Genomic DNA, 115,343 nt, shown 5'->3' on the forward strand with positions numbered 1-115,343 from the left:
CCTGATAAAATCCGTATTTATCTAGAAATTGAGGGAGTAAAAGAAGGATATCAGGTTATTGATCCTTCAAACTGTTCTTGCTTTGAGGAACTGGTAGAAGCATTCGTTGAGCGTCGAAAAGGGAAAATCACTGCAGATGAAGCACGTCAGTTGCTCAAGGAAGATGTCAACTACTTTGGGGTCATGTTGGTTTATCTTGGCAAGGTTCAAGGGATGGTTTCAGGAGCAATCCACTCTACAGCAGCGACTGTTCGGCCAGCTCTTCAAATCATCAAGACCCTGCCTTGGGTCTCTCGTACTTCAGGAGCCTTCCTCATGGTGCGCGATGACGAACGCTACATTTTCAGTGACTGTGCCATCAATATCGATCCAGATGCTAATGTTTTGGCGGAGATTGCTGTTAACTCAGCCCTAACAGCGCAGATTTTTGGTATCGATCCAAAAGTTGCTATGCTCAGCTATTCGACCAAAGGATCTGGATTCGGTGAAAAGGTTGATAAGGTAGTGGAGGCGACTAAGTTGGCTCAGGAAATGCGTCCAGACTTAGCTATCGATGGTGAATTACAGTTTGATGCAGCTTTCGTTCCTGCAACAGCAGAGTTGAAAGCGCCTGGCAGCCCGGTAGCTGGTCAAGCGACTGTCTTTGTCTTTCCAAGTATCGAAGCTGGAAATATCAGCTACAAAATGGCAGAGCGTTTGGGTGGCTTTTCAGCGGTAGGTCCTATCCTGCAAGGACTAAACCACCCAGTTAATGACCTTTCTCGAGGCTGTAATGCGGATGATGTTTATAAGCTGACTTTGATTACAGCTAGTCAGGCAGTAGGTCATTATTAAACGATAGGAAATGATTGGAGGGCATAAGCTCTCCTATTTTTCTTGCCTTATGCTATACTAGATTTATGTTAGATTTGAAAAAATACGGAATTGAGATGTGGGAGGCAAATAAAATCGCCTCTTTTCGCGAGAAATTATTAACTTGGTATGATGAAAACAAACGTGACCTGCCTTGGCGCAGAACAAATAATCCTTATCATATCTGGGTTTCTGAGATTATGCTGCAGCAGACTCGGGTGGATACGGTGATTCCTTACTATGAGCGCTTTCTTGACTGGTTTCCGACTGTAGCTGATTTAGCTCAGGCGCCAGAGGATAGACTGCTCAAGGCTTGGGAAGGGTTGGGCTATTATTCGCGGGTGCGAAATATGCAAAAATCGGCCCAGCAGATAATGACGGATTTCGCTGGAAAATTTCCTGATAGCTATGGAGGAATTGCTAGCCTCAAAGGGATTGGACCTTATACAGCTGGTGCCATTGCTAGTATTGCCTTTGGCCTAGCTGAGCCTGCGGTAGATGGCAATGTCATGCGGGTGCTGAGTCGATTGTTTGAAGTTGATTTAGATATTGGTCAACCTAGCAATCGTAAGGTCTTTCAGGCTATGATGGAGATTTTGATTGATCCAGACAGACCTGGAGATTTCAATCAAGCACTGATGGATCTGGGCTCAGATATCGAAGCTCCTGTTAATCCTCATCCAGAAGACAGTCCTGTAAAAGAGTTCAGCGCAGCTTATTTGCATGGAACTATGGATAAATATCCAATCAAAGCACCTAAAAAGAGGCCAGTTCCAGTCTATCTGCAAGGCTTGATTATCGAAAACGAACAGGGACAATTCTTGCTTGAAAAGAATGAGGCTGCTGGTTTGTTATCAGGCTTTTGGCATTTTCCCTTGATTGAAGTCGAGGAATTTCAAACTGAAAATCAAATGTCGCTCTTTGAGGTGGCAGAAAATCAGCCAAGTCTGGACTTGTCTCCTCAAGAAAGCTTTGAGCAGGATTATGATTTGATTGTTGATTGGCAGCAGCAGTCCTTTTCAAAAGTGCAACATGTTTTCAGTCATCGCAAGTGGCATATCCAGCTGGCTTATGGCCGAGTTAAGGATAGCCAGATCGCAGCTGATGGAGAGGTCTTGTGGCTTCATCCAGAAGATTTTGGCAATTACCCCTTTGCCAAACCCCAGCAGAAGATGTGGGAGGCTTTTCAGGAAGCTAGAAATAAATAAAAAATCTGAGACTAATTGGTCTCAGATTTTTGAATTGAATCAATTTTGTAAGTTTGCAAAAGCTTTAATCTCATCTGCAGTCATAGAAGAATCACAACGAACAGATACTTGGCCGTCTTGAACATGAACAAAACCTGGAACTGTCGGAATGCTGTATTCAGAGCGGAATGCTTGCAGTTTCTCTAATTCGCTGGCTTCTTCGCTATTGATAAAGAAAATATGCGCCTTGGTATCAGCGACCACGCCAGCGAGAGTATCAGCGAATTTACGGCAGTAAGGGCAAGTTTTGCGACCGACGAAGAAAGCTGCAGTCTCTTTGTCAGCAATAGCTTGACGAGCACGGTCAACAGTTGTGATTTCAAGGTCTTTAATATTTTGAGCAAATTGTTCCATAAATAATCCTCATTTCTTTTGATAAAACTAGTATGCCATAAAAATCAGAAAAATGCTTGATTTGGAAACGAAAAACCAGAGAATGTGAATTTCATCCTCTGGTTGATTGGTTGATAGTGGCATTTTACTTGATAAAGGCATTAATCTCTGCTTCAATAGCAGCAATTTTTGCTTGAGCGTCTTCATTACTGTCACCAACAACGGCAATGTAGAACTTGATTTTTGGTTCTGTTCCAGATGGACGGACAGCAATCCATGAACCATCAGCCAAGGTGTATTTCAGCACATCGCTTGGAGGAGTTGTCAGAGCTGTAACAGTACCGTCTGCGGCGGTAGAAGTCTGCGCCTTAAAGTCTTCAGTAACAGAAATAGCAGTAGCGTTGAATTCTTTAGGACCATTGTCACGGAACTTAGCCATGATAGCCTTGATTTGCTCAGCTCCATCAACACCAGACAGGGTTACAGAAATAGTCTTTTCAGCAAAGTAACCGTACTCTTTGTAGATTTCTTCAATACCGTCAGCCAGAGTCAAGCCACGTGAGCGGTAGTAGGCAGCTAGCTCAGCTACAACCAAAACAGCTTGGATAGCGTCTTTATCACGCACAAATGGCTTAATCAGATAGCCGAAGCTTTCTTCAAATCCCATCATGTAGGTGTGGTTGTGCTTTTCTTCGAATTCTTGAATCTTTTCAGCGATAAATTTGAAACCAGTCAAGACATTGAACATGGTTGCGCCATAGCTTTCAGCAATCTTAGTCACCAAGTCAGTAGAAACTATAGACTTGCAGAGAGCTGCGTTAGCTGGCAGAGTTCCAGCGCTCTTATGAGCTTCCAAGATGTACTTAGCCATGATGGCTCCGATTTGGTTACCTGAAAGATTGAGATAGCTGCCGTCTTTTTGCAGAACTTCTACACCGACACGGTCAGCATCTGGGTCAGTTGCGACCAAGACATCTGCACCAACTTTACGTCCTAATTCTTCAGCCAAGGCAAAGGCTGCTTGGCTTTCAGGGTTTGGAGACTTAACAGTAGAGAAGTCAGGATCAGCTACAGCTTGAGCTTCAACAACTTCTACAGAATCAAATCCAGCTTGAGCCAAAGCGCGACGAGCCAGCATTTCACCAGTACCGTGCAACGGAGTATAGACAATCTTCATGTCTTTGCCGTATTCATCAATCAGTTTTTGGTTGATATTGACATCTTTAACTTCCTTGAGGTATTCAGCATCAATAGCATCGCCAATCACTTCAATCAAGCCAGAAGCTTTTTCAGCTTCAACATCAGCGACCTCAATAGCAAAAGGATTTTCAATAGCACGGATGTAGTCAGTCAATGCATCTGCATCATGCGGAGGCATTTGTCCGCCGTCTTCACCATATACCTTGTAGCCGTTAAATGGAGCAGGGTTGTGGCTGGCCGTAATCATGATACCAGCAAAAGTTCCCAGATGACGCACTGCAAATGAAAGCTCTGGAGTTGGGCGCAGACTTTCAAAGACATAGGACTTGATGCCGTGTTTAGCTAAAACAGCAGCAGATTCAAAGGCAAATTCTGGTGAGAAATGACGGGAGTCGTAAGCAATCGCAACACCGCGTTTTTTGAACTCATCACCTTTTTCTTCAATCAAGCGAGCCAAACCTTCGGTTGCCTGACGGACAACATAAATATTAATACGGTTGGTACCAGCGCCAATCAAACCACGCATACCAGCAGTACCAAACTCAAGATTGGTGTAAAAGGCATCTTCCTTAGTTTTTTCGTCCATACTGTTCAAGTCTTGGCGAAGATAGTCAGGAAGTTCAGCATAATCAAGCCATTTTTTGAAGTTATCTTGATAAGTCATAGGTGGAGTCTCCTTTATTTTTAAAATGAAGAGATGGAAATTTTAGTAAAAAATCCTGCTCTTAAATTTTCTTAATCGCTTACATTGTAGCATATTTTCATTAATTTTGAAAGAGGTTACCTAGAAAACGATGAAATACTTTTCGAGGCATTGTTTCAAGGATTTCAAGATGGAAAGCTGAAATGCGGGATTAAAAAAAGACCAAAGCATTGCTTGGTCCAGAAAACTAAATCATCATCATTTTTTGGCTTTTTCAAGCGCAGGAATGATAGTTGCTGTCAAAATCGCAGAAATGATTAACTCGGCAATGGAATTTGCTGATAGAATAACAGCCAGAAGTGCTTTGATATCTCCTTGATATACATTTGCAAAGAGAAAGAAGATACCGCCCAAGACGAAGATGGTATTAGTGGCAGAACCAACGGAACCAGCCACAATCAAGCCGGCCTTATTTTTCATAGCTTTATATACGAAATAAGGAGTGATACCGATGAGAATGCGAGGCACCATGGCAACAAGAAGCGAAGAGAGGCTTCCATTTGGCACAAAGGGACTGAAGAGATAGCTGGTCGGCAGCAACACCAAGGTATTGGTGATAACGCTGATACATCCCATAAGGCCACCTAGAACAGCTCCGACTTTAGGGCCATAGAGGATACTGGCAATGATAACAGGGATGTGAATAATCGTAGGTTTAATCGGTACTGGAAGTAAGTTGAAAATAACCGAGCTGAGCAGGTGAAGTACCAACATAATGGCAAAGAAAATAGCAATTTGAGCAATTTTAGACTGTTTTTTCATAAATAAGTTCCTTTACTGTATCAATAATCGTATCAATTTCAGCTAGAGCACCTGTCCCCTGATCGCCACAGGCTAGAACGGCTTCACGCGGTTGGATAACCTTCCATCCAAAACGCTGTAGACGCTCCAAATTGTGCTGGGTTAGTGGATTTTCAAACATCTTAGTGTTCATAGCTGGAGCCAAAACTTTCTTGGTATGAGGCGGCAGAGCCAGGGCAGTAGCAGTCACTATATTATCAGCTAAACCGTTGGCTAGTTTAGCGATGGAATTGGCTGTTGCAGGCGCAAGCAGAAAGAGGTCAGACTCTTTAGCGATGTCAATGTGATTGACCTTGCTAGGGTCGGGTTCTTGCATAATATCAATTGCAACTGGTCTTTGTGACAAGACCTGCAGGGTCAGCGGTGTGATAAATTCTGTCGCTGCCTCTGTCATGAGGACAGCAACTTCAAAGTTTTCTTTTTTTAGACGGCTGGTGATGTCAGCAGCCTTGTAAGCTGATATGCTACCGCTGACGGCTAAGGTAATCTGTGTCATCATTTACCTCCTTATGGACTATGGATATGCAGGTAGAGGAGCTGAGCAATTTCTTCTTTGGATTGAGCTAGGGTTACAGTATCATTTCTGACAAGATAGGCTTTGTGCACATGGTTAGAAATATCTGTCAAATCATTGGCGACAATGATTTCTGCCTGATTTTTTATGAGGCTGGTCCTTGCTGTTTCAAGCAACTCTTCCTTAGAAACGTCAACTAGAAGTTTGAAGCCAATCAAGCGAATGTCTGGGTTCCATTTCTTTACTAGGCTGATGATTTTGGGTGTTTTTTTGAGGAAAAGAACTTGAGAATCATCCTGAGAAGAAATCTTGCTTTCTGAGTTAGTCTTATTCAGAAATTCAGTCATGTCAGAGCTAGCAGCTACAGCTTCCAAACCAGTCATGTAGACGGGAGTATAGTCAGAAACAGCCATTGCATGAATCAGTACATCATGTGTGTGAACGAGTGGCTCAAGGGTTTCAAGCAATTCTGCAACGTTTTCAATCTGAACAATGGTAAGATTGGGATGGGCTGCAGGGCGGACAGCCTTGGGAGTCGTTACCAGAGTCACCTGATCGCCCTTGTCTAGGAAAGTTTCAGCTATGATTTTCCCAAGTCGGCCCGTTGAATGATTGGTAATAGAGCGGACACGGTCGATTTTCTCGCTGGTCCCGCCAGAAGTAATCAATATGTTCATAGCACTATTTTACAAGAAAAAAGAAATTTAGTAAAATAATTCTAATTGCAGAGTGTTACAGCGGAGAAGTGACTCTAAAATCTTATAGTTTAGAGAACAAAAATTTCCAAGTTTTTTTGTTTTTCCCGAACATTAAAATCTATTTAGAGTTTAATCATGTAGATTTTGCTCTTTTTTGTTATAATCTTTATATTAATTGATAGAGGAGTTCTTGATGAAAACAGATATTGAAATTGCTCAAAGTGTTGAATTGCAGCCTATTGTTGATGTGGTGAAAAAAATTGGCATCAACTATGACGACTTGGAACTATATGGTAAGTACAAGGCTAAGCTCAGCTTTGATAAAATTCATGAGGTTGAAAAAAATCCTGTTGGCAAACTGATTTTGGTAACGGCAATCAATCCGACACCTGCTGGAGAAGGAAAGTCTACCATTACCATTGGACTAGCTGATGCGCTTAATAAAATTGGCAAGAAAACTATGATTGCTATCCGGGAACCGTCTCTGGGGCCAGTGATGGGCATCAAGGGAGGAGCAGCTGGTGGCGGTCACGCGCAGGTTCTACCGATGGAAGATATCAACTTGCATTTTACTGGAGACATGCACGCAATTACGACAGCTAACAACGCCCTGTCAGCTCTCGTTGATAATCATTTGCATCAAGGAAATGCCCTGGGAATCGATCAGCGCCGCATTATATGGAAACGGGTGGTTGACCTGAATGATCGGGCTCTTCGTCATGTGACCGTTGGCTTAGGAAGTCCGGTTAATGGTATTCCACGCGAAGATGGCTTTGATATCACGGTTGCTTCTGAAATTATGGCGATTCTTTGCCTAGCTACGGATATTGAAGATTTGAAAAAGCGCTTGGCTAACATTGTCATCGGTTATCGCTATGACCGCTCACCAGTCTATGTTCGTGACCTTGAGGTAGAAGGAGCCTTGGCTTTAGTATTGAAAGATGCGATTAAGCCAAATCTAGTTCAGACTATTTATGGGACACCAGCCTTTGTTCATGGCGGACCGTTTGCCAATATCGCTCATGGCTGTAACTCTGTTTTAGCGACTAGCACAGCGCTGCGGTTGGCTGATTATACAGTGACTGAAGCAGGATTTGGTGCAGATCTTGGTGCTGAAAAATTCTTAGATATTAAAACTCCAAACTTACCAACTTCTCCAGATGCAGTAGTGATTGTTGCAACCTTGCGCGCTCTTAAGATGAATGGTGGAGTAGCTAAGGATGCACTTACAGAAGAGAATGTTGAGGCGGTCAGAGCTGGCTTTGCCAATCTCAAACGTCATGTTGAAAACATTCGTAAGTTCGGTATTCCAGCGGTAGTAGCCATCAATGAATTTGTTTCAGATACAGAGGCTGAAATTGCTACGCTTAAGGAACTTTGTGCAGAAATTAAGGTGCCCGTTGAGTTAGCTAGCGTCTGGGCTGATGGCGCTGATGGTGGTGTATCTTTGGCTGAGGCTGTAGTCAAAACCATTGATGAAGAACCAGCTCATTACACTCGCCTCTATGACAATGACCTCTCTATTGAAGAAAAAATTGAGAAAATTGTCAAAGAAATCTATCGAGGTTCAAAGGTGAACTTTGAGAAAAAAGCGCAGACTCAGATTCGAGAAATTGTCAAAAATGGCTGGGACAAGCTGCCAATCTGCATGGCCAAAACACAGTATAGCTTTTCAGACAATCCTGCTGCTCTTGGAGCGCCAGAAAACTTTGAAATTACCATTCGTGAATTGGTACCAAAACTTGGGGCAGGCTTTATCGTGGCTTTGACAGGAGATGTCATGACCATGCCAGGATTGCCAAAACGTCCTGCAGCACTCAATATGGATGTTGCAGCAGACGGCACAGCGATTGGACTATTTTGATCTTGGTTTAAAAGGCTCTTTACGAGCCTTTTCTGGTATAATAGTGAAAATAATGAGAATAGAATATGGAGACAACATGAACATTAGATTTGCAACACCATCAGACGCTGCGACCTTGCTTGCTATTTATGCGCCTTATGTAGAGAATACAGCCATCACTTTTGAATATGAAGTACCGACTATTGAGGATTTTGCAAATAGGATTGAAAAAACGTTGGAAAAATATCCTTATCTGGTAGCGGAAGAAGATGGTTTAATTTTAGGCTATGCCTATGCTTCGACTTATTATGCGCGTGCTTCCTATGATTGGGCGGTGGAATTGTCCGTCTATGTCAGTCAAGATGCTAGAGGAAAAGGAGTCGGCAGTAAGCTTTATGATGAACTTGAAGACCTGTTAGATCAGATGGGATATATGCATTTTCTAGCCTGTATTTCTCTGCCAAATAAAGCCAGCCTGGCTTTGCATCGAAAAAGGGGCTACCAGCAGGTGGCGCATTTCCCTAAAATTGGCTATAAATTCGAGTGTTGGCATGACATTGTTTGGCTGCAAAAGTCCTTAGACAAGCAAGCTGGACCAATTAAACTTTTAAAAGAAATGGAGTGGAAATGATGAAAAAGAAACATTTATTAATAACTCTTCTAAGCATTACCCTTTTGGCCTTGACGGGTTGTCAGTCCGTTGAAAATTGGTTTAAAAATGCCAAGGAGGAATGGTTGGGGTTGGAGATGACGGTTCGCACCTATGATGAGAATTCCCAACTCATAGACCAGATGTCGGGCAAGTCTCTATCCATTTCGCGTAACGAGGAGTTTGATTCAGTTGATACGGAAGGAAATTCCAAGGAAGATTCATCTGTGCTCAAAATCACCTTGGGTAAGTATGAGATTGACCATGTGGGCTCTTCCTTGATTGCAGAAGAAAAAGGCTTGAAAGATGTCTTTGCCCAGTATCAGAAGACTGCGGATGTTGAGGAGAATAGCCATTCTGTCCCTGTTTTAAATCGCATGATTTCAGCCTTTAAAAACGACTTTACCGGAAAGAAAAAGGTTGTTCTGATTCGCTCTCAAAACGGCACTCCGTTGGCTGCCTATGCTGGAGACCGTGTTTCTCTAGATAAATCCGATGCTCCTAAAACCTCTGAGTTGCTGATTGACGGCAAACGTCTCGTGATTTACCGCTGCGACTACACTATTTATGACCGTGAATTGCTGGAGTAAGATATGAATGTGGAGGAATTGGTAAAAGAGTTAAAAGCTTTAGCTAACCCAGATGATGCGGTGGCTATGAAAGCCTATATGAAAAATAAATTTGAGTTTCTAGGAGTCAAGACTCTAGCCAGACGGAAGCTCACAAAGGCTTTTTTCAAACAACATACTGACTCCGTCATTGACTGGAATTTTATAAATGAAGCTTGGAAAAATCCCTATCGAGAACTGCAGTACACTGCGCTAGATTATCTGGAGATTCGCAAGAAACTATTGACACCATCTGACTTGCCACGTTTGAAAAAGCAGGCCCAAACAAAATCTTGGTGGGATACCATAGACTTTTTGGATCGCTTGGTTGGATCAATCATTGCTCGATTTCCGGAAACCAAAGAGATTATTGTAGCTTGGAGTTGTGATGAGGATATTTGGTTACGGCGCTTGGCCATCGATCATCAGCTGCTACGAAAAGAGAAAACAGACACAAAGCTCTTGGAGAAGATTTTAGTGAATAATCTAGGCCGAACAGAATTCTTTATTAACAAGGCCATCGGCTGGGCGCTGAGAGATTATTCCAAAACCAATCCAGACTGGGTCAAGGATTTTATAGAACGGTATCGGGTGGAAATGGCTGCGCTTAGTATTCGAGAGGGAAGTAAGTATTTATAAAAATTCTAATAATCTGTCTGTCTTGACATTTTCTATGTGATAGCTTATGATAGATAAGTGCGATGAGTCGATATGCAGATTTTCTGCAAATTGAAGCATGGGAGGTCATAACGCAGGAGCGGACCTTGATCAGTTGTGTGAACCTGCTGATCACACGAAAGTGCCCTTATCCCCAGTCTACGGATTGGGGATTTTTCTATGTCACTTATAGAGGCAAGACCGTTAGTCGAAGCCGAGTATAGAGACATTGATACTGAGACGGTCGACGTCGTGAGTGCTATTGCTCTTGACGAAACGAGTTCGCAGGAGGAAATTAAGTCATAGAGCAATGGATGCAGTTTTGTTCATGAGAACAAAAACTATAAACTTTTAAAGCGCTCTTAGAGTGGCAAGACCATTAGTCGCAGCCGAGCTTAGAGACATTGATGCTGAGACGGCCTATGTCGTGAGTGCTATTGCTCTTGACGAAACGAGTCCACAGGAAGAAGTTGAGCTGTAGAGCAATGGAATGCAGTTTTGTTCGTGAGAACAAAAGCTGTAAAGCTTGAAAGCTCTCATAGAGAGGTATGAGAGTTGGTGTGGTTTATCAAAATATCGCACTTATATTCTTCAGAAATATTTGCATTTTTCCCTAAAAATAGTATAATACTAACAATACAAAATTTTTTGAAAATTCAGAGAGGTTATCGCATGGGATATACAGTTGCTGTAGTAGGTGCCACTGGTGCCGTTGGATCTCAAATGATTAAAATGCTGGAAGAATCTAGCCTTCCAATTGATAAAATACGCTATCTGGCGTCTGCTCGTTCAGCTGGTAAAGTTCTCCAGTTCAAGGGACAAGATATTACTATCGAAGAGACGACCGAGACGGCTTTTGAAGGTGTAGATATTGCTCTCTTCTCAGCTGGTGGTTCTACCTCAGCAAAATTCGCTCCTTACGCAGTCAAAGCTGGAGCGGTAGTGGTCGATAACACCTCTTATTTCCGTCAAAATCCTGATGTTCCTCTGGTTGTTCCAGAAGTCAACGCCCATGCCTTAGATCAGCACAAGGGAATTATCGCTTGCCCTAACTGCTCGACAATTCAGATGATGGTAGCTTTAGAGCCTGTTCGTCAGCAATGGGGTCTGGAGCGTATCATCGTGTCTACCTATCAAGCAGTTTCTGGTGCAGGTATGGGAGCCATTCTTGAAACCCAAGCACAATTACGCTCTGTTCTCAATGATGGTGTAAATCCTAAGGATGCGGAAGCCAATATCCTGCCATGCGGCGGCGATAAAAAACATTATCCTATTGCCTTTAATGCCTTACCTCAGATTGATGTCTTTACAGATAACGACTACACTTATGAAGAGATGAAGATGACCAAGGAAACTAAGAAAATCATGGAAGATGATTCTATTGCTGTTTCTGCGACTTGTGTCCGTCTTCCAATTTTGTCTGCCCACTCGGAGTCTGTTTACATCGAGACTAAGGAAGTAGCACCTATTGATCAGGTAAAAGCAGCAATCGCAGCCTTTCCTGGTGCTGTTCTGGAGGATGATGTAGCTCATCAGATTTATCCGCAAGCAATCAATGCGGTTGGTAAGAAAGAAACCTTTGTTGGCCGAATTCGTAAGGATCTAGATGCAGAAAAAGGAATTCATATGTGGGTTGTTTCAGACAATCTTCTTAAGGGGGCAGCTTGGAATTCTGTTCAAATCGCAGAGACACTGCATGAGCGTGGTTTAGTTCGTCCAACAGCAGAAGTTGTTTTTGAATTAAAATAAAGTGACCAAGGAAACTTGACAGCACAGGGTTGAATAATCGTTCTTTCAACCCTCTTTTCGTATAATAAAGAGAGGTAAGTTTATGGCGTATGCGGATTTGAAAAACTGTAAAATCATCACAGCTTTTATTACTCCTTTTCATGAAGATGGTTCCATCAATTTTGAAGCTATTCCAGACTTGATTGAGCATCTTTTGGCTCATCATACGGATGGGATTTTGCTGGCTGGAACGACTGCAGAAAGTCCAACTCTGACCCACGATGAAGAGTTGGAGCTATTTGCGGCAGTTCAAAAAGTTGTCAAGGGGCGTGTCCCTTTGATTGCCGGTGTCGGTACCAACGAAACGCGCGACTCTATCGAATTCGTAAAAGAAGTAGATGAATTTGGTGGTTTTGCAGCTGGTTTGGCTATCGTTCCCTATTACAACAAACCTTCTCAGGAAGGGATGTATCAGCATTTTAAAGCCATTGCGGATGCTTCAAACCTGCCTATCATTATCTACAATATACCTGGCCGGGTAGTTGTTGAGATGACACCTGAGACTATGCTAAGGTTGGCAGAACATCCAAATATTATCGGCGTTAAAGAATGTACCAGTCTGGCGAATATGGCCTATCTGATTGAGCATCGTCCAGAGGAGTTTCTAATTTATACTGGTGAGGATGGCGATGCCTTTCATGCTATGAATCTGGGGGCTGATGGAGTTATTTCAGTTGCTTCTCACACAAATGGAGATGAAATGTTTGAAATGCTGGATGCCATTGAGCACAATGACATCAAAAAAGCAGCAGCTATCCAACGGAAATTTATCCCTAAAGTCAATGCACTGTTCTCTTATCCAAGTCCAGCCCCTGTCAAGGCAGTCCTTAATTACTTAGGATTTGCAGCTGGTCCAACCCGCTTACCTCTTGTGCCTGCACCCGAAGAAGATGCCAAACGCATTATTAAGGTCGTGGTTGATGGCGATTACCAAGCAACCAAAGAGACTGTTAAAGGTGTTCTGAGACCGGATTATTGATTTATAGAAGTAGTTTTAGGATTGACATAATAAAAATAATAAAGAAAGAATTGAAAATTGTGACAGAAAAACATAGTGAACGAATTGAGGAGTATAAGGATAAGCATAGACTGGAAAAACTTGAGGGCAAAAAAGTTTATGATAAGCCAGTTATCCGAACTGGTGATAAGGCAGGTTGCTATGGTTCAGGATTGATTTTACTTGGATCTGTTTTAGGAATTATTTATTTACTTCTAATACTGATAACGGACTGGGATTTGAAACTTTTCTCTTTCATCTGGGAAACACTTGCTGCGTTAGGGATAGTTTTCAGTCTCTTTGGAGCTTTTAAAATCGGTCAGTTGGAGCTGCACAGTTTGTCAATGGTGGCTGACAAAGAGAAAAATTTTGAAATTGATAAAGCTTTCAATCTTTATAACATCATTCACAAACCAACAAAGAAAATTTTACTTCAATATGATAGTGAGGATGATAGTTTAATTTCTCTGAATGCTGGAGGAGAGTTATTAGTTGAGCTCTTAAAGAGAGTTGAAGAAGAAAAATTGTCCTTTAAGGCTATTAACAAAACATTGAGTTTAGAAGAAGTATCTGAAAATCATTGGAAAATGCACTATCGTTATAAAAGACAGGACATAACATTAGAGAAATCCGATACATAGTGTTTGGCTTGTTATTTTAGTTGTATTGACTTAAACTGAAAAGTGAATTCAGAATCTGATAGTTTTTGAAGAGCATATAAAAAAGAGAGCTTCCTTTGAAAAATATTGGAAAAAATTATATAATATCAAGGTATGGTCTGGCTTTGAGATTTCCTTTTGAGCAGGCTTATAGATAATTGGATTGGCAGCAGTCATGTTAGAGACTTACATTAGATTAGAAATATATATTATAAAAGGAGTTTTTTATGCAAGTTATTAAACGGAGTGGTGAGGTTGTAGAATTTGACCCAGATAAAATTTATCAAGCAGTTTTAAAGGCAGCTCAGACAGTCTATGTGTTGACAGATGATTTGCGTCAGAATTTAGCGCAGGTTACAAAGAAAGTTGTTCTGGATTTGGAAGAAGCTAAGGTTGAACGTGCGACGATTAGCATGATTCAGTCCATGGTTGAAAGTCGCCTCTTGGGTGCAGGTTATATTACTATTGCTGAGCATTATATCTCCTATCGCCTGCAACGCGATTTAGAGCGCAATGGCTATGGAGATCATATCGCTGTGCATCTGCATTTTGAGCAAGTAAGATAAAGTTAGAAAGCCCGCTAGGGCTTTTTTCGCTCTCGAGGTAGAGAGTATCGCTTTAGAATTCACCCGCTTAAATCCTAGAAATATGTTAAAATAGGTAAAGATATAAAATTTTATCAATGATATTCGTTGAAAGGATAAATTATGGCAACGATTCAATGGTTTCCGGGGCATATGTCTAAGGCACGGAGACAGGTACAGGAAAATATTAAGTTTGTTGATTTTGTGACGATACTGGTTGATGCCAGACTTCCTTTATCCAGTCAAAATCCTATGCTGACTAAGATTGTGGGCGATAAACCTAAGCTTCTGATTTTAAACAAAGCTGATTTGGCTGACCCTGTTCGTATTAAAGAATGGCGGAGCTATTTTGAAAGCCAGGGGATTCCGACCTTATCTATTAATTCCAAAGAGCAATCTGCTGTAAAAAAAGTAACAGATGCAGCTAAGAAGCTTATGGCTGATAAATTGGCGCGTCAGAAAGAAAGAGGAATTCGCATCGAAACCCTGCGTACCATGATAATCGGTATTCCCAATGCTGGCAAATCAACCCTCATGAATCGCCTAGCTGGTAAGAAAATCGCTGTTGTTGGGAATAAGCCAGGTGTGACCAAGGGTCAACAATGGCTCAAGTCAAATAAAGACTTGGAAATCTTAGATACACCAGGGATTCTCTGGCCTAAGTTTGAAGATGAGATTGTTGCTCTCAAGCTTGCCCTGACTGGAGCTATTAAGGATAATCTGTTGCCTATGGATGAGGTGACGATTTTTGGCCTCAATTACTTTAAGGAGCATTATCCTGAAGAGCTGACAGCACGCTTCAAACAGCTGGATCTAAGCCAAGAAGCGCCAGACATGATTATGGATATGACCCAAAAACTTGGCTTCCGCGATGACTATGATCGCTTTTATAGCCTTTTTGTCAAAGATGTCCGCGATGGCAAGCTAGGCCGTTATTGCTTGGATACGGTTGGAGAACTAGATGGCAACGATTAAAGAAATCCAGCAACGTTTAGAGTTAGTGACTGATTTGGCTGATCCTTTTCTGGCAGAAGCGGCGAATGATTTGCGCAGCGGAGTTCAAAAGGCGATTGAAAAGCGTAAAAGAGTCATTCAGGCGGAGTTGGACGAGGATTTGCGTCTGGAGCAGATGCTACGGTATGAAAAAGAGCTTTATCAAACCGGCTTTCGGGCAATCGCTGGGATTGATGAGGTCGGTCGTGGTCCTCTAGCTGGACCTGTTGTCGCTGCAGCTGTTATCTTACCTCCAGGATGTAAGATTAAGGGGCTCAACGACAGCAAGAAGATACCCAAGAAAAAGCACCAAGATATCTATCAAGCAGTCATGGATAAAGCCTTGGCAGTCGGTGTTGGCCTGATAGACAATGAGATTATTGATCAAGTCAATATCTACGAAGCGACCAAGCTTGCTATGAAAGAGGCTTTGTCTAAGCTTTGTCTCAAGCCAGATTATCTGCTGATTGATGCTATGAAGTTAGATATTGATATCCCGCAAGAGTCCATTATCAAAGGAGATGCCAATTCTCTGTCTATCGCAGCAGCTAGTATTGTTGCTAAGGTCACTCGGGATAAGCTGATGGCAGACTACGACAAGGAATATCCTGGTTATGATTTTGCGCAAAATGCTGGTTATGGGACTAAGAGCCACTTGCAGGGCTTGGAGCGACACGGCGTAACTCCTATTCATCGCAAGACATTTGAACCCGTAAAATCTATGTGTGAATAGGCACGAAGAGGTGAGGCATGCTAATCAGTAAAATCTTAAACAATAATGTGGTGATTTCTGAAGAAGACCAAGAAGAAGTTATTCTCATGGGGCGAGGACTAGCCTTTGGTCGAAAAGTTGGCCAGGAGATTCCAGATGAGCTGATTGAGAAAAAGTATGTCTTGTCAGAAAATAGACGACAGCTTCTGATGGAGTTGCCAGCAGAGGTCATGGAAATGTCGGATAAGATTATTTCTTTCGCAAGGGAGAAACTGCAGAAGAAGCTCAAAGACACTGCTTTTCTGGCGATGGCAGATCATATCCACGGAGTCTTGCTGCGCTTGGATGATGATATTGACCTCAAGAATTTCCTCATGTGGGATATTAGACGCTTTTTTTCCTATCGAGTTTGAGGTTGGTCAGTATGCCAAACAGCTTTTGAGCGCTTATATCGGTAAGGAACTTCCAGAGGATGAAGCAGCTTTTATAGCGCTGACCTTGGTCAATGCAGAGCTGGAAAATGGCGACGGTGCTGCGCGTGATTTGACTATGATGATGGAGGAAATCATGACCATTGTCAAGTACAGTTTGGAAATTTCTTTAGACGAGGAAGACATCTACCTTGAGCGCTTCATGACCCATCTAAAATTTTTCTGTGAGCGAGTTCTGACTGATAGAGGCCACCGTGATTTAGAGGACAATGAGATGTTTGACTTACTTAAATGTAAGTATCCCTTGGCTTATGAGACAACTAGGAAGATTGCTGAATTTTTAAAGCAAACCAGAAATTACCAAACATCAGAGGATGAACAACTGTACCTGACTATCCATTTGTCACGCATGAAAAGGAGGATGATATGCAAAGCGAATACGAAAAAATGATTGCTGGAGAGATTTACCGACCACAAGACAGTGAATTAAGAGAATTGGCAGCAAGGTCAAAGGAATTTCAATATCGTTTTAACCAAGAACAAAACAGTGTCAAACGCACGGCTATTATCAAAGAATGGTTTGGCAGCACAGGGGAGAATCTTGCTATGAAGCCTGACTTGGTCTGTGATTATGGAATCAATATTCATCTAGGGGAGAATTTTTATTCTAACTGGAATCTGACTATGTTGGACGTTTGCCCGATTCGCATCGGAGATAATGCTTTGCTTGGTCCAAATTGCCAGCTTCTGACACCTCTTCATCCGCTTGATTCAGTGGAAAGAAATTCCGGTATTGAGTACGGAGCACCAATCACTATTGGTGATAACTTTTGGGCTGGCGGAGGTGTGACGATTCTGCCAGGCGTGACGCTAGGAGATAATGTGGTAGTCGGAGCAGGAGCGGTTGTGACCAAGTCTTTTGGTGACAATGTAGTCTTGGCTGGTAATCCTGCTAAGATTATTAAGGAAATCCCTGTTCATAAAGAATAAAAGATGTGTTAAAGGCAATAGGCAAGGAGACCGGCTAATGACAACATCAAATTTAATAGAATCGTAAAGAAGGAACTGTACTGCAGTTCTTTTTTTGAACTTTTTACGAATAAGAAAGTGAGGTGAAAAAATGAATAATTTTGAGATTTATAAAATGAAAAAAGCTGGTTTGACTAATCATCAGGTTTTAAATGTTTTGAGATATGCTGAGAGTAGAGATGGCAAGCTTTCTCTGCGAGATAAGGCTGTCGTATCTGAGTGCCGCAATCCTGCACTCTTTATAGAGAAATACAAGAGGCTTGATTTACCAGCTTTGAAGGAAGAATTTGAACTTTTTCCGTCCTTTTCTATCTTGGATGATATTTATCCTTGGGATTTATGTGAAATTTACGATGCCCCGACTTTGTTATTTTATCAGGGAAATCTAAATCTACTAGAATTGCCCAAAGCTGCGGTCGTTGGCAGTAGAGACAGCAGCAAGCAAGGAAATGCCTCAGTACAAAAGATTATCAAAGAGCTAAATAATGAATTGGTTATCGTCAGCGGGCTGGCTCGAGGGATTGATACAGCAGCTCACATGGCTGCTCTACAAAACGGAGGTCAGACCATTGCTGTCATTGGGACGGGATTAGATGTCTTCTATCCCAAGGCTAACAAAAAATTACAAGCTTACATTGGCAAAAATCATTTATTGCTGACAGAGTATGGTCCAGGTGAACAGCCTTTGAAATTTCATTTTCCAGAGCGAAATCGTATCATCGCTGGTCTCTGTCGAGGCGTCATCGTGGCAGAAGCTAAGATGCGTTCAGGCAGTCTGATTACCTGTGAGCGAGCCATGGAAGAAGGGCGGGATGTCTTTGCTATTCCGGGGTCAATTTTAGATGGAAAATCTGACGGTTGCCATCATTTGATTCAAGAGGGTGCAAAGTGCATCACATCAGGCTCTGACGTCCTTTCTGAGTTTGATTTTTAAAACAAGTTTTCCTATAAGAAAAGTTAGCAGTTGACATCTATCAAAAAATAGTTTAAACTCTATGAGATTTATTTCTTATAGAAGGTGTCTAAATTGGTAACAAAAGCAAAGAAAAAGTCTACGACCAAGAAAAATCTTGTCATCGTAGAGTCGCCTGCTAAGGCAAAAACAATAGAAAAATATCTGGGACGAAATTATAAGGTTTTAGCCAGTGTCGGGCATATTCGTGACCTGAAAAAGTCTACTATGTCCATTGATTTTGAGAACAACTATGAGCCGCAATACATCAATATTCGTGGTAAAGGTCCCTTGATTAATGACTTAAAAAAAGAAGCGAAGAAAGCTAAGCAAGTCTTTCTGGCAAGTGACCCGGACCGCGAAGGAGAAGCTATTTCTTGGCATCTGGCTCACATTCTGAATCTGGATGAGAAAGAGAAAAACCGTGTCGTCTTCAATGAAATTACCAAAGATGCGGTCAAGAATGCATTTAAAGAGCCCCGCCAGATTGATATGGATCTGGTCGATGCACAGCAGGCTCGTCGAGTTTTGGACCGCTTGGTTGGTTATTCTATTTCTCCTATTCTCTGGAAGAAAGTCAAAAAAGGCCTGTCAGCTGGTCGGGTGCAGTCTGTCGCCCTCAAGCTGATTATCGACCGGGAAAATGAAATCAATGCCTTCAAACCAGAAGAATACTGGACAATTGACGGAACTTTCAAGAAAGGAACTCGTCAGTTCCAGGCCGGCTTTTACGGCATGAATGGTAAAAAGATGAAGCTGACCAACAACGATGAGGTCAAAGAAGTTCTGTTTCACCTCAAGGGTGATGACTTTACAGTCGACAGTGTCGAAAAGAAAGAGCGTCGACGCAATGCTCCGCTGCCCTACACGACTTCCTCTATGCAGCAGGATGCTGCTAATAAGATTAATTTCCGGACTCGTAAGACCATGATGGTGGCTCAGCAGCTCTATGAGGGGATTAATATCGGTTCTGGCGTACAAGGTCTGATTACGTATATGCGTACCGACTCGACTCGTATCAGTCCGGTAGCGCAGAATGAAGCAGCAAGCTTTATCACGGATAAATTTGGCGCCAAATATTCCAAACATGGCAGCAAGGCTAAGAACGCCTCTGGCGCTCAAGATGCCCACGAGGCAATTCGCCCTTCCAGCGTTTTCAATACTCCAGAAAGCATCGCAAAGTATTTGGACAAGGATCAGCTTAAGCTCTATACTCTAATCTGGAACCGTTTTGTAGCCAGCCAAATGACAGCAGCAGTCTTTGATACTATGAATGTTAAGTTGGGGCAAAATGGTGTCCAATTTGCCGCCAATGGCAGTCAGGTCAAGTTCGATGGTTATCTGGCTATTTACAACGACTCTGACAAGAATAAAATGCTGCCAGATATGGAAAAGGGGGATACAGTCAAGCGAGTCAATACCAATCCAGAACAGCACTTTACCCAGCCGCCTGCACGTTATTCTGAAGCGACTCTCATCAAGACTTTAGAAGAAAATGGTGTTGGTCGTCCGTCTACCTATGCACCGACAATTGAGACTATTCAGAAACGATATTACGTTAAGCTGGTTTCCAAGCGCTTTGAGCCGACGGAATTAGGTGAGATTGTCAATTCATTGATTGTCGAATTCTTCCCAGGCATCGTAAATGTGAAATTTACAGCCGAAATGGAAGCAAAACTGGATGATGTAGAAGTTGGAAAAGAGCAGTGGCAGAAAGTTATTGACGAGTTTTATCAACCTTTTGAAAAGGAAGTAGCTAAAGCTGAGTCTGAAATGGAGAAAATCCAAATCAAGGACGAACCGGCTGGTTTTGATTGTGAGGTCTGTGGCAGTCCCATGGTCATTAAGTTAGGTCGATTTGGCAAGTTCTATGCCTGCAGCAATTTCCCAGACTGTCGTCACACTCAGGCTATTGTCAAGGAGATCGGCGTGACCTGTCCACAGTGCCAGAAAGGTCAAGTTATCGAGCGTAAGACTAAGCGAAATCGCATTTTCTATGGCTGTGATCGTTATCCAGACTGTGATTTCACATCTTGGGACAAGCCAGTCGGTCGGAACTGTCCAAAATGTGACCATTATCTGATTGAAAAGAAAATTCGTGGTGGCGGCAAGCAAGTGGTCTGCAGCAATGGAGATTACGAAGAAGAAAAAGTGAAATAGTTTTTTACATAATTTATACTACGTAAAGTATTTTCTCCTGAAGAAGAGGTGCAGTTTTATGACAGATAAATTTACAGAATTTCTAAAAATCGCGTCTCAACTGAACAAGATGGGAATTGTTCCACTGCTGATGGGCTCCTTGGGGCTGGAGCAGGTTACTGGTCAGGACTGGCAGGCGCGGGATATTGATATTCATGTTCACGGTGATGAGCGTGGCTGGGAAGTACCAGACGAAGAGCGTATTTATGATATGGACAAGATTGAGCCTATGATGGAGCGCTTGGGCTATCGCTTAGTCGATCTGCACGAGCATGAATTTCAAAAAGAAGATCTATCTATTGAGTTTGGAGCCATGGAGACCTTGGAGGCGTTTTCGGGTGTATCAATAGCGGAGCTGACTCGAAAAGAAGTTGAAGGTGTTGAGTTTCTAGTTCCGACCGCAGATCAATTTTTAGCTATCTACCGTGCTTCTTCCCAAGATTCTTACCGAAATGAAAATAACAATCATAAGGATTTTGCTAAGATTGCTTATTTGGAAAAAATGACAAAATGACGGACAGACAGGAATCCTCCTGTCTGTCTTTTTTACTATCTTTTTGTTATAATGGTCAGAGTGAAAATCTAGAAATATCCAAGGGAGAGTATCATGTCATCATCCTATATCAATGTTATCGGTGCTGGTCTGGCTGGCAGTGAAGCAGCTTACCAGATTGCCAAGCGTGGCATCCCAGTCAAACTCTATGAAATGCGGGGTGTCAAATCAACTCCGCAACACAAAACATCGGACTTTGCAGAACTGGTCTGCTCGAACTCTCTGCGAGGAGATGCGCTGACCAATGCAGTCGGTCTGCTCAAGGAAGAAATGCGACGGTTGGACTCGGTTATTTTAAAGTCAGCAGAAGCGACTCGAGTGCCCGCTGGTGGTGCTCTAGCTGTTGATAGAGAAGGCTTTTCGCAGCTGGTGACGGAGCTAGTGACTAACCATCCATTGATTGAGGTCATTCGCGAAGAAATCACTGAAATTCCTGAAGATGCCATCACAGTTATTGCGACAGGACCCTTGACCAGTGATGCTTTAGCAGAAAAAATCCACGCGCTCAATGGAGGAGACGGTTTTTATTTCTACGACGCAGCAGCGCCAATTATTGATGTCAATACCATTGATATGAGCAAGGTCTATCTCAAATCCCGCTATGATAAGGGCGAAGCTGCCTATCTCAATGCGCCGATGACTAAGCAAGAATTTATGAATTTCCATGATGCTTTGGTCAATGCTGAGGAAGCACCACTCAATTCCTTTGAAAAAGAAAAATACTTTGAAGGCTGCATGCCTATTGAAGTTATGGCCAAACGTGGCATTAAAACCATGCTTTACGGTCCGATGAAGCCGGTTGGTTTAGAATATCCAGATGACTACCAAGGGCCTCGTGACGGAGATTTTAAGACGCCATACGCGGTGGTGCAGCTTCGTCAGGATAATGCAGCTGGTAGTCTTTACAACATCGTTGGCTTCCAAACTCATCTCAAGTGGGGAGAGCAAAAGCGGGTCTTTCAAATGATTCCTGGCCTTGAGAATGCAGAATTTGTCCGCTATGGTGTTATGCATCGAAACTCTTATATGGACTCTCCAAATCTGCTTGAACAGACTTTCCGCTCTAAGAAACTGCCAAATCTTTTCTTTGCAGGTCAAATGACTGGAGTTGAAGGCTATGTCGAGTCAGCAGCTTCAGGCTTAGTTGCTGGTATTAACGCTGCTCGACTCTTCAAGGGAGAAGAAGCACTTGTTTTTCCAGAAACAACAGCTATCGGCAGCCTGCCACATTATGTTACCCATGCTGACAGCAAGCATTTCCAACCCATGAATGTCAATTTTGGCATTATCAAAGAGCTGGACGGCCCTCGGATTCGTGACAAGAAAGAGCGCTATGAGAAAATTGCTGAGCGAGCCTTGCAGGATTTACAGCCTTATTTGGATAAATAATCTATTTTCTATCATTATCTAATAAAAATCATTAAAAAGTTAGGAAATTCCTAACTTTTTTGCTTAATTTGTGATATAATAAATAAAAATTTTGAAAATAGAAAGTTTTCTGAAAATGAATAAATCCTATTTTTACCTTGAAATGAAAACACATGAGTTGGTCGTTCCTTATACTAAGCAAAAACGCCGTGTCCGCGTATTGCTTCCAAAGAACTATAGCCAGGATACAAATAAGACCTATCCCGTTGTTTATTTTCATGACGGACAAAATGTTCTTTATAGCAAAGAGTCTTTCAGCGGCCATTCGTGGAAAGTCATTCCGACAATCAAGCGTAATCCAGATATTGAGAAAATGATTGTCGTGGCTATTGACAACGATGGCCAACGGCGCATGAATGAGTATTCAGCTTGGAAGTTCCAAGAGTCCAATATTCCCGGCATTCAGTTTGGCGGCAAGGGAACGGAGTATGCGGAGTTTGTCATGGAAGTTGTCAAGCCTTTTATCGATCAGCATTATCGAACTAAGTCGGATCGGTTGCATACGGCTATGATTGGCTCTTCTCTTGGGGGAAATATCAGCCAGTTTATCGGTGTTGAATACCAAGATCAGATTGGCTGTCTGGGCATCTTTTCGTCTGCAAATTGGCTGCATCAGGAAGCTTTTGACCGTTATATTGAGAGAAAGACACTTCAGGCAGACCAGCGAGTTTTCATTTATGTTGGGACGGAAGAGGCTGATGATACAGATAAGACATTGATGGCTGGCAATATCAAGCAGGCCTATATTGATTCATCGCTCAGCTATTTCCGGCAGTTACTTGTATCTGGGGTAGATTTGTCCAATATCCAGATTAAGATCCAGTCTGGAGCTATTCACAACGAGATCGCTTGGGCAGAGCACTTGCCAGACTGTTTCCGTTTTATCAGCGAAAAATGGTAAGCTAGTCAAACAGTGAGAAAGAGGTAGAAACTATGCATGTAGAATTTTTAAGTCATTGGAGCGGCAATCTAGGTCGTGAAATGTATGTCAATCGCTATGGCCATGCTGGACTCCCGATTATAGTCTTCGCATCATCAGGCGGCAGCCATAATGAATATGCTGACTTCGGTATGATTGAGGCCTGTGCAGGTTTTATTGAGGCCGGTAAGATCCAGTTTTTCACTCTCAGCAGTGTTGATAGTGAAAGTTGGTTGGCGGACTGGAAGCATCCTCACGACCGCGCAGAAATGCATCGTGCCTATGAACGTTATGTCATCGAAGAGGCGATTCCGTTTGTCAAGCATAAGACGGGTTGGTTTGACCCTATGATGACGACAGGCTGCTCCATGGGAGCTTATCATGCTGTTAATTTCTTCCTGCAGCATCCAGATGTTTTCAATAAAGTGATTGCCCTCAGTGGTGTCTATGATGCACGTTTCTTTGTCGGTGACAATTTGAACGACGAAGTCATTTATCAAAACTCACCAGCTGACTATATATGGAACCAAAATGATGGCTGGTTTATTGACCGCTATCGACAGGCTGATATTATCGTTTGTACTGGCTTGGGCGACTGGGAGCAGGATGGCCTTCCTTCCTTCTACACGCTGAAAGAAGCTTTTGAGCATAAGAATATTCCAGCTTGGTTTGCTGAATGGGGCCATGATGTTTCCCATGACTGGATTTGGTGGCGTAAGCAAATGCCATATTTCCTCAATGAACTCAATCTTTAAAGGAGGTTTCCTATGAATTATATCGTTATTTCTCCCTATTATCCGCAAAATTTTCAGCAGTTTACTGTAGAATTGGCTAACAAAGGGATCACTGTTCTGGGAATCGGTCAGGAGCCTTATGATCAGCTAGATCAGCCTTTGAAGGATTCATTGACTGAATATTTCAGAGTAGAAAATCTTGAAAATCTTGACGAAGTCAAAAGAGCGGTGGCCTTTCTCTTCTACAAGCATGGACCTATTGATCGGATTGAGTCTCATAATGAATACTGGCTGGAACTGGACGCTGAGTTGCGTGAGCAATTCAATGTCTTTGGAGCAAAACCAAAAGACTTGAAAAAGACCAAGTTCAAATCAGAGATGAAGAAGCTCTTTAAAAAAGCAGGTGTTCCAGTCGTTCCAGGTCAGATTGTTAACACAGAAGCTGGTGCTGATTTGGCTGTCAAGAAACTTGGTCTACCTTTGATTGCCAAGCCTGATAATGGAGTAGGAGCAGCTGCAACCTTTAAATTGGAAACAGCAGAAGATGTCGAACGATTCAAGCAAGAATGGGATCATCAGACTGCTTATTTCTTTGAAAAGTTTGTCCAGTCTGGCGAAATCTGTACTTTTGACGGTTTGGTAGATAAGGATGGTCAGATCGTCTTTGCAACCACCTTTGACTATGCCCATACACCACTGGATTTGATGATCTATAAGATGGACAATTCCTATTACGTTCTCAAGGATATGGATCCAAAACTGCGTGCTTATGGAGAAGCGATTGTTAAAATTTTCGGCATGAAAGAACGCTTTTTCCATATTGAGTTCTTTCGCGATGGTGATGATTATGTAGCCATTGAGTATAATAACCGTCCAGCTGGCGGCTTTACCATTGATGTCTATAATTTCGCCCACTCAATCGATCTTTACAGAGGCTATGCAGCGATTGTAGCAGGAGAGCCTTTCCCAGCAGCACACATGGAGCCACTGTATTGTCTGGCAACCTCACGCCGTGCATCAACGAACTATGCTTACCCTGAGGCTGACTTGCTGGAGAAATACAGAGATAATTTCAAGGTTAAGAAAGACATGCCTGCTGCATTTGCGGAGCTGCAAGGTGACTACCTCTATATGTTGACAACTCCAAGTCGAGAGCAGATGGAGCAGATGATTGCAGATTTTGCTAAACAGGAGGACTAATCAAAAGCATGCTCTGCTATTATTTTCGTATAACAGTTTCAAAGTAGTAAAAACTACTCTAGCACAAAAAGTTTGTGAAATTTCTATTTTGGCATCGAAAACCAGTTTATCCAATGGATTGACTGGTTTTTCTTTGTGAAATATAAGTGAGCAAAAGTTTTGACAGTGCTTACAGCTTTAGATAGAATTAAATAGAAGAATTATGCTTAGAAAGGCAAAAAAATGGCAACTTTAGATAAAAATCTTTTGTTAGAGATGTTCCGTAAGATGGAAGAAATCCGTCGCATGGACTTAAAAATTGCTCAACTTGTAAAAAAAGGAAAGGTTCCTGGGATGACTCACTTCTCAGTAGGTGAGGAAGCAGCCAATGTTGGCGCTATGCTGGCTTTGAATGAGGATGATTTGCTGACTTCAAACCACCGGGGGCATGGTCAAGCTATCGCTAAAGGAATCAACCTCAATGAAATGATGGCGGAAATCCTAGGGAAATACACCGGTACCTGTAAAGGAAAAGGCGGCTCTATGCACATTGCTGACCTAGATGCTGGAAATCTTGGTGCTAATGGTATCGTAGGTGGCGGCATGGGAATTGCTGTCGGAGCAGCCTTGACCCAGCAAATGCAGAAGACAGGTAAGATTGTTGTCTGTTTCTTTGGTGACGGTGCTACCAATGAAGGCGTCTTCCACGAAGCAGTCAACATGGCTTCTATCTGGAATCTACCAGTAATTTTCTATTGCATCAATAACGGCTATGGTATTTCTGCCGACATCAAGAAAATGACCAATGTAGAGCACATACACGAGCGCAGCGCAGCTTATGGAATTCCAGGTATGTTCATCGAGGATGGCAATAATGTTCTGGATGTTTATGAAGGCTTCCAAAAAGCTGTGGATTATGTTCGCAGTGGTAAAGGACCTGTCTTGATTGAGAGCGTCACTTATCGTTGGTTGGGACACTCTTCTTCTGACCCAGGTAAATACCGTACTCGTGAAGAAGTAGAAGAATGGAAGAAGAAGGATCCAATCGAAAATCTTCGTAAATACTTGCTGGAAAACAAGATTGCAAGCGAGGAAGAGCTGGAAGCTATCCAAGCTGGAGTCAAAGAAGCAGTAGAAGCATCTGTGAAGTTTGCAGAAGAAAGCCCATTCCCGCCGCTTGAATCTGCCTTTGAAGATATTTACGCAGACTAAAGAGAGGAGAAAAAGAAAATGGAAACTAAAACTATGTCTTTTCGTGACCCATTATCCTCGCTATGTCTGAGGAAATGCGTCGCGATGAAAATGTACTCTTGATGGGAGAAGATGTCGGAGTCTTTGGTGGAGATTTCGGAACATCTGTTGGTATGCTGGAAGAGTTCGGTCCAGAGCGTGTACGTGACTGTCCGATTTCAGAAGCAGCGATTTCTGGAGCAGCAGCTGGAGCAGCTATGACAGGGCTGCGTCCAATCGTAGACATGACCTTTATGGACTTCTCTGTAATTGCCATGGATGCTATTGTAAACCAAGCCGCTAAAACTCGCTATATGTTTGGGGGAAAAGGACAGGTCCCAATGACTGTCCGCTGTGCAGCAGGTAATGGAGTTGGCTCAGCGGCTCAGCACTCTCAGTCTTTGGAATCTTGGTTTACCCACATTCCAGGTCTTAAGGTGGTAGCTCCGGGCACGCCTGCCGATATGAAAGGCCTCCTCAAAGCTTCTATCCGAGACAACAACCCGGTTATTATCCTGGAATATAAGTCTGAATTTAACCAAAAAGGCGAAGTGCCACTGGATCCTGAGTATGTAATCCCTCTTGGCGTGGGTGAAATCAAAAAAGAAGGTACTGATGTAACAGTTGTTACTTACGGAAAAATGCTTCGCCGTGTCATGCAGGCAGCTGAAGAATTAGCAGAAGAAGGTATCTCTGTAGAAGTGGTTGATCCACGTACATTGGTGCCGCTTGATAAGGATATTATCATCAATTCTGTTAAGAAGACTGGTAAGGTCGTTTTGGTTAATGATGCCCACAAAACTAGCGGTTTCATTGGTGAAATTTCAGCAATTATTTCTGAGTCTGAAGCATTTGACTATCTAGATGCCCCAATCCGCCGTTGTGCAGGTGAAGACGTGCCAATGCCTTATGCGCAAAACTTGGAAAACGCGATGATTCCGACTGTTGAAAGCATTAAAGACGCTATTCGGAAGACATATCATAAAGAATAAGGTATAATAAAGAAAAGGCTTTCTCACGAATTAGATTACATAAATTATTTTATGTAATCTAATCTTGTGTAGAGGTTTAATGAGATTTAGAATTTTCTAATTGCAGAAAATCGTTATTCGGTTGAGTATTAGAAAGTCTACTAGGTTAGTCTCAGATAGCGGCAACCGTAGTAACTTGAGATACGTTTTGTATCCAAGTTGTTTGTAGAGTTGCAACAGGAGAGAGTCGAATCGATAATATTCGACGAACGACTTAGTAAGTCTACTAGGTTGGTCGCAGATAGCGTTAACCGTAGTAACTTGAGATAAGTTTCGTATCCAAGTTACTTGTAGAGTTGAACACGGGCTAAAGTCTTTGTGAAAAATAAACTTTTCTCGAAACTAAAATTTCTTTGTTAAGTTTTCTATTTTCACTTTGATTGTTAACACCCTTAGTATGACTGGAACTGAATTCGGACGGAGGACTGCGAAAAAAAGATAGATTTCCTTGTGTTCATCGAACACAGCGTCAATCTCCTATTTTTTCATTGCCCTCTGCATCCTTAATATCTTATATTCGAACACGGGCTAAAAGCTCGGAAAAAAGATAAATCTTCTTGGTTTCATTGAAGCCAGCGTTGATTTCTTATTTTTCAGTCGCTTTTTTTACGCCCTTAGTATCATAATTAGAATTGGAGAGGTCATGGCTGATGATAAGCTAAGAGCGACTCCTGCAGCTAGAAAGTTAGCGGATGATTTGGGAATCAACCTCTATGATGTTTCTGGCTCAGGCGCAAACGGTCGTGTCCACAAAGAAGACGTGGAAACTTATAAAGATACAAATGTGGTGCGCATTTCACCACTGGCAAAACGAATTGCCCAAGAACACAATATTGCTTGGCAAGAGATTCAAGGAACTGGCCATCGTGGCAAGATTATGAAGAAAGATGTTCTTGCTTTCTTGCCTGAGAATGTTGAGAGCGATACAATCAAATCTCCTGCTCAAATTGAAAAAGTGGAAGAAGTGCCTGATAATGTCACTCCTTACGGTGAAATTGAGCGTATTCCAATGACGCCGATGCGGAAAGTTATCGCTCAGCGGATGGTAGAATCTTACCTGACGGCGCCAACATTCACCCTCAACTATGATGTTGATATGACAGAAATGCTGGCCTTGCGTAAAAAAGTGCTGGATCCAATCATGGAAGCAACTGGCAAGAAAGTAACTGTCACAGACCTGCTTTCGCTGGCGGTTGTGAAGACATTGATGAAGCATCCTTACCTCAACTCAACTTTGACAGAGGACGGCAAGACCATTATCACTCACAACTATGTCAACCTTTCAATGGCAGTCGGTATGGATAATGGCCTGATGACACCAGTTGTCTACAATGCAGAAAAAATGAGCCTATCAGAACTTGTGGTAGCCTTTAAAGATGTTATCGGACGTACCTTGGAAGGTAAGTTAGCTCCGAGCGAGCTGCAAAACTCAACCTTCACAATCAGTAACTTGGGTATGTTTGGTGTTCAGTCCTTCGGTCCTATCATCAACCAGCCAAATTCTGCTATCTTGGGTGTAAGCTCAACAGTAGAAAAACCTGTCGTTGTTAATGGCGAAATTGTTATCCGTCCAATTATGAGTCTTGGCTTGACCATTGACCACCGTGTAGTTGACGGAATGGCTGGAGCTAAGTTTATGAAGGACTTGAAGGCTTTGATTGAAGACCCAATTTCAATGTTGGTATAAGATTTTCTTTGCTAGTTTAAAAAGTAAAGAAACGAAACACTCAGCAAATGAAAAATTAAATTAGAAAAGGAAAGAAAAATGGCTTTAGAAGTAATTATGCCAAAAGCCGGCGTGGATATGACCGAAGGGCAAATTGTCCAATGGAATAAAAAAGTCGGCGAATTTGTCAAAGAAGGGGAAATCCTTCTGGAAATCATGACTGACAAGGTCAGCATGGAATTGGAAGCCGAAGAAGACGGCTACCTGATTGCTATTCTCAAAGGTGACGGTGAAACTGTTCCAGTGACGGAAGTCATCGGTTACTTGGGAGAAGAAGGAGAAAATATCCCAACAGCAGGCGGTTCTGCACCTGCGGAAGCACCAGCTCCTGCAACAGCGGCAGCCAGCACAGCTGAAGATAAGAGTGATGATGCTTACGATATCGTTGTTATCGGTGGCGGTCCTGCTGGTTATGTAGCGGCTATCAAAGCAGCTCAGCTGGGTGGTAAGATTGCCTTGGTTGAGAAGTCTGAGCTCGGCGGAACCTGCTTGAACCGTGGTTGTATCCCTACAAAGACTTACCTGCACAATGCTGAAATCATTGAAAGCCTTGGTCACGCTGCTAACCGTGGTATCATCATCGAAAACCCAAGCTTCACAGTAGACATGGACAAGGTCCTGGAAACCAAAAACAAGGTTGTCAATACGCTTGTTGGAGGTGTTGCTGGTCTTCTCCGCAGCTATGGCGTAGATGTTCATAAAGGAATTGGTACCATTACTAAAGACAAGAATGTTCTTGTAAACGGCAGCGAGCTGCTAGAAACGAAGAAGATTATCCTTGCTGGTGGTTCAAAAGTCAGCAAGATCAATGTTCCTGGTATGGAATCATCTCTTGTTATGACCAGTGATGATATTTTGGAAATGAACGAAGTGCCAGAAAATCTGGTAATTATCGGCGGTGGTGTTGTCGGTATTGAGCTTGGACAAGCCTTCATGACATTTGGCTCAAAAGTCACTGTTATCGAAATGATGGACCGCATCGTACCAGCTATGGATGCAGAAGTCTCTAAAAATCTTCGCCTCATCTTGGAGCGCAAGGGCATGACAATCCTGACTGAAACTAAGTTGGAAGAAATCATCGAAGAAAATGGCAAACTCCGTATCAAGGTTGAAGGAAAAGAAGATATTCTAGCAGATAAGGCTCTGCTTTCTATCGGACGTGTGCCAGATTTAGAAGGTATCGGTGAGGTTGAATTCGAACTGGATCGCGGCCGTATCAAAGTTAATGAGTACATGGAAACTTCCGTTCCAGGTATTTACGCACCAGGTGATATCAATGGTACTAAGATGCTGGCTCATGCAGCCTTCCGTATGGGTGAAGTTGCTGCTGAAAATGCTCTGAAAGGTAACCACCATGTTGCTAAACTCAATCTGACGCCTGCAGCCATCTACACCCTGCCAGAAGTAGCAGCAGTTGGTTTGACAGAGGAGCAAGCTCGTGAGAAATATGATGTAGCGATTGGTAAGTTCAACTTCGCTGCTAACGGCCGTGCTATCGCTTCAGACGCGGCTCAAGGTTTCGTTAAAGTCATTGCTGACAAGAAGTATGGTGAGGTCCTAGGTGTTCATATCATCGGTCCTGCAGCTGCAGAATTGATTAACGAAGCATCCACCATCATTGAAATGGAAATCACCGTAGAAGAAATGCTTAAGACCATTCACGGTCACCCAACCTTCTCAGAAGTTATGTACGAAGCATTTGCAGATGTACTGGGATTAGCAGTTCACTCACCTAAGAAAAAATAATTTAAAAGATAGATTAGACTGGACATAAATCATTGTTCCAGTCTCTATCGTATAAAGAGGTAGCTTATGAAATACATTGTTAACTACTCAAATGATACAGCTTTTAATATTGCTCTGGAAGAATATGCTTTCAAACACCTCTTAGATGAGGATGAGATTTTCCTGCTCTGGATTAACAAACCTTCTATCATCGTGGGACGTCACCAAAATACCATCGAAGAAATCAACCGTGATTATGTTCGTGAGCATGGCATTGAAGTTGTGCGTCGTATCAGTGGTGGAGGAGCTGTTTATCATGATCTGAACAACCTCAACTACACCATTATCTCTAAGGAAAGTGAAGATCGTGCCTTTGACTTCAAGAGTTTTTCTACACCGGTTATCAACACCTTGGCAGAGCTTGGGGTAAAGGCTGAATTCACTGGCCGCAATGACCTAGAGATTGATGGCAAGAAGTTCTGTGGCAATGCGCAGGCTTATATCAACGGCCGTATCATGCACCACGGCTGCCTACTCTTTGATGTTGATTTGTCTGTCTTGGCCAATGCGCTTAAGGTTTCTAAAGACAAGTTCGAATCAAAAGGAGTTAAATCCGTTCGTGCACGTGTAACCAATATTGTCAATGAATTGCCAGAAAAGATTACTGTCGAAGAATTCCGTGACCTGCTTCTGGACTATATGAAGAAAGAGTATCCAGAAATGACAGAATATGTCTTTTCCGAGAAAGAACTGGAAGAAATCAAGCAAATCAGAGATAGCAAGTTTGGGACTTGGGACTGGAACTATGGTAAATCACCTGAATACAATGTGCGCCGTGGCACCAAGTTTACCAGCGGTAAGGTAGAAATCTTTGCCAATGTTGTTGAATCTAAGATTCAGGATATTAAAATCTATGGAGACTTCTTTGGTATTGAGGACGTAGCAGCAGTAGAAGATGTGCTGCGCGGTGTTAAATACGAGCGCGAAGATGTCCTGAAAGCTCTTGAAACGATTGATATTAGCCGCTACTTTGCTGGAATCAGCAGAGAAGAGATTGCTGAAGCTATCGTCGGTTAAAATATAATACAAAGAAAACCAAGCTCTCAAAGAGTTTGGTTTTTCATGTAAAGAGTTTATTTCAAATCAACAACATTCTTACGTTTCCTTAACCAGCTAGTTTTCTCTAGGCTTTATATGCTAGATATGATAAAATGATAGGGAATCAGAGAAAGGGGTGCCTTGATGCAGAAAGTTCCAGTAGAAAGCCTTGGTCTGTTTGAGCAGTTGGACCGTACAGTTGTAGCTTTTCTGAAGAAAAAACCATCTCCTAATCCAGACAATTTTTATGTTAGCATATCTCCAGAAGATTATGAAAAAAAGAAAGAAGAATTTGAAAAATCAGGCTATCAAGCCGTGAAAATACCGCTTGGTATGGCGTTGGATAATGTTATTCAGCAACCTTCTTTCCAAAACCTAGTCATTGGCGGGCTCTACATGGTAGATGTTTTCGTTCCCAAGGAAGATCTGCTGCCCTTAAAGGATCTTGTAGACAGCTTTTGCATCATGTTTGCAGCAGCTAATAATCGAATAGAAAATATCAAGGCTTACGATCTGATGAAGAGTAAAACGGTCTATTTTATCGGAAAACTCTTCACGGATAATCCTCAGCCAGGCGATGAAGTTAGCTTCGAAGGGTTGAATAGAGAGACAGCAGAAGGCTCCTACGAAGCAGTCAAATGTTTCCTAACTAGAGAAAGCGCTGAAAAGTACAACACCAAAAATCGACCAGTTACAGCAGCAAATCTAGAACATCTCAAGCACTTCTGGGGCAAACCGCTGATTGTCGAGCCACATCGGAACTATTGGATTGAATTTTTATAAGAAAAAGAGCGAAGCATCTAAAATAGATTTTCGCTCTTTTGTTGTTATTGTTAATATTAAATTCACATATTTTAAATTATGTAATATTATAATTTATCCAAGGCGTTCTTTTGTTCATCATTGACAATGTGGGTGTAGAGGTCGGTCACCTGAGTGCTAGCATGCCCTAGCTGATGACTGACGAGAACTTGAGATTTGGTTGCATCGTATAAACGTGTAGCAAGCGTGTGGCGGAGTTTGTGAGGTGTCACTCGCACCTTGAAGTCCTCGGAATACTTGGCCACCATTTTTTCGACACTGGAAGCATCGATTCGATTAGGATTGCCGCGGTATTCAGTCAAAAAGAAGGCTGTATCAGTCTTTTCGGCCTTGTATCGCTTGCTCCGAATACTTAAATACTCTTCTAAATAGGACATGGCAAAGGCAGCAACATTGACAGAGTCCCTTTTTCCGCCTTTTCTTGTTACTTCAATGACCATCATTTTGAGATTAATGTCTTTCAGGTCTAGATTAACAGCTTCAGACAGACGAACACCAGAGGCTAGCAGCAAGGCAATGATGGCTAAATCTCGTTCTTTGTTCTTGTTAAAAGAAGACAGAGCGCGATTAGAGAGCTTCTTAGGGTACTCCCTATCAATATACTGGAGAAATCCTTCCGTCTCATCCCCTAAAAAGAGCTTCTGCTTAATATTCTCTGCACGAGCAGCCAGAGTTTCCTTTTTCTTCTTAGTAGCAACCTTTTTCATCACATTTCGATAGAAGTAGGGCTCACCCTGCTCGTTTTCAACTTCCTCAGTCAAATATTTGTAGAGGCTGGACAAAGCCGAAAGAGTTCGGTTGATGGTTGTCTGAGAAACACCGTTTTGAGTTGTATTAGCATTGAGAAGCGGTCGCTCACGCAGATAAAGAATAAAGGCTTCCATGTCTTTCTTGGTCATGTTTTCCAAGACCGAGAGAGGAATCTCAGCAATATGCGAAGCATCCGTTATACCAGATTCTAGCACCCAGTTAAAAAAGCGATCATATTCTTTGAGATATTCGTATAAGGTTGTAAAACTATAAGGCACCGCCAGCTTAGACCGGTAATATTCCAGAATGTACCAGGGCATAGTGGCCTTAAGTCTATCAATTCTTTCTAATAACAGTTCACGTCTCATCACATTTCTCCGTTTTTTCTATAATAGTAGTATAGCATATCTAGATATATTTTTCAAGAAAATTATAGTTTTTCGGAAAGATAATAGAGGGAGGTAAGTAATCTAACTTTACTACAAAACAGATAACAGATAATAAAAACAAGACAGAATTGAGAAACTAAACTCTGTCTTTTTTTACCTAAAACTTATTCTTCTAATTCGATTTTTTGAAAATAATCCAGTTGCAATTTTTGTGTTGCTTGAGCTGTTTTATTTAAATTTGTGCACCAGGACGGATAAAACCGCATAGCCATCTTTCCTTTACAATCCTTTGTAGAAAGAATTTTTTTACTAATAGCCACCTCTTTGGGAATTATAAATAAACCGCAATGACAGTCGTCGATAACGACAATAACCAGTTCATCACCCAAGTCTCTATCAGTATAAGGAATATTCTTGTTGTCTTGGTCTTTTTTCCAAAAGACTGTAAAGTATCCTTCTTTTTTGGGTGTTTTCTTTGCCAAACGGCATCTTTTATATTCTTGATTATCCTTTGGCTTAATTAAAATGCTTTCATAGTCTTCATTCCATTTTTCATTTATCAGATCTAAGTCGCCATAATACCTATGAAGAATCTCTACCATTTTCATTGTTTTATTGTCTTTCTAATTTTTACTAAAATTAAATTATGTAAGATTATTACTAGAATAAAAACTCTTTAATCAAATCAACTACTTGCTCATTTTGCGGCAGGGAGGAATGATGTGCATTCTTGCCTACGATGACTACCTCTCTATGTGAAGCAATCTTTCCTTCGTAAATCAAGCTCCCGGCCTCTACACTGCTTTTATGGACAACTCCGTCACCATCTCGGAAAAAGATTCCCAAAATTGATAAATGCTGCAGCTTCTTAGGCAGTTTTTCCTGATTGGCTACAAAGTCATCTAGCATCGGGACTCGTTGATTGAGATTTTTCTTGTTTAGATTATAAGGGCTGCCAATAGTCAGGAGCTTTTTCATCTCTAACCCAGAATGGTTTGCCAGATATTGCTGCAGGAATACTGTATAAATTAGACCACCGTTAGAATGCCCCAGCGCCTTAAAGCTGTTAAAAGAGTACTTCTCTCGCAAAACAGTCAAGGCAGCGTCAAACATTGCCGCCTGCTGATTGATATTTTCATAACCATCGCGATTATTTTGAAAGCCAACCACAAAAATGGGATTTCTGTCCTTGCGCTTCAAATGCCCTCGGTAAGTCAGGTGTCCGTCATTCCAGACTTTAATACGGACTAGACTATGATGTGGATGCTGATTGCGGTTTAGCATTTTAACCATTCGATTAAAGCGATTTTCCGTGGCAGAACTACCAGGAATCATGATAATAGGACTCATTTTGACCTTGCTGGCAGGTAGATGAGAAATAGGGTGGGAAGGCAGCTTATTCAATAATTTTTGAAAGGTTTTAGCAAGTCGATGAATCAATTGAGTCAAAAAAGGCTTCATTCTAGTCTCCGTATCTGATATTTCCAAAAACAAGCCACATAAAACTTAGTTATGCGACTTGTTTTTTTGTTATTACTTCCGCTTCTTCTTGTTTTTCTTCATTTGCTTGGCCATTTTGTTCATGCTGCGTCGCATCAGGAACTCTCCGGCCTTGCCCTTGAGGCCGCCGCCAAACATTTGGCTCATATCCGGCATGCCGGCTCCACCTAAGCCTGACATATCTGGCATACCGCCTTGGCCCATCATACCTTCAAGAGCTGACATGTCGGGCATTCCTCCGCCACCAGGCATGTTCTTAGGCATATTGTTTGGATTGAAACCCATTTGCTTCATCATCTTGCTCATATCGCCTGACAGAACGCCCTGCATCATCTGCTTAGCTTGATTGAAGTCTTTGATAAATTTATTGACATCGACGAAACTGTTACCTGAACCATTGGCAATCCGACGGCGACGGCTAGGACTCAGCAAGTCAGGATTTTCACGCTCAGCCGGTGTCATAGAGGATACGATAGCGCGCTTGCGGGCAATTTCTTTCTCATCCACTTTGATATTCTTAAGAGCAGGATTATTGGCCATACCTGGAATCAGCTTGAGCAAATCCTCCATAGGCCCCATGCCTTGTACCTGATCCAACTGATCAATAAAATCATTGAAATCAAAGGTGTTTTCCCGCATCTTTTCAGCCATTTCAAGCGATTTTTTCTCATCGTATTCCTGAGAGGCTTTTTCGATCAGAGTCAGCATGTCCCCCATGCCCAAAATCCGGCTGGACATGCGGTCTGGGTGGAAGGTTTCGATATCAGTAATCTTTTCACCAGTACCAGTAAATTTAATGGGCTTACCAGTAATCTGACGGACAGACAAGGCTGCACCGCCACGGGTATCACCATCAATCTTAGTCAGGATAACACCAGTCACTTCCAGTTGGCTGTTAAATTCTCGAGCGACATTAGCCGCTTCCTGACCAATCATGGCATCGACAACCAAGAGGATTTCATTGGGATTAGCCAGCGCTTTGACATCAGACAGCTCCTGCATGAGCTTTTCGTCAATTTGAAGACGCCCAGCTGTATCAATCAGGACATAGTCATTGTGGTTAGCTTTTGCCTGCTCCAAACCTTGACGGACAATCTCAACAGCCGGAACATCAGTGCCTAAAGCAAAGACAGGTACATCAATTTGCTGTCCAAGTGTTTTCAGCTGATCAATTGCCGCTGGACGGTAAATATCCGCCGCAATCATGAGCGGACGAGCATTTTCTTCTTTCTTGAGCTTATTAGCAAGCTTACCAGCAAAGGTAGTCTTACCAGCCCCTTGCAGACCAACCATCATGATAATAGTCGGAATCTTTGGTGACTTGATAATCTCAGCAGTATTAGAGCCCAGGATAGTTGTCAGTTCTTCGTCAACGATCTTGATGATTTGTTGCGCTGGATTGAGGGTGTCGATAACCTCATGACCGACAGCGCGCTCACGGACTTTCTTGATAAAGTCTTTGACAACCGGCAGAGCAACATCGGCTTCTAAAAGGGCCAGACGAATCTCTTTGGTTGCTTCCTGGACATCGCTCTCTGAGATTTTCCCTTTTCTGCGCAGATTTTTAAAGACGTTCTGCAAACGTTCCGTTAAACTTTCAAATGCCATTTTTTATTCTCCTAGTTTCTATTTCAATCAATTCAGTGGAAATTTTCCAAAACGTGTTAAACAAGCGTATTCCTCAGCAGAGACTTCTTTCATAATCTCATTTGGGTAGCCCCAGCAACTGAAGCCTTTTTGTATTGCCTTAGAAAGATCATCAGGGGAGATGATTTGTACCCTGGCAGGAAAAGGTTCTTCCAACTCTAACAACCAGCAAGACATTCCCTTGTAGATAACTTGTTTAGCCATGGTCACTCTCGGTTGTCAATACCAGACAGAATCCCGATCTGCTCCTGCAGATAGCTGTCGTCAGGGTATTTCTCTGTAATCTGGTCAAATATCTGGCTTCTAACAATGTAGTCCGAGTACATGTGCAACTTTTTCTCATAGTCCTCCAGAATCTTCTCCGTCCGCTTAATATTATCATAAACAGCCTGACGGCTAACACCAAACTCCTCAGCAATCTCAGCCAGACTGTAGTCGTCCGCATAATAGAGCTCAATATAGTTCATCTGCTTGTCAGTCAAAAGCGCCGCATAAAACTCAAAGAGAGCATTCATTCGGTTTGTTTTTTCAATTTCCATAAGAAACATTATACCAGAAAAGCATGATAAACTCTAGTCTGACAAGGGAAATAAACACTCGAAATATGAGATTTCAAAACTTCAATCAGCTTTTTCTTCTGTGTAAAAGACAAGTTAAAAACTCTTAGTGATAACCAAGAGTTTTGCAATAATTAATTGTTCTCCAAATAAAATTCAAAACGATCGCCGACATACTGACTTTTTACGTATTCAAAAGCTGTTCCGTCATCAAAGTAAGAAATCTGAGTCAGTCCTAATATAGCATGGCCGCGGGGAATATCAAGGTAATTGGCGATTTTTTCCTTAGCCAGCCGAGCATAAATCGTCTGCTGGGACTTGCCAATCTTATAGCCATGTTCCTGCAAGGTCTGGAAGAAATGACTGGTCACCTCTTCTTTTTTGAAATTCTTAATGAACTTCTCTGGAATTGAAGCCACCTCGTAGACCATCGGCAAATCGTCAGCGTAGCGAACTCGCTCCATCCGAATGACATTTTCTGTCTTATGGATGCCTAGCTTCTCCACTTCCTGCTCGCTGGGCAGGGTACGTCGATAAGAAATAAGCTGGCTGGATGGCGTTTTGCCTTGCGCCTTCATGATTTCCGTGAAGCTGGTGGTGCCGCGCATTTTCTCCTGAACACGTGTGCTGGCTACGAAGGTACCACTGCCGACCCGACGCTCTAGCACCCCCTCATCAACCAAGAGCGTAATGGCCTGACGCAGGGTCATACGGCTGACCTTAAAGGTTTCGGCTAGATCTCGCTCACTGGGCAGGCGCTCTCCAATCTCCCAAACGGCATCGTCGATGTCTTTCTTAATCTGATCATGAATTTTGATATATGCGGGTAACATATCGGCTCTTCTTTCTTATTTGGTACCTTCCTTTATTTTAGTACCAAATACTTCAAATGTCAAACTAAATGATAAGTATTAACTCTCAAATGCTTGCTTTTCTCACGATTCTAGCTGTTTAGCCAAATAAAGACTCATACTCGTTTTTTCATCACTCTTGCTCCTTATTACCTTGGAAAAATTCCTTTTTTGTGATAAAATGAGGGGAAAAGATTACTTCTTTTAAGAAAGGGAACAGATGACAACTAGAACTGAATTGCAAGATGTCGAAAAGATCATCGTGCTTGATTACGGCAGCCAGTACAACCAGCTGATTTCACGCCGCATTCGTGAAATCGGTGTTTTTTCTGAGCTCAAGAGCCACAAGATTACTGCAGACGAGGTCCGTGCTATCCAGCCTGTCGGGATTATCCTTTCCGGTGGTCCGAATTCTGTATATGAAGACGGCTCTTTTGATATTGATCCGGAAATTTTCGAGTTGGGAATCCCGATTTTGGGAATCTGCTATGGTATGCAGCTTTTGACTCACAAGCTGGGGGGCAAGGTTGTCCCTGCTGGTCATGCTGGAAATCGTGAATATGGTCAGTCGACTCTGTCACATACCTCTAACTCCAGTCTTTTCAACGGAACACCTGAAAGCCAGCTAGTTCTTATGAGCCACGGAGATGCGGTAACAGAGATTCCTGCTGACTTTGTTCGTACTGGTACTTCTGCTGACTGTCCTTTTGCGGCTATTGAAAATCCAGCTAAGAAAATCTACGGCATTCAGTTCCACCCTGAGGTTCGTCATTCAGAATTTGGCTATGATATCCTGCGCAACTTTGCTCTTAATATTTGTGGAGCCAAAGGCGACTGGTCTATGGATAACTTCATTGACATGGAAATTCAAAAAATCTGCCAAACCGTTGGTGACAAGAAGGTGCTGTTGGGACTTTCTGGCGGTGTAGACTCTTCTGTTGTCGGTGTTCTCTTGCAGAAAGCAATCGGCGATCAACTAATCTGTATCTTTGTGGATCATGGTCTTTTGCGTAAAGGCGAAGCAGATCAGGTCATGGATATGCTGGGTGGCAAATTTGGTTTGAATATCATTAAGGCAGATGCTGCTAAACGTTTCCTTGATAAACTAGCTGGTGTCTCAGATCCAGAGCAAAAACGTAAAATCATTGGAAACGAGTTTGTCTATGTCTTTGACGACGAAGCCAGCAAACTAAAAGATGTAAAATTCTTAGCTCAGGGCACACTTTATACCGATGTCATCGAATCCGGTACCGACACTGCTCAGACTATTAAATCTCACCATAACGTTGGTGGTCTTCCGGAGGACATGCAGTTTGAGCTGATTGAGCCGTTGAACACACTTTATAAGGACGAAGTGCGTGCTTTGGGTACAGAGCTTGGTATGCCTGATGAAATTGTTTGGCGCCAGCCATTCCCAGGCCCAGGGCTTGCTATTCGTGTCATGGGAGAAATCACTGAGGAAAAATTGGAAACTGTCCGCGAATCTGACGCTATTCTCCGCGAAGAAATCGCCAAAGCTGGTCTTGACCGCGACATCTGGCAGTACTTTACTGTTAATACTGGCGTCCGATCTGTTGGTGTCATGGGTGACGGCCGGACTTACGACTACACAATTGCGATTCGCGCTATCACTTCTATCGATGGTATGACAGCTGACTTTGCCAAGATTCCTTGGGATATTCTGCAAAAGATCTCTGTTCGTATTGTTAATGAAGTAGACCATGTCAATCGCATCGTCTACGATATCACCAGCAAACCACCTGCAACTGTAGAGTGGGAGTAACAAGTAAATCATATTTTAAAAATCCTCCACCGGAAGACTTCTGATGGAGGATTTAACGTATAAAAAACAAACAAGGCTAGGACATTTTAGTCCTAGCCTTGTTTTATATAGTCTTGAAATTAACCGCCGAACAATCCTTTAAAGAAGTTGACAATGGCATTCCAGATATTAGAAAAGAAATTACCGCCTTCTTGAAGGAGTCCGTTTGCATCAAAGTTGAGGTTAATATTGTTAAAAGTATCCCCTGCCTTTGAAACGATGCTGTCTTTCAAGTCGCTAAGGGTCTTCGTAAAGTCAGAATCCGTAATGACTCCACTGTTTGAAAGATTGACAGCGAAATTCACGATAAGGTTGATTTGGTCACTGGTCACTGACTGAGTCAGACCGTAGTTTTTCAAGGTTTCTTCAACAATCTTACGGACATCATCTGCTGTCAGATTGCTGTTGTTCTTCTTAGCATTGGCGACAGCCGCTTTGATATCAGCCAGAGCTACGTTGAGCTTGTCTGCGTCATAGCCTTCCTTACCTGTGTTTTCAGCATTGATACCAGAAAGGGTGGCCAGTTCTTCCTGCGCTAGGTTTTTATTTTCCTGAGGAATGGTCGCACCGTTATCTTCTAGAGAGTAGTAAATCCCTGCCAAGGCGCTCTCACCTGTTACAGGAATTGGTGCCGCAACAGTAATCTGCGCGTGCTGAACACCCAGAGTAACAGCTGCATTGCGATACATATCTTCTGTAACCTTAGTGATGTTTTGCGGAGTGACAATTTTCACCTCTAACGGCTTATTGCTGCCCAACTTCTGGATTTTTACAGAAGAATAAAGCTGCAGGCTAGGGTCGTTAGCAACATTCATGATTTTAGAGTAGACTTCTGGGGTCATGGTCTTAAGTGGCTTGCTGTCGCTGGATGAATTGTAGCCCAACATCTGCAAGGTCTGCTGTTTTTGGCTTTCATCTAAGGAATAACCCAGCACATACTCAGGCTGCACGTAAGTCTCATCAATGACTTTCTGAACATTTGAATCGGCAGCTGCGGTCGATACAGTAAACAGAGTAGCCAGCAAGGCTCCTGCTGTCATTAAAGTTTTTTTGAATTTCATATTTTTTCCTCTTTTCCTCCCGCTATAGTTTCCCAAATTCTATAGCTTTTTTCGTAGCAAACTTTCCATCTGATTGCCTCGAATTTCTGTTTCTTGAGCGTGTGAGTTCTGCTCCATTTGGTTTTCAGAGTGCTTCAGTTGAGTTGCTGCAATGATGGAGTTATTATTATCTCATCCATTGAGGGCTTGAGATAATAGATACATTTTACAACATTTCTCAAAGAAGTTCAAAGAAAAAACAGTCACTGATTTTGCTTGCCAGTAACTGCTCTTTTCTACTTTTTCCAAAGGAAGTCAATCAGCAATTCGTCTACTTCTGGATTCTCATGCAATTGACTGTGCTGAGCCAACTGGCCTGTGATTTTCTTCTCCTGGTAAGATTTAGCATTTTCAACTAGGAGATATTTAAGGCTGCGAGAAGAAATATTGAGTACAGAACCGTCGGATTCATTTTTGAAATCGCCGTAGATATTAAGGACATCTACTTGTTCTTGCGGGTAAACTTCTCGTAATCCCAGTAGTTTTTGATAAGTCTGGCTCATAGCACTAGGCTGGCCAGTTTGGTCGTCTAGGATTCTCAAATCTTCAGGCAAGTCCCTTCCTTCCAGACCATTAACATGGTTGGCAATATTGACCTGCTTTTGCAACTGAGGAAGATTTTCATCCTGACCGTTCTCCAGCATATAAAAGAGGATGGACATATTTCCCATAGAATGGCCTACCAGATTCATCTTATCAAAGCCATAAGTTTCTTGTAGCTTGCGAATCACAGCTGCTGCATACCTACCATCTTGAGCGTAGTCGGCATTGCGGTTATCTTCATAGTTTACCTTGATAATAGGATTGATAGCACCTTTCGGTATCTCTCCTAATAAGCTTACTTGACCGTTTTTACTGACATTTGCTGTGATAATTGTCTGAGTGACTCCAGCCTTTTTGGCTGCCTCTGTCATATGATTTTCAGCATTAGAGCTGGATCCAAAACCGTGGAAAAACAAGGTCGGCGTTGTTGACTGAACATATTGTCTTGTATTGAGGCTAGTGGCTTCTTTATGGTTATAAAAAGCAGTTAGACCGGCAATTGTCACTAAAACCAGAATAAGGAGCTTAAAACCAAATTTTTTGTTCATTTTTCATTCCTTTTAATGATAGATGTACAAAATTATATCATGTATCCATCGTGGTTACAAATATCCGGATTATTACTTCACCATCAAAAAAGAAAGAAGCTTGAAAACTTCTTTCTAAAACCATTTTAAGAGTCGCATGATGTGCATGTTCATCTTGACCTGACGGGAATAATAATAATTACCGCCGTTGATATAGAGCTCTGGGCCGTGGAAAATAGAAATAAGGTTATAGTAGCCGTAGGTCTTGCCAGTTACATTCCCTAAGCTTGGCGCCACTATATCTTTTGAATATTTCTTGGCCAGCTCTAGCGTATTTTCACCACCGTTTTTAGCGACGTAGTCGATATAGGCTTGACCAAAATTATAGGCTTGTACTGCTGTCCAAACATCTACCTTTTTCTCGCTGGCTAACTCTAGGTTATCAGACAGGGTCTGGACGCCCTGGCGAATACTTTCTTTGTTGTCCGTGATGGCATTGGTCTGACCAGTCGCGCTTTCACTGGACTGCATGACATCAGTGTCTTTTCCCTTGGTCTCTGTATAAATCATGGCCAGTACCAATTCTTCATTGGCCGCTGTATCCTGCTCGTCCAGCACTTCTCTGACTAAGCTCTGATACTTCATGACCTGCTTGACATCATGATGAACCTGATAAATCTTGTAGCCGGCAAAGAGCACGAAAAGGACTAAAATCAGTCTTCTTAGAAATTTAAACATTATTTATTTTGGATATCCTCGATGTTTTTAATCAAAATAGAATAGGTTCCGTTGTCGTTCTGGATAAATTCTACAGACTCTGCGTCCTGATAGATATTATTGGGAACGATGAGCTCAATTCCATTTGAAAGGGAGAGTTTCTGATTTTCGAACTTCTTCTTCTGGCGGCTGCTGTCAATCTCATCAAACTTGACTGGCTCAGGAATAGCTTCCTTGACTTGGTCAATAAAGGTAAGTCGGGCAGTCAGATTGCTGTCAAAAAGATCATCAGCTAACTTCTCAGGAGACAGTTCGTCATTTTCTTCCAGATTTTTGAAAATACTGGATTTGACCTTGGACTGGAACTGGAAATCGTCTTTATTAAAGCTTTCGGCAACTTTTTGAGCTGTCTTCTCAAGCGCTTTGATTGATTTCTTAGCTGAGATTGTCGGACTGACCTGCAAGAGATTATCTGACATATAATTGAGAAAGGCACCGTTGTACTTGATGCGCTTTTCAATCAGATGGTACTTGCGAGATTTGAGATTGATGACTAAAGCCTCGTCCGCACCTGTACCAAAGCCAGGCAGATTGTTCTGCGTCAGCTTGATAGGATTGTCCACCTCGCCACCCAAGTGGGTAAGGGTTTCCCGCAGAGCAATCCGCAGAAAAGCGAAGTGCTCTACGCCTTCTTTGTCAAACTGGACAAAAATCAGATCGTTGGTTTTCTGGTTTTCACTGACAGAAAACTCCTCCTGCCAAAGCTTGGCCACTGTCACTGATGTTTCCAGTAGGTCGTCTGAAAGCTGGGCTAAAAAGACGTTTTCGGGATCGAAAACACCTGTTTTGGCATCGTCAGAGTAGACCCTCTCAATCTTCTTGCGCAGGTATTCTTCAATCTTAGGAGTAATGTTGAGAAACTTATCCGCCAGCAGCAGTTCGGTATCAGCTGGGCTGAATTGATGAATAATTGCTTTTTTTACGTAAATATCCATCTTAGTTCAAGCCCTCATAGAGTGGAAAAGCGTCCGTTAGTTCGCGAACTTCCGCCCGCACTTGATTCAGCACTGCTTCGTTTTCAGCGTTTTCCAGAGCCTTGATAATGAGCTCTGCTACCTTGATGCTTTCTGTTACACCAAAGCCTCGAGCTGCAATAGCTGCTGTACCGATACGAATTCCGCTAGTCTTAAATGGTGACAAAGTCTCGTAAGGGATGGAGTTTTTATTAAGCGTGATATTAACCTCATCCAAGAGATTTTGCGCTACTTTCCCATTTTCTACAACCTTAGTGACATCAACCAAGAAGAGATGATTTTCAGTACCGTCAGAAATCACACGGAACTTATCATGCTGACGGAAGACTTGAGCCATAGCTTGGGCATTGTCCAAAATCTGCTGAGCATAAACTTTGAATGCTGGATCCAGCACTTCTTTAAATGCAACTGCTTTGGCTGCAATGACATGCTCCAATGGTCCGCCTTGAATGCCTGGGAAGATAGCTGAGTTGATTTTCTTAGCTAATTCTTCATCATTTGTCAAAATCAAGCCACCGCGAGGGCCGCGTAAGGTCTTGTGGGTCGTTGTTGTTGTGATATCTGCATAAGGCACTGGGCTTGGATGGAGACCTGCCGCGACCAATCCAGCGATGTGAGCCATATCTACCATAAGCTTGGCACCTACTGCATCAGCGATTTCACGGAATTTTGAAAAATCAATGATATGAGAGTAGGCTGAAGCCCCAGCCACAATCAGCTTAGGCTGTACTTCTTTGGCTTGCTTGAGGATAGCATCAAAGTCCAGTAATTCTGTTTCTGGGTCAACACTATAGGATACAAAATTGTAGGTTTGGCCAGAGAAGCTAACTGATGCACCATGAGTCAAGTGGCCGCCCGCAGACAAATCCATCCCCATAACTGTATCACCTGGCTCAATCAAAGCCATATAAGCTGCGCAATTAGCCTGACTGCCTGAGTGAGGTTGCACATTGGCAAACTTAGCACCAAAAATTTCCTTGGCACGCTCAATCGCTAGACTCTCAATCACATCCACTACATCTGTCCCACCATAGTAACGGCGGCCTGGGTAGCCCTCAGCGTACTTATTTGTCAAAATAGAACCTTGAGCAGCCATGACAGCTTTTGAAACGACGTTTTCTGAAGCAATCAGCTCAATGTTATGTTGCTGACGTTCTTCTTCTTTAGCAACTGCTTCCCAAATCTCTGGGTCAAATGCTTTATAGTCTTCTTGGTCAAAAATCATAAGGTGTCTCCCTTCTTTTGCGAAAATAGAACCTAAGGTCCTAAAAGTTAAAATTTTATATCATTTACTTGAGCGAGAATATCCTCGCGAGTAATCGCTCCCTGGCGTAGAATACGAGCTTTTTCTCCAGACAAGTCCAGAATAGTTGAATCCTGACCTGTCAGAGCAGGATCATCTTCTACTCCCGAGACTTGCTCTTGAAAATCCATCATAATCTGCTGGAAAGAAGTTCCACTGGCTTTTCCAGAAAGATTGGCGGATGGACCAATCAAGGGACCATACTTACGAATCAAGTCCAGGGTAACTGGATGCTTAGGAATCCGAAAACCCACGGTTTCCATACCTGAGTTTATCCAAACAGGCACCTGGTCATTGGCTTGGAGGATAATAGTCAAAGGCCCAGGCAAAAAGGCTTGGTAGAGTTGATCCAGATAACTGGGCGGGTTCTTAGAAAAAGCATAAATCTCTTCCAAGCTAGCCACATTGAGATTAAGAGCCTTGTCACGAGGTCTTCGTTTTAATTCGTAGACTCGTTCAACCGCCTCTTGATTCAAAGCCTGAGCAAAGAGGCCATAAACAGTTTCTGTCGGCAGGACAACTGCTCCGCCTGCTGCCAGAGTCTTTTCTATCTTATCCATTGTCAACCGCCACCATTCTATCCTTGCCAAATCGATCTTTCAGGACTCGGATTCGTTTTTGGGGAAAAGATTTTTTCAATAACTCCCTGACACCGTCTCCTTGCTTGTAACCAATTTCCAGATAGATTTTTCCTTTTTTTGTCAGATGGTCTCCTGCCTGCTCGGCTATTTTCCGATAGACGGCATAGCCATCTTCCTCCGCAAAGAGGGCCATGTGAGGCTCTGAGGTCAAAACGTTAAGTCCGACTTCGTCTTTATCTGCTTCTGAAATATAGGGCGGGTTGGAGACGATAATGTCAAAGTTCCCACTGATTGCTTCAAAGCAATCGGATTGGATAAAAGTGAGGCTGAGTCCGCATGACTGAGCATTTTCTGTTGCCAAGGAAAGAGCATCGCCAGAGAGATCAGAAGCAGTAATTTGCCAGTCTGGACGGCTGTTTGCCAGTGTCAGAGCAATGGCTCCGCTACCCGTTCCGATATCCAAGATAGACAGAGAGCTTTCGCGATTTTCTGACAAAATCAGCTCCACTAGCTCCTCTGTCTCAGGCCTTGGAATCAACACCCGCTCGTCCACCTTGAGAGTCAGGCCGTGAAAGTCACTGCTGCCAATGATATACTGGGCTGGCTTGTGAGCAAGCAGCTGCTCTTGAATTGCTTTTAGCTGTTCACGGTCTTCCAGACTGACTTCTGTCTGAAGTTTGAGAACAAAGTCGGTAAAGGAGAGCTTATTGAGAGCTCGATAAACGAAAGACAGGCTTTCTGCTTCTTCTCCCGCTGCTACTAACTCCTGCCCTAGCTCCGCCAAATATTGAGCCAATGTCATTATTTATTCAGCTCTTCTAGTTTTTGCGTTTGGTCATAGAGAACCAGAGCATCAACGACTTCATCCAATTTACCAGCTAAAATCGTGTCCAGTTTTTGCAAGGTCAGTCCGATACGGTGGTCTGTCACCCGGTTTTGCGGGAAATTATAGGTGCGAATCCGCTCCGAGCGATCGCCTGTACCAATTGTGGACTTGCGCTCTGCATCCTGCTCATCTTGAGCGATTTGAGCAAAGTGGTCTGCTACGCGGGCTCGGATGATTTTCATAGCCTTATCCCGGTTCTTCTGCTGGGTCCGCTCTTCCTGCATTTCAACCTTGATATTAGTTGGTAGATGGACGATACGAACCGCAGTCGCAACCTTATTGACGTTCTGTCCGCCAGCACCTGAAGCATGGTAGATATCCACCCGCAGATCTTTAGGATCAATGTCGTATTCTACTTCTTCGATTTCTGGCATAACCAAGACAGTTGCCGTCGAGGTGTGAACGCGACCTTGGCTTTCAGTCACAGGAACCCGCTGTACACGATGAGCGCCAGATTCATACTTAAGCTTTGAGTAGACCGACTGACCTGAGACCATAGCGACCACTTCCTTGATCCCGCCTACACCATTATAAGAGGCCTCCATGACTTCGAAGCGCCAGCCTTGGCTTTCAGCGTATTTTTGATACATCTGCAAGAGGTCTCCTGCGAACAACTGTGCTTCGTCTCCTCCTGCAGCCCCGCGGATTTCAAGGATAATATTCTTATCATCATTTGGATCTTTTGGTAAAAGGAGAATTTTTAGTTTTTCTTCGTATTCCTCTTTTTCAGCCTTGGCATCTTTAAGCTCTTGCTTAGCCATTTCTTCCAAGTCAGCATCACCAGAGGCGTCTTTTATCATTTCTTCAGCGTCTGTGATGTTTTGCAGGACTTTTTTATACTCACGGTAAGCTGTCACTGTATCGCGGGTGCTGGCTTCTTCCTTAGAAAGCTCCATAAAACGCTTGGTATCGCTGACTACATCAGGGTCGCTTAGGAGTTCACCAAGTTCTTCATAGCGATCTTCAACTGCTTGTAACTGTTCATAGATGTTCATAGATTTTTCATCATCTCCTTTGTTTCTATCGTCGGATTACTTAATGTCGGGGTTAAAATAATGCTTACGGCATACTGAGATATAGGTCTCGTGGCCGCCAATTTTGATCTGCTCACCATCATAAACTGGCTTTCCGTTATCAGTCCGTAAAACCATGGTAGCCTTACGAGAGCAATATTGGCAAATAGTTTTAATTTCCTCAATCTTGTCAGCCAAGAGCAAGAGGTGCTTGGAGCCTTCAAAAAGTTCATTGCGAAAGTCGTTTTTAAGACCAAAAGCCATAACCGGAACATCCAGCTCATCCACCACTCTAGCCAAATCATAGACATGATGGCGTTTCAAGAACTGAGCCTCATCAATCAAAACGCAATAAGGCTTCTCAGGCAGCTGCTGAATATAGCCAAAAATATCCGTCTGATCTTCAATAGCCATAACATTCCGCTTCATACCGATGCGACTAGAAACAACCCCAAAACCGTCACGAGTATCAACAGCTGAGGTCATGATGACTACGCTTTTGCCTTGCTCTTCGTAATTGTGGGCCACTTTCAAAATTTCAATGGTCTTGCCCGAATTCATCGTGCCATATTTGTAGTATAACTGAGCCATAATTTAAATCTTTGCTAATTCACTATCTCCATTTTTACTTCACATTATTTTACCATAATTCACTACTCTTTAAAACCTCAATTGTGATAAAATAATAATAACGAAATAAAGGAGGCAGAAAATATGCCATTTGTTAGAATTGATTTGTTTGAAGGACGCACTCTAGAGCAGAAAAAAGCTCTCGCCAAGGAAGTAACTGAAGCCGTTGTCAGAAATACAGGCGCACCTCAGTCTGCTGTCCATGTCATCATTAACGACATGCCAGAAGGAACCTACTTCCCACAAGGTCAAATGCGGGAAAAATAAAAAAGACAAGCCAGCAGGTTATGGAGATTTAACCTGCTGGCCTTTTTCTTTATCATTCAGGAATGAAATTCACCATTCATTCTTCTATCAGAAAACCAAGTCGTAAGGAGACTCCAATTTGTCCGCTAGACTGGCTAGAAACTCTGCTGCGGGCTGACCATCTACGACTTGATGGTCAAAAGTCAAGCTGAGCGGCAGGAATTTCTGCTCGTAGACCTGTCCTTGGCTATCAAGAGCCAGCGACGTTTGCAAGGCACCAACTCCTAAAATGGCTACTTCTGGTGTATTTAGGATAGGAGTGAAATATTCAATGCCTGCTCCCCCGAGATTGGTAATACTGAAGGTTGAACCTGAGTAAAGAGCTGGATCTAAAGTGCCTTTACGAGCTTGATTGGCTTCCGTTTTGATAGCTAAGCCCAAGTCAGCCAGCGTTAGCTTATCCACGTGACGAATGACCGGAACCACTAAACCATCACTAAGTGCCGTCGCGATACCAATATGAATATCTTCTACTTCCTGATATTGACCATTAAAATACCAAGCATTGAGCTGAGGGTGATCTTTCAACGCCTTGGCAACAGCCTTTGTAAGCAGAGTTGTGATGCTGATTTCGCCATTTTCTAGTGGAGAAGCGACCTTATCCTTCATATCCTGTCTAAAGGCTATCAGCCGACTGATATCCACCTTACGATGCAAGGTCACCTGAGCAGATGCCTGGAGACTATTCATCATCCGCTCTGCAATAGTCTTGCGCATACCTGTCAATCCTGCACCATAGTCAACTTGACCAGCATGCTGAAGGACTGCTGAGCTACTTTCAGGTGTTTGGTTTGGAAGCGCCTCTGGTTTATAATTTTCCACATCTCGTCGGGTAATGCGGCCATTGCCTCCCGTTCCTGAAATCAAGGAAATATCATATCCTTTTTCCTTAGCAATTTTGCGGGCCAGCGGCGTGATGAAAATACGTCCATGTTCACTGTTTCCGACAGAGTTGGAACTTGCTGTCGCAGTTTTTTCTGCTAGTTCAGGTTCTGCATCAGCGGCCTCTTGCTCACTTTCTGACTGGTTCGCAGAGGCTCCTCCTGCTTCCATACCTAGAATAGATTCTCCTGCTTCACCAATCCATGCAATTACTTTCTTGCACGGGACAGTATCGCCCGCCTGACTGATAATTTTTAAAATCACTCCTGCGCTTGGTGCTTCTACATCGCTGGTCAATTTTTCAGAACTGATTTCCAAGACAGGCTGACCAGCAGCTACGGTGTCGCCTTCCTTGACCAGCCAGTTATTTATCAAACCTTCGGTCATTGTTAAGCCTAGCTTAGGCATTACAATTTCTGTAGCCATACTTGCCTCCCTTCTATCTCTTCAGATCGTCAATCAATTCTGCAGCAACAGTCAGAACCTTATCAGCATTAGGGATATAGAGCTGTTCCAGATTCACAGCAAACGGCACTGGCACATTTGGCGCGCAGACGCATTTTACCGGACCATCAAGATAATCAAAGCATTTATCAGTCACTACAGCTGCAATATCCGTCGCTGTGTTATTGTGAGGGTTGGATTCATCAACGATAATCAGTCGTCCAGTTTTCTTGACTGATTCAAAGACAGTCTCCTCATCCCAAGGAGCTACTGTTCTCAGGTCAATTACTTCGACCGAAATACCATCTTTTTCCAAGCGATCCGCTACCTCATAAGCAACATAAAGCATTTTACCGATAGTAACGATAGTGAGGTCTGTTCCTTCACGGCGGACAGCAGCCTTTCCAATTGGAACTGTATAATATTCTTCTGGCACCTCTCCCTTGATACCATAGAGAGTCTTATCTTCTGAATAAATCACGATATTGTCGTCTTCAATGGAAGCCAGCAGTAACCCTTTAGCATCATACGGAGTTGCTGGAACAACTACCTTAATACCAGGAATGGAACCAAAGAGACCGTAATATGAGCCCGAGTGCTGAGCTGCAGCTGAAGCTCCTGCCCCATGCATGGTCCGCATTGTCATCGGAACCTTGGCCTTACCGCCAAACATATAGCGCATTTTTGAGCCTTGCCCCAGAATGGCGTCAAAGCAGAAACCGATAAAGTCATTGAACATTAGCTCCGGTACTGGTCGTAAGCCAGTCAGAGCCATTCCAACAGAAGCTGACACGTATCCGTGCTCAGAAATCGGAGTATCAATCACCCGCTCTCGGCCGTATTTTGGCATGAGTCCCTTGGTTACACCCATTACACCGCCCCAAGCATCTTCGTTTTCTTCTTCCAAATGCTTGACTGTTACACCGCCAGCAATATCTTCTCCCAGAAGGATTACGGTGTCATCTTTTGCCATTGCCTGATCCAGCGCCTCATTGATTGCTTTCATAAATAACAGTTGTCTAGCCATTTGATCAACCTCCTTCTATCAATCAGCAAATACATCTTCTAGCAGAGACTCGCAACGAGGAATCGGACTGTCTTGAGCAAATTTAATAGCTTCTTCCACATCCTTTCGAGACTCCTCTAATATGGCATCAAGTTCCTCTTCAGTCAAGAGGCCATGCTCAATAGCGTAGTCACGGAAGACATCTAGAGCATCCACATCAGCCCAGTCTTTTTCTTCACCTTCCAAAGCCTTATACTTCTGCTCATCCCCTTCAAAGTGACCATGATCGCGATATGTTACAGCTTCAATTAAGGTAGGTCCTTCACCTCTACGAGCCCGCTCTACAGCTTCCTTGGCTACTTGGTAGACAGCGAATAAATCCTTACCATTAACCCGAACGCCGGGCATATTATAAGCAGCCGCTCTCTCGGCAATGGTGCCAGACGCTGAAGAATACCATTGCGGTGTCGATTCTGCAAAGAGGTTGTTTTCATTGACAAAGATAACTGGCAGTTTCCAAATTGATGCCATATTGAGACATTCGTGGAAATTTCCTTCATTGGCCGCACCGTCACCGAAGAAGCAGACAGCCACACTATCGGTTTTCAAGTACTTGTTGCGCATAGCAGCACCGGTAGCTAGACCAAAGCCTCCGCCAACCATACCATTGGCACCGAGAATTCCCTTGTCCAAATCGGCGATGTGCATAGATCCGCCTTTTCCTTTTCCAAGTCCAGTCTCCTTGCCAAAAATTTCTGCCATCATTCCCTTTAAATCTCCGCCCTTAGCAACACAGTGACCGTGTCCCCGGTGAGTACTGGTAATATAGTCCTTGTCTGTCAGATTGGCACAGACGCCAGTAGCAATCGCTTCCTCTCCAGCATAAAGGTGAACAAAACCAGGAATCTGTCCTGCAGCAAAGAAACGCCGAGTATTTTCCTCAAAATTACGGATATCCCACATGGTTTTATACATGGTCTTGGCTTTTTCTTTGGAAACCTGCTCTACTTCAACTTCAGTAGCATCATAGACTTTTAAATCTACTAGCTCTGATACAGCACTTTGGTTTCTTGTTTTGCTCAATTGTTGTGGTAAATCTTTATAATTTGACATATTTTTACCTCCTCATTAATCGTCCTGAACGAGTCTTTTAGCGACCTCTTGTATTAGTTCTGATGTGGTAGGATGAGCAAAAACTGTTTCAAGAACTTGATCCAGCGTTGCTTCAGCCTGCCTCAGCAAAATCAAATTCTGCAGAAGATCTGTACCGTTCGGACCAACGATGACTGCACCTAGTAGAAGATGGTATTTCTTTTCTGAGATTAGCTTGACATAGCCCTCTGTCTCACCTATAGCAATTGCCCGCCCATTATAAGAGAAAGGCAGCTGTTGAACCTGAACATCATATCCAGCCTGCTCAGCCTCATCCTTGCTGAGACCAAAAGAAGCTACTTCAGGACTGGTGTAGAGCGAACGGGGGACACCGAGCGGATCAACTGCTTCTTCAGCTCTCCGGCAGATAGCTCTCACAGCTTTTATTCCTTCTGCGCTAGCTACGTGGGCAAGCATATAAGATTCTAAGAGATCACCAATAGCATAAACATGCTCTTTGGATGTTTCGTAGTATTGATCTACCTTGACAAAATTACGATCTGTCAAGGCTAAACCCATATCCTGTGCTAGCTCTAGATTTGGTTTGCGGCCAGTAGCGACCAAAAGATGGTCAAAAGCAACTTGTTCGTTCTCAAGTAAGACAGAATTAGCAGTTACTTCCTTTATCTGCGCTCCCTGATAAATCATCACCCCCATTTTTTTTAGTTTCTTTTGAATCACATGCCGCGCTTCAGCTTCTTCGGTCAAAAGAATTTCTGGCGCAACCTCGATAACAGTAACAGCAACACCCAGAGGAGCCATAGCAAAAGCTAGCTCAATTGCGATAACGCCACCTCCGATAATGACTAACTTCTCAGGAAGCTCCCTCAAGTCAAAAAACGTATCCGTCGTTAGATAGTCAACCTGTCCCAATCCCTTGATAGGAGGCACAAAAGGATAACTGCCAGTAGCCAAAATCACATCTTTGCCACTGATTTCTTTACCATTGACGGAGAAAGTTCGGTCTTTGACAAACTTGGCCTGACCTTCTATATACTCAATGCCTAAAGACTTAAAGCTAGCATGAATTCCAGATTGTAAACTGGCAATAACCTGGTTCTTTCGGTCTACCAATTTCTCAAAATCAATCCTTTCAAGCTTGCTCTCAATCCCATAACGTCTGGCTTCCTCCATTGTCAGTAACCAATGACCATGCTGGAGATAGGCCTTAGACGGTATACATCCTACATTCAGGCAGGTTCCGCCGATAGACTTCTTTTCTACTACGGCCACCTTCTTACCCAAACGAGCTGCTTCTTCAGCAGCTACATAACCACCCGGTCCAGCACCGATAATCAAAACATCATAAACAGACAAAACAGGCCTCCTTTCATAAAATGCAAAGGGTGCTCCAACAATCAAAATGATTGCTGTCGGCTATAGATACAAAAAAGTATCTCATTATTTATTCATATATCTAAGACTCATCTCGAAATCTTAAAATACAGTCTGCTCTAAAAAAGATAAACCTCCTTTCTTCATTTTTCTTTGTCTATATATAGTAAGCGCTTACTTTCCGAAAGAAACTTATACCAAATAATTAAAATCCAGTTGCCCATCTTTCAAACTGACATGAACTGTCATTTCAGTTGTTTCCTTATTTTCGACCAAATAACGAGCCAAAGGTGTTTCTAGATAGCGCATAATGCTTCTTTGAATAGGGCGAGCACCAAACTCTGGCTGGTAGCCTTTCTGGGCTAAAAAAGCATAGACTTTTTCGCTCAGATGAAGCTGAATCTTCTGTTGTTTCAGTCTCTCCTGAAGTTGCCGAACCAAAATCTTTACGATATTGACAATATCTTCTGCCCTTAGAGGGTTGAAAATAACCGTCTCGTCAATCCGATTTAAAAACTCTGGTCTAAAGCTATGTTGCAGCAAGGATAGAACTTCATCCTGCGTTTCAGAAGTCAGTCCCTGTTCACTTTTGAGACTTTCCAAAATCTGCTGGGAGCCAATATTGCTTGTCATAATCAAAATAGTATTTTTAAAGTCAATAGTACGGCCTTTAGAGTCTGTCAAGCGTCCTTCGTCCAAGACTTGCAGCAGTGTGTTGAATACATCCGGATGGGCTTTTTCAATCTCATCCAGCAAGACAATCGAATAAAGCCTCCTACGAACAGCTTCTGTCAGCTGTCCTCCCTCTTCAAATCCGACGTAACCTGGTGGCGGACCAACTAAACGAGCTACAGCATGTTTTTCCATGTACTCAGACATATCCAGCCGGACCATTTCCAGCTCATTACCAAACAGCCGCTCAGCAAGGGATTTTGCCAGAGCAGTTTTCCCGACTCCAGTCGGCCCCAGAAAGAGAAAGGACCCAATAGGACGCTTTGGATTTTGAATTCCTGCTCTCGAGCGCAAAATCGCCTCCGAAACCTTTCGAACAGCTTGGTCTTGCCCTACAATTCTCTGGCGCAGGAGCTTGTCTAGATTTAGCAGGTGTTCGCGCTCATTGTCCATGATTCCCTTTCACAATCAATATACTAGAAAAAATGTAAGCGTTTTTCATGTTTTAATCTAATTTTAACAAAAGATTGTGAAAAAAAGAGCACTAATTTATCCTAAAGGGACAAACCAACACTCTTTAATTTGTAATATTTTTAGCCAAACGATTAAGCCGCCACTGAAAGAGAATGCCACTCGTCACCAAGCTGGCAATGAGACCAATCCAGTATCCATAAGGGCCTAAACTAGTATAGTAATCTAAGAAGAGCCCCAGAGGCAGCGAAACTCCCCAATAAGCAATCAAACCTAAGTAAAATGGCACCTGAGTATCCTTGTAGCCCCGAAGAATGCCCTGCAAAGGAGCCGCAAAAGTATCTGCTAATTGGAAAAAGAGGCTGTAGGTCAGAAAAACAGATGTCATACGGATAAACTCGGTATCCGAACCATAGAGAGCAGCCACTCGGTCGCGGAAGATATAGAGAAAGAGAAAGGTAAATCCAGCAATGCCCAAGGCCGTCAACCGCCCAAGTTTACAGAATTTCTTAACATCGTCAGGACGATTGGCTCCAATTTCATAAGAAACGATAATAGACATTGAGGTTGAAATACTCATAGGAAAGGCATACATTAAGTTTGAAAAATTCATGGCCGCCTGATGGCTGGCAATGATTAGTGACGAAAACTTAGCCATGACCAAGCCAACAACCGAGAAGATCACAACTTCTGCAAAAAAAGTTCCACCGATAGGCAGTCCAAGTCGAATGCCTTCGATGAAGCCCTTTTTATCTAGCGGTCGAATCTTCCACAGCTCATAGGTTCGGACTTTTGGATGTTTGACTGCTACTAACAAGGATATGAGAAGCAAAACCCAATAAGCCAAAGAAGTCCCAAGTCCGGCTCCAGCTCCGCCCATTTCTGGAAAACCAAATGCTCCGTAGATTAGGGCATAATTAAAAGTGCCATTCAAAGGTAAAAGTAAGAGCATGAGATACATGGAAAGCTTGGTCAACCCCAGAGCATCAAACAGAGAACGAATGGTGCTAAAGAGCAAAAGAGGGATAATGCCGAGCGCTAGATACCAAAGATAGTTCTTTGCCACTTCTTCTACCAAAGGCTCTAGGCCAAGGTGAGACAAAACTAGAGGAGCGCCCACAAATACCAAGGCAAATAAAATTAGCGATAGCCCCAAAGAAAGATAAATAAACTGATAAAAATCAGAAGCAATCTTTTCTTTTTTCCCCTGCCCTAAATGGTGCCCGATTATGGGTACCAAGGCAGACACAATCCCTATCAACAGGTCGAAAAATGGAATCCAAAGACTAGTTGCCATAGAAACACCAGCCAGATGCAAGGTGTCATACTGACCAGTCATGGTCGTATCAACAAATGAAGCAGAAAAATTGGCCAGTTGGTAGATCAAAATTGGCAAAAAAATAGAAATAAAGAGCCGTATCCGCTGATTTAAATTATGAGTTTGGTGCATAGAAATCCCTCAAAAACTTTTTCTACCCAAGTAAAATCAATGATCTTAGATTTTAGAATATCAACTATCTTTACTATACTATAAGCCAGACAGATAGTCAAAAGGAAAAGGAAATTATATATCTGCCTCGGTGAAGACAATCTGCCCTTTATCAAATCCTGCGATTCGCGCCAAAGAAAGGACACGATAACCAGCAGTTTCCAAAAGTTGACGGCCACCCTGAAACGATTTTTCAATGACAATGCCAACTGCCTCAACCTGGGCTCCTGCTTGCTCAATAATGGTGATCAATCCCTTGGCTGCCTGACCATTCGCCAAGAAATCGTCAATAATCAGCACTTTATCATCAGAGTTGAGAAATTTCCCAGCAATCGAAACGGTCGAAGTCACTTGCTTGGTAAAAGAATAAACTTCAGCCGTCAAAATCCCTTCTGTCATTGTGATGTTTTTGGCCTTCTTAGCGAAAATCATTGGTAGACCCAGTGCCTCTGCTACGTAAACAGCCGGAGCAATACCAGAAGCCTCAATGGTCACTACCTTGGTAATTCCTGCATCCTTTACTGCCTCCGCAAAGACCTGGCCAATCTCTTTCATCAATGAAAAATCAACCTGATGAGTCAGGAAAGAGTCAACTTTCAGGATATTTTCACCTAACACTTGTCCATCTCTGAGAATCCGTTCTTCTAATTTTTTCATTCGTCTTCCTTTCCAAAATCCATCTTGATTCTAGCAGAAAAAGCACAGATATCCGTGCTTTCCCTTTACTCTTTTTCGTTTTTATTCTCGGTCTTTTCTTCTTCTCCAGCATGATTGACTGCTTTTTTGAATTCTGAAAACATTTTACCGATAGACTGTCCCAGTTCGGGCAGGCGTTTTGGTCCGAAAATAAGCAGGGCGCCCAGAATAATAATGATTACCCCAGGTACTCCGATATCTTTTAAAAGTCCCATTAATTTCTCCTCGTTGATTTTCTTTGATAAATGATGCGACTGAGCAAGGTGCTGACTTCATAGAGCAAAATCAAAGGCACTGTCATAGACAAGTCGCTGATAAAGTCGGCGGGTGTCAGGACAACTGCTAAAACCAGCAAAATGAAGTAAGCGTATCGTCTATATTTTACCAAAAATTTCGGATTGAGCAAACCGATAGAAGTCAGAAAGGACACAAGAACTGGCAGCTCAAAAAGGCAAGCAATCGGAATAGTGGTATGAAAGACGAAACTAAGATAATTCTGTGCTGTTAACCGTGTCTCAAAGAGACCCTCCCCCAGCGACAGTAAGACCTGCAAAATAGCCGGAGTTACAAAGTAAAAGCCGAAAGCCAGCCCCAGAACAAAACAGAGAAAGGTAGCCGGGATATAAGCGAAAACAGCCCGAGCTTCATTGGCCCGCAAAGCTGGTCGGACAAACTCCCAGACCTGATAAACCAAAAATGGCAAGGTCAGGGAAAAAGCGACCAGACTAGCCAGACTGATATAAATCCAAAGGATATCATCCGGCCCCAGTACCAGCAGCTTCTGCTCAAAATTACTAGTCAGCCATCGATAAATATCAGCCGAAAAAAGCAAGCTGGCCAGAAAAACTATGAAGAAGCAAGCCAATACCGCTAGAAAACGTCGTCTGAACTCTGTCAAATGCTCAATAATAGTCTGCTCTTTTTTATCCATGCTGCTGCTCGCTTTTCTGATTTTTAAAGCTAACATAAACGACTAGCAGGATAAAGAGGGCCTGACTAACTACCACTTCTAGGCTTGGATAAATCCCCATCCAGTCCACTGTCACAAAGCCATTGATTAGGTGAGTCGGTAGGATATTGGTCAGCTGAAGGGCATGGATGCTGACGCCCAGCATTTTAAAAGCCAGAGCATAGATGAGCCAGGTCAGCCAGAAGAAAATGCTGTGTGGCTTAAGAAGACCAGACGCCTTGCTCATGATAAAGGCCAGCAAGACCAAGACCAGAACAGCCAAGCCGATTCCCAAAAGGAAATCAGTCATAGTGATGCGCGGCAGAATTCCTGCATAAAAGAGGATAGTCTCAGCCCCTTCACGGAAAACTGCCAGAAAGCTAAGAGCAAACATGGAAAGAAAACTGCCTGTGGCTGTTACAGCCTTCATTTGGCTTTCCATGAAGTCATTCCATTTCTCAATAGATGCCTTGCTGTGTAGCCAGATACCAACTAATATCATCATGGCGACAGCGAAAATTCCCACTGCACCCTCGATAATCTCACGATTGGATCCAGAAGCAACTGCTGGGAAAAGAAACTCCAATAAAGCTGCAATCACAGCACTGGCTAGAACTCCACTCGCTGCGCCGGCATAAACCCATTTGAGCCCTTTTTTCATCTTAGAGGCTTTCAGAGTCGTTATCAAAGCCATGACGATCAAGAGCGCTTCTACACCCTCACGCAATAAAATCAGCATAGCATCAAAGAAATGATAGGAAGCTGTCGTGTCAATCTGGGACAGCTCACTAATCAAGGATTCTAGCTGCTTTTGATACTTCTCTTCGCCACCCTTGACCATAATAACAGGTGTCTGACTCTCAACCTTGGTATAAAGCGAAGGATTATTGACGCTAACATCTCCTTCAATCGTTGGCCAAATGGTGATGAACTCTTTCATCTTGGCAGCAGCCTTTTTATCATCTCCGCTTTGAAAGAGACTCAAGGCTTCCTCTAGGAGCTTAATTCCATCTTTCAGCGTCAGATTGCCAGCAGCTTCTTGGACTTTCTCACCTTTGACAAAATTATCAATGGCGGCTTTCAAATCATCAAAAGAAGACTGAATCATGTCAAAGTCAGTAGGCTCCGTCTCAATGGCACTGCGCAGAAATGAAATGGCTGTTTCTACCTTGCCGTAATGGGCTGTGCTGTTGTCTCGGACCACGCTTTCATTGGTAGTCCAGGTGCTATTCATCTTTTTGTATGCTTCTCTTGTCGCTTCTAAATCCTTAGCGCTAATGGCCTTTTGTAGGTTTTCAAATTTGGGCTCTAGCTTACTGAGAAGTTTCTTTTTCTCAGCCTCTAAGTCGACCGGATTCTGCTCTTTCTCAAATTTCAAGAGGGCCGAAGAGATCTGTGTCAGCTTCTCCTCAGTTACCTGACCCGATAAGTCTAGTGCCTTGCTTACCTCTTGTCCCGCTGCAGAGTCGTGATTAGCTACCCTTTCAAAGTCAGTCTTGATTTCTCCGACTAGCTGCTTGGCTTTTTCCTGGTCTTTCTGTTTGACCGCAGTGCTGGCATCAGTGATTTTGACAAATAAACTGCTGTAACTCTCGTCCGCTAAAACCGGCTTAGCCAAAAAGATCAGCAAGAGCCCCAAGACAAGTAAGCTTTTATTCAAATAATTTTTGACCAAGGTATTCTCCTTTTTTCACTCCACCAAAGCAAGCAAACAAACCACTACCGATATGCGTGACGTATTCATTCATCTTATCTTGAGCGCCTAGATTAGTTAGAACTTTGACAAAGCTGTCTGGATCTTTCTGGAAGGAAAGAAAGAGTAAGCCTGTGTCGAACTGACCAGTAGTTTCATCAATCCCATCCGAGTACGAATAAGACCGGCGATATATAGGCTTATCAACCTCCTTGGCCAGACGGACGTGTGAATCCTCTGGCAGCAGGTCCAAGTCAACCTCGTCAAACTCGTCTTTCTTGCCAAAAGGCGCTCCGCTATCTTTATAGCGGCCAAAAGTGTTTTCCTGCTCCTGCAGATTGGTCCGGTCCCAGGTCTCAAGGAACATCTGGATCCGGCGGACAGCCATGTAAGAGCCGCCCTGCATCCAGTCCTTGCTATCGCACCAAATGACCTTGTCGAAGTCTTTTTCCTTGGTCACATTGGCTGTGCCGTCCTTAAATCCAAAGAGATTACGAGGCGTTGATATCCGGTCTCCGATAGCAGCAAAGCCTGACTGACTCCACTTCATAGTGATGGCATTTCTCCCCTTACGGACCAGATTGCGAACTGCATGAAAGGCCACCTGCTCATCATCCGCGCAGGCCTGAATGACAATATCGCCACCCGTATATTTTTCTTTAAGCTGCTCCTTTGGAAAAGGCGGCAAATCACGAAAAGCTTTCGGTCGTTTGTCTGACAAGCCCATTTTTTTCAGAAAAGAGGCTGAGACCCCAAAGGTCAAAGTCAATCGATAAGGGTTGAGACCAACAGTTTCTCCAGTATCCGTTGGCGGCAAAAGAGCATTGGAATTATCTTTTTTGACCAATTCTCCATTTACCAACTTCTCGCTATAGGCTGTCCAGTCCTTAAAGAGCTGGATAATGGCTTCCCTATCTGTCGTATGCAAATCCAACACAACAAAGTAGATATTCTTCTGCATTGGAGTTGTGATTCCCGCCTGATGCTCCCCGTAAAAGCTGATTTCTTCCTCACCGTCAGCGAATTTCTTATCTTCCTTGGCCTGATTAGCGAAAAAAGCAGATGCACCAGAGACACCCAGTGCAAGACCAGCGCCTCCAATCCCTGCTTTTTTAAGAAATTCACGACGATCCATCTTTTTATTAAACCATTTTTCGTCGTTTGTCATATGATTACTCCCCGTTTAGAATGACTCCCATTTGTGAAAGAGGCTCACCCAGTTTGGTCACAGCTTCCGCCAACTCTTTGGTGTCTTCTTTTGTCAATTCTGTATAGAGTTTGTAGTTTTCCGAGTCAGTCATGTGCTTGTCTAAGAGACCGTTGACGTTTTTAAACTCAAGTTCCAAGGTCTTGACGAGTTTCTCGTCCTTATCCTTAATCAATGGCTTAAAGAGCTCAAAAATCTTTTCTGCTCCTTCAATATTCGCACGGAAATCATAGAGATCTGTATGGGAGAACACCTCTTCCTCGCCTGTAATCTTGCTGGTTGCTACTTCATTGAGCAAGTCAACAGCGCCTGTCAACATCATATCCGGAGTCACTTCAACTGTTGCGATTTTAGCTTTTAGCTCCTTGATATCGTTGACCAGCTGATCAGCATAGCTTTCAGTGCCCTTGGTCGTATTTTGCTCCCACATGATTTTTTCGATGCGGTGGAAACCAGACCAGCCTTCTTCGGTCTTGTTTTCGTCCACATAGTCGACTAAGCGGAAGTCAATTTTAACATCTGATTCACCAAAGCTCTCAGCAATCGGCTCCGAGCGCTCGTAGGCCATCCGGATAAGTGGATATTGCTTTTTAGCCTCATCAAGCTTGCCTTCTTTAAGAGTATCACGAAACTTCTCCGTATCTGTCAGGAGCTGATCGATTTGTCCTTGGACAAAAGATTTGTAATCCGCTGTCGCCTTGTCCAATTCTTTCTGATTGACAGCCGTTTGGCTGCTGGACGCTTGACTGCTTGAGTCAGTCTTGTTTGTAGAATTGTTGGCTGCACAGCCAGTCAGTAAAATTGCCGTTGAAAATAGGACGATGCCAAGTTTTTTCATGGTGACTCCTTTGTTTTCTCTCCTAGATAGAGATTATTTCCTGTAAATTATACCAGTTTTTCTCTTATATTTCAAGAAATTGTCTGACAATTTAATCAAAAACTCTATATTAAGACCATTAAAGCAGCTCTTCTTTGATTTTTCCGATTTCCGTCTTTTTCAGCACCAAGTAAATCGTATCTCCCAGATAGAGGCGCGTGCTACCATTGACCGTTTGAGTCTTTCCCTTGTGGACATTCATGGTAATCAAGACCCCATCAGGCAAGTTTAGCTCATGCACCTGCCGACCAGCAATCTTTTCAGAAACAGGGATTTCAATTAAAGTTGTATCTCCCTGGTCCTCGATACTGTCTGGTAACATTTTTTCCAGCATGGCTTCATAGACTGGCGCTCCTTTTAGCAGATCCATGATAATGTAAGCAGTCAGAGTGACCAGTCCCAGCGGCATGAGATTACGGATGTCACCGACCATCTCTGTGACCAGAATCATGGCTGTCAGTGGAGCCTTAGAAATGGCACCGAAGTAGCCACTCATACCCAGAATAATGAAAATCGGAAATTGCTCCTGAGAAATCAAACCTAGCTGCAGACAGACCGCCCCCATTGCTCTGCCAAGCAGTGAACCCAGAGCAAGGATAGGCAGGAAAATACCACCTGGCAGCCCGCTTCCGTAACTCAGCATGCTCCAAACAAAACGCAGAACAAAAAACAAGAGCAAGGTTCCCACAGTATAATGACTAGCGGTCAAGGATAAAATCAACTGATTGCCCCCACCCAGCAAGTGAGGCAGGAAATAACCAATCGGAAGAATTAAAGCAAAGGCTAAAATAGGATAATAAGCTTCTGAAATTCGAAACAAGCGCCCCAAAAACTGGTAAACCTGTTGAATATTCAAAATGACTTTCTCATAAATATAGCCTGACAAGCCCAGCAGCAAGCCCATGACTAGGTAGATCCAGTACTGCTCCAGCTTCATGACCGGGATATTATCCGGCATCTCCAGCACTGGCGTCAGTCCAAACATGGAGAGTGAGACAAAGTTCGCAACTAGACTGGCCGCTAGCGTAGAAACCCAGAAAAAGCGTGAAAAATGGCGGTAAACTTCTTCTACCACGAATAGCAGTCCTGCGATTGGTGCATTAAAAGCTGCTGCTAAGCCTGCCGCCGCACCGCTAGCAATGAGTGCTCTCTCCTCGGCGGCACTCAAATTCAGAAATTTAGAGACGCCTTTGCCGCTCATAGCACCCAGCTGAATACTTGGCCCTTCTCGCCCCAACATCAGACCGCTAGAAATGGCTAAAATCCCCAATACAAACTTCTTCCAGAGAACACTCCACCAAGAAAGCGACATCAGGCCTTTCAGCTCTGCTTCGACCTGCGGAATACCTGATCCTTTGATATTTTTCTCCGACTTTACCCAGCGAGCGTTGAGCAAGACGATGAAAGCATAAAGGAACACCAAAGCCAGCAACCAAAGCATAGACTGCTGACTCCAATGGTAGACATCCTGCACTAAATGAAAGATTTTTTCAATCAGAAAGCGAAAAACGCCCACCACCAGTCCAGCAAAAATCCCAACTAAAACACCACGCAAAACCTGGGAAATAATCGAATGAGTTGCGAAATTAAATTCTCTCTTGATGTCGTCCTCACGTGAGCTAACCTCTTTTGTCATTCCCAATCTCCTCTAAATAGTTACTTTACCACTATTCTAGCACAAAGCAGGCCTGATAAACAGATGAAATATAAATTTCTTCTTTCAGTTTTCATTTTTTAGGCTCTATACAAAAAAGTCTAGGAATTGTCCCAGACTTAATTACTTTCTTATTTTGCTTTCAAAGCTGCTTGAGTAATGTAGTTGTATGGTTTGTTGAAGTGTGGCAGGAAGAAGAGATCCAGCAAGGCCAGTTTATCAATTGTAACCTTTTCCTGAATGGCCAATGAGAACATGTGAATACCCATAGACATATCTTCTCTAGAAACCATCTGAGCTCCAAGGACTACACGTGTATCCTTATCATAGACAATCTTGATTGTAACATCATGATGCTCAACTTTTTCAAGAAAAGTTGGTTTTTGAGTATCTTTAAACTCAACCACAGCCGGACTGTAACCAAAGCGTTTAGCTTTTTCTTCTGTCAGACCAGTTGAAACCATCTTCAAACCAAAGATTTCGATACCGTTAGAACCTTGAACACCATTAGACTCCAATTCATGACCGCAAGCATTATGAGCTGCTACGATACCAGAGCGCAGGGCGTTAGAAGCCAAAGCGATGTAATTTGTATCATTGATAGAGTTATCGTAGACAGTCGCACAGTCACCGATTGCATAAACATCTTTGATGCTAGTTTCTTGCTTCTTGTCTACCAAGAAAGCACCATTGCGGAATGTTTCCAACTTGCCAGCACCAAGACCAGTGTTTGGACGGAAGCCAACAGCCAAGACAACCATATCTACATCATAGCTAGCTTTATCCGTTACAATGCGTTCTACCTTGCTTTCGCCTTCAATAGCTTGAACAGTTTGGCCAAAGGCTAATTGAACACCGTTATCTTCAAGATTTTGACGCATCATTTCAGACAAGTCGTGGTCATAATAACCAGCCAAGCAAGTATCCACAACGTCAATCAGAATCACTTCTTTACCAAGGCGTTTGAAGGCTTCTGCCAACTCAACCCCAATGTAACCAGCTCCTACTACTGCCACACGTTCGATATGTTTGCTCTTGTCTTGCAATTTCTCGATAACGTCTGCAGCATTTTGATACAATTTAACAAACTGCAAATTTTCCAAGGTTGACTTAAATTCACGACTGTTAGGATCCATCTCAGCACCTTTAATCGGAGGCAGAATTGGCTGAGAACCTGTTGCCAAAATCAATTTGTCATATGACTCTACATGCTCTTTACCGTCTACAATAGCTGTAACTTTTTTTGCATCATAATCAATTGACTCAACTGGTGAATTCATATAAACTTTTGCGCCTTTTGCTTCAAAAGTTTCTTTATCTGCATAAAAAAGTCCATCTGGCTTGCTGATTTGCTGTCCAATCCAAAGGGCCATTCCGCATGCCAAGAATGAAATGTTTGAGTTTTGGTCAAAAATAACTACTTCGTTTTCTGCACCATAATTGTCCAACATTGTATTAATACACGCTGTACCTGCGTGGTTTGCACCAACTACAACGATTTTACTCATAAGAATAGTCCTACCTTAATTTATAATTTACTAGACCAGTATATCATCTCCTGTGAGCGTTTACAAGAAATTTGCTCGAGATTTTCAAAAATTCTTATACAGCCTAAAAAGCTATACTACCGCTGTCTCATCGCTTCGAAAATACAGCTTTGTGCGAAAGTTAATTTTCTGAAAATATAACAATTTTAAGATTGTGAAACCGGTATCTTTTTGATATAATAAGGTTAGAGAGGTTAATTTTAGAAAGGTTGTGATAATGTGGACTTTGCTTCTCGCTCACTTCATTTGATGGGGAGTTCGATTTGCATATCTCTCTGTCATGAGCGAGCGGAAATACTCTTAGATGAGGCGGTCCAACTGCTTCATCTCTATAAAAATCGCTTCAGTGCCAATGATGAAAACTCAGAACTTATGACTATCAATCATCTGGCAGGAATTGAAAGCGTCCAAGTTCATCCAGAGCTTTTTGAGCTGATTGAGCTGGGAAAATATCACAGCCTAGCAAAAGGCAGCCACTTAAATATCACGATTGGTCCTCTCGTCCAGACCTGGCGGATAGGATTTTCAGACGCCCGTCTCCCAAGTAGGGAGGAGATTCAGCAAGCTCTAAGTCTGACCGACCCAAACTTGCTTGAGTTGAATCCAGAAGATTGTAGTGTCTTTTTGACTAAGAAAGGCATGAAGTTGGATTTAGGTGCCTTGGCTAAAGGCTATATCGCTGATAAGATTAAAGACTATTTGCTGAGTCAGGGAGTGACCTCTGCTCTTATCAATCTTGGTGGCAATGTCCTGACAATTGGGCATAATGCAGTCAGCCAGCGTGCCTGGCGAATTGGTATCCAAAATCCCAAGCAGCCTCGCGGCAATCACTCAGCTATACTAGCGGTCACCAATCAGTCAGTGGTCACATCAGGAATTTACGAGAGAACCCTTACAGTTGAAGGGCGGAACTACCATCACATTCTGAATCGCAAAACAGGCTATCCTATCGAAAATCAATTGGCTAGTCTGACTATTGTTTCAGACAAGTCGGTAGATGGCGAAATCTGGACAACTCGCCTATTTGGTGAAAGTCCGACATCAATTCTGTCCCAGATTGAAGAGCAAGCAGGGATTGAAGCACTGATTATCACCCAAGACGATCAGCTCTTCTGTAGCTCAGGCCTTTTAGAGCAGATAATTCCTGCATCTTAATTCAAAAGTGATGAATTTGCTGCCTCACTATGCGGTAACTCTATCGCTCTAGCTTTTATAAACAATGCCCATTTAAAAACGCCCTCTTTTTCTTCAGGTTTTTACTTGCCTTAAGAAAAATAAATGCACCTACGAGTGATTTGTATCTTCATTTCAGAAAGGAAATTTTATGTTAAAACTTATTGCAATTGTTGGAACAAATTCTAAACGTTCTACAAACCGGCAACTTCTTCAATATATGTCTAAGCACTTTGCTGACAAGGCTGAAATCGAGCTGGTTGAGATTAAAGATATCCCAATGTTTAATAAACCTGCTGACAGAAACGTCCCTGAGTTAGTATCAGAAATTGCCGAAAAAATCGATGCAGCAGACGGCGTACTTATCGGTACACCTGAGTACGACCACTCTATTCCAGCTGTGCTCATGAATGCTCTGGCTTGGCTTTCTTATGGTATCTATCCATTGCTGAACAAGCCGGTCATGATCACTGGTGCTTCTTATGGTACACTTGGCTCCTCTCGTGCCCAGTTGCAGCTCCGTCAAATTTTGAACGCTCCAGAAATCAAGGCAACTGTTCTTCCAGATGAGTTCTTGCTTTCACATTCTCTTCAAGCCTTTGACCAAAGCGGAGACTTGGTAGATCTTGATGTTGTCAAAAAATTGGATGCCATCTTCGATGACTTCCGTATCTTTGTCAAAATCACTGAAAAATTGCGCAACGCTCAAGAATTGCTTCGCAAAGATGCTGAAGAATTTAACTGGGAAAAATTGTAAGATAGGAGACCGAAAGAATGAAATTTGTTGGAATTGTAGGATCAAACTACGAACAATCGTATAACCGAAAATTATTGGAATTCATCCGCCGTCAGTTCAAAATTAAATTTGAATTGGAAGTCTTAAAAATCGATGAAGTCCCAATGTTTAACCAGGATGAAAAATGGGATGAAAGCTTCCAATTGCGTTATTTGTATAACAAAATTACACGTGCAGACGGTGTCATTATCGCAACCCCTGAGCACAATCATACTATCAGTGCTCCTTTGAAGAGTGTCTTGGAATGGCTCTCTTTCGAGGTTCATCCTTTCGAAAACAAGCCTGTCATGATTGTTGGTGCATCATACTACAACCAAGGAACATCTCGCGCTCAAGTTCACCTGCGTAAAATCCTAGACGCACCTGGTGTCAATGCTTACACTCTTCCAGGCAATGAGTTCTTGCTGGGCAAAGCCAAGGAAGCTTTTGACAATGATGGTAATATCACCAACGAAGGAACTGTGAATTTCCTTGAAACATGCTTAGATAACTTTATCAAATATGTAGAGGTCGTTTCAAAATTGAAAAAACCAAAACCAATTGAACCTGAAGACTTAGACTGCGGAAAACCAATCGCTACGACAATTACAGAAGTTGATCCAGATGATCCAGAATGGGTGGAAAAAGTCGCTGAAATCACTGGGGCTGTTTCTGGTGACACTTATGTCAAACTTGACCATGGTATCTTGACCGTTAACCAGATTGATATGTTCTTGAAAGCTATGCCATTTGAATTGACATACGCTGACGATAACAACCAATTCCTTTACTACAACAACGCCCACCAAGATCCAGATACTATGTTTGCTAAACGTGTGCCACCTCAATCAGGTAGCCGCATGTCAACCGTTCATGGTTCTCTTCCACCAGCTCGGATGAAAAATGTAGAGTGGGTTATCGGAACACTTCGCAACGGAAACCAAGAATACGTACGTACAATCGTCCCAGGTTCACCTGCAGGCGTTATCAATACCCACAACTACCAAGCTATGTACTATCCTGACGGATCATACGCAGGTATCAATGAAATCGTCTTTAATTTCCAACCATGGCTCGACTGGTACTTAAAAGAAACTGGTCAACGTTTGGTTGGAGGCAGCGGACCATTTGCTCCTGCCGGAGGTCATGGAGACGCAGACGCTACTTCTGGTGCTTCTGATGCTGGAGGTGATGGCGATGGAGGTCACGGAGGCGGAGGAGCCGATGCGACATCAGGTGCTAGCGCTTAATTACCTTACAAACTAAAAAAGAATGGATGATAAGTCCATTCTTTTTTGCTTTATTTCATTTCTTTGAAAGCTGCTTCTGCATCAACATTACTGATAGCCCCAAACTGGATTTTCCCGATGTTCCCTTGACTGTCAATGAGGATTTCAGTTGGGATACTGCGGATCTGATAGGCTTGGAAAATTTCTCCTGAAGTATCAAATAGAACTGGTACATCCTTATAACCTTGTTCTTGATACCATTTCGGGAATTCCTCGGCAGATTTCTCTCCTTGGAGACCTGGTGCTACAACTGTCAAGATTTCGAAATCACGGTCCGTTTTACCAGCTAATTCGACCAATTCTGGCATACTCTTCTTACAAGGTCCACACCAAGAAGCCCAGAATTTTAGATAAACCTTCTTGCCTTTATAGTCAGAAAGCTTGACTGTTTTTCCATCCATAGATTGCAGAGTAAAGTCAGGCGCCTCTTGACCGACAGCTGCTTGGGTGACAGTACTTGTCTGAGCAGCCTCACTAGATGAGCTGCTGGTTGTGGGCATAGTCATAGGCTTCTCTTCCTGTTCCGAGCAGGCTGCCAAAAAGGCTACAGCTGACACAGTTGCTAATAACGTAACGAATTTTTTCATATTTATTTCTCCTTTTATCCAAAAAGTCCCGACAGGGCGTTGAGCTGTCCTAGCATCAGCAGAATTCCCATCAGAATAATCAGGGCTCCGCCAATTTTCTTCATCAGACCCATATAAGGCTTGATTTTATTAAAATACTGCATAACAAAGCTAGAAGCCAAAGCTAAGATTAGGAAAGGCAGGGCCATTCCCAAAGTGTAAATCAAGGTCAAAATTGCTCCCTGAAATGCACCATTCCCACCCGAAGCCGCTAAGGCTAAGACTGAGCTGAGAATCGGACCAATGCAAGGAGTCCAGCCAAAGCTAAAGGTAATACCTAATAAGAATGCAGACCAAAAATGATGTTTCTGACCGTTCTTTTTGAAAGTCAAGCTCTTTTGAATCTGTAACTGGCGAATATTAATAAGCTCCATCTGGTGCAGACCTAGCAGAATGATGAGGCCGCCCATCACATAACGAAAGGTCGAACTGTAAATAATAGTTCCTAGAAAACCTGCTCCAAAGCCTAGCAAAAAGAAGACTGTCGAGATACCCGCAATGAAAAAGAGCGTTCTAACCATGCCCTGCCAAGCAAGCTCCCGGCCAAATACTTTCAGGGTCTTGACCTCCTTGTCATCCAACAAAATGCCAATATAAACCGGCAATAAGGGAAAAATACAAGGGGAAAAGAAGGACAAAATACCCGCTAAAAAAACTGAAACAAAAAATAAAGGTGACTCCATTTACTCTCCTCTAACTACTTACGTAGAATATACATTCACTTATCATTATAAATGAATCTTGTGGATTTTTCACAAATCCGCTACGGTAATTTTCTTGCAAACATTATGTGACTCGGAAAAGAGAAAATTTTGCTTGATGAACAGCAATAATAGTGCATTTTTTCAAACAGTAAAAAGCCGGAGAAAATCCTACCGGCTTGAATATTTTAAAACTTAATAGACCTAATCATCTGTAACTAGCGGCAAATAAAGACTAATCTGGGTAAATTTATCCGGTTCGGACTGGATTTCCATATGGTAGTCGTCTCCGAACTGCAATCTTAAGCGTTGATCAACATTTTTCAGACCGACACCACCTAAGCGAAGGAGAGTCGCATCCATAGAGGCGTTGACATCAAAGCCACGGCCGTTGTCATAGATAGATAATATCAGCTGCCCCTCTTCTGCTGCTGATGTCACCCGAATCACGCCTTGTCGGTCAATTTCCTTGATACCATGGTAGATGGCATTTTCAACCAAGGGCTGTAGTACCAGCTTGGGCAGTTTATAATCAGCTAGAGATTCATCCTCTTCAATCTCATACTGGAGCTTGTCACCATAGCGCTGCTTCTGGATAAAGAGATACTGACGAACGTGATCAATCTCATCTTTAAGAGCAATCTGTTCGTGTCCCTGATTGAGTGCCAAGCGGAAATATTGAGCGAGTGATTTTGTTACCTCAACAACACGCTTGCTGTCGTTAAATTCAGCCATCCAGACAATCGTATCCAAGGTATTATAAAGGAAATGAGGGTTGATTTGAGCTGAGAGAGCTCGGAGCTCATAGCGGCGGACATTTTGTTCTTCAGTCTTGACCGCTTCCATCAGCTGTTCAATTTGGTCCAGCATTTTATTGAACTGCTGAGCCAAGTCAACCAACTCTGGAGACCCCTTAGCTTCCGCTCGCAAATTTGAGTCACCTGCTCCAATCTTCAGAATGACAGTCTGCAGATTCTGCAGAGGCTTAATCCACAAACGCAGGACAAACCAAATACCAGTCAAGCACATCAGGAGTGCTAAAATTCCCATTCCCACAAAAGAATAAAGCATCTGTGACTGAAGCATCTGCAATTGCTCTAATGAGGTAACGCCAATTAGAGTCCAGTCGCTGTCCGCAATATCAATCTGGTAGACAAAAGCCTGTTTCTGGTCTGCATAACCGTCCTTGACCGAGATATAGGGCTGCATAGCTTTCATTTCCTGACTAGAGGAATAAACACTTTTCTTGGGATGATAGACAAATTCATGCTGGCTATTGACAATAAAACTAAAGCCTTTCTTCCCTAGCTGAAGCTGATCCAGATAGGCTTTGAGACTGTTATAGCCGATATCCAGACGCAAAACACCGAGATTCTGCCCTGCTTCATCCACCACTTCCTGAGTGACAGAAACAACCCACTTCTCCTTCTCAGATGACAGAGACTCTTTGCGAGCAGGGGTCAAGATAGGCATGGCTCTGGTATGGACAGCTTCCTGATACCATTTTTCATTCATCATATCAGAGGAAGTCTGCATACTGATTTGAGAATCTGTCGAGACCACGCGCCCGTCCTTGGTAACCAATACTGCCGACACCAAATCCGGATCTGTCTCAATGATGGTTTTCATCAAAGACTGAACTGCCGTTTCGCTGCTTTCTTGATTCTGAGCAAATTTACGAATCGTTTCTTCCTTGCTTAGTGTAGAGGTGGTTTGCTTTAATTTCTGCAAATAGGAAGCAATGAACTGCCCACTTTGCTCCATGCTATTACGCGTCGTCCGCTCTGTCAGCTGTCGAATAGTCCCCGAGCTAGTTTGATAGTAAAGACTCCCAACAACCCCCAAGAGTAAAAGAACCAGCAGAAAAATATAGACAATCAACTGGATAAGAAGCGGATATCGTTTCATTTCTCCTCTCCTTTTTTAAACTGCCGAGGTGTCAGCCCGACCACCTGCTTGAAGCGCTGAGAAAAATAGTTCATATCTTCAAAACCTACCTGCTCTGCTATTTCATAAATCTTCAAATCTGTAGTCAGGAGTAAGAGTTTTGCTTTTTTCATCCGCTCTTGAATCAGATAATCTTGAAAGGGCAAGCCTAGTTCTTTTTTGATAAGAACGCTAAGATAGGACGGACTAAAACCCAATTGGAAAGCTAAACTTTTCAGACTTAACTCTGAATCAGCTAGACGCGCGTGAATAGCCTCTTCCAACTCAGAGTGCTGCCCCTGATCGACCAAGTTTTGAATCTGGGCTTTTTTACGTTCTTTATCAAGCTTGGTCTGCACCTTGGCCAACATTTCCTCAACATCATCCTTGGAAAAAGGCTTTAGCAGATAGTCATCTGCACCTAGCTTAATAGCCGTCCGAGCATAGTCAAAATCATCATAGCCCGTCAGAAAAACGATATGGCAAGTAGGAACCTGATCTCTGACTAGCTTGGCCAGTTCGAGGCCGTTCATCTGTGGCATATTGATATCGGTTAGCAGGATGTCAGCAGGATTTTCCTGAAATTTCTGCCAAGCTTCTCTTCCATTTTCAGCCTGGGCAATAACTTGCATACCAAACTGTTCATAGTCTACCAAGGACGCAATTCCCTGTCTTACCAGATACTCATCCTCTACAATCATAATTGAATACACAAGATTCAACTCCTTATTTATACTGGATTTATTATAGCAAATTTTCAATCAAAATGCTCTTAAACATAATCCAAAAGATAACCGTAGCCTTTCTCCTCCATCTCAGCTTTTGGAATGAACTTAATGGACAGACTATTGATGCAATAGCGCAAGCCGCCCTTGTCCTTAGGTCCGTCTGTGAAAACATGGCCCAGATGGGAATTTCCAACCCGACTGCGAACTTCCGTCCGTGTCATGTTGAAACTCTTGTCTTCTTTGTAAGTCGTTACATCTGGACTGATAGGACGGGTGAAACTTGGCCAACCGCAGCCAGAGTCAAACTTATCCTTTGATGAAAAGAGAGGCTCTCCCGTCACCACATCAACGTAGATACCAGCATCGAACTTATCCCAATAGCGATTAGAAAAAGCTCGCTCTGTGTCATTCTTTTGTGTGACAGCATATTCTTCTGGCGAGAGCTTGGACTTAATCTCTTCATCGCTAGGCTTTGGATAGCGACTAGCTTCGATAACAGGGTAAGCAGCTTGATTGACATCGATATGGCAATATCCATTAGGATTCTTTTTTAGGTAATCCTGATGATAATCTTCTGCTTTGATAAAGTTTTTCAGAGGTTCTTTTTCGACGGCCAAAGGCTTATCATATTTCTTAGCAACCTCATCAAAGACCTGGTTAATCGTATCTAGATCAGCTTCATCCTTATAATAAACACCTGTCCGGTACTGAGTACCCTGATCATTTCCCTGCTTGTTTTTAGAAGTTGGATCAATGATGCGGAAATAATGCAGCAGAATTTCTTTGAGAGAGATTTTTTTGGCGTTGTAAGTGATGTGAACAGTCTCAGCGTGACCAGTTTGAGAGACTAATTCATACTTTGTCGTGTCTCCCTTACCGTTGGCATAGCCAGACTCAGCATCAATGACACCTGGTACTCTAGAGAAATACTCTTCTACACCCCAGAAACAGCCACCAGCCAGATAAATCTCCCTTTTGTCCTCTTCCTTGACATCTTCTGTCTTTTGTTTGGCTACCGCTTCTGTCTTGCTCATTGAAGCTTTCTTAATCTGTTCAGGTGACGATTGCTTACCATTCCCTGCAATCACATAGACCAGTCCAAAGCAGACAAGCAAGCCAAGAAGAACCAGAAGAATTTTCCATTTTCCTTCCATGTTTATTGCTCCTTTTTACTTGATTTCTTTCAATGTTTTCTCAATATCTTCCTTGCTCATGTAGCCAATATGCGTCTTGGCAAGAGAACCGTCGCTGCCTACGAAAAGTGCAGATGGATAAGAGCGAATCCCGTATTCTTTCAGCAATTCTCCCTTAGTATCCATGAGAACTGGGAAGTCTTTGTAATCCAAAGACTTGTACCATTCCTTGAAATCATCGGCAGACTTTTCTCCGTTAAAAGTCGGAGACACCACCGACAGGACAACATAATCTTTTCCTGACTGCTCCTTAGCTAAATCATTAGTATCACCAAGTGTAGATAGGCAGATAGAGCACCAAGAAGCCCAAAACTTTAAATATACTTTCTTGCCTTTAAAATCAGACAGTTTGTAGGTCTTGCCGTCCACTCCTTGCAGGCTAAAGTCTTTTGCCATCTTGGTCGATTGCCCAGAATCAGCTTTTGTTTGCATACTGCTTTTATCACTTTTAGAAATTTCCGAGTTCATCTTCTGATTTGAACAGGCTCCCAAAAAGCCGACACAAAGCAGACTGATAGTCAATATTGATAACTTCTTCATCGTTTTCTTTCCTTTCAAAATAAGGAGAAAGCCGACAAAACTGACGACTTTCTTTCCTATGGTGGAATTCTTATTTGTCAGATGACATTTCGGATGAATCTTTCATGTCATCCTTCATGCTTGAATCACTTGATTTCATATCATCTTTCATATCAGACTTATCGTCTGACATCATAGAAGAATCCTTCATATCATCTTTTTTCATTTTATCATCAGACATGCTGGAGTCTTTCATATCCTCTTTCTTCATGTCGTCTTTTTTCATGTCATCTTTCTTCATCATGCTGCTGTCATCCGTCTTCTTCATATTAGAATCTGATTTTTGATTAGAGCAGGCAGCTAGGACAAAGATACTAAGTGCAGCGATTGTAAGTGTAGTGATTTTTTTCATGATGTGTCTCCTTTAATTATATAATTTTTATCCAAATAATGATGCTAAAACGTTTAGATTTCCAAGCATTAGCAAAATTCCCATGAGAATGATGAGTGCTCCGCCGATTTTCTTAAGCGTTCCCATATAAGGTTTGAGTTTTGCAAAGCGCTGTACTACCCAGCCGGAAGCTAAAGCCATTGCTAGAAATGGAAGCGCTAATCCAAGTGTATAAACCAACATAAGCAAGCCTCCCTGAAGAGCGCCGTTACCTCCAGAAGCTGCAATTGCTAAGACAGAGCTCAGAACAGGTCCCACACAGGGCGTCCAACCAAAGCTAAAGGTGATACCCAAGAGAAAAGCGTTTAGAAAATCACTTCTTTTACTATTCTTTTTAAGTTGGATGCTCTTTTGCTTTTGCAGCTGCTGGATATTAATGATTCCCATCTGGTGAATTCCCAATAGAATGACAATACCACCCAGAACGTAGCGAAACCAAGGGGCATAGAGGACTTGCCCTAGAGCGCCAGCTCCGTAGCCTAAAACCAAAAATACAGTAGATAGGCCTGCTATAAAGCAGAGTGTTTTAGCTAGACCATACCAGGAAATGTCTTTTCCCATAAACCGAACCGTTTTCGGCTGATCTGAATCCAGCAAAATCCCCACATAGACTGGCATAAGCGGTAAAATACAGGGCGAGAAAAAAGATAGAATCCCCGCCAGAAAAACAGAAATAAAGAACAAAAAACTTGTTGCCATTTCAAAAACCTCTCTATCAATTTCTGACTCTAGTATAAAATAAAAATCCCCCTAAAAATAGGGAGATCGATTTGAAAAAACTTGAATTTGATGTTATCTTTGCTAAATCAGGCGTTAAAAATGTTTATCACTTATTGTGGATTTATGTTAAGTTGAGAGTAAATGTAAAAGTGCTTCCTAGGCCACACTGGCTTTCGACCATTATTTCCCCACCCAGCTGATGAGCCAACTCACGAGCAATAGCAAGGCCCAGACCATGCCCACCTGTCTTCATATTACGAGAAGTTTCCACACGGTAAAGGCGTTTAAAAATCTTATCCAAATCCTCAGGAGCAATACCCCGTCCTTCATCCTTCACACTGATTGTCAAGATTTGATCAGTTAATTGAGCCACTATCTCGATTTTAGTTCCAGGGTCGGAGTACTTAAAGGCATTATTTATCAAGTTGACCAAGATACGGGAAAGTTTATCGTAATGACTCTTAATTTTTGCTGACTCGGGAGACACTTGAATGTAGATGTCCCGCTCCTCCCGCTCAATCAATAGTTGAAATTCACTCATGACCTCAATCAATAGCTGGTCTAGAAAGACTATTTCAGCTTCTCCATCTGATTCTATTCGAGGCTGGGCATTAAGAGTCAAAACATCCAATTCTTCCACCAATTTATTCAAACGATCTGTCTGACGGCTAATCGTGGTCAAGTAATGAATCTGCTCCTCTTCTTCGATCACTCCATCTAAAATCCCCTCCACAGTCGCCTGAATAGAGGTAATGGGAGTTTTAATATCGTGAGAAAGCTGGGCAATCATCATTCCTTTTTCTCGTTCACTTTCATCAAGCGACTCAAACGTTTCTTGCAAATTATGCGACATATCGTTAAAAGCCTGACCCAACTCTTGAAATTCGATAGGGCCCTTGGCGTCAATCTCTGTACTAAAATCCTTGTCAGCAATATTCTGAGCCTGTTTTTTCAAATGCCGAAGGGAAGAAAATACTGGCGATAAAAGAAAGAGACTGACTGCCGCTCCTATAAAACTAGCAATCAATGTCATTCCAACTAGGAAATATATCTCGCTTTTTACAATCAACATTCGCTGGACTGCCCAGAAAACGAGTAAAATCGTTAGTAGGCTAGAAATTAGGTACCCTACTAGAATGTAACTTTTTAATTTCATTTTCCACCTCGTGATCTTTCCATTTTATACCCAAGACCCCAGACAGTTTTGATGGCAGGAGTGTTTGAACTGGCATACTTGGTCAATTCCTGTCTCAGAGCATGGATATGAACATTAAGTGTATTGGTATCATCTACGAAGTCTTCCTGCCACACCTTCTCGTAAAGCTCCGTCTTTGAAAAAACTCTCTCAGGATTACTAGCTAAAATCCAAAGCAGTTCAAAGGACTTCACTGTTAATTCCAACAAACACTCCCCGATACGAGCCTCATGAACCACATGATTCATCATCAAGTCACCGAGCTCAATTTGTTCGATCTCACCTCCACGATGAAGTCGGCGCAAAATATTATTGACTCTTAGAACTAGCTCGCGTGGACTAAAAGGTTTGGCTATAAAATCATCTGCTCCTAAGCTCAACCCGTAAATTTTGTCTTGCTCGCTGGTCTTAGCCGTTGTAAAAAGAAAAGGTTGATCAGGTACTATATACTGAACCTCACTGATAAAGTCATAGCCGTCCATATTTGGCATCATAATATCCGTGATGATCAGGTCAACAGATTTCTTTCTGAAAAGCTCTAATCCCTCCACGCCATCTCGAGCCACTAAAACTTGGTAGCCAGCCTGCACAAGATAGCGCTTTTTGATATCCAGAATATCCATCTCATCATCAACAAGTAAAATTGTCTTTCCCATTGCTAATCTCCTCATAAAAACAGTGTTATACTGGCTTTAGTATAACACTATTTTTAGTAATTTTTAAATGATTTGAACCTTAATCTTTTTGTTTTTCTTTCAAACCTAGAAAGCCAAGAATTCCTGCCAAGGCTAGTCCAAAGAAACCAATAATAGCTGTAGCTGTCTGAGCTTCACCAGTTTCTGGTAACGAAGCCTTATCATTTTTTTTCACCATATCTGTCATCGGATTAGAAGTTGGGTGTTTCCCCTTCATATCAGCTATACGGTGATCCACTTCCTTCGAACCCATAGCTGTACTCATAGAATCTGTTGTAGAAGGTTTCACATTCATTTGTTCTTGTTGATATGGTTGTGCAGCCATTTCTTTTCCATACAGCCGAATTATTACTTGGCGAGTTGCTACAAGATTAGTCAAATCTGGTTTAGCATCTTTAGCACCATAGACTTTGACAGTCGCTTGGTAATCATGAGTGCCATTGATGCGAAGTTGGTCAAGAAGGGCTTGTCCGTCTTTACCTGTAGTATTGCCGTTCAAATCCACTTCGTAGAAGTATTGACCCTTTGCCAAGCCTTCAAGCGGCAATAGAGCAGGATTTTTAGCCGAACCATTATCTGACCATGGGGCTTTGTCTGAGGCTTTTAACAAGAGGCGAGTCAACATACCATCTCCACCGAAAGCTTCATACGGAATAACTTGATTAACACCTGCCAAGAATGGACCAGGAACGTTTGCTTTTTCTAAGTAGCTGGCTGGGACATCAATATGGTCTTTAATATTTTGGGTGACTGAGTCTTTGACTGATTCTTTTGAAACAAGGCCATTTAAACTAACAGTTACATTTTTTGTTGCTACAAGATTGGTCAAATCTGGTTTACCATCTTTAGCACCATAGACTTTGACAGTCGCTTGGTAAGCATGAGTGCCATTAATGCGAAGTTGGTCAAGAAGGGCTTGTCCGTCTTTACCTGTAGTATTGCCGTTCAAATCCACTTCGTAGAAGTATTGACCTTTCGCCAAGCCTTCAAGCGGCAAGAGGGCTGGATTGTTCGCTTTGCCATTGTCTGACCAAGGAGCTTTGTCAGAAGATTTGAGTAAGAGACGTGTCAACATGCCGTCTCCACCGAAAGCTTCATACGGAATAACTTGATTAACACCTGCCAAGAATGGACCAGGAATGTTCGCTTTTTCTAAGTAGCTGGCTGGGACATCAATATGGTCTTTAATATTTTTGGTGACTGAGTCTTTGACTGATTCTTTTGAAACAAGGCCATTTAAACTAACAGTTACATTTTTTGTTGCTACAAGATTAGTCAAATCTGGTTTACCATCTTTAGCACCATAGACTTTGACAGTCGCTTGGTAACTGCGAGTGCCATTAATACGAAGTTGGTCAAGAAGGGCTTGTCCGTCTTTACCTGTAGTATTGCCGTTCAAATCCACTTCGTAGAAGTATTGACCTTTCGCCAAGCCTTCAAGCGGCAAGAGCGCTGGATTGTTCGCTTTGCCATTGTCTGACCAAGGAGCTTTGTCAGAAGATTTGAGTAAGAGACGCGTCAACATGCCGTCTCCACCGAAAGCTTCATACGGAATAACTTGATTAACACCTGCCAAGAATGGACCAGGAACGTTCGCTTTTTCTAAGTAGCTGGCCGGAACGTCTACTGAGTCCTTAGTATTTTCTTCGACTCCTTTTCTAACTTCATCTGGAGTCGTTACCGATTGAGAAGTAGCCGCTTCACGATCTTGGTTTGAAACTTCAACAAGAGTTGCCTCCGGTTTAGCTTCTTCTTTTTGATTGCTAACTTCTGCCATAGTCTGTTCTTCTTTTGGTTTTACCATTTCTTCCTTAGGAGATAGGCTAGACTTATCTAGAGAAATAGTTTCATCAACCTCTTCCTTAGGAGCTGACTGATTTGCAGGTAGAGCCGAATCCATTTCTTCTTTTAAAACTGTCTCTGGCAACTTATTCTTTTCTAATAATGACGAATCTTCTTGAAGAACTTTAGTAGGAGTTGAGGTGAGATCATCTGCATGTACGGTATTTGGTTGACCAACTAGCAAAAAGAAACCACTGGCAACAACAACGGAAGCCACACCCACGCTTAAACGACGAATTGACCAGCGGGTATATTTTTGATTTGAATTGAATTTCATAAGATTCTCCTTTAGGTTTGTTTTTTTATGACTTTAGTATAATCTCCTAAGATTAAAAATGGTTAAGAAAAAGTTAAAATTTTTCTTAAATCTATCTTATAAAAGGATTATATTGTCATATTGCTCATAAAAAAACAGCTTGAATTCCTTCGCCATAAATTCCCTACTATAATTGACAATGAGTCAAAAAAATCCACCACATTGTGGCGGATGTTATCTATTAGCTCTCCATCTCAAAACGCTCACTCTTCTGCTTGTTTGGCAAAAAGAGAGAAAGTAGGATTCCAACTAGAGCTGGCACTAACCAAGGCAAAGAAGCCTGAGCAAACGGAAGGGCATTTACCATATCAGTTACCTTTGTAATATGGAGCTGCTGCCCAAGAATACCCGCAAAGGAAATCAGAGTCACTGCTGCCACCGTCAATTGCATACCGATTTTGGACAGTGGCAAGAATTTATTGACAATGACAATCAGCACGATAACAATGGTAATTGGATAGAGAATTTGCAAGACTGGAACAGAATATTGGATAATGGCATTAAGCCCAAGATTGGCAATCGCAAACCCAATCAAAGTAAAGACAGTAGCGTAAACTTTATAAGACACCTTAGGGAAAGTTTTATGGAAGAATTCCCCAGTCGATACAATAAGTCCTGCTGTTGTGGTGAAACAAGTCACAGTAACCATAGCTGCAAGGAAAATCTGTGCTGTAGGTCCAAAGATAGCCTGTGTCGCCTGCGATAGGACATAAACACCTGGATTGCCTTTGGCAATAATCTCAGCTGGAACTGGGAAATGATTGCCCAGAAAAGCCAAACCGATATACATGGCGCTAAAGCCCAAGGCTACCATCAAACCAACAACCCAGATGGTTGAAACATATTCCTTTTTATTCTTGAAACCTAGCTTATTAAGAGTCGTTACTGCGATGACGCTGAAGGCCACGGAAGCCAAGGCATCCAAAGTATTATAACCTTCCAAGAAGCCTTGTCCAAAAGCAGACGCTAAATAAGCTTCCGAAGCCTGCCGAGGTGTCGTTGTTCCGTATTTCAAAGCTCCTAGAATGACTAAGATAATAATCAAAACTGCAAAGACAGGCGTCAGAATACGTCCAATCCGATCCAAAATCTTAGATGGATTCAAAGAAATCAGATAAGCCGCCGCAAAATAAAGTGTCGTGAAAACAATCAATCCGATACCTGTCATATTTTTAGACAGCATAGGAGCGATACCAACTTCATAGGCCACTGTCGCAGTCCGCGGGATAGCAAAGAAGGGCCCAATGGAGAGATAGAGGGCAACAAGATAGACAATAGCAAACCAAGGTGCAATCTTCTGAGAAATATCGTGGATATAGCCCTTAGGATTGAGCGTTCCGATAATCAAAGTCAGAACTGCAAGCCCTACCCCAGACAGGACAAATCCTGCAATAGCTGGCCAAAAATGCTGACCAGATAATGTTCCAAGTGAAGGCGGGAAAATCAAGTTCCCAGCACCGAAAAATATTCCAAATAAGAGTAAGCCTGTCAAGGCACCTTTTTTTATCACGGAAATCTCCTTTAAATTTTTTCATGCTTTATCAGTATATACGGAAATAGCCCGATACGCAAGACTTTTAACTTTTCACGGTAAGTTGGTTAAAAAAACGAAATAAATCGAAATATTTTTGAAGATTTTTAGCAAATTCCTCACTTATCCACAGATTTAAGGCTTATTTTAAAGTAATATAAATAAGTTTGTTTTAAATCGTATTTTTTACCAACCTCTCTCTATCTTTTTGATGGTTTACTTACTTTAAGCAGACATACTCTACTGTTGCTGAATTCGAGAAAAATACAAGATTATACATTCCGATCAAAAACAAATTATAAAAGACTTTTTATAGCAAAAAGGTTGAGACATCTTATCTCAACCTTTTAAAAATGGCTATAAATCATTTAGCACTCTTTACACATCGCTAAATCTTCTGTGCTTAATTTCGAATTCAAAGAAGTTCTTCTCTTGCAGCATATGGAAGATATCTCGATAAGCCTCCTCATCAAAATGGTCTCCCAAATACAGGATTTCAAAGCTTAATCCTTCATATTCCAGAAAGGCATTGGTCGTTCGAAAGCCGTTACGCTTATAGAAGTCCATACGTGCTTGACGTTGCTCTAAATTATCACATTCTTCATCGACACGTTCTACCTCTAGAACCATAGTTTTTTGATAAAACTCTGTCAGTTTATGAATAATTTCTCCCCCGTAGCCATGGCTGCGAAGGTGCGGCATAATCGCAAAGAAGCTGACGTAGAACATTTTTTCGTTATAAACTGCAAAAGCAAAACCAACAAATTCTTCCTCATTGTAGAAGGCAAAGAAATGAGACCGCTTATCGTTTGTATAACGGAGAAATTCGCTGATAGGTACCCTTTCCTCTATCGGAAAAGCCTCGCGGTTTAAAGCCTCAACCTTATCCAAATCGGGAAATTCTGCTGTAATAATTTGACTAGTTAAAGACATTGCTACCTCACTTTGCTTAATATTCTAGCAGTTATCAAATGATTTAGCAAACCTTTTAAACTTCTTCCGCTTTTTTAGAAAATTGACTCTGGTAGAGGTCATAATAGAATCCTTTATCTGCCAAGAGACTCTCATGATTGCCTTGCTCGATAATCTGACCATCCTTGAGCACCAAAATCTTATCCGCTTCCTGAATGGTCGACAGCCGGTGTGCGATGACAAAACTGGTCCGTCCCTGCATAAGTGTCTTCATGGCCTTTTGAATCAAGAGCTCCAGCCGTGTATCGACAGATGAGGTCGCTTCATCCAAAATCAAAATCTTAGGATTGGCCAAAAGAGCCCTCGCAATCGTGAGCAACTGCTTCTGACCTAGCGAGATATTGCTGGATTCTTGGTTCATTTCCATATTGTAGCCGCCTGGCAAGGTTCGGATAAAGTGGTCCACATTAGCCGCCTTGGCCGCCTCTACAATTTCTTCATCAGTGGCTTGCAAATTGCCAAAGCGAAGATTTTCCTTGATAGTCCCCTCATAAAGCCAGGCATCCTGCAGCACCATACCGAACTGTTTACGGTAATCCTGACGGGACAGATGTCGTATGTCATGCCCATCAACTGTAATCGCACCTCTAGTCACATCGTAGAAACGCATGAGAAGGTTAATAAGCGTTGTCTTACCAGCCCCAGTCGGACCTACAATAGCCACCATTTCTCCAGGTTTGACTTCCAGATTGAAATTCCGAATGAGCGGCTTGTCTGCTACATACTGGAAGTTCACATCCTTGAAGCTAACCTGACCTGTCAGATCTTGATCCAGCTTTTCTGTCTTATCATTGACTTCATCTGCTTCGTCCAGCACTTGGAAAATCCGGTCTAAAGAAGACTTGGCACTCTGCAGCTGACCAGCCAGCTGAGTCAGGTTTTGAATGGGCTGGTTAATCTGCCAGACATACTGAACAAAAGCTTGCATATTTCCGACTGTCAAACGCCCTGCAATAACCTGAAGACCGCCCAGTAGAGCCAGCAAGAGGTAGGTCAGATCTGAAATAACATTCAAAACAGGCATCATCAAACCAGAGATAAAGCTGGCTTTAAAACCTACTTTCTGCAGATTTTGCGTAATTTGACGAAAATCCTCCTGGGAGCTTTCTTCTCTGACATAGAGCTTCAAAATATTAAAGCCTGTCAAATTCTCCTGAACAAAGCCATTCATAGCCCCCAATGCATCTGCCTGCTGTTTAAAGTAAGGCTGGGATTTCTTCACGATAAAGCGAGCACTGAGGTAGGTAATCGGAATCGAGATTACCACAATTACTCCCAGTTGCAGATTGAGTACTAATACCATGACGATAACCAAGATCAGAGTAAAGACTGCATTGATAACCTGCAGAAAGGACTGCTGCAAAGCATTTGAAACAGCCTCGACATCGCTGGTAAAACGCCCCAGCAAGTCACCAAACTGATATTTGTCAAAGTAAGAAACGGGGATACGATTAATCTTATGACTAAGTTCATCGCGCAAGTCACGAATGGTAGCCTGCACTGCATTGGTCATAAAGTAATTAGAATAGTAAGAACCGATTTCATAAAAAATCGCCCGCACAAAATACAAGACCATGACCCAGCCAACATAGGATACATTAATCTGGGCACCAGCCACACCTTTAGCCATATCCAGCAAATTATTTGTCAACTCTGTAATGGCTAGACCTAAGACAAAGGGCTCAACGACACTCATAACGACGCTGAGGATTTTGAGGAAGATCGCAAAGGCGACTGCAAACTTATAAACTTTTAGATAGCTCCACAGGCGAGCAAAACTTGATGTGTTTTTCATTTCAGTCTCCTTTCTATTCCTCTGTCAAAGCTTGATTTTTCAGCTGAGAATCTGCAATTTCACGATAAATATCATTGGTTTCCATCAGCTCTTCGTGCTTGCCGCATCCGACGATTTCGCCCTGATCTAGAACGATAATCTGGTCAGCATCCATGATAGTTCCCACCCGCTGGGCTACAATCAGCACCGTAGCCCGACCTGTCACTTCCTTGAGACGACGACGCAGCACCGCATCCGTCTTATAATCCAGGGCAGAAAAAGAGTCATCGAAGATATAAATATCCGGCTTTTTAACCACCGCTCGGGCGATAGAAAGTCGCTGTTTCTGCCCACCGGATAAATTGCTGCCTCCCTCAGCCAAATGAGTCTCAAAACGCTCTTCCCTGCTCTCGATAAAGTCCTTGGCTTGAGCAACCTCAGCCGCCTGACTCAGCTCTTCCTGACTAGCCTCTTCCTTTCCGTAGCGCAGATTTTCTGCGATAGTTCCAGTAAATAGCAGAGCCTTCTGTGGAATAAAGCCAATCTTCTGACGCAGTGCCTTCAGATTGTATTCACGGACGTCCACACCATCCACTAAAATCTTACCTAGTGTTACATCGTAAAAGCGCGGAATCAGCTGCACCAGCGTAGACTTACCAGAACCAGTAGAACCGATAAAGGCAATAGTCTCACCCGGCTTAGCCTTGAAGGAAATATTATGCAGTACAGGACTCTCCGTCTCACCCGGATAAGCGAAAGTTACATTGTCGAACTCCAGATAACCCTGCGTATCTGTCTCGGTTACACCATCTTCATTAGGATTGATTGAAATGGGCATGTCCATGACTTCCTTGAGCCGCTGGCTCGATACCGCCGTCCGTGGATACATGGTAAAGAGATTGGCCAAGAAGAGGAAGGACAGCAGCGCGTGAAAGCTGTATTCGATAAAGGCAACAAGATTTCCGATTTCAAGACTGCCGTCCCGCAAAGGATCTAGGGCAAACCAGACAATGGCCACAATCATCGCAATAATAATCTGCACAAAGAGTGGCTCTGTCAGACCAGTCAGCTTAAAGAGCTTATTGGAGTTTTGCGCATAGACCTCATTTTCATCAGAAAAACGCTTCTCTTGAAATTCCTCACGCGCAAAAGCTCGAATAACGCGTAGACCAGTCAGATTTTCCCTTACGTACTGATTAATCTTATCAAGGGTCTTCTGCTGCTTTTCAGACAGGGGCTTGGTTTTAACCGCCACATAAATGACCACAACAGCCAAGAAAGGCACTGAAACAGCTACAATCCAGGCCAGAGACGGACTGGTCAGAAAAATCATAAGAATACTGGACAGCATCATCATGGGAGTAATGACACCCATTTTCAGGGTTTGCTCTGCAAACTGCATAAGCACAAAAGCATCCGAGGTTAAGCGCGTGACCAAAGAGGATACACCGATTTGCTCATACTCATGATGAGAATACTCTTGCAGCTTGGCATAGAGATCATTGCGCATGTCCTGCACCATGGTCGTCGTTAGCTTTCCAGCAGCATAAGCCAGAACGATTCGCCCCAGCACTCCTAAGATAATAACGCCAAACATGACCCAAGCCCAGAAAAAGAGCCGGTCTGTCTGCTTAGGATTGATTCCCTCATCAATCATTCGAGCCAGTACCGTTGGCAGGCCTAGATTGACAATCACAAAAAAGATTGCCGCAACAAAGTCCAAGACCAGCCACTTTGGATATCTCTTCAAATAAGACCAAATGTATAACATAAGTCCTCCTTCACCATCTATTCAAAAATAACTCACTCTAAAGTACTCAGTACCTTTAAAACACAGAAAAGAGCGCGCAAATGCACGCCTTAATACAAATATTATAACAAAAATATGAAGTAGGGTAAAGGTCATTTCAGACTTTTTTCTGCTTATCATCAGCCTCATAAATGACTATCAGAAGCAAACTGCCTGAAAGCAGACTGGCTACAGTTTTAATTGCATGACTTATATAGAAAAACAAACCTAATTTTCACTAGGTTCGTCATTTCTTATCTGCAAGAAGGTCTGAATTTAAGAGTAATTCAAGCTCTGCCCTAACATTTCAGACTTGTAACTTTGCAGACCATTTGACTGCTCAAACCAATCACTTCTGGTTTTCAAAGATTGATTTTCTAAAATCTTTAGTCTGATCGAGGTAAGCTTTGAAGACTGCTTTTTTAAGCTTATGGACAGCACTGTTATATTCTGGTTTATAGCCGCTCCAAGAATACCAATTATCATTTGCATCTTGGAGAACGGCTTCATCCATCAAGGTTTGCAACTCTTCTACAGTACTTATAGTCTTAGTAGCATAACTTGTCCATGGTTGTCTTGTATCATCAAATGTGACTTTGTTCAGGCTGTCGAACTTGTTTTTACGTTCTTCATACATAGCCTTCTTAAACTCAGTCCAATTATTAAACTGACCATTGAAGACCTTACGTAAAACCAAGTCATCTGTTACCAGACCTCTGGTCTTACCATAGATACTGATTGTTTTCCCGTTTTGCTTGGCATCATCTTCATATTGATTAGAGATATAAGGAACCATACCATCTTTGAAGCCTTTGGCTGCCAGAAGTTCATAAGCTATACGACGTCCCATAAGATCTCCAGGAGTTCCTTTTTCACTGCTTAAAGCAGAATAAATCGGAGAGAAGAGTTTAATCGTATGGTAGCCATTTCTTTCTACATCGCCATTTTTGTACTCACGCGCTGAAAGAATATCATTTTCAATCAGACTGTTGAATGAATTTAATTTTTGCGCATCCGCCATTGTAATATTTTTTATCACATTGGTTGCGTAAACATCATTTCCATCAGCATCTCGGACATATTTATTCTCGATTTTTCTCAGAGCATTCACTTTCTGTACATCGGACAGACGGTTTACGATTGACATCCCTTCTAGGTACTCCAACATATAAATGACATCAAACATGTTATGAACATAGTTTTTCAGATCATCCGCATTTTGGAAACGTTTAGTTGGATCCAAGACTTGCAAACGAGATTTTTCAGATGCATCATTCTTGTCATATTTGAGAATTGAGTTGACCGTGATTGTCGCATCATCTGGATGATCCGGTGCTTGCAACAAGCCCTTGGCAAAGAATTCTGGGCCAAGACCACTTCTTCTTCCATATCCACCTAAATAGATCTCGTTATCAGAATCATGCGTCATTTCATGGGTATAGGTAATAGCTCCATCCTTGTCCAGCATCCGATAGCCCATGTAGTAAACACTATCACCAGTAGCGTAAGCTCCATGCTTATTGTGTACAACCTTGTTTCCAACCGGCCCAAAGAAGTACTTCATAGCTGGATTAGAACTGTCAAATTGCGCCTCTACTGTAGCCTTGTCGACAGTAGTATCATCTCCGAACTTATAGGCATCATAGACCAAGATATTTCGATAGAGCTTTTCACGGCCTTGCTCGTCTAATATTCTATACCAATAATCATAATGATCGCGTTGACGTTTTGCGGTTTCTTGGGCATTATCCTCAACAAACTTATTAAGTTCTGCCCCTGCTCTGTGCTCATTATTTCTATATCTGTCATAGGCACCAAAACCAAGACTGGATATAGTCGATATGACAAAGACTGATCTTTCAGGCATTGTCAGCAAAGGAAGGACCATATTTCGGTATTTCCAAGTGTCACTGGTAATTCGATCATACACCCCGATAGAGTATTTGCTGCCAGCCTGCTCTTGTTTGACCCTCACCTCATCAATAGCTGATTTTTCTTCAACTATATAAGCCTTGGTTTGCTCTTTAAACCATTGATTATTTGTTTTGTTTGGTAAAAATACTTCTCGGTAATTGGCAAGCGTGCTGAACAAATCTTTTGTTGCATTATTGTTTGCAAGGCTGATGTTATAGGCATCTACGTTGTTCTTGGCCAGAAGATTGTTAAAGCCAGATTTACCTAATTCAATGATGGTGTCTAGCGGTGACACATTGCCCTTACCAAAGAAATCCATGTGATACATGACTAAGTCTTTGACATTCACATCACCATAGTTAAAGTTGTACCAGCGCTCTAAATAGGTCAAACCTAGAAGCAAGGCTTCCTTATTGCGTTTGATTTTATCAACGACATAACCATTAATCGTTTGATTTTCACTGGCAATGACTGCATCAGCAGACAACAGTTTTTCCAATGTGTTTGCTAGATTTTCCTTCGTTTTGGCAAACTGCTCTTCTAAGTATAATTCCGTCAGTGAAACGCCTGAAGAAATACCTAGGGTGTTTCTGATAGCCTCTGACTGATAATCGACTGCTTTCAAATCAGGCAAAACTTCATTGACGATTGAACTATGATTTTGCAAGAATTGATTTGGCGTATAGATGAGACCTGTATCGCCCACACGATATTCCGCTAATTTACTAAAGTCAGATTGGTAGGTGAGATCTAGCTTTTCAGATGAATGATCTTTATAATGAATCAAGAGCTTATTAGCTGCCTCTTTATGCGAAGCGATATCTGTGATCACTTCATTATCCTTCATCATGACTGCAGATAAGATTTCTTTTTCATACAAGGTGCTATCTTCTTTTACTAGATTACCGTATTTGACTATGGTTGCCTTATTATAAAACGGCAGCAATTTTTCAATATTCTTATATGCTAAAGCTCGACTGGCTTGATAGTCTTTAACCTTAGAAAAATCACTTTCTTTATTAGTGCTAGTCAGCAAGGTTTCGACTTTCGGTGCAGAAAGAGAGTTAATTTCAGATTTCTTACTTGCGATTTGAGAAACATCAAGGATTGTTCCCCTCTCTTCGAGAGATTCCTTGGTGACAACCTCATCCTTTTCAAGAGTCACTTTGTAGACTCTGTTGTCTTTGTTGCTATATGAGTCAGTTATCCTCATTCCTCGATAGTGATAACCACTAATCGCATTCCCGTTCATAACATTGATATCACTAAGAACATTATGCAATCTTCCAGCATGTCTCTCTTCGCTAGAATCTCTATCCCACAAGTAGCCAGCCACACCAGCAACACTTCCAAAGCGTTTCACATTATTAATGTTGCCCTCGGCATAACTATTGCTGATAAGCGCATCTTTCTCAACAAGACCTGCAAGACCGCCGACAGTTTGGTTGGTACTATCCGCATTTGACGAGATGGTAATTGTAGCTTTTGACTTATCAACCAATGCATTGATGCCAGTCAGTTGGCCTACTAATCCTCCGATATTGTATGGTGCCTTCGTTTCATAGGAGTTGACAATTCTTCCCTTGAAACTACTATTAGAAATCTTAGAATTATCAGCCTTCCAAACCAAGCCACCAATGCCACGTTCGCCAGCCAGAACACCGTCTACATGGACATTGTTAATCCTTGTTGCATTATTGGCTTCATTTGCAAGGGCCCCAATATCAGTTTTTCCTGAGATATTCACATCTTTAAGAGTCAGATTTTCTACAGTAGCAGCGCTCAATGTGTCAAATAAAGGTTTCTTCAAATTATAAATAGCATAATTTTTCCCGTCTTTGCTGCCAAAGAGCTTACCAGTAAATCTACCCTTTATATAACTGCTAGCACCATTTTCTAGTTCGACCTCGTTGGCATTCAGACTAGCAGCTAAATAATAAGTTCCATTGAGATTGTTATTTATAGCTTGAACCAAGTTACTAAAGGAAGTGAAGTTTGTGACTTCTCTCTCTGCCTTTTTAGCCAGATAAAAAGTAAAATTGTCCTCGTACTTATTGTTGACGTCCTGTTTTAATTTTTCAGCACTTGCCGTAATTTTATAAACCGGCTGACCATCTTTTGTGCTATCGACTATTGAAGAAATCGGCAAGAAAACATCTTTAAATTTAGAAGATTTTACTTTCACGAAATAATTCTCTTGATTGCTTGGAATGGCATCTAGAGAAACGTGCTGTTTGTATTTTCCATCAGCTAGACTATACAGCTCTACATCAGATACATTTCTTAACTCGATATTCTTTTCTGGTTCTTGCTTCTGCTCTTTCGGCTCTTGAGCTTTTTCAGTAGGATTTTCCGCTTCTGGCGCTGCAGGTTCGATGTTTCCAGTATATTCTTGCGGAGGCTCTACCTGCTCAGGCTCAACAATCGCTCCAGCTTGAGATCCTGTGTATTCAGGTAATGAAGCCACTTGTTCAGGTTCAACGATTGCTCCTGCTTGAACGCCTGTATATTCAGGCGACGGGGTGACTTGTTCAGGTTCTACTATGGCCCCAGATTGAGTTCCCGTATACTCTGGCAACGGAGTAACTTGCGCGGGTTTTACTATGGCCCCAGATTGGACGCCTGTGTACTCCGGCAATGGAGTAACTTGCGCGGGTTCGACAATCGCACCGGATTGCGTTCCTGTGTATTCTGGCAATGGAGCTACTTGTTCGGGTGACACTACCGCGCCTGCTTGAGTTCCTGTGTATTCAGGTAAGGGCGTCACTTGCTCAGGTTCTACTATCGCACCGGATTGGACACCTCCAATCTCCGGTTCAATTTGTTCAGGCTCAACGATGGCTCCAGATAGTGTACCTGAATACTCAGGCAAAGAAGCCACCTGCTCGGGCTCAACGATTGCACCAGATTGGACACCTGTGTACTCTGGTAAGGGAGCAACTTGCTCAGGTTGAACCAAGTTAGAAGTTACTGGTTTTTCGCTAGGCGCTTCAAGCTTTTTAGTACCTTTTTCCACTATTTTAGGAGTCGCTTCCTCTATTTTTGTCGAAAGTACTTCCCTAGAAACTTCCGCATTATCTACAGTGAAAATCCGAACGACTTCGATTTTACGACCTGGTTTGCCTTCTTGTTTTACTCTTACAGTACCTTCGGCTAAATCCGGATTCTCTTGTATTTGTTCTCCATAGGCTATCTCAGTTTCAATAGACGTTTCTTTGTATAATAATTCTGGCTTAGCTACTCGGCCAGATAAGACTTCATCTTGAGGCTCAATTGTATTGACGCCAACCGTTTGATTTTTCAATCCATTCTTATCAAAAGAAACAGAATAATCTAGCTTCTTATTTTGGTTTAAAGCTTCTTTATCCACATTAGCATTCTGCTGATTATCAGGAATCTTATTGTCTAATAATTTCTTAATCGATTCATCTTTTATGTAGCCAACATAGGTATAGCCTGAGATTTCGCCTGGTGAAGGCAGACTTTCCCCAGCCGACACTTGATATTCCGCATTATACTGTAGCAAGCTCCCATTTTCCAGCGCATCGACAGATAGTATCAAACCTCCACCGACACTAGCCCCCACCAAAACAGTCAATAGGAACTTGCTTTGAACCTTTCTTTTTGACACAGCAAAAACAACCAATCCTATCGTCGTTAACAGACCAGCTGCCATCATAGTATTGGAATTGTTGTCGCCTGTATTCGGTAAGGTTTTTGCTCCAGCATTCGAGTTCAACCTGTAGACAAGATAGTAAGTCTCCTCATTTCCTTCAGGCATTCTAGGAACTCCACTTACAATCAACTCCTTTTCTTGCGGAGTTATTTCAGTATCTGTCACGTATTTATAGTGTACATTCAACTTTTCCTGCGCTTGAACAGAGTCAACCCCAACGATAGACACAAAAAACAAACTAGAAATAGCAGCCGAAACAAGCCCGACAGCTAATTTCCTAAAAGCAAAACGAGTTTGCTTCTCCCCCAAAAACTTTTTCATTAAAATCCCTTTCAAATTATTCTAAAAAGAATAACAAATCCTTTAACCAGAGAATGAGCAACAGTAAACCATTGCATTCATTCATCTGAATCCCCCTAATAGTACAAACTAGAGCTTCTATATAAAATATAAAAACAACGTATGTTTTTAAATTAAAATATAGCGCCTTTATCCCCTAAATAATTGAAGTATCAAAAAAATCTACTCTTTTCTTGCAACACACTCCTTTAAGTATTCAGACATATTGGAATAAAGCTTTTTACATGAGCCGTATTGCCATTCAAAGACAGAACCGTTAGTATCTAACAAAATTAGTATTCCATCAAATCCCAAATCTTCCAAAATAAACATATTTACTGGAAAGTCCGGATATGTTTCACGTGCCTCTAGCGTTGATTTTACAACATTCAGATATTCCGGTCCGTTCAAACCTTGCCATTCTGTTCCAAAGAAATTTACTACTCCGAACTCTCTTAAATAATCAATATAGTCTGTAGAAAATTTTATTGCAAGCTCGTTTTGAGCCTTTAAAATTTGTTCATCGTTCGCACCTTTGGTAGCTTCTAGTCCTGAGACCAGTTTCAATTCATCGCTAATTTTTGACATTATATTTCTTCTCCTCTCATTTTCCAATAATTTGCTTTTTCTTTTGCAAAGGCACTTCTATCAATCTGTGATGTTTGTGGAGGTACTTCGTGTAATAGTCTGTAATTCCCCTTATGCTCATCATGAGTTAATTCAGCCAAAGGAGAATCTTGTTTCTGTCCTATGTGATGAAGCTCAACTGGCTTGCCATCCATTAATGGAGCTTTTCCCTCAAGCATACGCTCTTTATTAGTTTTTCCGAATTCATCCGTTATGTTATAGTCAATATCTATTCTTTGGAAATAGGCTCGGCCATTTACATCTTTTTCGATTACATTTAATCCTTTATAAACAGCCGCCTCTTCTTTCCAGCGGATATTATCAACAATACTCTCTGACCATCCTGTCTCAGTTTTTAGCTCTTGCTTATCGTGCTGGTTAAGCGGAGTTTTTTCGTGAAGAGCTGACTCTTCACCTTTTAATTCAGATTCCCTATTTACTTCTAGCCTTTGATTAGGATTAAAAGAAGAATGCTCATTTTCTATTTTCGTCATACTAACTTTTAAATCAGACTGATTTGTTTTTTCGATACTCACAATAAACCTCCCTGTTGTTTCCATTCTTCTAAACTAGCATTATTATTTAGCTCATGAACATATAGCTGCGTTAAAATTGCTTGAATAATATTTAATCTCTCTTGCTGAGTAATCGGTCCATCTACTAGCCCATTGAACTCATTAACGACTTCATAGGTAATAGTTCTTTTATCCTTACTCTTTTGATTTGCTTCTCGCGCCTTTTCTAAAAGGCTCGGATAAAACTCCGAAATAATTGGAGCAACCTGAAGCATCTTTACCTCGTAAATCGCCTCATCAAGATACATTAAAATTTTACGAATAGATTTGCCACTGATAGGAGCTCCAAACAAATCATCTCTTAGTTTTTCAATATCTATATTCTCTATCTTTTCATTTCCGGTCAAAAATTTACTGATTCTCAAATAAACATCTGAATAAGATTTTGATTCAGTTAGTGATTCTTGGCTATATTGATAACTTTCGAGACTACTATCATACTTCTCCACCTTGCACAAGACCGGCTGAATCCATTCATTTTGATAAACTGCTGCAACACCTTTTGGTAATTTTGCTAATTCCAAAATTTGGTCATCATTTAGATTTGCAGATCTACCAACTAGCTCTCGGTCAGAGAAATCAGGAAGACGCATTATAATTTTAGTATTGGTATTACGGATAACAGATAAATCTAGAAGTCCTGGTGCTTGATCAGCTATAATAAACCCTTCTCCATAAGTACGTATTTCTGCAATAGCATTAGCGAGCATCTCAACACTTTTTCCAAGAAGGTTGCTTGATTCTGAAGACTGTTCAGTTGAAGTTCTTTTTAATAGATTATGGGCTTCTTCCAAGACGGTTAGGTGACGAAGCGAAGAATTCATCTCTGCTTGAGACATTCTATATTCTTGCAATTTTAAGACTAATATTCCCATTATTAATGATTTAGTCTCACTAGAACCAACCCGACTTAGGTCTATAATCACATTTGAATCAAACAATTGCTGCTCAGATAGTTCATCTTGAGAAAAAATGATACCATTTATACCATTTGTTAAAGATTCAATTCTAGTCAATAAAGAACCTTTATAAGCGCCTTTATTTTCGCTATCGTACTCACTTGAGTCAATAATTTCTTTTATATTTTCAGCAACATCTCTAAATGTTGGATAAATTGAACCATAAGAATTTCTTGATTGAATCAAGTCCCATCCACAATCTATGTACGACTTTTCAACTGCTTTTTTTAAGACGGCTGGCATAGCGGCATACATAGGCCAACATACATTGAAAATTTCAATTAAACGATCCAGATGTTCTAAAATATGAATTTCCTTAGAAAAACTAAAAGGGTTCAATCTGAGCAAAGGAGTTAATTTCGGATTCGTGCCATATACTGCTACATCCTTTTCCTGACCAAAGACATGTTTATACTCCCCTTTTGCAGGCTCTACAACAAGAAATTTGACATTATTTTCTCTTGCTTCGCTTAAAAGCTGGTAAATAGTATTACTCTTACCAGATCCTGTACTTCCTGTTATAAAAGCATGGGACGTTAAAGAATTCAAAGATAAATCTACCGAAACCCTTTCCTCGCGGTTCATATGAAAAATATTCCCTAAACGGATGTTTTGCTCAGATTTATCACTCAAATCATAAGAAACGATATTTCGACCAAATTCTGTACATTCTATGATAGGCAGGCCAGGTATAGATTTTTGAGGAAAATTCAAAGAATAAGCTAATTCTTGACTAGACAAAGGAACTGTCGGAGTAATCAAAGATGGATAGACATAATAAGTTTCATCGTTTTCTAAAACACTAGGATTCAATGCAAATATTGGATGTCGTAAATCCCTCAAATAGTGAACAATTTCTCGAGTATCGGCACTACTCTCTCCCATATCACCACGCCACAGATTAACGGATGATTTACTCATATAGGACTCTTCTCCCTGAGTCAGAGCTAGGTAAGTATGAGCGACATTATTAGCGATATTTTGGTCTTCGCTAAGTACATAAGCAGCAAACTCCCACATGCCCAGAGCAGTTCCTTTTTCAAATCGTTTCATCTGTTCATCCAAAACCGATAATGCATGATGAATATTGTGATTCATAAAGAACTGATTAATTCCTTCATTCTTACCAACCGTAGCTGTTACATTTGAGGCACGAGCAAAATTCGCTCCGATGTTAGAACCAAAATTTACCGCCCGAGAAACTCCCGCAGTCTTTCCCAAAGTTTCAGAGATAGCTCTACCAGCAGTTTTAGTAACAGCTTTTCCTACTGTCTTAGCGATGGTTTTGCCAGTTGAATCGGAAACAGAAGTACCTCTATTCCAAGAATGGTTATATTCAGCATGTGCGATATAATTCGCTCCTCCTCCAAAAGAATCTGATGAACCTTTGTTGCTACCACTAGTATGACTGCTGTTAGTCCCGTCAGTCTGACCACTTGAATCTGTCGTTGAATCTCCGCTAGATTGTATCTTCCCTAGGGATTGATTAGTCGATTGACTTTGGCCATGCTGAATCCCAGCACTAGCTCCAATATTAACTCCGAAAGTTGCCATGGAAGTCGTTGCGTCAGATTCAGTGAAAGTGTAGCTAGTCTGCCATTTCTCGAAAGGAGCTAAAGCAGAATATAATTCAGAAAGCCGCAACTTGCGATTTTCTACATCCTGAATAGGACTCGCCAAAAGAATCAAGCTATAATCTTGACTAGGTCCCTCAGGAATGATACCATCAATCAATTTTTCAATTGTTTGGCTAATAAATTTTTCAGATTTCGCAGTTGGAAGGTTAGATACTGTTGCTACAGAGTATGATTTTTGATTATTCAAGCAAGGAATACGCCCGCGACCGATCTCTTCTTTGACTGTTGAACCAGGAAAATTTCCTTTTATAGCTTCTAGAAGTCGCTTTTTATAATTGTCAACATTGACATTATCGCTAGCATTCTCCGTATTAATTACAGCTAGAAAGACTTTTGTATCATTCTCTGTGCGATGAAAGACCAGGGCAATATTACATCTTTCATTAGAAAGCACTTCATAGACATTTACTAATTTTTCTAGACTGTTTTCTCGCTTATCTGTAACCCATTTCGTTATATTAAAATAGCGGATATTGTAAGACGGATTAAAATCATCGTTAAATTCAGCTGAATTTTCTAAAGGAACATACAGTTCTTTTATTTGTTCCAAATATGAGCTGAACACTTCAACACCACACAATGCCAATTGCCTGCTAGTAAATTCCTCATCACTAATATCTGGTTGATCTGCAAGATATTTTTCCTTTTGCTCCTCGACAGCCTTTAGCTGCTCTGGACTCAAGGCAGATAATTTTGCTAATTTGTCTGCAGCTTTAGCTCCAGCCTTATTGATTAAATTTTTTATTCCCATAACTTTTCCCTCGAACTACATCTCCACTTATTTCCAAGATATCATCTGCTTGATTTCATTTACATAAGTTTTAATCTGCTTTTGCTGTTCTTCAAGACTGTAAATTTCTTTAATAACCTTTTGAATTCTCTGATCCAGTTCCTTCAGTTCCGGACTAAATTCAATAATATTGCTTTTGATAAGACTTCCCAAATCCTGCATCCAATTGTTAAACTTCCGTTCGTGTTCTGAGCGAATACTTTCACTGAATTCAGTAAATTTAGCTTTAAATTCTTTATTATAAGTATTAGTCAGACCTGAAATATTTATTTTATTTGATTTTAGTCGATAGTCACCAATTCTAAAAATGTAACTTAATTCATCTCTATTAAATTTTCCTAAATCAAATTGATTAAAATCTATTTCTTCATAAGAAATAATGATTTCCGAAATAGCTTTTCTTTTCTCTGGCTGAATATCCAAATCGCCTGAAATAACCTTCTCCAATTCTTTTCGAACATCAGATGTAGCATTAAGCCAAAATTCTTTTGAAAATTGGTTAAAACTCTCCTTTGCTATAACCACATTTTCACTGAACTGCTGTTTGATAACATTTAGCACTTCTGTTGAAGCCTGTTCTTCAAGCTTTCTTCGTCTAGCTTCACCTAACTTATAATTATTAAATGAATCTTCTATACGCCCTTTCAATTTTGAAAAAGCATCTGATTCTGAATGAATATCATCAACAATCACTTCAGGATATTCAAGAGCTATATGTTCATAGAAATCCTTATACAAAGATTCTGCTTTTTCTTTTTTTAAATTCTGGGTCAAACTTTGTAAATAACTCAGCATTTCCTCAGGGTATCGGCTAGTATAGTCTTCCCTTTCATGAGATATGCTTTTATCAATTGTTTCAAGAATTTCAGATTTTTGAGAATCAAGTTTATTCTGTAACTCTACCCTGCGACTACCCAATTCCTGATTTTTCTCTTCGATTTCTTTATCAGTAATACCAATCAATTGATTCAAAGTATCTCTAGCTTGCTGGCACTTATCATAATGCGAATATTTATTTACAAAACTCTTGATTGTATCTTCAATTGTTAATAATCCACTATTAGCATAGATTATGTTAGAATTGGATTCTGCAGTCTCAACCATTGAAGAAATCATCTGCCTAGGGAGAATATTAAAATCAAACAATCTCTTGTAATAATCGTTTTCTGGATCTGAATATTTAGCTTTATAAGTATTGAATAATTCTGAGTAGAATTCCCCCTTAAGATTCCCATCCAGTTTAGCCCCCAAACCAAGTATGGATGAAACATAAAATATCCCTTGAGCATAAAGTTCACGTGGTATCGATTGATTCATAATTTTTTGTTTAAAAGATTCTTTTTTAAATCTTCTCAAGCTAATATCTGCAGTTTCTGCTTTATTTACTACAATCATAGTAAAACGACTGTCTAAACCTGCAACTTTCTTTAACTTATCTTTTAAATTATCATTATCTGTACTGTCCATCGAACTGCTATCTGTCACAAAAATAGGAAGACCATTAGACATCCCTTTCATGGCCTTATCCAAAACATCTGAATGTTGTAAATTAGTAGAAGAATTTGAACCTGGAGTATCAAAAATAGCAATTTTATAATTTATATCATCTAGAGCACTTCTGCTAAAAGGTACTTCTATCTCAATCAAATCTCCTATTTCAGAATCTGAAATATCATTCAATTCCTCTAAAACTAAACGTACCTTTTCAATAATTGAAGCCGGCTTCTCCTCATCTAAAGCCTCTTTGATTGATGTTAATAATTCTTCCCCATCAGTCAAACCATCCACGACTAACTGATAATCTCGAAATTGAATTTTAGCATCTTTTCCTTTAAATGTAATTCTGATACTTGCCCTATCATCATGAGGTGTGGAAGATATTTTGTAAACTTTCGCTGTGACAGGTGTTTCAGCACTTGGTAATAATTCGGAACCAATTAAAGAATTAATAAACGTTGATTTACCGGCACTATAAGTTCCTAAAACACAAATTGGTACAATATCATTAGAAGCATCTGAAAATCTCTTTAATTGTTGCTGAATCTCGCCACTCTCATCCTCAATATTTTTAGTTATCAAAGGATCTAATTTTTGAAAAATTCGATTTATTTCAGGCAAAACATCTCTAGCATTTTCTAAATAATTTTCTGATTTTTCGAGTTGAATATTCTCAAACTTAATATCCGTAACCAAACGTTCTAGTTCTTGATACTCATCGTCACTACCTGAAAAACAGATAGACAATACATCATCGGGATTAGAGTATTCAGTAATTATTTGATTTATAATCTCATAAACTTTAAAAGGAAAAAATCCAATTTGATACTCACTACAAATCAGTTTGCTATTAGAATTACTATCCTCGTCAATAGATGTCCATGAATTCAGCTGATTATTCCAACGCTCAAATAAAACCCTTTTTTCATAAGGATTGCTGATGATTTTTATCTTATTCATAATATCTCCTAAATCGCAATAATCTGTCTAAATTATATCATACAATCCTATTTTTTGTTAGCGTTTTAACATAAAAATGATTTTCGGATACAAAAAAACCAAGTCTTTCGACTTGGTTGATTTCTATGATTGGAAACTCTATTATTTAAGAGTAACTGAAGCTCCAGCTTCTTCCAATTTAGCTTTAAGTTCTTCAGCTTCTGCTGCAGCAACGCCTTCTTTGATAACGTTTGGTGCACCATCAACAAGTTCTTTAGCTTCTTTCAGGCCAAGACCAGTGATTTCACGTACAACTTTGATAACGCCGACTTTCTTGTCGCCAGCAGCAGTCAATTCGATATCGAATGAATCTTTAGCAGCGGCAGCTTCACCAGCACCAGCAGCAGCTACAGCTACAGGAGCAGCTGCAGTTACACCAAATTCTTCTTCGATAGCTTTTACAAGGTCGTTCAATTCAAGGATTGAAGCTTCTTTAATTTCAGCAATAATGTTTTCAATGTTCAATGCCATTGTTATTTCCTCCAAATAATTTTTAAATTTATAATATTTTTTTCGTAGCTAGGCTACGCTGCGTAGCTTAAGATTAAGCTGCGTCTTCTTTGTTGTCTGCAACTGCTTTGACAGCAAGTGCAACGTTGCGAACTGGCGCTTGAAGTACAGAAAGGAGCATAGAAAGAAGTCCTTCGCGGTTTGGAAGAGTTGCAAGTGCAAGAATCTCTTCTTTTGATGCGACAGCGCCTTCAATTGCACCACCTTTGATTTCAAGTGCATCAGCGTTCTTAGCAAAGTCGTTCAAGATTTTCGCTGGAGCAACAACATCTTCGTTAGAAAATGCTACTGCAGATGGTCCAACAAAAACAGATGCCAAGTCTTCAAGTCCAGCTTTTTCAGCTGCACGACGCAAGATTGAGTTTTTGATAACTTTGTACTCAACTTCACTTCCACGAAGCTCACGACGAAGAACGGTATCTTGCTCAACAGTCAAACCACGAGCGTCAACAACGACGATAGATGCAGCAGCTTTCATTTTCTCAGCAACTGCGTCAACCAGTTCCGCTTTTTTAGCAATAATAGCTTCACTCATTTAGTGTTTCACCTCCGTAATTATTTTGCTTGGGAATTTTCCAAAAGAAAAACGCGCCCAAACCTAGACACGAAAGTACAATACGCTTCTTTTTACATGATACGTTTTGTCCTCGGTAGGATCTTTATGAGTCGAGCTCCCCTACTGTCTTAGGCAGTTTTTTCAAACCATTGATAATTATAGCAAAAGAAAAAAAAGATTGCAAGATTTTTATACAATCTTTTTAAATTTAGTCATTATTTTCTGCAAATTTCTTACTTGACTAATATCTACTTCTTTCCCTTAGTCGAAAGTTTCGAGTTCAATATAATCAAAGTTCTCTCTTATATAATCAAATAAGGCATCTTTACAAGCTTTCTGATTAATTCCGGCAAAACTTCGCAACTCATTTGTACGGAGTTCAGATTCACTGCCATCAAGATACCATGCAGAAAAATGAACTCGTCTCACCTTATAACGACTACCTAAACGATACATCTTCATAAATGCATCTATCTTAGAACATTCTGGCAGGTAGGCAATATCAAATGTCCTGTAACAAATGAGATGATCGCCATAAACCAAAACTTGCAAATCTTTGTCAAGGTAGTCCGCATCATTAAGATTTTGCCAGTCCTCCTCAAGCTCAGGATAACAATCTCTCAATTCCTGAATATTACTGTTTAACAAAAGATTATTTTTTATCATTCTATAGATAGACTTGACTAAACTCATATTGAACCAAATAAAGGAAAGAACCAACATAAAATCTTCACGAATCATATCTAGCCAAAATGATAATCCTACTTTTAATGTATGATCAATAAAACTACACGAACCCAAACCAAAGAAGATAGCGCAAAACATTGGACTGACCATCATCAAAATTCTAGCTTTTAGCGGAGAAAACTTAATCCTTTTTCCCATTTCCCCCAGCTCCTCCTAAACTCAATTCTTTATCGCCTTTTATATCGCATTCCTCCTCTTGTGTATTTAACTTTGTTTCCATCTGGCGACTGAACAGTGATCTTATTCATAACATTTGCTTTTGATTGCGTAATATACCAAATTAATTTAACAAACTTAAGCATTTTTTACTGGGGAGGTTAAGTAAAACACATACGCTGTCAATTCACTACTCATTATCATTCACCTCTCTATATTCATTTATTATAGTTTCTGATTTTAGGGAACGCGAAGTAGACATATTAACTTGAACATATTTTCTATCATCACTGATATTTCTGGTAAACGAAAGAACAAAATTTTCATTTTGATTTCTCCAAGATGAATCCAAGTGATTCTTTTTTGCTAATTCCTCATCCAAATAATATGCCAAATGATAGGCAGGAACTTCAGGGGTATATCGACTATTAATCAATTTATAGCCGGCCAATATTTTTTCAGAAAAAACATTGGATTGAAAGAGAAAAGTGATGTTTTTCGTTTCTTCCTCCATAACATAATCTGAATCTAAACTCTCCCACCCTTGAGCAGAATATTGAATATTGTGTTTGTACTCAATCTCACTAGTTTTATCATCTTCAAAAAACTGTCCAGTTTTTTTTTCAATAAATCCTTTAATGGATTTATCAATAGGATTCCCTGAAACATTTATAGAATATTGAACATCTTTCCCAGTCTCGTCAAAATTTGAAACTGTATAAATAATTTCAAATCCTTTTGGATAAAATTTAAACAAGTCCAAAACATTTGCAGTAGAATAAATTTTTTCTAAATCCACAAACTGACTTTCCACATGAGCTCGGCTATTTTTATCACAACCGAACAAATTTGTCATCATTACTAAACCTCCTAAAATTATAATGAATATTTTTAAAAATTTCTTCATAACCTTCTCCTTTTCCTTAGCCATCATCCCATTGTTTGAAAAACCATGGTTTATCCTTGTGATTTTATTCCATTATCTCCTCCTTCATCTTGGTCAGTACCTTAAGCATTTCTTGAACTTGGTGCAGGAAAAGACTGATAGAATCCTGACCAGCAGGTTTTTCACAGGGGTTTATTCATTTATAAATCGTCTGATTAGAGATGCCATACTCTTTGACTAATTCCGAGAATAGCTTACATGAATCATGTAAACGAACAAGGGGTTCCTTGAATTCTTGGCTGTACTTTTGTGATATGTAAACATCTCCCTTAGTTATCTACTATTCTACAAAATGCGTCCGTGCAATCATGCTAACATCATCATTATCTAATAGAAAATAACTATTTATTTCTATATAGTAACGGATATGAAATCTATCTCCCAAATCTTTATACTCTTTACATAAATCTCCTTTTATAACATATTAACCTACATCCTATTATAGATTACTTTGATTGTTTTGTAAATCAATTTGGAAGATAAATACGAACTTTTAATTGTGTTATAATTTTATAGTTCGTGTTTAGAAAGTTTTGCCAATGTCAAAAGGTTATCAAATTTGTCCATAGGGTTCTATTTGTTTTAATGAGACGTCAAAAAAAGGATTCGAAAATCCTTTTTTGTCAGTCCACATAATTACTTTCTTCCTTATTAAACCAAGCGTATGGCAAACCTATGAGTAGGCCCCCACCGATGAGGTTACCGATAAAGGTTACGCCCCAGTGGCGCAGTATATTTCCAATACCAAAATTTTGCACTTCCGCTGCTGCTGAGCTGAATTTCACGATAGCGAAGGAAGCAAAGTTAGCAGCCAAGTGTTCGTTAGTCAGGAATACAAACATATAAATGGCTGATATAACTAAGAAGAGCTTCGCTGTACTATCCTTGACCAAAACGAAGGAAAGAATAGCAATATTAACAAAGATATTGGCCAAGACTCCCTCGAGCAAAATCAACTCATTAGATCGAGCAAGCTTCATCTGCACAACACCTGAAATGAAACTATCTTTGCTAAGTCCCGCATAAGCAGCCGAGTTAGCAAAGAGCCAGCCGGCAATCAAGGCGCCAATCAGATTAAAAAAGGTACAATAAAGCAAAATCATCAAGGCTTTTTTCCAGTCAATCTTCTTCAAAAAGGTACCAGCAGTCAGAAACATCATGTTGGAAGTCACTAACTCTGCATTTAGAAAGACAATGTAAGCCAATCCCCAAGCAAAGATGAAAGGAAAGAGAAAACGCCCAGTTCCTGGAACGATCTTATTCGTCAAATCTGCCGCAATGGCTCCAGCACCAGTACTGAAGGTTAGGAAAGCTCCAGCAAAGATGGAACGAACAGCGTACTTGGCCTTGCTTGTATCAAACAATGCTTCTTTCTTGCGGCAAGCTGCTTCAATTTTCGGGATAAATGTCGATTCAGGCATAAAAGATTCTCCTATTAATTTAAACTATGTATAGTATATCACAAAGTTCTTTCTTTTGATAGCGTTTTCGAGAACCTTTTTAAATTTTCTAAAAAAGGATTGAAAAATAACTTTTCAACCCTTTAATCCTCTTGCTAACTGAGCAATATCTTCTGGCCGTGTTCGGCAGCAACCACCAAAAAGCTGCACTCCTTGCTCTTGCCAAAGTTTACTATTTTCCAGCAAGCTCCGCTCCTGCTCTGGATCGTCATGCCAAGTCTTGGTCAAGCCATTATAAGTTTCGCCAGAGTTTGGATAGGTCAGAAAAGGTTTGTTGCACACTTGTCCAAGCACATCTAATAGCGGAGCAATTAAATGTGGAGCTGTACAGTTAAAACCAACTGCCAGGACTTGTGGACTTTCTTGAGCCAAATTCCCTAATTCCTCAATCTTAGTGCCATCTGATATAGCATTCTCCGACTGGGCGACAAAGGACAAATAAGCCTCAGCCTGCGGAAATTCCTCAGCTAAAAGTCGGAGGATCGCTGCCGCCTCTGCTCCATTTGGAATCGTTTCAATAGCCAACAAGTCACTCCCAGCTTCTAATAAAGCTTGGATACGCGGACGGTGAAAATCTCGAAATTCTTCCTCACTCAGCTGGTAGTCTCCCGTATACTCGGAACCATCAGCTAAATAGGCGGCATAAGGGCCTACCGAGCCTGCAACTAGAGGATAAGGTCTCTGTTTCTGCTCTTCAGGAGATAATCCCGTCCAGACATTTTCGATTGCCTTTTGTGCTAAGAAGACTGTCTCTTTTAAAAGATTATAACCCTTTTCAGGAGTTAGTCCTGCCTCTATAAATGCTGGAATGCTAGCCTGATAACTGGACGTAGTGATGATGTCACTGCCAGCTCTTACATAGCTTTCATGAACATCTTGAATAATCTGAGGCTGGTCTAATAGGTATTGAGCTGACCAAAGCTTGCCAGATACATCATATCCCAGGCTTTCCAACTCTGTACCTAAGGCTCCATCTAAAATAATAATTTCTTGCTTGTCAAGCAAATCTTTAAATTTTCCCATGCTATACTCCTAGAATCCACGATGACGAAGGTAATAATATAGATAGCAAAGACCAACAAAAGGTAGACCAAAATAAAGTCCTGCTCTTTGCGACTTATCCCAAGCAATCCCAACGACAGATAAAACCAAAAGAACTATCGTAATGTAAGGCAAGAAAGGACTAAAGGGAGTTTTGAAAGCTGGTTCCTCTTCTTGGTGATCTTTCAGCCATTCTTTGCGGAAACGAATTTGAGCAATGGGAATAGACAACCAAACAACTACTACCGCAAAACCAGCAATCGAAACCAAAGCTAGGAAAACTGTGTCTGCCGCATAAAAACTTGCAAAAAGTGATAATGCAGCCCCTAACATAGATAATAAGAGAGCTCTCATTGGTACACCATGTCGATTAATTTTTACAACTTTTCGGCTGATCATTCCTTCATTTGCCAAAGACCATAGCATACGACTGGAAGCATATAGACCAGAATTTCCCGCTGACAGAATAGCTGTTAAAATAACAAAATTCATGATATCCGCTGCATAAGGTAAACCAATCTTATCAAAAACAGTTACGAAAGGAGCCTGTGTCACTCCTGCTTCCTTGACTGGTAACAGAGCAGCTAGAACAACGATTGTCAAAACAAAGAAAATTACCAAACGACCAATCGTTGTTTTAATAGCTTTAGGCACAGCTTCTGTCGGATTATCCGTCTCTCCTGCTGCAATACCAATGAGTTCTGTGCCTGAAAAGGCGTAGTTTACTGCCAACATAATAGACAAAAGCGCTGTCCAGCTTTTAGGAAAAGCTCCATGAGCTGTCAAGTTGCTGAAGAATGGTGCATTTTGATGGTGGCTCATAGGAATCAGACCAAATATCGCACCAATTCCCAAGATAATAAAGACAATAATCGTGATGACCTTGATACTTGAAAAGTAGAATTCTGCTTCTGCAAACAATCTAACACTAAGAGCATTCATCCCAAAAATTACAGCTGCAAAAAAAGCTGCAAAAAACCAAGCTGGAACACTAGGAAACCATCGTTGCATCAGCATACCTGCACCCAAGAACTCTGTTCCTAAAGCCACTGTCCAACAAAGCCAATAGAGCCAAGCAACCGCAAAACCTGTACCTGGACTAATAAACTTTGTTGCATAGGTGTGGAAAGAACCAGTCACTGGCATGGCAACAGCAAGTTCTCCTAAAGAGAGCATAACCAGATAAACCACCACTGCTCCAACTAGATAAGACAGGATGGCCCCCAAAGGTCCTGCCTGAGCAATCGTATAACCAGAACTGAGAAAAAGACCTGTCCCAATAACACCGCCAAGCGACAGCATAAAGAGATGCCTGCTCGTCATTTTACGCTGAAATTCACCTTCATTCTCAAAGTTGTGGTTTTGAGAATGTTCATGTTTTGAATCTTTTTTAGTCATCATTTTTCCTTTATTTTTTTGCTATTTACCTATTGTATCATAAAGGAAAGTAAGGAATCATATATATTTTTTATTTGGGCCATAAAGAAAATCTATATATACTAAAAAAGAGGTCTCCCTCTTTTTTGTTGTCTTTATTAAAATCTATTCGCCCAGGCAGTATCGACATCCAAGATATCTTGAGTAGTGTATTGCTGACGATAAGGATTGTAAACGATATAGCCAGCTCCAGACTCATAGAGTGGTGAATCAAAGCGAGTCAAATCATATTTTTCAATAATATAATTCAATTTAGTATTATAGCTAGTATCTGTAGCATAGACACCAGTCAGGGCAGCTGTTGCATCCTGATAGGTTGGCGCATTACTCTTCCATGCGCCTGCAAAATGCCCCTGTTTGAGAACCGTAACATAGTCTTGCAGAGACTCTACATAGCTAGGATATGAACGGAAACTATCGTTGATGGTATAAGCATTTCCCTCTCCATCATCTTCCCAAGTCTCCATATTAGCAGACTGACCATCATAGTTACCTTTGATACCGAAAAGGTTATAATGAGGTTCACCTGACAGACCAGACTGTCCTGAGCCACTTTCTAAAATAGCCTGGGCAATCATAACAGAAGCATAAAGATCGTTGTCCTGTCCCAACTGGCGCGCTGGCTCACCGATTTGTGAGATGAAATAGTCTGTTTGATTCATAGGCTGCTGGTCGCTATTATTGGCACTAGCAGGATTAATATGCTTTGCCAAGACGAAACCAACAGCAATCGTCGTCGTCATGATGAATAAAGCTGAAAGGATTCTCTTACCTTTTTTTGAAATTCTCTTTTTCACAGCACTTCTCCTGAATAAGATGTTAATGATACCATTGTAACATACTAAAGATTAAAAAAACACTATTGATAATTTACAAGTATATGACATTTTTCGTTTTATTTCAAAAAATCCAACTCAAAAACAAGTTGGATTTAATTCGCATTATTAAATTTTTGACAAAATCGCGTCCCAAGCGGCATCTAAGCCATCCTTGGTGACTGAGGAAAAAAGAATGAAATCATCATTTCTGTCAAAGTCCAGCTTTTTCTTAATAGCTGACTCGTGCTTATTCCATTTTCCGCGAGGGATTTTATCAGCTTTGGTTGCAACCAAAATAACTGGAATGTCATAATATTTCAGAAATTCATACATCTGCACATCATCTGCGCTAGGATCATGCCGAAGATCAACAAGGCTGACAACCGCTCTGAGATTTTCACGACTAGTCAGATATTCCTCAATCATCCGGCCCCATTTTTCACGCTCTTTTTTGGAAACACGGGCATAGCCATAACCTGGCACATCAACAAAACGCAGCTTGTCATCAATGTTGAAAAAGTTTAGCAGCTGCGTTTTTCCAGGTTTTCCTGAAGTTCGCGCTAAATTTTTACGATTGAGAAGTGTATTGATGAAGCTGGACTTTCCAACATTGGATCGGCCAGCTAAAGCAATCTCTGGAATATCGTCTTGAGGGTAATGCGATTTATTGGCTGCGCTCAGCAAAATCTCTGCGTTGTGGGTATTGATTTCCATAAGCACCTCGTTAGGCAGTTTCTAGAATAGGCTTATCTGTTCCATCTACTGCTTCTTTGGTAATGCGGACAAGTTTGACATTTTCCTGACTTGGAACTTCAAACATGACATCCATCATAGTTTCTTCAATGATAGAGCGAAGCCCTCGTGCACCTGTTTTACGTTCAATCGCTTTATTGGCAATCTCCTGCAGAGCATCTTCGTCAAATTCAAGCTTAACATCATCATAAGACAGAAGTGCCTGATACTGCTTAATAAGGGCGTTTCTAGGCTCTTTCAAAATCCGAACCAAATCATCAACTGTTAGTTGCTCCAGAGCAGCAAAAACAGGCAAACGACCAATCAACTCTGGGATAATCCCGAACTTTTGGACGTCTTCTGAGATAATTTCCTGCATATAGGAACTATCTTCGTCGATTGCTCGGTTGTTCTGACCGAAACCAATGATTTTCTCACCCAGACGCTGTTTTACGATTTCTTCGATACCGTCAAAAGCACCGCCAACAATGAAGAGAATATTCTTGGTATCTACTTGAATCATTTCCTGCTGCGGATGCTTGCGTCCACCTTGCGGCGGTACACTAGCTACTGTTCCTTCGATAATCTTCAGCAGAGCTTGCTGAACTCCTTCACCCGAAACATCACGGGTGATAGAGACATTTTCGCCTTTCTTAGCAATCTTGTCAATCTCATCGACATAGATAATCCCGCGCTCAGCACGCTCGATATTAAAGTCAGCCGCCTGCAAAAGCTTGAGAAGGATATTTTCAACATCTTCTCCGACATAACCAGCTTCAGTCAAAGCTGTTGCGTCCGCAATGGCGAAAGGCACATTGAGGCTGCGAGCCAGAGTCTGCGCCAGGAAGGTCTTACCTGACCCAGTCGGACCAATCATCAAAATATTTGACTTTTGCAGTTCCACATCTTCTTCTTCACGGCTGTCGTGGTAGTTAATACGCTTGTAGTGATTATAGACCGCTACTGCTAAGGCACGCTTAGCTCGGTCTTGCCCGATAACATAGTGGTTCAAGATATTCAGCAGCTCCTGAGGTTTTGGTACCTCAGATAAATCTGCCAGCACTTCCTCGGCTAGCTCTTCACGGATGATCTCCTGTGCCAGCTCCACACATTCATTACAGATGAAGGCATTATTTCCAGCTATAATCTTCTGCACCTCATCTTGATTCTTCCCACAGAAAGAACAAAAAACCATCATATCATCATTACGACTTGTAGGCATTGTTTACTCCAATTCTAAAATTCTAAATCTATTTATTTTCTTTCGTACATGTTAAAAAAGTGTCATATAAAAAGCATGAATGGAATTTACCAAGTTTGTAAAAGCATTCAGCAAAAATAAAGCTGCCAGTCCAAACCGCTTTTTCCGAAAGGTTTGAACGGCACAAATAAGACAAATGACACATAAAAAGGCCGTAAAAAAACCAAAAATACTACGTTCCATTCTTACGAGTCCTTCCTTTGGTATCTTTTTATAGTAAAATCATAAGGATTCTTTTCATCTTTGGCATGAAATTCACTGCTAACTTCCTGATAAGGAGCCCAGTCAAATGTCTCAGGGAAATAGGTATCTCCTTCAAGTTTAGCAGCAATCTGAGTCTGAATCAATTCTTCCAAAAACGGCTCAAAAGCCCTGATAATCTGCGCTCCGCCAATAATATACAAGTTTCTATCTTGCTTGTGGTACCAATCCAAGACATCTTCCACATTGCTGAACAGCAAGACATTCTCATTGTCAACTTGATAGTTCTTGTCCCTGCTCAAAATCAGACTAATCCGATTTGGCAAAACCCGACGCTGCAAACCATCAAAGGTCACACGGCCCATCAAAATAGCATGTCCAGTAGTTGTAGCCTTAAAATGCTGCAATTCTGCTGGTAGATGCCAGGGCATGACCTTGTCTTTTCCAATCAGACCACCCTCTGCCTGAGCCCAAATGGCAATAATCTTCTTTGTCATCCTTTTATCCTTTGTATTAGTAACTCTATTCTATCAAATTTGCTGTAAAAAGGCATGTTTAAAGTATGATTCAAGCAGAACTTTTGCAGAGGTTGGCGGTTTTCGCATACACTTATCAAAATCGTTAAATGGCCAAATCGAACTTCAGCTGAGGTTTAACGGGATCATAGTCTATTAACTCAAAATCTTCTGCCTTGATATCAAAGAAATTGGTCCCATCGGGTACATTTAAAACGAGTCGAGGTTGACAGTCGCTAGGTTCCCGACGCAATAGTTCCTCCGCCTGCTCGAACTGATTGTCATAGATGTGCAAGTTATTGATAAAGTAAAAGAACTTACCGACCTTCCAGCCGAAATGCTTGGCAATCATCATCTGTAGAGCCACGTACTGCATAGCATTGATGTGGTGAGCAACCAACATATCATTTGACCGCTGAGTCAGAGTCACATCCAGATAAATGTCTCCATCTACACGCCGAACGTCAAACATGGTTTGAAAAGCGCATGGGAGCAAGCCATCTGTTTCTTCAAAAGCTTCATAATCCCAGAGAGAGATGATATTGCGGCGATTCCAAGGATTGGCTTCCAGCTGTTGAAGGATTTTATTGATAATATCGTGCTTCTTAACAATGGCTCCGTAGCGTTGGCCAATAGTTCCCGTATCGCCAACTTCCCAATCATTCCAGTAGTGAACATTATACTTGTCATTGAGCAATTCCAGGCTATTGGACTGGTCTTGATAGATCCAAAGGACTTCCTTGATGGCAGACTTGATGGCAATAGGGCGCAGAGTCGTGATTGGGAATTCTCCCTTGCTCAAATCGTATTCCGCAAAAGAACCAGTGATATATTTGGAATTAGCCACATTTCCATCTTTGTAGCGCGGACGGGCGTTTTCAGAAAAAACACCTTGCTCCATAATTTTTTTAATATTCTCTTTGAAAATCGTATCTGCTAGAGTCATGATTTCTCCTTCATCAGTGAGCTTTTTCTAGTATAGCAAATTTTCAATAAAAATTCTCCTACAGACCTTTCTGCAGGAGAACAAATAAAGCATACTTGTTGAATTATTGTAAGACCAATGAAGCTGCCCCGATAACACCGGCATCATTTCCAAGAGTAGCCAAGGCCAGCTTGGTTGAAGTACGAACCTGCGGGAAGCTATTTTCTTCATAAACCTTGCGCACGCCATCAAGTAAGAAATCACCCGCAGCTGATACGCCACCTCCGATAACAATTGTAGATGGATTTAGGATAGAGCCGATATTGGCACAGGCAATACCTAGATAGCGCGCGAAATTGCGATAGACAATCAGAGCCAGCTCATCGCCCTCTTTCGCCAAGTCGAAGACAACCTTTGCATTGACATCTTCACCATTGTCGATCAGTTTTTTCAGCTCTGCATCACCAGCATACTCATCAGCATAGCGACGAGTCAAATTAACAATACCAGTCGCAGATGCAACAGTCTCTAGGCAGCCATTCTTGCCACAGGTACATTGAATCGGCTGATCGAAGTCAACAGTGATGTGGCCCAACTCTCCTGCTGCTCCAGCAAGTCCATGCAAGAGCTTGCCTTCAGCAACGATTCCTCCGCCAACACCTGTTCCTAGTGTCATGAAGACTACATCAGGCTGGTTTTCTCCAGCACCCATCCAACGTTCACCCAAAGCAGCAACGTTAGCATCGTTGTCAATATAGAAAGGAATCCCAGTCGCTTTTTCAATCTTATCCTTGACCGGCTGCAGCGTCTTCCAATTGAGATTGTAAGCACCGATAACAGTCCCTTTCTCACGGTCAACTACTCCTGGCGAGCCCATACCAATCCCGATAAAATCCTCTGCTGAAAGCTGAAGCAAGTCCAAACGGTGCAGGATTGACTCAATCATATCCTCTACGATGTGGCTACCTTCGTCCAAAACATTGGTTTTAATGGACCATTTTTCCTGAATTTCGCCCTCTGAGGTCAAAATAGCAAACTTAATAGATGTTCCACCAAGGTCAATTCCGATTATTTTTTTCGACATGATGTTCTCCTCTGTGTTTTATTTATCATCATTATATCAGATTTTTTCAGTAAGGAAAAGGTTTGCATAAAGAAAAGTAAAAATCAAATCCATCTTTATTCCCAAAGTAAACTCACAAGTCTTTTGTATAATAATACCTTTCACCAGTATAGGGGTATTCTTTCAACGCAAAGACTTCTGTATAGCCGTGCTTTTTATAAAAATCTGGGGCTTGAAACTGATACGTATCTACAAATGAATATTTGCATTTCCTTTCTCTGGCTTCTTGTTCCGCCTTGCATAGTATTTCTGAGCCAATGCCTTGCCCTCGTAATTTTTCGCTCACATACAAATACTCAATCTCCAGCCAATTTCCAAAAGTTTCGGCCGCCATACCAGCCAGCAGATTTCCTTGTTCGTCTTCTACATATATGTTAAGAGGCTCACTTTTGGAGGGCTCCCTCTTAGATCGATTGTAGGCCCTGATTAAGTTTCCCAGTTCTTGTGTCTTTTTCGAGTTGGTATTTTCCAATCTTAGTTTCATAGATGCCTCCTTTCCATCTCTAAAGGTTTTAGATTAACAGTATATGAAACTGTTCAGACTATATCTTAACCTTAATTATCCTTCTGACTTGCTCGCCATTGATTATGGTAATCTATCATTGTTTCATAAATATGTTTTGGCTTCTCTTTTTTCAGTAACATAAGAGCAATCTCTAGAGGTTCAGGAATACCAAACTTATATCTTTTGCTCTTTCTCGAAGCGAGCCTACTTCTCTTCAAAACTGCAGGATCTACTGAATGAAAACAAATCGTTAAAATATGTCTCTTATTGAATAATTGATATTTTGCATAATGTCGAATACGTTCAATTCTATAATCTATCCTCTGAATTTCTTCCCAACTATAAAACGAAACTTCTCTAAAAAGAAGGGGTCTGAAGTAAAACCCCTGTTCCGTTAGACGCAGAAAACGTTTATCTCTAAACAAACAAATCCATACTAAAATAGAGAGAAAATCAAAAACAATTGTACCTATCACTAAAAACATTTTTTCAATCACAGAAATATTGGAGTCAAATAACAAATATCCGTTTTTAGATGGTAATACAAGAACTGCAGTCATAAAGACTGCAAGAGCACTCGCCAATATAGCTAAAATGAATATTTTCAACCAGCTCTGCCTAAACACTATTTCTTTCATCCGTCTAACCCACTTAGGTATTCATAGCGCTCGTATTTTTCCAGCAATTTCTCGTTCTGCTCATCCAGTTCTTGCTGGAGTTGAGACAGGCGAGTAAAGTCAGAGCCATTCTCCTGCATGGCCGCTTCAATCTCAGAAATCCGCTCCTCCAGCGCCTCGATATCGGCCTCAATAGACTCCCACTCCTGCTTTTCAAAGTAGGTCATGCGCTTTTTATCCTCGCGCACTTTGGCCGATTTTTCCTTTTCCGCCTTTTGGGAAATAGCAGAGCTTTCTGCCAGAAAGGCTTTTTCATCCAAGTAATCCGTGTAATTACCGAAAAACTCTCTGATACTTCCATCCTCAAAAGCCAAAATTTTGCTGGCTACCTTGTCTAGGAAATACCGGTCGTGGCTGACTGTAATGACTGGACCGGCAAAGCCTTGCAGAAAGTTTTCCAAGACCGTCAGAGTTGCAATATCCAAATCATTGGTTGGCTCGTCAAGAAGCAAGACATTCGGCTTTTCTAAGAGCAGCTTGAGCAGATACAGCCGCTTTTTCTCTCCGCCAGAAAGCTTTTCGATTAAAGTCCCATGAGTAGAACGAGGAAAAAGAAACTGCTCCAAGAGTTCTGCAATGGAAGTCGTTCCACTGCCTATCTTGACCTCCTCGGCCACTTCTTGTAGGTAATTAATGACCCGCTTAGACTCATCCAAGCCCTCAATCTGCTGAGAGAAATAGGCCACTCGAACTGTCTCGCCGATAATGAGCTGACCAGCCTGAGGATGAAGTTTTCCAGCAATCAGATTGAGCAAGGTTGACTTGCCGACACCGTTATCTCCGACAATCCCAATGCGGTCCTTGTTCTGGATTAAAAGGTTAAATTGAGAGAGAATGGGCTTCTGATCATAAGCAAAGTCTACATTTTGAAACTCGATAACTTTCTTACCAATACGGCTGGTTTCAAAATTCATTTCCAGATTGCTGTCAGTCGTCTGGCCTGCCAAATCTTTCTTGAGGTCATGAAAACGATTGATCCGAGCCTGTTGCTTGGTTGCCCGAGCCTGAGGCTGCCGTCGCATCCAGGACAACTCCTGCTTGTATAGCTGCTGCTTCTTATGAAGCAAGGCCGCATCTCGCTCATCCTGATCTGCCTTGAGACGGACATAATCTTGATAATTTCCCTGGTATTCAATCAAGCGACCGCCATCCAGCTCAAAAATCCGTGTCGAAATATTATCCAAGAAATAGCGATCATGGGTGATGAAAAGCACGGTCTTCTTTGAATTTTTCAAGAAATGCGTCAGCCATTCAATGGTATCAATATCTAGGTGGTTGGTCGGCTCGTCCAGTAAGAGCAAATCTGCATCACCTAAGAGAACCTGAGCCAGCTGAACTCGGCGACGAAGGCCTCCTGATAGCTGACCAACCTTAAGTGACAGATTAGTCAGACCAAGCTTGGACAGAACCGTCTTGACCTGACTTTCGATTTCCCAAGCATTCAGCGAGTCCATCTCGGCCATAACCGCTTCTAGTCTAGACTGTTGGCTTTCATCATAAGCCGTCAGGAGCAGCTCATACTCTCGAATCAACTGCATTTCCCGTAAATCACTTGATAGAACAGTGTCAAGCACCGTCTGCTCTTCATCAAAATCAGGCTCCTGAGTCAGATAAGCAATTTTATAGCCCGTCTTAGCAGAAAAAGGGCTGACATCTCCGTCAAAGCCCGACTTGCCTGACAAGACATCCAGCAGCGTTGTCTTTCCTGTTCCATTAACACCAATCAGACCAATCCGGTCTAGCTCATGAATGATAAAGGAAATATCCCGAAAAACAGTCTTATCTCCTACTGATTTGGTTAGCTTGTCAACGATAAAATCGCTCATTTCTTCTCCTCGATATAAGCATAAATGGCCTCTAAGTCATTAGGTAAGCAGCCGTCTACAATAGCGTGTTCCAACTCTTTCAGAATTTGACCCAGTTTTGGTCCAGGCTCAAAGCCGAACTCCTGCATCAACATACCACCATTAACCACCATTTCCTGTTTGTTATGAATAGTTAGACTAGCATCAAGATTCTGAATCGCAGAGAAATCCACTGGTAAACCTTGCGCCTGCCGCAGTTCTTCTGCTTGTAGCAATAAGTCAATATCATAGTCATAGCAGTCGCGCTTGGTCAAGTCTCGTTCTGAGCGGATGGCCGCAATCTCAACCAAGTCTTCTACTTTCTTGGCAAATTCACGAGAAGTCTTCCATTTTTTCAGAAAACCTTTGACATTTTGCACATCTAAAGCCAGTAAAAGGGCTGCCCAAGCCTGTTCAGATGCTGAAAAGCGAAAATCTGAAGCCAAGTCAAAGAGCCGTTCTAACTTAGCTCTGCTCCCCTTCAAATCTGGCAAAAATTCTATAGCACCACTTGTCAAGAGTGCTTCTAAACCCTTGCGCCAAAACGGAGCCAGCAAGAGCTTGTCGAATTCGATAAAAATTCGTTCAACTGAAATTTTTTCCAGCAAGGGAGCACAATCCTTCATAGCTACGAAAGTATCTTGCTCTAGGTCAAAATCCAAGGTAGCTTGAAAACGAAAGCCCCGCATGATGCGGAGAGCATCTTCATTAAAACGCTCAGCAGCCGTCCCAACTGCCCGCAAAATCTGATTTTCCAAGTCATCCAAGCCTTGGAAAAGATCGATGACTTGGCCGTTTTCATCCAATGCTAGAGCATTGATGGTAAAATCGCGTCGCTTGAGGTCTTCCTCCAAAGAACGCACAAAAGAAACCTTACTAGGCCTGCGGTAGTCCACATAGACATCCTCGGTCCGGAAAGTCGTCACTTCGTATTCGCGGTTATTTTCCAAGACCAAGACGGTTCCATGCTCAATCCCCACATCAACTGTACGGTCAAAGATACGTTTGGTTTCCTCAGGATAGCTGGAGCTAGCGATATCCACATCGTGAATAGGTCGCTGCAAAAGGGCATCTCGAACAGAGCCCCCAACGAAATAAGCTTCAAAGCCAGCTACTTTTATCTTCTCTAATACTGGCAAAGCCTCCTGAAATTCAGAAGGCAGAGTTTCTAATCTCATAGTAAATGTTCCAATCCATAGACTAATTCTGAGCGTTTGACAACTTCTTTAATAGCAAGATTAACTCCTGTCATAAAGGAAGCACGGTCATAGGAATCATGCCGCAGCGTCAATCCCTCTCCCTGGCTGCCAAAGATTACTTCTTGATGGGCAACCAGACCAGGCAAGCGAACCGAATGGATACGCATGCCATCGAAATCAGCTCCTCGGGCGCCAACTATAGACTCTTCCTCATCAGCAGCTCCCTGCTCCTTGCTTGATCTGACTTGGCTGATGAGCTCAGCTGTCTTGATAGCTGTCCCACTCGGTGCATCCTTTTTCTGGTCATGATGCAGCTCAATGATTTCTACATTTGGGAA

104 protein-coding genes, 3 pseudogenes and 1 other annotated feature (2 of these 108 running past the window's edge) are annotated in these 115,343 nt (G+C 41.7%); of the genes and pseudogenes, 33 read left to right on the forward strand and 74 right to left on the reverse strand.

The annotated features are described in order from the left end of the window. Both pta and mutY read left to right on the forward strand, forming a co-directional pair. Positions 1-834 carry the 3' portion of a phosphate acetyltransferase gene (pta, locus tag HMPREF9378_RS08045; protein ID WP_002900314.1) on the forward strand. 144 nt of this gene lie to the left of the window's left edge, so the window shows 834 of its 978 coding nt (coding positions 145-978); its start codon lies off the left edge, out of view; its stop codon occupies positions 832-834. Positions 835-899: 65 nt separating this feature from the next. Beyond that, on the forward strand, positions 900-2,060 hold the full coding sequence (mutY, locus tag HMPREF9378_RS08040) for an A/G-specific adenine glycosylase (protein ID WP_002912513.1): 1,161 nt from the start codon (positions 900-902) through the stop codon (positions 2,058-2,060). Positions 2,061-2,099: 39 nt separating this feature from the next. Here mutY and HMPREF9378_RS08035 read toward each other — a convergent pair whose 3' ends face one another. From HMPREF9378_RS08035 to HMPREF9378_RS08015, 5 genes are all read right to left on the reverse strand, one after another. Beyond that, complete coding sequence (locus tag HMPREF9378_RS08035) at positions 2,100-2,453, reverse strand: thioredoxin domain-containing protein (RefSeq protein WP_002900316.1); 354 nt, start codon at positions 2,451-2,453, stop codon at positions 2,100-2,102. A 124-nt stretch (positions 2,454-2,577) separates the two neighbouring features. Beyond that, entirely contained in the window at positions 2,578-4,296 is a 1,719-nt protein-coding gene (locus tag HMPREF9378_RS08030) for a phospho-sugar mutase (RefSeq protein ID WP_002900317.1), read from the reverse strand. A gap of 237 nt (positions 4,297-4,533) precedes the next feature. Then, the gene (locus HMPREF9378_RS08025) at positions 4,534-5,097 is read right to left on the reverse strand and encodes an ECF transporter S component (RefSeq protein WP_002900319.1); all 564 of its coding nucleotides are present in this window, start codon (positions 5,095-5,097) and stop codon (positions 4,534-4,536) included. Next, positions 5,081-5,632: a phosphopantothenoylcysteine decarboxylase gene (gene coaC, locus HMPREF9378_RS08020; protein ID WP_032908806.1), complete on the reverse strand. Its 552-nt coding sequence runs from the start codon at positions 5,630-5,632 to the stop codon at positions 5,081-5,083. Before coaC ends, HMPREF9378_RS08025 begins: the two co-directional genes overlap by 17 nt. An 11-nt stretch (positions 5,633-5,643) precedes the next feature. After that, entirely contained in the window at positions 5,644-6,327 is a 684-nt protein-coding gene (locus HMPREF9378_RS08015; RefSeq protein WP_002900321.1) for a phosphopantothenate--cysteine ligase, read from the reverse strand. Between the two features lie 214 nt (positions 6,328-6,541). Between HMPREF9378_RS08015 and HMPREF9378_RS08010 the strand changes: the two genes are divergently transcribed. The 26 genes and pseudogenes from HMPREF9378_RS08010 to HMPREF9378_RS07895 all read left to right on the forward strand — a co-directional run bounded on the left by HMPREF9378_RS08010 (position 6,542) and on the right by HMPREF9378_RS07895 (position 32,855). Further along, positions 6,542-8,212 (forward strand): formate--tetrahydrofolate ligase, encoded by a 1,671-nt coding sequence (locus tag HMPREF9378_RS08010; protein ID WP_002902940.1) that lies wholly within the window; start codon positions 6,542-6,544, stop codon positions 8,210-8,212. A gap of 76 nt (positions 8,213-8,288) precedes the next feature. After that, positions 8,289-8,822 (forward strand): GNAT family N-acetyltransferase, encoded by a 534-nt coding sequence (locus tag HMPREF9378_RS08005; RefSeq protein ID WP_223330902.1) that lies wholly within the window; start codon positions 8,289-8,291, stop codon positions 8,820-8,822. Next, positions 8,819-9,430 (forward strand): DUF5052 family protein, encoded by a 612-nt coding sequence (locus tag HMPREF9378_RS08000; RefSeq protein WP_002902938.1) that lies wholly within the window; start codon positions 8,819-8,821, stop codon positions 9,428-9,430. The genes HMPREF9378_RS08005 and HMPREF9378_RS08000 overlap by 4 nt, the downstream gene beginning before the upstream one ends. A gap of 3 nt (positions 9,431-9,433) precedes the next feature. Further along, positions 9,434-10,087, forward strand: coding sequence for a DNA alkylation repair protein (locus tag HMPREF9378_RS07995; protein WP_002902937.1), 654 nt, complete (start codon positions 9,434-9,436; stop codon positions 10,085-10,087). A 198-nt stretch (positions 10,088-10,285) separates the two neighbouring features. Next, a complete protein-coding gene (locus tag HMPREF9378_RS11810) occupies positions 10,286-10,411 on the forward strand; it encodes a hypothetical protein (RefSeq protein WP_002902936.1) in 126 nt (41 codons plus the stop codon). Positions 10,412-10,777: 366 nt separating this feature from the next. Beyond that, positions 10,778-11,854 (forward strand): aspartate-semialdehyde dehydrogenase, encoded by a 1,077-nt coding sequence (locus HMPREF9378_RS07990; RefSeq protein WP_002902935.1) that lies wholly within the window; start codon positions 10,778-10,780, stop codon positions 11,852-11,854. Between the two features lie 82 nt (positions 11,855-11,936). After that, positions 11,937-12,872: a 4-hydroxy-tetrahydrodipicolinate synthase gene (dapA, locus tag HMPREF9378_RS07985; protein ID WP_002902934.1), complete on the forward strand. Its 936-nt coding sequence runs from the start codon at positions 11,937-11,939 to the stop codon at positions 12,870-12,872. 59 nt (positions 12,873-12,931) lie between these two features. After that, complete coding sequence (locus HMPREF9378_RS07980) at positions 12,932-13,531, forward strand: hypothetical protein (RefSeq protein ID WP_002900332.1); 600 nt, start codon at positions 12,932-12,934, stop codon at positions 13,529-13,531. Between the two features lie 245 nt (positions 13,532-13,776). Next, a complete protein-coding gene (locus HMPREF9378_RS07975) occupies positions 13,777-14,115 on the forward strand; it encodes an ATP cone domain-containing protein (protein ID WP_002895476.1) in 339 nt (112 codons plus the stop codon). Between the two features lie 141 nt (positions 14,116-14,256). Continuing rightward, a complete protein-coding gene (ylqF, locus tag HMPREF9378_RS07970; protein ID WP_002913550.1) occupies positions 14,257-15,108 on the forward strand; it encodes a ribosome biogenesis GTPase YlqF in 852 nt (283 codons plus the stop codon). After that, on the forward strand, positions 15,095-15,859 hold the full coding sequence (locus tag HMPREF9378_RS07965; protein ID WP_002913551.1) for a ribonuclease HII: 765 nt from the start codon (positions 15,095-15,097) through the stop codon (positions 15,857-15,859). Before ylqF ends, HMPREF9378_RS07965 begins: the two co-directional genes overlap by 14 nt. Positions 15,860-15,876: 17 nt before the next feature. Beyond that, positions 15,877-16,720: pseudogene (locus tag HMPREF9378_RS11510) on the forward strand (PRD domain-containing protein). Beyond that, entirely contained in the window at positions 16,696-17,259 is a 564-nt protein-coding gene (locus HMPREF9378_RS07960) for a sugar O-acetyltransferase (RefSeq protein ID WP_002913554.1), read from the forward strand. Before HMPREF9378_RS11510 ends, HMPREF9378_RS07960 begins: the two are co-directional and overlap by 25 nt. A 130-nt stretch (positions 17,260-17,389) precedes the next feature. Then, on the forward strand, positions 17,390-18,232 hold the full coding sequence (dprA, locus tag HMPREF9378_RS07955) for a DNA-processing protein DprA (RefSeq protein ID WP_002900343.1): 843 nt from the start codon (positions 17,390-17,392) through the stop codon (positions 18,230-18,232). A gap of 84 nt (positions 18,233-18,316) precedes the next feature. After that, entirely contained in the window at positions 18,317-20,410 is a 2,094-nt protein-coding gene (gene topA / locus HMPREF9378_RS07950; protein WP_002913555.1) for a type I DNA topoisomerase, read from the forward strand. Between the two features lie 58 nt (positions 20,411-20,468). Beyond that, entirely contained in the window at positions 20,469-20,963 is a 495-nt protein-coding gene (locus HMPREF9378_RS07945) for a hypothetical protein (protein ID WP_002913556.1), read from the forward strand. Between the two features lie 93 nt (positions 20,964-21,056). Then, positions 21,057-22,391 carry a methylenetetrahydrofolate--tRNA-(uracil(54)-C(5))-methyltransferase (FADH(2)-oxidizing) TrmFO gene (trmFO, locus tag HMPREF9378_RS07940; RefSeq protein WP_002913557.1) on the forward strand — a complete coding sequence of 445 codons (1,335 nt, stop codon included), beginning with the start codon at positions 21,057-21,059 and terminating at the stop codon, positions 22,389-22,391. A 115-nt stretch (positions 22,392-22,506) separates the two neighbouring features. Further along, positions 22,507-23,331 (forward strand): alpha/beta hydrolase, encoded by an 825-nt coding sequence (locus HMPREF9378_RS07935; protein WP_002902923.1) that lies wholly within the window; start codon positions 22,507-22,509, stop codon positions 23,329-23,331. A gap of 32 nt (positions 23,332-23,363) precedes the next feature. Further along, entirely contained in the window at positions 23,364-24,104 is a 741-nt protein-coding gene (locus tag HMPREF9378_RS07930; protein ID WP_002902922.1) for an esterase family protein, read from the forward strand. Positions 24,105-24,116: 12 nt separating this feature from the next. Continuing rightward, entirely contained in the window at positions 24,117-25,283 is a 1,167-nt protein-coding gene (locus tag HMPREF9378_RS07925; protein ID WP_002900352.1) for an ATP-grasp domain-containing protein, read from the forward strand. A gap of 222 nt (positions 25,284-25,505) precedes the next feature. Then, positions 25,506-26,474 carry a thiamine pyrophosphate-dependent dehydrogenase E1 component subunit alpha gene (locus HMPREF9378_RS07920; protein WP_002900353.1) on the forward strand — a complete coding sequence of 323 codons (969 nt, stop codon included), beginning with the start codon at positions 25,506-25,508 and terminating at the stop codon, positions 26,472-26,474. Between the two features lie 18 nt (positions 26,475-26,492). After that, positions 26,493-27,484 (forward strand): annotated as a pseudogene (locus HMPREF9378_RS07915) (alpha-ketoacid dehydrogenase subunit beta). 682 nt (positions 27,485-28,166) lie between these two features. Then, on the forward strand, positions 28,167-29,210 hold the full coding sequence (locus tag HMPREF9378_RS07910; protein WP_002913560.1) for a dihydrolipoamide acetyltransferase: 1,044 nt from the start codon (positions 28,167-28,169) through the stop codon (positions 29,208-29,210). Positions 29,211-29,288: 78 nt separating this feature from the next. Further along, entirely contained in the window at positions 29,289-30,995 is a 1,707-nt protein-coding gene (gene lpdA, locus HMPREF9378_RS07905) for a dihydrolipoyl dehydrogenase (RefSeq protein ID WP_002913561.1), read from the forward strand. Between the two features lie 66 nt (positions 30,996-31,061). Next, positions 31,062-32,051 (forward strand): lipoate--protein ligase, encoded by a 990-nt coding sequence (locus HMPREF9378_RS07900; protein ID WP_002895497.1) that lies wholly within the window; start codon positions 31,062-31,064, stop codon positions 32,049-32,051. 165 nt (positions 32,052-32,216) lie between these two features. Beyond that, complete coding sequence (locus tag HMPREF9378_RS07895; protein WP_002913565.1) at positions 32,217-32,855, forward strand: hypothetical protein; 639 nt, start codon at positions 32,217-32,219, stop codon at positions 32,853-32,855. A gap of 86 nt (positions 32,856-32,941) precedes the next feature. On the opposite strand, the gene xerS is transcribed toward HMPREF9378_RS07895, so the two are convergent. The 7 genes from xerS to HMPREF9378_RS07860 all read right to left on the reverse strand — a co-directional run bounded on the left by xerS (position 32,942) and on the right by HMPREF9378_RS07860 (position 38,570). After that, positions 32,942-34,012, reverse strand: coding sequence for a tyrosine recombinase XerS (gene xerS, locus HMPREF9378_RS07890; protein ID WP_002913566.1), 1,071 nt, complete (start codon positions 34,010-34,012; stop codon positions 32,942-32,944). Positions 34,013-34,197: 185 nt separating this feature from the next. After that, positions 34,198-34,641, reverse strand: a complete 444-nt coding sequence (locus HMPREF9378_RS07885; RefSeq protein ID WP_002913567.1) for a MepB family protein — start codon at positions 34,639-34,641, stop codon at positions 34,198-34,200. Positions 34,642-34,693: 52 nt separating this feature from the next. Then, the gene (locus tag HMPREF9378_RS07880; RefSeq protein WP_002900361.1) at positions 34,694-35,494 is read right to left on the reverse strand and encodes an alpha/beta hydrolase; all 801 of its coding nucleotides are present in this window, start codon (positions 35,492-35,494) and stop codon (positions 34,694-34,696) included. A 72-nt stretch (positions 35,495-35,566) separates the two neighbouring features. Further along, the gene (gene ffh / locus HMPREF9378_RS07875; protein WP_002913568.1) at positions 35,567-37,141 is read right to left on the reverse strand and encodes a signal recognition particle protein; all 1,575 of its coding nucleotides are present in this window, start codon (positions 37,139-37,141) and stop codon (positions 35,567-35,569) included. 27 nt (positions 37,142-37,168) lie between these two features. Continuing rightward, on the reverse strand, positions 37,169-37,384 hold the full coding sequence (locus HMPREF9378_RS07870) for a hypothetical protein (protein WP_002902910.1): 216 nt from the start codon (positions 37,382-37,384) through the stop codon (positions 37,169-37,171). A 2-nt stretch (positions 37,385-37,386) separates the two neighbouring features. Continuing rightward, positions 37,387-37,719: a putative DNA-binding protein gene (locus HMPREF9378_RS07865; protein ID WP_032907526.1), complete on the reverse strand. Its 333-nt coding sequence runs from the start codon at positions 37,717-37,719 to the stop codon at positions 37,387-37,389. Between the two features lie 152 nt (positions 37,720-37,871). Beyond that, entirely contained in the window at positions 37,872-38,570 is a 699-nt protein-coding gene (locus HMPREF9378_RS07860; RefSeq protein WP_002913569.1) for a GntR family transcriptional regulator, read from the reverse strand. Positions 38,571-38,808: 238 nt separating this feature from the next. On the opposite strand from HMPREF9378_RS07860, the gene guaA reads away from it, so the two are divergent. After that, positions 38,809-40,371 (forward strand): glutamine-hydrolyzing GMP synthase, encoded by a 1,563-nt coding sequence (gene guaA, locus HMPREF9378_RS07855; protein WP_002912439.1) that lies wholly within the window; start codon positions 38,809-38,811, stop codon positions 40,369-40,371. A gap of 119 nt (positions 40,372-40,490) precedes the next feature. Here guaA and HMPREF9378_RS07850 read toward each other — a convergent pair whose 3' ends face one another. The 9 genes from HMPREF9378_RS07850 to HMPREF9378_RS07810 all read right to left on the reverse strand — a co-directional run bounded on the left by HMPREF9378_RS07850 (position 40,491) and on the right by HMPREF9378_RS07810 (position 48,705). Continuing rightward, complete coding sequence (locus tag HMPREF9378_RS07850; protein WP_002912437.1) at positions 40,491-41,471, reverse strand: DUF1002 domain-containing protein; 981 nt, start codon at positions 41,469-41,471, stop codon at positions 40,491-40,493. Positions 41,472-41,746: 275 nt separating this feature from the next. Continuing rightward, positions 41,747-42,601 (reverse strand): alpha/beta hydrolase, encoded by an 855-nt coding sequence (locus HMPREF9378_RS07845; RefSeq protein ID WP_002913570.1) that lies wholly within the window; start codon positions 42,599-42,601, stop codon positions 41,747-41,749. A gap of 114 nt (positions 42,602-42,715) precedes the next feature. Beyond that, positions 42,716-43,318, reverse strand: a complete 603-nt coding sequence (locus HMPREF9378_RS07840; protein WP_002913571.1) for a lysozyme family protein — start codon at positions 43,316-43,318, stop codon at positions 42,716-42,718. Then, entirely contained in the window at positions 43,318-44,292 is a 975-nt protein-coding gene (locus HMPREF9378_RS07835) for a nucleoid-associated protein (RefSeq protein WP_002913572.1), read from the reverse strand. The genes HMPREF9378_RS07840 and HMPREF9378_RS07835 overlap by 1 nt, the downstream gene beginning before the upstream one ends. A gap of 1 nt (position 44,293) precedes the next feature. Continuing rightward, positions 44,294-45,556 (reverse strand): serine hydroxymethyltransferase, encoded by a 1,263-nt coding sequence (gene glyA, locus HMPREF9378_RS07830; protein WP_002900380.1) that lies wholly within the window; start codon positions 45,554-45,556, stop codon positions 44,294-44,296. 47 nt (positions 45,557-45,603) lie between these two features. Continuing rightward, entirely contained in the window at positions 45,604-46,194 is a 591-nt protein-coding gene (locus HMPREF9378_RS07825) for an L-threonylcarbamoyladenylate synthase (RefSeq protein ID WP_002900381.1), read from the reverse strand. Then, positions 46,187-47,017 (reverse strand): peptide chain release factor N(5)-glutamine methyltransferase, encoded by an 831-nt coding sequence (prmC, locus tag HMPREF9378_RS07820; RefSeq protein WP_002913573.1) that lies wholly within the window; start codon positions 47,015-47,017, stop codon positions 46,187-46,189. The genes HMPREF9378_RS07825 and prmC overlap by 8 nt, the downstream gene beginning before the upstream one ends. Next, positions 47,017-48,096, reverse strand: coding sequence for a peptide chain release factor 1 (prfA, locus tag HMPREF9378_RS07815; RefSeq protein ID WP_002895522.1), 1,080 nt, complete (start codon positions 48,094-48,096; stop codon positions 47,017-47,019). The genes prmC and prfA overlap by 1 nt, the downstream gene beginning before the upstream one ends. 36 nt (positions 48,097-48,132) lie before the next feature. After that, positions 48,133-48,705: a thymidine kinase gene (locus HMPREF9378_RS07810; RefSeq protein ID WP_002900383.1), complete on the reverse strand. Its 573-nt coding sequence runs from the start codon at positions 48,703-48,705 to the stop codon at positions 48,133-48,135. A gap of 105 nt (positions 48,706-48,810) precedes the next feature. Between HMPREF9378_RS07810 and HMPREF9378_RS07805 the strand changes: the two genes are divergently transcribed. Further along, on the forward strand, positions 48,811-49,011 hold the full coding sequence (locus HMPREF9378_RS07805; protein WP_223310287.1) for a 4-oxalocrotonate tautomerase: 201 nt from the start codon (positions 48,811-48,813) through the stop codon (positions 49,009-49,011). A gap of 87 nt (positions 49,012-49,098) precedes the next feature. Here HMPREF9378_RS07805 and HMPREF9378_RS07800 read toward each other — a convergent pair whose 3' ends face one another. The 14 genes and pseudogenes from HMPREF9378_RS07800 to nox form a co-directional block, all read right to left on the reverse strand. Beyond that, a complete protein-coding gene (locus HMPREF9378_RS07800) occupies positions 49,099-50,358 on the reverse strand; it encodes a dihydrolipoamide acetyltransferase family protein (protein WP_002900385.1) in 1,260 nt (419 codons plus the stop codon). 13 nt (positions 50,359-50,371) lie between these two features. Then, the gene (locus HMPREF9378_RS07795; protein ID WP_002895536.1) at positions 50,372-51,403 is read right to left on the reverse strand and encodes an alpha-ketoacid dehydrogenase subunit beta; all 1,032 of its coding nucleotides are present in this window, start codon (positions 51,401-51,403) and stop codon (positions 50,372-50,374) included. A gap of 18 nt (positions 51,404-51,421) precedes the next feature. Continuing rightward, complete coding sequence (locus tag HMPREF9378_RS07790; protein WP_002900386.1) at positions 51,422-52,495, reverse strand: thiamine pyrophosphate-dependent dehydrogenase E1 component subunit alpha; 1,074 nt, start codon at positions 52,493-52,495, stop codon at positions 51,422-51,424. Positions 52,496-52,510: 15 nt separating this feature from the next. Further along, positions 52,511-53,851, reverse strand: a complete 1,341-nt coding sequence (gene lpdA / locus HMPREF9378_RS07785; protein WP_032909540.1) for a dihydrolipoyl dehydrogenase — start codon at positions 53,849-53,851, stop codon at positions 52,511-52,513. A 210-nt stretch (positions 53,852-54,061) separates the two neighbouring features. Beyond that, positions 54,062-55,003 (reverse strand): annotated as a pseudogene (locus tag HMPREF9378_RS07780) (AAA family ATPase); the annotation flags it as partial. A gap of 115 nt (positions 55,004-55,118) precedes the next feature. Next, on the reverse strand, positions 55,119-56,462 hold the full coding sequence (locus HMPREF9378_RS07775) for an MATE family efflux transporter (RefSeq protein ID WP_002895540.1): 1,344 nt from the start codon (positions 56,460-56,462) through the stop codon (positions 55,119-55,121). A gap of 114 nt (positions 56,463-56,576) precedes the next feature. Next, the gene (locus HMPREF9378_RS07770; protein ID WP_002895541.1) at positions 56,577-57,158 is read right to left on the reverse strand and encodes a xanthine phosphoribosyltransferase; all 582 of its coding nucleotides are present in this window, start codon (positions 57,156-57,158) and stop codon (positions 56,577-56,579) included. Between the two features lie 65 nt (positions 57,159-57,223). After that, the gene (locus tag HMPREF9378_RS07765; protein ID WP_002895542.1) at positions 57,224-57,412 is read right to left on the reverse strand and encodes a twin-arginine translocase TatA/TatE family subunit; all 189 of its coding nucleotides are present in this window, start codon (positions 57,410-57,412) and stop codon (positions 57,224-57,226) included. Further along, positions 57,412-58,128 (reverse strand): twin-arginine translocase subunit TatC, encoded by a 717-nt coding sequence (tatC, locus tag HMPREF9378_RS07760; protein WP_002895543.1) that lies wholly within the window; start codon positions 58,126-58,128, stop codon positions 57,412-57,414. The genes HMPREF9378_RS07765 and tatC overlap by 1 nt, the downstream gene beginning before the upstream one ends. Continuing rightward, positions 58,121-59,821: an FTR1 family iron permease gene (locus HMPREF9378_RS07755; protein WP_002900389.1), complete on the reverse strand. Its 1,701-nt coding sequence runs from the start codon at positions 59,819-59,821 to the stop codon at positions 58,121-58,123. Before HMPREF9378_RS07755 ends, tatC begins: the two co-directional genes overlap by 8 nt. Further along, on the reverse strand, positions 59,799-61,007 hold the full coding sequence (efeB, locus tag HMPREF9378_RS07750; RefSeq protein ID WP_002900390.1) for an iron uptake transporter deferrochelatase/peroxidase subunit: 1,209 nt from the start codon (positions 61,005-61,007) through the stop codon (positions 59,799-59,801). The genes HMPREF9378_RS07755 and efeB overlap by 23 nt, the downstream gene beginning before the upstream one ends. A 4-nt stretch (positions 61,008-61,011) precedes the next feature. Next, a complete protein-coding gene (gene efeO / locus HMPREF9378_RS07745; RefSeq protein ID WP_002900392.1) occupies positions 61,012-61,884 on the reverse strand; it encodes an iron uptake system protein EfeO in 873 nt (290 codons plus the stop codon). A 118-nt stretch (positions 61,885-62,002) separates the two neighbouring features. Next, on the reverse strand, positions 62,003-63,559 hold the full coding sequence (locus tag HMPREF9378_RS07740) for a ClC family H(+)/Cl(-) exchange transporter (protein ID WP_002900393.1): 1,557 nt from the start codon (positions 63,557-63,559) through the stop codon (positions 62,003-62,005). 149 nt (positions 63,560-63,708) lie between these two features. Next, complete coding sequence (nox, locus tag HMPREF9378_RS07735; RefSeq protein WP_002900394.1) at positions 63,709-65,085, reverse strand: H2O-forming NADH oxidase; 1,377 nt, start codon at positions 65,083-65,085, stop codon at positions 63,709-63,711. 258 nt (positions 65,086-65,343) lie between these two features. Here nox and HMPREF9378_RS07730 point away from each other — a divergent pair, with 258 nt between their 5' ends. The 3 genes from HMPREF9378_RS07730 to HMPREF9378_RS07720 all read left to right on the forward strand — a co-directional run bounded on the left by HMPREF9378_RS07730 (position 65,344) and on the right by HMPREF9378_RS07720 (position 68,322). Beyond that, a complete protein-coding gene (locus HMPREF9378_RS07730; RefSeq protein WP_002900395.1) occupies positions 65,344-66,279 on the forward strand; it encodes an FAD:protein FMN transferase in 936 nt (311 codons plus the stop codon). Positions 66,280-66,448: 169 nt separating this feature from the next. Continuing rightward, entirely contained in the window at positions 66,449-67,054 is a 606-nt protein-coding gene (locus tag HMPREF9378_RS07725) for an NADPH-dependent FMN reductase (RefSeq protein ID WP_002900396.1), read from the forward strand. A gap of 17 nt (positions 67,055-67,071) precedes the next feature. Then, positions 67,072-68,322, forward strand: a complete 1,251-nt coding sequence (locus tag HMPREF9378_RS07720; protein WP_002913574.1) for an NAD(P)H-dependent oxidoreductase — start codon at positions 67,072-67,074, stop codon at positions 68,320-68,322. Positions 68,323-68,372: 50 nt separating this feature from the next. Here the strand turns inward: HMPREF9378_RS07720 and sdbB are convergent, their stop codons facing one another. The 39 genes from sdbB to dapB form a co-directional block, all read right to left on the reverse strand. Then, a complete protein-coding gene (gene sdbB, locus HMPREF9378_RS07715) occupies positions 68,373-68,948 on the reverse strand; it encodes a thiol-disulfide oxidoreductase-associated lipoprotein SdbB (RefSeq protein ID WP_002900398.1) in 576 nt (191 codons plus the stop codon). Positions 68,949-68,962: 14 nt separating this feature from the next. Continuing rightward, entirely contained in the window at positions 68,963-69,670 is a 708-nt protein-coding gene (gene ccdA2 / locus HMPREF9378_RS07710; protein WP_002913575.1) for a thiol-disulfide oxidoreductase-associated membrane protein CcdA2, read from the reverse strand. Positions 69,671-69,892: 222 nt separating this feature from the next. Beyond that, entirely contained in the window at positions 69,893-71,596 is a 1,704-nt protein-coding gene (locus HMPREF9378_RS07705; RefSeq protein WP_002913578.1) for a cache domain-containing sensor histidine kinase, read from the reverse strand. Next, positions 71,593-72,327 (reverse strand): response regulator transcription factor, encoded by a 735-nt coding sequence (locus tag HMPREF9378_RS07700; RefSeq protein WP_032911153.1) that lies wholly within the window; start codon positions 72,325-72,327, stop codon positions 71,593-71,595. The genes HMPREF9378_RS07705 and HMPREF9378_RS07700 overlap by 4 nt, the downstream gene beginning before the upstream one ends. 59 nt (positions 72,328-72,386) lie before the next feature. Beyond that, complete coding sequence (gene msrB / locus HMPREF9378_RS07695) at positions 72,387-73,496, reverse strand: peptide-methionine (R)-S-oxide reductase MsrB (protein ID WP_002913580.1); 1,110 nt, start codon at positions 73,494-73,496, stop codon at positions 72,387-72,389. Positions 73,497-73,511: 15 nt separating this feature from the next. Then, the gene (locus HMPREF9378_RS07690) at positions 73,512-74,075 is read right to left on the reverse strand and encodes a redoxin family protein (protein WP_002913581.1); all 564 of its coding nucleotides are present in this window, start codon (positions 74,073-74,075) and stop codon (positions 73,512-73,514) included. A gap of 70 nt (positions 74,076-74,145) precedes the next feature. After that, a complete protein-coding gene (locus tag HMPREF9378_RS07685; protein WP_002912378.1) occupies positions 74,146-74,466 on the reverse strand; it encodes a hypothetical protein in 321 nt (106 codons plus the stop codon). A 27-nt stretch (positions 74,467-74,493) separates the two neighbouring features. Beyond that, the gene (gene ccdA2, locus HMPREF9378_RS07680) at positions 74,494-75,204 is read right to left on the reverse strand and encodes a thiol-disulfide oxidoreductase-associated membrane protein CcdA2 (protein WP_002912377.1); all 711 of its coding nucleotides are present in this window, start codon (positions 75,202-75,204) and stop codon (positions 74,494-74,496) included. 142 nt (positions 75,205-75,346) lie between these two features. Further along, positions 75,347-76,381, reverse strand: a complete 1,035-nt coding sequence (locus tag HMPREF9378_RS07675) for a HAMP domain-containing sensor histidine kinase (protein WP_002913582.1) — start codon at positions 76,379-76,381, stop codon at positions 75,347-75,349. After that, positions 76,378-77,076 carry a response regulator transcription factor gene (locus HMPREF9378_RS07670; RefSeq protein ID WP_032907405.1) on the reverse strand — a complete coding sequence of 233 codons (699 nt, stop codon included), beginning with the start codon at positions 77,074-77,076 and terminating at the stop codon, positions 76,378-76,380. The genes HMPREF9378_RS07675 and HMPREF9378_RS07670 overlap by 4 nt, the downstream gene beginning before the upstream one ends. Before the next feature lie 79 nt (positions 77,077-77,155). Then, on the reverse strand, positions 77,156-79,234 hold the full coding sequence (locus tag HMPREF9378_RS07665) for an SSURE domain-containing protein (protein WP_002913584.1): 2,079 nt from the start codon (positions 79,232-79,234) through the stop codon (positions 77,156-77,158). A 220-nt stretch (positions 79,235-79,454) separates the two neighbouring features. Further along, positions 79,455-80,783, reverse strand: a complete 1,329-nt coding sequence (gene brnQ, locus HMPREF9378_RS07660) for a branched-chain amino acid transport system II carrier protein (protein WP_002913585.1) — start codon at positions 80,781-80,783, stop codon at positions 79,455-79,457. A 399-nt stretch (positions 80,784-81,182) separates the two neighbouring features. Then, positions 81,183-81,737 (reverse strand): GNAT family N-acetyltransferase, encoded by a 555-nt coding sequence (locus tag HMPREF9378_RS07655; RefSeq protein ID WP_002913586.1) that lies wholly within the window; start codon positions 81,735-81,737, stop codon positions 81,183-81,185. Positions 81,738-81,792: 55 nt separating this feature from the next. Beyond that, positions 81,793-83,571, reverse strand: a complete 1,779-nt coding sequence (locus tag HMPREF9378_RS07650) for an ABC transporter ATP-binding protein (protein ID WP_002913587.1) — start codon at positions 83,569-83,571, stop codon at positions 81,793-81,795. A 13-nt stretch (positions 83,572-83,584) separates the two neighbouring features. Next, complete coding sequence (locus HMPREF9378_RS07645) at positions 83,585-85,321, reverse strand: ABC transporter ATP-binding protein (RefSeq protein WP_002913589.1); 1,737 nt, start codon at positions 85,319-85,321, stop codon at positions 83,585-83,587. A gap of 367 nt (positions 85,322-85,688) precedes the next feature. Then, on the reverse strand, positions 85,689-91,250 hold the full coding sequence (locus tag HMPREF9378_RS07640; protein ID WP_002913590.1) for a ZmpA/ZmpB/ZmpC family metallo-endopeptidase: 5,562 nt from the start codon (positions 91,248-91,250) through the stop codon (positions 85,689-85,691). Positions 91,251-91,451: 201 nt separating this feature from the next. After that, positions 91,452-91,856, reverse strand: a complete 405-nt coding sequence (locus HMPREF9378_RS07635; RefSeq protein ID WP_002913591.1) for an SMI1/KNR4 family protein — start codon at positions 91,854-91,856, stop codon at positions 91,452-91,454. Then, positions 91,856-92,455 (reverse strand): HNH/ENDO VII family nuclease, encoded by a 600-nt coding sequence (locus tag HMPREF9378_RS07630; protein WP_002902866.1) that lies wholly within the window; start codon positions 92,453-92,455, stop codon positions 91,856-91,858. Before HMPREF9378_RS07630 ends, HMPREF9378_RS07635 begins: the two co-directional genes overlap by 1 nt. Continuing rightward, positions 92,428-95,817 (reverse strand): ATP-binding protein, encoded by a 3,390-nt coding sequence (locus HMPREF9378_RS07625; protein WP_002902865.1) that lies wholly within the window; start codon positions 95,815-95,817, stop codon positions 92,428-92,430. The genes HMPREF9378_RS07630 and HMPREF9378_RS07625 overlap by 28 nt, the downstream gene beginning before the upstream one ends. A 27-nt stretch (positions 95,818-95,844) precedes the next feature. Then, positions 95,845-98,313 (reverse strand): dynamin family protein, encoded by a 2,469-nt coding sequence (locus HMPREF9378_RS07620; RefSeq protein WP_002913592.1) that lies wholly within the window; start codon positions 98,311-98,313, stop codon positions 95,845-95,847. Positions 98,314-98,454: 141 nt separating this feature from the next. After that, positions 98,455-98,823: a 50S ribosomal protein L7/L12 gene (gene rplL, locus HMPREF9378_RS07615; protein ID WP_002900419.1), complete on the reverse strand. Its 369-nt coding sequence runs from the start codon at positions 98,821-98,823 to the stop codon at positions 98,455-98,457. 73 nt (positions 98,824-98,896) lie between these two features. Beyond that, on the reverse strand, positions 98,897-99,397 hold the full coding sequence (gene rplJ / locus HMPREF9378_RS07610; RefSeq protein WP_002897628.1) for a 50S ribosomal protein L10: 501 nt from the start codon (positions 99,395-99,397) through the stop codon (positions 98,897-98,899). A gap of 36 nt (positions 99,398-99,433) precedes the next feature. Beyond that, positions 99,434-99,569: a sequence feature (ribosomal protein L10 leader region), on the reverse strand. A gap of 110 nt (positions 99,570-99,679) precedes the next feature. Then, positions 99,680-100,303 (reverse strand): hypothetical protein, encoded by a 624-nt coding sequence (locus tag HMPREF9378_RS07605; RefSeq protein ID WP_002900420.1) that lies wholly within the window; start codon positions 100,301-100,303, stop codon positions 99,680-99,682. A 208-nt stretch (positions 100,304-100,511) separates the two neighbouring features. Then, a complete protein-coding gene (locus tag HMPREF9378_RS07600; protein ID WP_223330903.1) occupies positions 100,512-101,228 on the reverse strand; it encodes a hypothetical protein in 717 nt (238 codons plus the stop codon). Positions 101,229-101,890: 662 nt separating this feature from the next. Next, on the reverse strand, positions 101,891-102,688 hold the full coding sequence (locus HMPREF9378_RS07595) for a formate/nitrite transporter family protein (RefSeq protein ID WP_002897632.1): 798 nt from the start codon (positions 102,686-102,688) through the stop codon (positions 101,891-101,893). Between the two features lie 114 nt (positions 102,689-102,802). Further along, on the reverse strand, positions 102,803-103,750 hold the full coding sequence (gene mmuM, locus HMPREF9378_RS07590) for a homocysteine S-methyltransferase (protein WP_002900424.1): 948 nt from the start codon (positions 103,748-103,750) through the stop codon (positions 102,803-102,805). 9 nt (positions 103,751-103,759) lie between these two features. After that, positions 103,760-105,169 (reverse strand): amino acid permease, encoded by a 1,410-nt coding sequence (locus HMPREF9378_RS07585; RefSeq protein WP_002900425.1) that lies wholly within the window; start codon positions 105,167-105,169, stop codon positions 103,760-103,762. Between the two features lie 134 nt (positions 105,170-105,303). After that, positions 105,304-106,002: a glucosaminidase domain-containing protein gene (locus HMPREF9378_RS07580; RefSeq protein WP_002900426.1), complete on the reverse strand. Its 699-nt coding sequence runs from the start codon at positions 106,000-106,002 to the stop codon at positions 105,304-105,306. A 147-nt stretch (positions 106,003-106,149) separates the two neighbouring features. Next, positions 106,150-106,737 (reverse strand): ribosome biogenesis GTP-binding protein YihA/YsxC, encoded by a 588-nt coding sequence (yihA, locus tag HMPREF9378_RS07575; RefSeq protein ID WP_002900427.1) that lies wholly within the window; start codon positions 106,735-106,737, stop codon positions 106,150-106,152. A gap of 10 nt (positions 106,738-106,747) precedes the next feature. Then, positions 106,748-107,977, reverse strand: a complete 1,230-nt coding sequence (gene clpX, locus HMPREF9378_RS07570) for an ATP-dependent Clp protease ATP-binding subunit ClpX (protein ID WP_002895582.1) — start codon at positions 107,975-107,977, stop codon at positions 106,748-106,750. A gap of 51 nt (positions 107,978-108,028) precedes the next feature. After that, positions 108,029-108,199: a hypothetical protein gene (locus HMPREF9378_RS11650; protein ID WP_002895584.1), complete on the reverse strand. Its 171-nt coding sequence runs from the start codon at positions 108,197-108,199 to the stop codon at positions 108,029-108,031. A gap of 2 nt (positions 108,200-108,201) precedes the next feature. Further along, positions 108,202-108,714, reverse strand: coding sequence for a dihydrofolate reductase (locus HMPREF9378_RS07560; protein ID WP_002913593.1), 513 nt, complete (start codon positions 108,712-108,714; stop codon positions 108,202-108,204). A 124-nt stretch (positions 108,715-108,838) separates the two neighbouring features. Continuing rightward, the gene (locus tag HMPREF9378_RS07555; RefSeq protein ID WP_002913595.1) at positions 108,839-109,678 is read right to left on the reverse strand and encodes a thymidylate synthase; all 840 of its coding nucleotides are present in this window, start codon (positions 109,676-109,678) and stop codon (positions 108,839-108,841) included. 103 nt (positions 109,679-109,781) lie between these two features. Continuing rightward, on the reverse strand, positions 109,782-110,741 hold the full coding sequence (locus HMPREF9378_RS07550) for an ROK family glucokinase (RefSeq protein WP_002900431.1): 960 nt from the start codon (positions 110,739-110,741) through the stop codon (positions 109,782-109,784). A gap of 112 nt (positions 110,742-110,853) precedes the next feature. Next, positions 110,854-111,264, reverse strand: a complete 411-nt coding sequence (locus HMPREF9378_RS07545; RefSeq protein ID WP_002900432.1) for a GNAT family N-acetyltransferase — start codon at positions 111,262-111,264, stop codon at positions 110,854-110,856. Between the two features lie 71 nt (positions 111,265-111,335). After that, a complete protein-coding gene (locus HMPREF9378_RS07540) occupies positions 111,336-111,923 on the reverse strand; it encodes a hypothetical protein (RefSeq protein ID WP_002913596.1) in 588 nt (195 codons plus the stop codon). Beyond that, positions 111,920-113,788 carry an ABC-F family ATP-binding cassette domain-containing protein gene (locus HMPREF9378_RS07535; RefSeq protein WP_002913597.1) on the reverse strand — a complete coding sequence of 623 codons (1,869 nt, stop codon included), beginning with the start codon at positions 113,786-113,788 and terminating at the stop codon, positions 111,920-111,922. The genes HMPREF9378_RS07540 and HMPREF9378_RS07535 overlap by 4 nt, the downstream gene beginning before the upstream one ends. After that, positions 113,785-114,984 carry a CCA tRNA nucleotidyltransferase gene (locus HMPREF9378_RS07530; RefSeq protein ID WP_002913598.1) on the reverse strand — a complete coding sequence of 400 codons (1,200 nt, stop codon included), beginning with the start codon at positions 114,982-114,984 and terminating at the stop codon, positions 113,785-113,787. The genes HMPREF9378_RS07535 and HMPREF9378_RS07530 overlap by 4 nt, the downstream gene beginning before the upstream one ends. Continuing rightward, on the reverse strand, positions 114,981-115,343 hold the end of the coding sequence (gene dapB, locus HMPREF9378_RS07525) for a 4-hydroxy-tetrahydrodipicolinate reductase (RefSeq protein WP_002913599.1). The gene runs 405 nt beyond the window's last position; only the last 363 of its 768 coding nucleotides appear in the window; its start codon lies beyond the right edge, outside the window; it ends in the stop codon at positions 114,981-114,983. The genes HMPREF9378_RS07530 and dapB overlap by 4 nt, the downstream gene beginning before the upstream one ends.

Source organism: Streptococcus sanguinis SK1 = NCTC 7863 (genome assembly GCF_000194945.1).
In the GTDB taxonomy this organism is placed as follows: domain Bacteria; phylum Bacillota; class Bacilli; order Lactobacillales; family Streptococcaceae; genus Streptococcus; species Streptococcus sanguinis.

Bases quoted from the DNA above. Each gene is read 5' to 3' on its own strand.
- mutY (WP_002912513.1), top strand. From the start codon at position 900: ATGTTAGATTTGAAAAAATACGGAATTGAGATGTGGGAGGCAAATAAA.
- HMPREF9378_RS08035 (WP_002900316.1), bottom strand. From the start codon at position 2,453: ATGGAACAATTTGCTCAAAATATTAAAGACCTTGAAATCACAACTGTT.
- HMPREF9378_RS08030 (WP_002900317.1), bottom strand. From the start codon at position 4,296: ATGACTTATCAAGATAACTTCAAAAAATGGCTTGATTATGCTGAACTT.
- HMPREF9378_RS08025 (WP_002900319.1), bottom strand. From the start codon at position 5,097: ATGAAAAAACAGTCTAAAATTGCTCAAATTGCTATTTTCTTTGCCATT.
- coaC (WP_032908806.1), bottom strand. From the start codon at position 5,632: ATGACACAGATTACCTTAGCCGTCAGCGGTAGCATATCAGCTTACAAG.
- HMPREF9378_RS08015 (WP_002900321.1), bottom strand. From the start codon at position 6,327: ATGAACATATTGATTACTTCTGGCGGGACCAGCGAGAAAATCGACCGT.
- HMPREF9378_RS08010 (WP_002902940.1), top strand. From the start codon at position 6,542: ATGAAAACAGATATTGAAATTGCTCAAAGTGTTGAATTGCAGCCTATT.
- HMPREF9378_RS08005 (WP_223330902.1), top strand. From the start codon at position 8,289: ATGAACATTAGATTTGCAACACCATCAGACGCTGCGACCTTGCTTGCT.
- HMPREF9378_RS08000 (WP_002902938.1), top strand. From the start codon at position 8,819: ATGATGAAAAAGAAACATTTATTAATAACTCTTCTAAGCATTACCCTT.
- HMPREF9378_RS07995 (WP_002902937.1), top strand. From the start codon at position 9,434: ATGAATGTGGAGGAATTGGTAAAAGAGTTAAAAGCTTTAGCTAACCCA.
- HMPREF9378_RS11810 (WP_002902936.1), top strand. From the start codon at position 10,286: ATGTCACTTATAGAGGCAAGACCGTTAGTCGAAGCCGAGTATAGAGAC.
- HMPREF9378_RS07990 (WP_002902935.1), top strand. From the start codon at position 10,778: ATGGGATATACAGTTGCTGTAGTAGGTGCCACTGGTGCCGTTGGATCT.
- dapA (WP_002902934.1), top strand. From the start codon at position 11,937: ATGGCGTATGCGGATTTGAAAAACTGTAAAATCATCACAGCTTTTATT.
- HMPREF9378_RS07975 (WP_002895476.1), top strand. From the start codon at position 13,777: ATGCAAGTTATTAAACGGAGTGGTGAGGTTGTAGAATTTGACCCAGAT.
- ylqF (WP_002913550.1), top strand. From the start codon at position 14,257: ATGGCAACGATTCAATGGTTTCCGGGGCATATGTCTAAGGCACGGAGA.
- HMPREF9378_RS07965 (WP_002913551.1), top strand. From the start codon at position 15,095: ATGGCAACGATTAAAGAAATCCAGCAACGTTTAGAGTTAGTGACTGAT.
- HMPREF9378_RS07960 (WP_002913554.1), top strand. From the start codon at position 16,696: ATGCAAAGCGAATACGAAAAAATGATTGCTGGAGAGATTTACCGACCA.
- dprA (WP_002900343.1), top strand. From the start codon at position 17,390: ATGAATAATTTTGAGATTTATAAAATGAAAAAAGCTGGTTTGACTAAT.
- HMPREF9378_RS07945 (WP_002913556.1), top strand. From the start codon at position 20,469: ATGACAGATAAATTTACAGAATTTCTAAAAATCGCGTCTCAACTGAAC.
- trmFO (WP_002913557.1), top strand. From the start codon at position 21,057: ATGTCATCATCCTATATCAATGTTATCGGTGCTGGTCTGGCTGGCAGT.
- HMPREF9378_RS07935 (WP_002902923.1), top strand. From the start codon at position 22,507: ATGAATAAATCCTATTTTTACCTTGAAATGAAAACACATGAGTTGGTC.
- HMPREF9378_RS07930 (WP_002902922.1), top strand. From the start codon at position 23,364: ATGCATGTAGAATTTTTAAGTCATTGGAGCGGCAATCTAGGTCGTGAA.
- HMPREF9378_RS07925 (WP_002900352.1), top strand. From the start codon at position 24,117: ATGAATTATATCGTTATTTCTCCCTATTATCCGCAAAATTTTCAGCAG.
- HMPREF9378_RS07920 (WP_002900353.1), top strand. From the start codon at position 25,506: ATGGCAACTTTAGATAAAAATCTTTTGTTAGAGATGTTCCGTAAGATG.
- HMPREF9378_RS07910 (WP_002913560.1), top strand. From the start codon at position 28,167: ATGGCTGATGATAAGCTAAGAGCGACTCCTGCAGCTAGAAAGTTAGCG.
- lpdA (WP_002913561.1), top strand. From the start codon at position 29,289: ATGGCTTTAGAAGTAATTATGCCAAAAGCCGGCGTGGATATGACCGAA.
- HMPREF9378_RS07900 (WP_002895497.1), top strand. From the start codon at position 31,062: ATGAAATACATTGTTAACTACTCAAATGATACAGCTTTTAATATTGCT.
- HMPREF9378_RS07895 (WP_002913565.1), top strand. From the start codon at position 32,217: ATGCAGAAAGTTCCAGTAGAAAGCCTTGGTCTGTTTGAGCAGTTGGAC.
- xerS (WP_002913566.1), bottom strand. From the start codon at position 34,012: ATGAGACGTGAACTGTTATTAGAAAGAATTGATAGACTTAAGGCCACT.
- HMPREF9378_RS07885 (WP_002913567.1), bottom strand. From the start codon at position 34,641: ATGAAAATGGTAGAGATTCTTCATAGGTATTATGGCGACTTAGATCTG.
- HMPREF9378_RS07880 (WP_002900361.1), bottom strand. From the start codon at position 35,494: ATGAAGCCTTTTTTGACTCAATTGATTCATCGACTTGCTAAAACCTTT.
- ffh (WP_002913568.1), bottom strand. From the start codon at position 37,141: ATGGCATTTGAAAGTTTAACGGAACGTTTGCAGAACGTCTTTAAAAAT.
- HMPREF9378_RS07870 (WP_002902910.1), bottom strand. From the start codon at position 37,384: ATGGCTAAACAAGTTATCTACAAGGGAATGTCTTGCTGGTTGTTAGAG.
- HMPREF9378_RS07865 (WP_032907526.1), bottom strand. From the start codon at position 37,719: ATGGAAATTGAAAAAACAAACCGAATGAATGCTCTCTTTGAGTTTTAT.
- HMPREF9378_RS07860 (WP_002913569.1), bottom strand. From the start codon at position 38,570: ATGTTACCCGCATATATCAAAATTCATGATCAGATTAAGAAAGACATC.
- guaA (WP_002912439.1), top strand. From the start codon at position 38,809: ATGACAACTAGAACTGAATTGCAAGATGTCGAAAAGATCATCGTGCTT.
- HMPREF9378_RS07850 (WP_002912437.1), bottom strand. From the start codon at position 41,471: ATGAAATTCAAAAAAACTTTAATGACAGCAGGAGCCTTGCTGGCTACT.
- HMPREF9378_RS07845 (WP_002913570.1), bottom strand. From the start codon at position 42,601: ATGAACAAAAAATTTGGTTTTAAGCTCCTTATTCTGGTTTTAGTGACA.
- HMPREF9378_RS07840 (WP_002913571.1), bottom strand. From the start codon at position 43,318: ATGTTTAAATTTCTAAGAAGACTGATTTTAGTCCTTTTCGTGCTCTTT.
- HMPREF9378_RS07835 (WP_002913572.1), bottom strand. From the start codon at position 44,292: ATGGATATTTACGTAAAAAAAGCAATTATTCATCAATTCAGCCCAGCT.
- glyA (WP_002900380.1), bottom strand. From the start codon at position 45,556: ATGATTTTTGACCAAGAAGACTATAAAGCATTTGACCCAGAGATTTGG.
- HMPREF9378_RS07825 (WP_002900381.1), bottom strand. From the start codon at position 46,194: ATGGATAAGATAGAAAAGACTCTGGCAGCAGGCGGAGCAGTTGTCCTG.
- prmC (WP_002913573.1), bottom strand. From the start codon at position 47,017: ATGACATTGGCTCAATATTTGGCGGAGCTAGGGCAGGAGTTAGTAGCA.
- prfA (WP_002895522.1), bottom strand. From the start codon at position 48,096: ATGAACATCTATGAACAGTTACAAGCAGTTGAAGATCGCTATGAAGAA.
- HMPREF9378_RS07810 (WP_002900383.1), bottom strand. From the start codon at position 48,705: ATGGCTCAGTTATACTACAAATATGGCACGATGAATTCGGGCAAGACC.
- HMPREF9378_RS07800 (WP_002900385.1), bottom strand. From the start codon at position 50,358: ATGGCTACAGAAATTGTAATGCCTAAGCTAGGCTTAACAATGACCGAA.
- HMPREF9378_RS07795 (WP_002895536.1), bottom strand. From the start codon at position 51,403: ATGGCTAGACAACTGTTATTTATGAAAGCAATCAATGAGGCGCTGGAT.
- HMPREF9378_RS07790 (WP_002900386.1), bottom strand. From the start codon at position 52,495: ATGTCAAATTATAAAGATTTACCACAACAATTGAGCAAAACAAGAAAC.
- HMPREF9378_RS07775 (WP_002895540.1), bottom strand. From the start codon at position 56,462: ATGCACCAAACTCATAATTTAAATCAGCGGATACGGCTCTTTATTTCT.
- HMPREF9378_RS07770 (WP_002895541.1), bottom strand. From the start codon at position 57,158: ATGAAAAAATTAGAAGAACGGATTCTCAGAGATGGACAAGTGTTAGGT.
- HMPREF9378_RS07765 (WP_002895542.1), bottom strand. From the start codon at position 57,412: ATGGGACTTTTAAAAGATATCGGAGTACCTGGGGTAATCATTATTATT.
- tatC (WP_002895543.1), bottom strand. From the start codon at position 58,128: ATGGATAAAAAAGAGCAGACTATTATTGAGCATTTGACAGAGTTCAGA.
- efeB (WP_002900390.1), bottom strand. From the start codon at position 61,007: ATGACAAACGACGAAAAATGGTTTAATAAAAAGATGGATCGTCGTGAA.
- efeO (WP_002900392.1), bottom strand. From the start codon at position 61,884: ATGAAAAAACTTGGCATCGTCCTATTTTCAACGGCAATTTTACTGACT.
- HMPREF9378_RS07740 (WP_002900393.1), bottom strand. From the start codon at position 63,559: ATGACAAAAGAGGTTAGCTCACGTGAGGACGACATCAAGAGAGAATTT.
- nox (WP_002900394.1), bottom strand. From the start codon at position 65,085: ATGAGTAAAATCGTTGTAGTTGGTGCAAACCACGCAGGTACAGCGTGT.
- HMPREF9378_RS07725 (WP_002900396.1), top strand. From the start codon at position 66,449: ATGTTAAAACTTATTGCAATTGTTGGAACAAATTCTAAACGTTCTACA.
- HMPREF9378_RS07720 (WP_002913574.1), top strand. From the start codon at position 67,072: ATGAAATTTGTTGGAATTGTAGGATCAAACTACGAACAATCGTATAAC.
- sdbB (WP_002900398.1), bottom strand. From the start codon at position 68,948: ATGAAAAAATTCGTTACGTTATTAGCAACTGTGTCAGCTGTAGCCTTT.
- ccdA2 (WP_002913575.1), bottom strand. From the start codon at position 69,670: ATGGAGTCACCTTTATTTTTTGTTTCAGTTTTTTTAGCGGGTATTTTG.
- HMPREF9378_RS07705 (WP_002913578.1), bottom strand. From the start codon at position 71,596: ATGAAACGATATCCGCTTCTTATCCAGTTGATTGTCTATATTTTTCTG.
- msrB (WP_002913580.1), bottom strand. From the start codon at position 73,496: ATGGAAGGAAAATGGAAAATTCTTCTGGTTCTTCTTGGCTTGCTTGTC.
- HMPREF9378_RS07690 (WP_002913581.1), bottom strand. From the start codon at position 74,075: ATGAAGAAGTTATCAATATTGACTATCAGTCTGCTTTGTGTCGGCTTT.
- HMPREF9378_RS07685 (WP_002912378.1), bottom strand. From the start codon at position 74,466: ATGAAAAAAATCACTACACTTACAATCGCTGCACTTAGTATCTTTGTC.
- ccdA2 (WP_002912377.1), bottom strand. From the start codon at position 75,204: ATGGCAACAAGTTTTTTGTTCTTTATTTCTGTTTTTCTGGCGGGGATT.
- HMPREF9378_RS07675 (WP_002913582.1), bottom strand. From the start codon at position 76,381: ATGAAATTAAAAAGTTACATTCTAGTAGGGTACCTAATTTCTAGCCTA.
- HMPREF9378_RS07670 (WP_032907405.1), bottom strand. From the start codon at position 77,076: ATGGGAAAGACAATTTTACTTGTTGATGATGAGATGGATATTCTGGAT.
- HMPREF9378_RS07665 (WP_002913584.1), bottom strand. From the start codon at position 79,234: ATGAAATTCAATTCAAATCAAAAATATACCCGCTGGTCAATTCGTCGT.
- HMPREF9378_RS07655 (WP_002913586.1), bottom strand. From the start codon at position 81,737: ATGTCTTTAACTAGTCAAATTATTACAGCAGAATTTCCCGATTTGGAT.
- HMPREF9378_RS07650 (WP_002913587.1), bottom strand. From the start codon at position 83,571: ATGAAAAACACATCAAGTTTTGCTCGCCTGTGGAGCTATCTAAAAGTT.
- HMPREF9378_RS07645 (WP_002913589.1), bottom strand. From the start codon at position 85,321: ATGTTATACATTTGGTCTTATTTGAAGAGATATCCAAAGTGGCTGGTC.
- HMPREF9378_RS07640 (WP_002913590.1), bottom strand. From the start codon at position 91,250: ATGAAAAAGTTTTTGGGGGAGAAGCAAACTCGTTTTGCTTTTAGGAAA.
- HMPREF9378_RS07635 (WP_002913591.1), bottom strand. From the start codon at position 91,856: ATGTCAAAAATTAGCGATGAATTGAAACTGGTCTCAGGACTAGAAGCT.
- HMPREF9378_RS07630 (WP_002902866.1), bottom strand. From the start codon at position 92,455: ATGGAAACAACAGGGAGGTTTATTGTGAGTATCGAAAAAACAAATCAG.
- HMPREF9378_RS07625 (WP_002902865.1), bottom strand. From the start codon at position 95,817: ATGGGAATAAAAAATTTAATCAATAAGGCTGGAGCTAAAGCTGCAGAC.
- HMPREF9378_RS07620 (WP_002913592.1), bottom strand. From the start codon at position 98,313: ATGAATAAGATAAAAATCATCAGCAATCCTTATGAAAAAAGGGTTTTA.
- rplL (WP_002900419.1), bottom strand. From the start codon at position 98,823: ATGGCATTGAACATTGAAAACATTATTGCTGAAATTAAAGAAGCTTCA.
- rplJ (WP_002897628.1), bottom strand. From the start codon at position 99,397: ATGAGTGAAGCTATTATTGCTAAAAAAGCGGAACTGGTTGACGCAGTT.
- HMPREF9378_RS07605 (WP_002900420.1), bottom strand. From the start codon at position 100,303: ATGGGAAAAAGGATTAAGTTTTCTCCGCTAAAAGCTAGAATTTTGATG.
- HMPREF9378_RS07600 (WP_223330903.1), bottom strand. From the start codon at position 101,228: ATGAAGAAATTTTTAAAAATATTCATTATAATTTTAGGAGGTTTAGTA.
- HMPREF9378_RS07595 (WP_002897632.1), bottom strand. From the start codon at position 102,688: ATGCCTGAATCGACATTTATCCCGAAAATTGAAGCAGCTTGCCGCAAG.
- mmuM (WP_002900424.1), bottom strand. From the start codon at position 103,750: ATGGGAAAATTTAAAGATTTGCTTGACAAGCAAGAAATTATTATTTTA.
- HMPREF9378_RS07585 (WP_002900425.1), bottom strand. From the start codon at position 105,169: ATGATGACTAAAAAAGATTCAAAACATGAACATTCTCAAAACCACAAC.
- yihA (WP_002900427.1), bottom strand. From the start codon at position 106,737: ATGGAAATCAATACCCACAACGCAGAGATTTTGCTGAGCGCAGCCAAT.
- clpX (WP_002895582.1), bottom strand. From the start codon at position 107,977: ATGCCTACAAGTCGTAATGATGATATGATGGTTTTTTGTTCTTTCTGT.
- HMPREF9378_RS11650 (WP_002895584.1), bottom strand. From the start codon at position 108,199: ATGGAACGTAGTATTTTTGGTTTTTTTACGGCCTTTTTATGTGTCATT.
- HMPREF9378_RS07560 (WP_002913593.1), bottom strand. From the start codon at position 108,714: ATGACAAAGAAGATTATTGCCATTTGGGCTCAGGCAGAGGGTGGTCTG.
- HMPREF9378_RS07555 (WP_002913595.1), bottom strand. From the start codon at position 109,678: ATGACTCTAGCAGATACGATTTTCAAAGAGAATATTAAAAAAATTATG.
- HMPREF9378_RS07550 (WP_002900431.1), bottom strand. From the start codon at position 110,741: ATGTCGAAAAAAATAATCGGAATTGACCTTGGTGGAACATCTATTAAG.
- HMPREF9378_RS07545 (WP_002900432.1), bottom strand. From the start codon at position 111,264: ATGAAACTAAGATTGGAAAATACCAACTCGAAAAAGACACAAGAACTG.
- HMPREF9378_RS07540 (WP_002913596.1), bottom strand. From the start codon at position 111,923: ATGAAAGAAATAGTGTTTAGGCAGAGCTGGTTGAAAATATTCATTTTA.
- HMPREF9378_RS07535 (WP_002913597.1), bottom strand. From the start codon at position 113,788: ATGAGCGATTTTATCGTTGACAAGCTAACCAAATCAGTAGGAGATAAG.
- HMPREF9378_RS07530 (WP_002913598.1), bottom strand. From the start codon at position 114,984: ATGAGATTAGAAACTCTGCCTTCTGAATTTCAGGAGGCTTTGCCAGTA.